This is a genomic window from Mycobacterium sp. 050134 (genome assembly GCF_036409085.1).
Classification (GTDB): Bacteria; Actinomycetota; Actinomycetes; order Mycobacteriales; family Mycobacteriaceae; genus Mycobacterium.
Window position 1 is genome coordinate 1 of record NZ_JAZGLV010000007.1, and the last position, 114973, is coordinate 114973.

At 66.0% G+C, this 114973-nt stretch carries 96 protein-coding genes, 1 tRNA gene and 8 pseudogenes (1 of these 105 cut by a window edge); 44 read left to right on the forward strand and 61 right to left on the reverse strand.

Annotated elements, in window-relative coordinates; all coding sequences use genetic code 11:
* Positions 1–862 precede the first annotated feature (862 nt).
* A pseudogene (locus SKC42_RS27705) lies at positions 863–1060 on the forward strand (transposase); the annotation flags it as partial.
* 172 nt (positions 1061–1232) lie between these two features.
* Positions 1233–2192, forward strand: a complete 960-nt coding sequence (locus SKC42_RS09675) for an EspA/EspE family type VII secretion system effector (protein ID WP_330964097.1) — start codon at positions 1233–1235, stop codon at positions 2190–2192.
* 481 nt (positions 2193–2673) lie between these two features.
* On the opposite strand, the gene SKC42_RS09680 is transcribed toward SKC42_RS09675, so the two are convergent.
* From SKC42_RS09680 to SKC42_RS09695, 4 genes are all read right to left on the reverse strand, one after another.
* Positions 2674–2973: a hypothetical protein gene (locus SKC42_RS09680; RefSeq protein ID WP_330964098.1), complete on the reverse strand. Its 300-nt coding sequence runs from the start codon at positions 2971–2973 to the stop codon at positions 2674–2676.
* A 135-nt stretch (positions 2974–3108) separates the two neighbouring features.
* On the reverse strand, positions 3109–4110 hold the full coding sequence (locus SKC42_RS09685) for a VOC family protein (RefSeq protein WP_330964099.1): 1002 nt from the start codon (positions 4108–4110) through the stop codon (positions 3109–3111).
* On the reverse strand, positions 4107–4979 hold the full coding sequence (locus SKC42_RS09690; RefSeq protein ID WP_330964100.1) for an alpha/beta fold hydrolase: 873 nt from the start codon (positions 4977–4979) through the stop codon (positions 4107–4109). The genes SKC42_RS09685 and SKC42_RS09690 overlap by 4 nt, the downstream gene beginning before the upstream one ends.
* A complete protein-coding gene (locus SKC42_RS09695) occupies positions 4976–6604 on the reverse strand; it encodes a bifunctional 3-(3-hydroxy-phenyl)propionate/3-hydroxycinnamic acid hydroxylase (protein WP_442932069.1) in 1629 nt (542 codons plus the stop codon). Before SKC42_RS09695 ends, SKC42_RS09690 begins: the two co-directional genes overlap by 4 nt.
* Positions 6605–6657: 53 nt before the next feature.
* Here SKC42_RS09695 and SKC42_RS09700 point away from each other — a divergent pair, with 53 nt between their 5' ends.
* Genes SKC42_RS09700 through SKC42_RS09715 form a run of 4 tightly spaced genes read left to right on the forward strand, consistent with a single transcriptional unit; the run spans position 6658 to position 9743 of the window.
* A complete protein-coding gene (locus SKC42_RS09700; protein ID WP_330964102.1) occupies positions 6658–7284 on the forward strand; it encodes a TetR/AcrR family transcriptional regulator in 627 nt (208 codons plus the stop codon).
* Positions 7281–8237 (forward strand): acetaldehyde dehydrogenase (acetylating), encoded by a 957-nt coding sequence (locus SKC42_RS09705; protein WP_330964103.1) that lies wholly within the window; start codon positions 7281–7283, stop codon positions 8235–8237. Before SKC42_RS09700 ends, SKC42_RS09705 begins: the two co-directional genes overlap by 4 nt.
* Positions 8234–9244: a 4-hydroxy-2-oxovalerate aldolase gene (gene dmpG / locus SKC42_RS09710; protein WP_330964104.1), complete on the forward strand. Its 1011-nt coding sequence runs from the start codon at positions 8234–8236 to the stop codon at positions 9242–9244. Before SKC42_RS09705 ends, dmpG begins: the two co-directional genes overlap by 4 nt.
* Positions 9245–9293: 49 nt before the next feature.
* The gene (locus SKC42_RS09715; protein ID WP_330964105.1) at positions 9294–9743 is read left to right on the forward strand and encodes a hypothetical protein; all 450 of its coding nucleotides are present in this window, start codon (positions 9294–9296) and stop codon (positions 9741–9743) included.
* Between the two features lie 110 nt (positions 9744–9853).
* Here SKC42_RS09715 and SKC42_RS09720 read toward each other — a convergent pair whose 3' ends face one another.
* Complete coding sequence (locus tag SKC42_RS09720; protein ID WP_330964106.1) at positions 9854–10582, reverse strand: 3'(2'),5'-bisphosphate nucleotidase CysQ; 729 nt, start codon at positions 10580–10582, stop codon at positions 9854–9856.
* Positions 10583–10742: 160 nt separating this feature from the next.
* Here SKC42_RS09720 and SKC42_RS09725 point away from each other — a divergent pair, with 160 nt between their 5' ends.
* The gene (locus tag SKC42_RS09725) at positions 10743–11327 is read left to right on the forward strand and encodes a hypothetical protein (RefSeq protein WP_442932070.1); all 585 of its coding nucleotides are present in this window, start codon (positions 10743–10745) and stop codon (positions 11325–11327) included.
* A gap of 19 nt (positions 11328–11346) precedes the next feature.
* Here the strand turns inward: SKC42_RS09725 and SKC42_RS09730 are convergent.
* Positions 11347–11949, reverse strand: a pseudogene (locus tag SKC42_RS09730) (acetyl-CoA C-acyltransferase); the annotation flags it as partial.
* Between the two features lie 110 nt (positions 11950–12059).
* Between SKC42_RS09730 and SKC42_RS09735 the strand changes: the two are divergent.
* Positions 12060–13118 carry a cupin domain-containing protein gene (locus SKC42_RS09735; RefSeq protein WP_330964108.1) on the forward strand — a complete coding sequence of 353 codons (1059 nt, stop codon included), beginning with the start codon at positions 12060–12062 and terminating at the stop codon, positions 13116–13118.
* A gap of 52 nt (positions 13119–13170) precedes the next feature.
* Positions 13171–13563, forward strand: a complete 393-nt coding sequence (locus tag SKC42_RS09740; RefSeq protein WP_330964109.1) for a DoxX family protein — start codon at positions 13171–13173, stop codon at positions 13561–13563.
* Between the two features lie 235 nt (positions 13564–13798).
* On the opposite strand, the gene SKC42_RS09745 is transcribed toward SKC42_RS09740, so the two are convergent.
* Both SKC42_RS09745 and SKC42_RS09750 read right to left on the reverse strand, forming a co-directional pair.
* Positions 13799–14395, reverse strand: coding sequence for a TIGR03086 family metal-binding protein (locus SKC42_RS09745; RefSeq protein ID WP_330964110.1), 597 nt, complete (start codon positions 14393–14395; stop codon positions 13799–13801).
* Positions 14396–14400: 5 nt separating this feature from the next.
* Complete coding sequence (locus SKC42_RS09750; RefSeq protein WP_330964111.1) at positions 14401–14958, reverse strand: hypothetical protein; 558 nt, start codon at positions 14956–14958, stop codon at positions 14401–14403.
* Positions 14959–15130: 172 nt separating this feature from the next.
* Between SKC42_RS09750 and SKC42_RS09755 the strand changes: the two genes are divergently transcribed.
* Positions 15131–16030: a DMT family transporter gene (locus tag SKC42_RS09755; protein ID WP_330964112.1), complete on the forward strand. Its 900-nt coding sequence runs from the start codon at positions 15131–15133 to the stop codon at positions 16028–16030.
* A gap of 1 nt (position 16031) precedes the next feature.
* Here SKC42_RS09755 and SKC42_RS09760 read toward each other — a convergent pair whose 3' ends face one another.
* On the reverse strand, positions 16032–16397 hold the full coding sequence (locus tag SKC42_RS09760; RefSeq protein WP_330964113.1) for a bleomycin resistance protein: 366 nt from the start codon (positions 16395–16397) through the stop codon (positions 16032–16034).
* 138 nt (positions 16398–16535) lie between these two features.
* On the opposite strand from SKC42_RS09760, the gene SKC42_RS09765 reads away from it, so the two are divergent.
* From SKC42_RS09765 to SKC42_RS09780, 4 genes are all read left to right on the forward strand, one after another.
* Positions 16536–17867: a magnesium transporter MgtE N-terminal domain-containing protein gene (locus SKC42_RS09765; protein ID WP_330964114.1), complete on the forward strand. Its 1332-nt coding sequence runs from the start codon at positions 16536–16538 to the stop codon at positions 17865–17867.
* A complete protein-coding gene (locus SKC42_RS09770; RefSeq protein ID WP_442932071.1) occupies positions 17864–19540 on the forward strand; it encodes an NRAMP family divalent metal transporter in 1677 nt (558 codons plus the stop codon). Before SKC42_RS09765 ends, SKC42_RS09770 begins: the two co-directional genes overlap by 4 nt.
* 129 nt (positions 19541–19669) lie before the next feature.
* On the forward strand, positions 19670–19912 hold the full coding sequence (locus SKC42_RS09775; protein ID WP_330964115.1) for an excalibur calcium-binding domain-containing protein: 243 nt from the start codon (positions 19670–19672) through the stop codon (positions 19910–19912).
* A gap of 35 nt (positions 19913–19947) precedes the next feature.
* Positions 19948–20376: a hypothetical protein gene (locus SKC42_RS09780; RefSeq protein ID WP_330964116.1), complete on the forward strand. Its 429-nt coding sequence runs from the start codon at positions 19948–19950 to the stop codon at positions 20374–20376.
* Between the two features lie 35 nt (positions 20377–20411).
* Here the strand turns inward: SKC42_RS09780 and SKC42_RS09785 are convergent, their stop codons facing one another.
* Positions 20412–21710: an MFS transporter gene (locus tag SKC42_RS09785; RefSeq protein WP_330964117.1), complete on the reverse strand. Its 1299-nt coding sequence runs from the start codon at positions 21708–21710 to the stop codon at positions 20412–20414.
* Positions 21711–21833: 123 nt separating this feature from the next.
* On the opposite strand from SKC42_RS09785, the gene SKC42_RS09790 reads away from it, so the two are divergent.
* On the forward strand, positions 21834–22586 hold the full coding sequence (locus tag SKC42_RS09790) for a GntR family transcriptional regulator (RefSeq protein ID WP_330964118.1): 753 nt from the start codon (positions 21834–21836) through the stop codon (positions 22584–22586).
* A gap of 1 nt (position 22587) precedes the next feature.
* Here SKC42_RS09790 and SKC42_RS09795 read toward each other — a convergent pair whose 3' ends face one another.
* Positions 22588–22803, reverse strand: a complete 216-nt coding sequence (locus tag SKC42_RS09795) for a hypothetical protein (protein WP_330964119.1) — start codon at positions 22801–22803, stop codon at positions 22588–22590.
* 83 nt (positions 22804–22886) lie between these two features.
* Positions 22887–24821 (reverse strand): molecular chaperone HtpG, encoded by a 1935-nt coding sequence (htpG, locus tag SKC42_RS09800; protein ID WP_330964120.1) that lies wholly within the window; start codon positions 24819–24821, stop codon positions 22887–22889.
* Positions 24822–24925: 104 nt separating this feature from the next.
* On the opposite strand from htpG, the gene SKC42_RS09805 reads away from it, so the two are divergent.
* Entirely contained in the window at positions 24926–25546 is a 621-nt protein-coding gene (locus SKC42_RS09805) for a TIGR03085 family metal-binding protein (RefSeq protein WP_330964121.1), read from the forward strand.
* Between the two features lie 236 nt (positions 25547–25782).
* Here the strand turns inward: SKC42_RS09805 and SKC42_RS09815 are convergent.
* Positions 25783–26172 (reverse strand): annotated as a pseudogene (locus SKC42_RS09815) (acyl-CoA thioesterase domain-containing protein); the annotation flags it as partial.
* A gap of 157 nt (positions 26173–26329) precedes the next feature.
* The gene (locus tag SKC42_RS09820) at positions 26330–27043 is read right to left on the reverse strand and encodes a VIT1/CCC1 transporter family protein (RefSeq protein ID WP_330964306.1); all 714 of its coding nucleotides are present in this window, start codon (positions 27041–27043) and stop codon (positions 26330–26332) included.
* A 359-nt stretch (positions 27044–27402) separates the two neighbouring features.
* Here SKC42_RS09820 and SKC42_RS09825 point away from each other — a divergent pair, with 359 nt between their 5' ends.
* Both SKC42_RS09825 and SKC42_RS09830 read left to right on the forward strand, forming a co-directional pair.
* A complete protein-coding gene (locus tag SKC42_RS09825) occupies positions 27403–28035 on the forward strand; it encodes a chitin-binding protein (protein WP_330964122.1) in 633 nt (210 codons plus the stop codon).
* 227 nt (positions 28036–28262) lie between these two features.
* Positions 28263–28598 (forward strand): hypothetical protein, encoded by a 336-nt coding sequence (locus SKC42_RS09830; protein WP_330964123.1) that lies wholly within the window; start codon positions 28263–28265, stop codon positions 28596–28598.
* A 6-nt stretch (positions 28599–28604) separates the two neighbouring features.
* On the opposite strand, the gene SKC42_RS09835 is transcribed toward SKC42_RS09830, so the two are convergent.
* The 3 genes from SKC42_RS09835 to SKC42_RS09845 all read right to left on the reverse strand — a co-directional run bounded on the left by SKC42_RS09835 (position 28605) and on the right by SKC42_RS09845 (position 31157).
* Positions 28605–29267 carry a class I SAM-dependent methyltransferase gene (locus tag SKC42_RS09835; RefSeq protein WP_330964124.1) on the reverse strand — a complete coding sequence of 221 codons (663 nt, stop codon included), beginning with the start codon at positions 29265–29267 and terminating at the stop codon, positions 28605–28607.
* Complete coding sequence (locus tag SKC42_RS09840) at positions 29264–30196, reverse strand: class I SAM-dependent methyltransferase (RefSeq protein WP_330964125.1); 933 nt, start codon at positions 30194–30196, stop codon at positions 29264–29266. Before SKC42_RS09840 ends, SKC42_RS09835 begins: the two co-directional genes overlap by 4 nt.
* 532 nt (positions 30197–30728) lie before the next feature.
* Positions 30729–31157: a nitroreductase family deazaflavin-dependent oxidoreductase gene (locus SKC42_RS09845; protein WP_330964126.1), complete on the reverse strand. Its 429-nt coding sequence runs from the start codon at positions 31155–31157 to the stop codon at positions 30729–30731.
* Positions 31158–31259: 102 nt separating this feature from the next.
* Between SKC42_RS09845 and SKC42_RS09850 the strand changes: the two genes are divergently transcribed.
* Both SKC42_RS09850 and SKC42_RS09855 read left to right on the forward strand, forming a co-directional pair.
* Positions 31260–31610 (forward strand): hypothetical protein, encoded by a 351-nt coding sequence (locus SKC42_RS09850; protein ID WP_330964127.1) that lies wholly within the window; start codon positions 31260–31262, stop codon positions 31608–31610.
* A 229-nt stretch (positions 31611–31839) separates the two neighbouring features.
* On the forward strand, positions 31840–32856 hold the full coding sequence (locus SKC42_RS09855) for a YihY/virulence factor BrkB family protein (RefSeq protein ID WP_330964128.1): 1017 nt from the start codon (positions 31840–31842) through the stop codon (positions 32854–32856).
* Here SKC42_RS09855 and SKC42_RS09860 read toward each other — a convergent pair whose 3' ends face one another.
* The 6 genes from SKC42_RS09860 to SKC42_RS09885 form a co-directional block, all read right to left on the reverse strand.
* On the reverse strand, positions 32857–33066 hold the full coding sequence (locus SKC42_RS09860) for a DUF3072 domain-containing protein (RefSeq protein ID WP_330964129.1): 210 nt from the start codon (positions 33064–33066) through the stop codon (positions 32857–32859). It abuts the gene before it with no gap.
* Between the two features lie 65 nt (positions 33067–33131).
* Positions 33132–34214 carry a PDR/VanB family oxidoreductase gene (locus tag SKC42_RS09865; protein WP_330964130.1) on the reverse strand — a complete coding sequence of 361 codons (1083 nt, stop codon included), beginning with the start codon at positions 34212–34214 and terminating at the stop codon, positions 33132–33134.
* 2 nt (positions 34215–34216) lie between these two features.
* A complete protein-coding gene (locus tag SKC42_RS09870; protein WP_330964131.1) occupies positions 34217–35140 on the reverse strand; it encodes an alpha/beta fold hydrolase in 924 nt (307 codons plus the stop codon).
* A gap of 15 nt (positions 35141–35155) precedes the next feature.
* Entirely contained in the window at positions 35156–36064 is a 909-nt protein-coding gene (locus SKC42_RS09875) for a metal-dependent hydrolase (protein ID WP_330964132.1), read from the reverse strand.
* Positions 36065–36089: 25 nt separating this feature from the next.
* Positions 36090–39329 carry a thioester reductase domain-containing protein gene (locus SKC42_RS09880; RefSeq protein WP_330964133.1) on the reverse strand — a complete coding sequence of 1080 codons (3240 nt, stop codon included), beginning with the start codon at positions 39327–39329 and terminating at the stop codon, positions 36090–36092.
* A 487-nt stretch (positions 39330–39816) separates the two neighbouring features.
* Positions 39817–40803, reverse strand: coding sequence for a diacylglycerol/lipid kinase family protein (locus SKC42_RS09885; RefSeq protein ID WP_330964134.1), 987 nt, complete (start codon positions 40801–40803; stop codon positions 39817–39819).
* A gap of 299 nt (positions 40804–41102) precedes the next feature.
* On the opposite strand from SKC42_RS09885, the gene SKC42_RS09890 reads away from it, so the two are divergent.
* Positions 41103–41972: an oxidoreductase gene (locus SKC42_RS09890; protein ID WP_330964135.1), complete on the forward strand. Its 870-nt coding sequence runs from the start codon at positions 41103–41105 to the stop codon at positions 41970–41972.
* Positions 41973–42148: 176 nt separating this feature from the next.
* Positions 42149–43066: a DMT family transporter gene (locus tag SKC42_RS09895; protein ID WP_330964136.1), complete on the forward strand. Its 918-nt coding sequence runs from the start codon at positions 42149–42151 to the stop codon at positions 43064–43066.
* Between the two features lie 76 nt (positions 43067–43142).
* On the opposite strand, the gene SKC42_RS09900 is transcribed toward SKC42_RS09895, so the two are convergent.
* The 3 genes from SKC42_RS09900 to SKC42_RS09910 all read right to left on the reverse strand — a co-directional run bounded on the left by SKC42_RS09900 (position 43143) and on the right by SKC42_RS09910 (position 46489).
* Positions 43143–44264, reverse strand: coding sequence for a PE family protein (locus tag SKC42_RS09900; RefSeq protein WP_330964137.1), 1122 nt, complete (start codon positions 44262–44264; stop codon positions 43143–43145).
* 375 nt (positions 44265–44639) lie between these two features.
* Entirely contained in the window at positions 44640–45830 is a 1191-nt protein-coding gene (locus tag SKC42_RS09905; protein ID WP_330964138.1) for a PrsW family intramembrane metalloprotease, read from the reverse strand.
* Positions 45827–46489 carry a hypothetical protein gene (locus SKC42_RS09910; protein ID WP_330964139.1) on the reverse strand — a complete coding sequence of 221 codons (663 nt, stop codon included), beginning with the start codon at positions 46487–46489 and terminating at the stop codon, positions 45827–45829. Before SKC42_RS09910 ends, SKC42_RS09905 begins: the two co-directional genes overlap by 4 nt.
* Before the next feature lie 237 nt (positions 46490–46726).
* On the opposite strand from SKC42_RS09910, the gene SKC42_RS09915 reads away from it, so the two are divergent.
* Together SKC42_RS09915 and SKC42_RS09920 are read left to right on the forward strand one after the other, a co-directional pair.
* On the forward strand, positions 46727–47119 hold the full coding sequence (locus SKC42_RS09915; RefSeq protein WP_330964140.1) for a heme-binding protein: 393 nt from the start codon (positions 46727–46729) through the stop codon (positions 47117–47119).
* A gap of 64 nt (positions 47120–47183) precedes the next feature.
* Positions 47184–47450, forward strand: a complete 267-nt coding sequence (locus tag SKC42_RS09920; RefSeq protein WP_330964307.1) for a hypothetical protein — start codon at positions 47184–47186, stop codon at positions 47448–47450.
* A 25-nt stretch (positions 47451–47475) separates the two neighbouring features.
* On the opposite strand, the gene SKC42_RS09925 is transcribed toward SKC42_RS09920, so the two are convergent.
* Positions 47476–50418 (reverse strand): DUF4349 domain-containing protein, encoded by a 2943-nt coding sequence (locus tag SKC42_RS09925; protein ID WP_330964141.1) that lies wholly within the window; start codon positions 50416–50418, stop codon positions 47476–47478.
* Positions 50415–51044 (reverse strand): MerR family transcriptional regulator, encoded by a 630-nt coding sequence (locus tag SKC42_RS09930; RefSeq protein WP_330964142.1) that lies wholly within the window; start codon positions 51042–51044, stop codon positions 50415–50417. The genes SKC42_RS09925 and SKC42_RS09930 overlap by 4 nt, the downstream gene beginning before the upstream one ends.
* A gap of 280 nt (positions 51045–51324) precedes the next feature.
* Between SKC42_RS09930 and SKC42_RS09935 the strand changes: the two genes are divergently transcribed.
* Complete coding sequence (locus SKC42_RS09935) at positions 51325–51603, forward strand: hypothetical protein (RefSeq protein WP_330964143.1); 279 nt, start codon at positions 51325–51327, stop codon at positions 51601–51603.
* 60 nt (positions 51604–51663) lie between these two features.
* Here SKC42_RS09935 and SKC42_RS09940 read toward each other — a convergent pair whose 3' ends face one another.
* Complete coding sequence (locus SKC42_RS09940; RefSeq protein WP_330964308.1) at positions 51664–53298, reverse strand: PPE family protein; 1635 nt, start codon at positions 53296–53298, stop codon at positions 51664–51666.
* Between the two features lie 282 nt (positions 53299–53580).
* Between SKC42_RS09940 and SKC42_RS09945 the strand changes: the two genes are divergently transcribed.
* Positions 53581–53808: a hypothetical protein gene (locus SKC42_RS09945; RefSeq protein ID WP_330964144.1), complete on the forward strand. Its 228-nt coding sequence runs from the start codon at positions 53581–53583 to the stop codon at positions 53806–53808.
* Between the two features lie 230 nt (positions 53809–54038).
* Here the strand turns inward: SKC42_RS09945 and SKC42_RS09950 are convergent, their stop codons facing one another.
* The 6 genes from SKC42_RS09950 to SKC42_RS09975 form a co-directional block, all read right to left on the reverse strand.
* Positions 54039–65546 carry a WXG100-like domain-containing protein gene (locus SKC42_RS09950; RefSeq protein WP_330964145.1) on the reverse strand — a complete coding sequence of 3836 codons (11508 nt, stop codon included), beginning with the start codon at positions 65544–65546 and terminating at the stop codon, positions 54039–54041.
* An 853-nt stretch (positions 65547–66399) separates the two neighbouring features.
* Complete coding sequence (locus SKC42_RS09955; RefSeq protein ID WP_330964146.1) at positions 66400–66675, reverse strand: sigma factor-like helix-turn-helix DNA-binding protein; 276 nt, start codon at positions 66673–66675, stop codon at positions 66400–66402.
* A 16-nt stretch (positions 66676–66691) separates the two neighbouring features.
* Entirely contained in the window at positions 66692–67420 is a 729-nt protein-coding gene (locus SKC42_RS09960; RefSeq protein ID WP_330964147.1) for a GntR family transcriptional regulator, read from the reverse strand.
* A 139-nt stretch (positions 67421–67559) separates the two neighbouring features.
* Positions 67560–68564 (reverse strand): glycoside hydrolase family 6 protein, encoded by a 1005-nt coding sequence (locus tag SKC42_RS09965; protein WP_330964148.1) that lies wholly within the window; start codon positions 68562–68564, stop codon positions 67560–67562.
* Positions 68565–68608: 44 nt separating this feature from the next.
* The gene (locus tag SKC42_RS09970; RefSeq protein ID WP_330964149.1) at positions 68609–69880 is read right to left on the reverse strand and encodes a fatty acid desaturase family protein; all 1272 of its coding nucleotides are present in this window, start codon (positions 69878–69880) and stop codon (positions 68609–68611) included.
* 268 nt (positions 69881–70148) lie between these two features.
* Positions 70149–71063: a TPM domain-containing protein gene (locus tag SKC42_RS09975; RefSeq protein ID WP_330964150.1), complete on the reverse strand. Its 915-nt coding sequence runs from the start codon at positions 71061–71063 to the stop codon at positions 70149–70151.
* Positions 71064–71173: 110 nt separating this feature from the next.
* Here SKC42_RS09975 and SKC42_RS09980 point away from each other — a divergent pair.
* A tRNA-Cys gene (locus tag SKC42_RS09980) sits at positions 71174–71244 on the forward strand.
* A gap of 8 nt (positions 71245–71252) precedes the next feature.
* On the opposite strand, the gene SKC42_RS09985 is transcribed toward SKC42_RS09980, so the two are convergent.
* From SKC42_RS09985 to SKC42_RS10000, 4 genes are all read right to left on the reverse strand, one after another.
* Entirely contained in the window at positions 71253–72398 is a 1146-nt protein-coding gene (locus SKC42_RS09985; protein WP_330964151.1) for a zinc-binding dehydrogenase, read from the reverse strand.
* 40 nt (positions 72399–72438) lie between these two features.
* The gene (locus SKC42_RS09990; RefSeq protein ID WP_330964152.1) at positions 72439–72855 is read right to left on the reverse strand and encodes a YchJ family protein; all 417 of its coding nucleotides are present in this window, start codon (positions 72853–72855) and stop codon (positions 72439–72441) included.
* 13 nt (positions 72856–72868) lie between these two features.
* A complete protein-coding gene (locus tag SKC42_RS09995; RefSeq protein ID WP_330964153.1) occupies positions 72869–73009 on the reverse strand; it encodes a hypothetical protein in 141 nt (46 codons plus the stop codon).
* A 185-nt stretch (positions 73010–73194) separates the two neighbouring features.
* On the reverse strand, positions 73195–73491 hold the full coding sequence (locus SKC42_RS10000; RefSeq protein WP_330964154.1) for a hypothetical protein: 297 nt from the start codon (positions 73489–73491) through the stop codon (positions 73195–73197).
* 294 nt (positions 73492–73785) lie between these two features.
* Between SKC42_RS10000 and SKC42_RS10005 the strand changes: the two genes are divergently transcribed.
* The gene (locus SKC42_RS10005; protein ID WP_330964155.1) at positions 73786–74640 is read left to right on the forward strand and encodes a hypothetical protein; all 855 of its coding nucleotides are present in this window, start codon (positions 73786–73788) and stop codon (positions 74638–74640) included.
* A 490-nt stretch (positions 74641–75130) separates the two neighbouring features.
* Positions 75131–75760: a DUF4760 domain-containing protein gene (locus SKC42_RS10010; RefSeq protein ID WP_330964156.1), complete on the forward strand. Its 630-nt coding sequence runs from the start codon at positions 75131–75133 to the stop codon at positions 75758–75760.
* 76 nt (positions 75761–75836) lie between these two features.
* Here the strand turns inward: SKC42_RS10010 and SKC42_RS10015 are convergent, their stop codons facing one another.
* Positions 75837–78272 (reverse strand): ATP-binding protein, encoded by a 2436-nt coding sequence (locus SKC42_RS10015; protein WP_330964157.1) that lies wholly within the window; start codon positions 78270–78272, stop codon positions 75837–75839.
* 549 nt (positions 78273–78821) lie between these two features.
* Here SKC42_RS10015 and SKC42_RS10020 point away from each other — a divergent pair.
* Positions 78822–81398 (forward strand): annotated as a pseudogene (locus SKC42_RS10020) (PE family protein); the annotation flags it as partial.
* 726 nt (positions 81399–82124) lie between these two features.
* Positions 82125–82967 (forward strand): annotated as a pseudogene (locus SKC42_RS10025) (alkaline phosphatase family protein); the annotation flags it as partial.
* Positions 82968–83220: 253 nt separating this feature from the next.
* Here SKC42_RS10025 and SKC42_RS10030 read toward each other — a convergent pair.
* Both SKC42_RS10030 and SKC42_RS10035 read right to left on the reverse strand, forming a co-directional pair.
* Positions 83221–83430 carry a hypothetical protein gene (locus SKC42_RS10030; protein WP_330964158.1) on the reverse strand — a complete coding sequence of 70 codons (210 nt, stop codon included), beginning with the start codon at positions 83428–83430 and terminating at the stop codon, positions 83221–83223.
* A gap of 697 nt (positions 83431–84127) precedes the next feature.
* On the reverse strand, positions 84128–84280 hold the full coding sequence (locus SKC42_RS10035; protein ID WP_330964159.1) for a hypothetical protein: 153 nt from the start codon (positions 84278–84280) through the stop codon (positions 84128–84130).
* Between the two features lie 636 nt (positions 84281–84916).
* Here SKC42_RS10035 and SKC42_RS10040 point away from each other — a divergent pair.
* From SKC42_RS10040 to SKC42_RS10055, 4 genes are all read left to right on the forward strand, one after another.
* Positions 84917–85570 (forward strand): response regulator transcription factor, encoded by a 654-nt coding sequence (locus tag SKC42_RS10040; protein WP_330964160.1) that lies wholly within the window; start codon positions 84917–84919, stop codon positions 85568–85570.
* Positions 85567–86685: a sensor histidine kinase gene (locus tag SKC42_RS10045; protein WP_330964161.1), complete on the forward strand. Its 1119-nt coding sequence runs from the start codon at positions 85567–85569 to the stop codon at positions 86683–86685. Before SKC42_RS10040 ends, SKC42_RS10045 begins: the two co-directional genes overlap by 4 nt.
* Before the next feature lie 45 nt (positions 86686–86730).
* Complete coding sequence (locus tag SKC42_RS10050) at positions 86731–87948, forward strand: acyltransferase family protein (protein ID WP_330964162.1); 1218 nt, start codon at positions 86731–86733, stop codon at positions 87946–87948.
* Positions 87949–88079: 131 nt separating this feature from the next.
* Positions 88080–89846, forward strand: a complete 1767-nt coding sequence (locus tag SKC42_RS10055) for an ABC transporter ATP-binding protein (protein ID WP_330964163.1) — start codon at positions 88080–88082, stop codon at positions 89844–89846.
* Between the two features lie 30 nt (positions 89847–89876).
* Here the strand turns inward: SKC42_RS10055 and SKC42_RS10060 are convergent.
* The 7 genes and pseudogenes from SKC42_RS10060 to SKC42_RS10085 all read right to left on the reverse strand — a co-directional run.
* A pseudogene (locus tag SKC42_RS10060) lies at positions 89877–90259 on the reverse strand (integrase core domain-containing protein); the annotation flags it as partial.
* Between the two features lie 117 nt (positions 90260–90376).
* Positions 90377–90706, reverse strand: coding sequence for an antibiotic biosynthesis monooxygenase family protein (locus tag SKC42_RS10065; protein WP_330964164.1), 330 nt, complete (start codon positions 90704–90706; stop codon positions 90377–90379).
* A 158-nt stretch (positions 90707–90864) separates the two neighbouring features.
* Positions 90865–91065: pseudogene (locus tag SKC42_RS10070) on the reverse strand (IS256 family transposase); the annotation flags it as partial.
* The gene (locus SKC42_RS10075; RefSeq protein WP_330964165.1) at positions 91066–91470 is read right to left on the reverse strand and encodes a type II toxin-antitoxin system death-on-curing family toxin; all 405 of its coding nucleotides are present in this window, start codon (positions 91468–91470) and stop codon (positions 91066–91068) included.
* Positions 91467–91673, reverse strand: coding sequence for a CopG family transcriptional regulator (locus SKC42_RS10080; protein ID WP_330964166.1), 207 nt, complete (start codon positions 91671–91673; stop codon positions 91467–91469). The genes SKC42_RS10075 and SKC42_RS10080 overlap by 4 nt, the downstream gene beginning before the upstream one ends.
* 1055 nt (positions 91674–92728) lie before the next feature.
* The gene (locus SKC42_RS27710; protein ID WP_442932075.1) at positions 92729–93112 is read right to left on the reverse strand and encodes a protease inhibitor I42 family protein; all 384 of its coding nucleotides are present in this window, start codon (positions 93110–93112) and stop codon (positions 92729–92731) included.
* Between the two features lie 163 nt (positions 93113–93275).
* Positions 93276–93590 carry a DUF3761 domain-containing protein gene (locus SKC42_RS10085; protein ID WP_330964167.1) on the reverse strand — a complete coding sequence of 105 codons (315 nt, stop codon included), beginning with the start codon at positions 93588–93590 and terminating at the stop codon, positions 93276–93278.
* Between the two features lie 279 nt (positions 93591–93869).
* Here SKC42_RS10085 and SKC42_RS10090 point away from each other — a divergent pair.
* Positions 93870–94159 (forward strand): annotated as a pseudogene (locus SKC42_RS10090) (IS3 family transposase); the annotation flags it as partial.
* Between the two features lie 244 nt (positions 94160–94403).
* Here SKC42_RS10090 and SKC42_RS10095 read toward each other — a convergent pair.
* The 6 genes from SKC42_RS10095 to SKC42_RS10120 form a co-directional block, all read right to left on the reverse strand.
* Positions 94404–95063 carry an RES family NAD+ phosphorylase gene (locus SKC42_RS10095; protein WP_330964168.1) on the reverse strand — a complete coding sequence of 220 codons (660 nt, stop codon included), beginning with the start codon at positions 95061–95063 and terminating at the stop codon, positions 94404–94406.
* Positions 95060–95455, reverse strand: a complete 396-nt coding sequence (locus tag SKC42_RS10100; RefSeq protein WP_330964169.1) for an XRE family transcriptional regulator — start codon at positions 95453–95455, stop codon at positions 95060–95062. Before SKC42_RS10100 ends, SKC42_RS10095 begins: the two co-directional genes overlap by 4 nt.
* A 160-nt stretch (positions 95456–95615) precedes the next feature.
* Positions 95616–96760 (reverse strand): IS3 family transposase gene (locus tag SKC42_RS10105; protein ID WP_330964170.1). Its coding sequence is split into 2 segments (ribosomal slippage): positions 95616–96493 and positions 96493–96760, totalling 1146 coding nucleotides; the frame shifts between segments, so codons are not numbered across the junction.
* 119 nt (positions 96761–96879) lie between these two features.
* Positions 96880–97092 (reverse strand): type II toxin-antitoxin system Phd/YefM family antitoxin, encoded by a 213-nt coding sequence (locus tag SKC42_RS10110; protein WP_330964171.1) that lies wholly within the window; start codon positions 97090–97092, stop codon positions 96880–96882.
* A 322-nt stretch (positions 97093–97414) separates the two neighbouring features.
* Positions 97415–97870, reverse strand: coding sequence for a DUF5994 family protein (locus SKC42_RS10115; protein ID WP_330964172.1), 456 nt, complete (start codon positions 97868–97870; stop codon positions 97415–97417).
* Between the two features lie 170 nt (positions 97871–98040).
* Positions 98041–98844, reverse strand: coding sequence for a transglutaminase-like domain-containing protein (locus tag SKC42_RS10120; protein WP_330964173.1), 804 nt, complete (start codon positions 98842–98844; stop codon positions 98041–98043).
* 94 nt (positions 98845–98938) lie between these two features.
* Here SKC42_RS10120 and SKC42_RS10125 point away from each other — a divergent pair, with 94 nt between their 5' ends.
* The 3 genes from SKC42_RS10125 to SKC42_RS10135 all read left to right on the forward strand — a co-directional run bounded on the left by SKC42_RS10125 (position 98939) and on the right by SKC42_RS10135 (position 101961).
* On the forward strand, positions 98939–99283 hold the full coding sequence (locus SKC42_RS10125; protein WP_330964174.1) for a hypothetical protein: 345 nt from the start codon (positions 98939–98941) through the stop codon (positions 99281–99283).
* Positions 99283–99627 carry an RNA polymerase-binding protein RbpA gene (locus tag SKC42_RS10130; protein ID WP_330964175.1) on the forward strand — a complete coding sequence of 115 codons (345 nt, stop codon included), beginning with the start codon at positions 99283–99285 and terminating at the stop codon, positions 99625–99627. The genes SKC42_RS10125 and SKC42_RS10130 overlap by 1 nt, the downstream gene beginning before the upstream one ends.
* Positions 99628–100548: 921 nt before the next feature.
* On the forward strand, positions 100549–101961 hold the full coding sequence (locus SKC42_RS10135) for a WS/DGAT/MGAT family O-acyltransferase (protein ID WP_330964176.1): 1413 nt from the start codon (positions 100549–100551) through the stop codon (positions 101959–101961).
* Between the two features lie 405 nt (positions 101962–102366).
* Here the strand turns inward: SKC42_RS10135 and SKC42_RS10140 are convergent, their stop codons facing one another.
* Positions 102367–103875: a wax ester/triacylglycerol synthase domain-containing protein gene (locus SKC42_RS10140; protein ID WP_330964177.1), complete on the reverse strand. Its 1509-nt coding sequence runs from the start codon at positions 103873–103875 to the stop codon at positions 102367–102369.
* Positions 103876–104354: 479 nt separating this feature from the next.
* Between SKC42_RS10140 and SKC42_RS10145 the strand changes: the two genes are divergently transcribed.
* Positions 104355–104549 carry a hypothetical protein gene (locus tag SKC42_RS10145; RefSeq protein WP_330964178.1) on the forward strand — a complete coding sequence of 65 codons (195 nt, stop codon included), beginning with the start codon at positions 104355–104357 and terminating at the stop codon, positions 104547–104549.
* A 22-nt stretch (positions 104550–104571) separates the two neighbouring features.
* Here SKC42_RS10145 and SKC42_RS10150 read toward each other — a convergent pair whose 3' ends face one another.
* Positions 104572–105036 carry a DUF5994 family protein gene (locus tag SKC42_RS10150; protein ID WP_330964179.1) on the reverse strand — a complete coding sequence of 155 codons (465 nt, stop codon included), beginning with the start codon at positions 105034–105036 and terminating at the stop codon, positions 104572–104574.
* Positions 105037–105789: 753 nt separating this feature from the next.
* Between SKC42_RS10150 and SKC42_RS10155 the strand changes: the two genes are divergently transcribed.
* The 3 genes from SKC42_RS10155 to SKC42_RS10165 all read left to right on the forward strand — a co-directional run bounded on the left by SKC42_RS10155 (position 105790) and on the right by SKC42_RS10165 (position 109031).
* Positions 105790–105993: a cold-shock protein gene (locus tag SKC42_RS10155; RefSeq protein ID WP_330964180.1), complete on the forward strand. Its 204-nt coding sequence runs from the start codon at positions 105790–105792 to the stop codon at positions 105991–105993.
* A 539-nt stretch (positions 105994–106532) separates the two neighbouring features.
* Complete coding sequence (locus tag SKC42_RS10160; RefSeq protein WP_330964310.1) at positions 106533–108167, forward strand: fatty acyl-AMP ligase; 1635 nt, start codon at positions 106533–106535, stop codon at positions 108165–108167.
* Positions 108168–108227: 60 nt separating this feature from the next.
* Entirely contained in the window at positions 108228–109031 is an 804-nt protein-coding gene (locus SKC42_RS10165) for a GAF and ANTAR domain-containing protein (RefSeq protein WP_330964181.1), read from the forward strand.
* A 5-nt stretch (positions 109032–109036) separates the two neighbouring features.
* Here the strand turns inward: SKC42_RS10165 and SKC42_RS10170 are convergent, their stop codons facing one another.
* The 3 genes from SKC42_RS10170 to mobF all read right to left on the reverse strand — a co-directional run bounded on the left by SKC42_RS10170 (position 109037) and on the right by mobF (position 113991).
* Entirely contained in the window at positions 109037–109795 is a 759-nt protein-coding gene (locus SKC42_RS10170) for a GAF and ANTAR domain-containing protein (protein ID WP_330964182.1), read from the reverse strand.
* A gap of 44 nt (positions 109796–109839) precedes the next feature.
* A complete protein-coding gene (locus SKC42_RS10175; protein ID WP_330964183.1) occupies positions 109840–110547 on the reverse strand; it encodes a GAF and ANTAR domain-containing protein in 708 nt (235 codons plus the stop codon).
* A gap of 597 nt (positions 110548–111144) precedes the next feature.
* Complete coding sequence (gene mobF / locus SKC42_RS10180; protein ID WP_330964184.1) at positions 111145–113991, reverse strand: MobF family relaxase; 2847 nt, start codon at positions 113989–113991, stop codon at positions 111145–111147.
* 748 nt (positions 113992–114739) lie between these two features.
* On the opposite strand from mobF, the gene SKC42_RS10185 reads away from it, so the two are divergent.
* Positions 114740–114928, forward strand: a complete 189-nt coding sequence (locus SKC42_RS10185) for a helix-turn-helix domain-containing protein (RefSeq protein WP_330964185.1) — start codon at positions 114740–114742, stop codon at positions 114926–114928.
* A 3-nt stretch (positions 114929–114931) separates the two neighbouring features.
* Here SKC42_RS10185 and SKC42_RS10190 read toward each other — a convergent pair whose 3' ends face one another.
* A protein-coding gene (locus tag SKC42_RS10190) for a tyrosine-type recombinase/integrase (RefSeq protein ID WP_330964186.1) crosses the window boundary here: on the reverse strand, positions 114932–114973 show its 3' end. It continues 1134 nt past the right edge of the window; 42 of the gene's 1176 nt are visible here — the last part of the coding sequence; its start codon lies off the right edge, out of view — the gene reads right to left on this strand; its stop codon occupies positions 114932–114934.

The following is a 114973-nucleotide window of genomic DNA, read 5'->3' on the forward strand; positions in this document are numbered from 1 at the left end:
CCAGGAACACGGGCTTGGCTCAGCAGCGAAGCCACCTGTGTGAAGCACTGCGACCGCTTCTCCAGACAGTCCCCCTCATACGGACCGGGAAGCCACCCGTCCCAGTGCCCGAAGTCACCCGGGATCCACAGTGCCGCCAATTCTGCGAGGCCCACCACAGTAGTTATACCCGCGAGCACCATCGCGCTCGGCAATCTGCCAGGCCGCTGCCAGCCAGAAAGCGCAGCGGAAATTGAACGCGCGGTCACGGCTAATACGCCAACACCCCGTAAATCCCCTTCAGCGCAACGATTTTCATCGCCGTAGCCAACACGCCCCTCGATCGTCTGAATTGCGGAAGCGTGCGGGCAGACGTTGAGCTGGCGATCGCCGACCCGTGAGAAACGGTGACGGACCACCTCGCGGAGGACACCTCGATGGGGACGGTTCCGTGCCGTTGGCGGATGCAGCAGCTGTGCGGGAGCAAGTGATGGATCCCCCTTGATTGAGGATCTTGCCGGCCGTCAGCGCGCCGATGCCGGTCAAGTGGATCAAGGGGGTAGTCGATGCGATGACGACAGCCTGAATTCGTTGGTGGCCTTGGCTATCCGACGATCAAGTTGGTGAACCTCGGCGTGGAGATCGACCGCGGGATCCGCAGCGTTTTGCCGGCGGCGTCGCAACGCCGCATCGGCGCAGGAGCTCCCCGGCCTGGCCAGCGGCCAGCGGCCAGCGCGTATTTAGCGTCGCCGGCTAGCAGGTGAGCCACTATCGCGTGCAGTCGGTTAATGGTTTGGGTCCAGCCCAGACGCCCGCCTCGCCGTCGGCGACCAGCGCGGTCTTTAGCACGTTCTTGGTCGACTGATTCAGCAGACCGTTTGGGCCGACCAGCCGTGAGTCTGGTGATACCCGCCACGACGCCCGGGCCACGACGGTGCTCACCGAGATCAGCCCAGTCCAGATCGACGTTCCGCGGCATCCCAGCAGCAGCTGTGAGCCACCGATGCCCAAGAAGCGTCGACGGCGCCTCACCGGGATCGACGAGATCGTAATATCGCTCACAGCAAAGCGATTAACGACTGACGGTTGGCTACACCGATGAAAAGTGCTGCACTGATGGGGCTTTGCGGGGTGTTAGCGTATCAACCATGCCTACTCCCCTACCCACAGCGCCTCCAGCATGGCAGCGACCCGGCAGAACGCCAAGCGCGATCGTTCTCCTGGCTCTGACTGTTGTCGTAGGCTGCGGGGAATTGGCGGCACTGTGGATCCCGGGCGACTTCGGTCACTGGGACGGATGGCTTCCTGGCCCGTATGAGGGGGACTGTCTGGAGAAGCGATCGCAGCGCTTCACACAGGTGGCTTCGCTGCTCGGCCATGCCGGTGTTCCTGGTTGGACCGGTTCGGCGTCCTCGGCATATTCCGACGTTGTGGAGCAATTAATCGTCGCGGCAAGCCAGTTCGCAAAGAACGACACCGGAATGGCAGCCCTCGTCAAAGAGCAGGCCGCGATGGTCGAAGAAGCGCAATTCGGAATTGCAATCTCGCAAGATGCTTTGATAGCCGCAATACCCGTGGTAATGGCCATGGAATGCAAGCCCACGATGTTACCGCTGGCGTTACTTGTTGCTATTGTGGTTGCCAACCTGGCGGTCATATCCGCTATTGGCCTTCTCATATATTGTCTAAATAATTCTACGGACGTCGCGGACTCGGCGGCTAAACTCAGCTACCAAGTTCCGGCGTGGTCACTTCCTATCATCGGAGTCGAGTCCGCGTCCCCTGCCGGCGCTCTGGCTGGTCCTTTCCGGACGGAGTCCGACGATGCTGCCGGCCATTCGGGCTCCGCTGCAGATAGGGACGTGACCACAACGGCGTCAATGCCCGGTCCGGCCCGCGCGGGGTGGACTGCGCTTGAGAGCTCAGGCATTGACGCGGGGCGGACCGGGGCGGTTAGCCCGGCGTACCGACAAGGACCGTCGGTGCAGTCGGCCAACCGCGCCAAGGCGGGGGCTTCGTTGCGCGACCGTTCCCAGGCACGCGGCCCGCGTGTGGCGTCGGTACGTGACGGGTCTTCTATTTCTGCGCACGTGACGGGGGCGGCCGGGACGTCGAGCGGCCAGCGTGCCCCCGTCGAAGCCGCGTTAGCGACGGCCGTGGGCAATGCCGATTCGCGCGCCGAGGATCCCACGCATTCAGGAACACAGACCTAACTAAGGCGAGGCAGCCACCATCGACCATGCGCAACGGAACTGGCCCGAGGCCAGCGGCGGCGTCATGGTGCGCAGCCACAAGCCGGGCGCCCAGCCGCGCCCTGAGCCCAGCACGCCGGCGGCTAGATCCGGCGGCGCTATTATGAGCGCGCCGTGACGCCGACGCGGTGCGCCCGCTCACCCAAAAACACTACAGTGCAGGAGAATTTGCAACACCAGACCCCGAAGGCCACCTGTGGCCCTTCGGCGTACCACGACGACGACTACGCCGCGCCGCCGCCGGCCTGACCCGCCCCCACTCACCCCTGAAGACGAGGCGGCTCCCCCATACGCGCCATCCGGGTCATGGCCAACCTACGGGCACCCGACATCATCGCGGCCACACACTTCTGGCTCAGCGCGTGCCCAGCAGCCGGGCCACGCCGCGCACGACCGGGTGCGACCCCGTCCATCATGGGGCCGGACAGATCGGCAGGGTGGATCAACGCCACCGCCGACCGGGCGTCCAGGTCGTCCTGGCCGGCCCGGCCGACATGGGTGCCCGCGCTGTGGCGAGCAGCATCACCCGGCCGGCGTGCAGTTCGTCGAGCGATCGCGCCACCTCGTCGACCGATGCGCCGAAATGCGGCATGCGAACAGTCGCGAGGAACCCGAGCTGATCAGGTTGAGCCGCAACCACTTCGGGGAGGCAGTCGTTGAGCTCGCGGGCGACGTCGGGCCGGAAGGCGGTGCCCGGGGTAGGCACAGACAGGATCGCGGCGGCGACGTTTAGCTCGTCCATCGCCCGCCTCGGGGCTCCAGTCCGGCAGGGCGCGGCCACCGGCATCGTCAACCTTGGCCTTGTGCAGGACATCTCGGAAGAAGGGCGGGATCGCGTGATGGTGAGTGGCGATCCGCCAGGATGTCGCTCCTCTGGTCAGTCCGGAATGCCCGCGCCGGCGAGGGCGGGAACCACGTCCTCACGGTGGATCAGCGACGCCGCGCCGGTCTTGAACTGGGTGAGCTTGTCGATGATGGTCTGCCCCTCCGGCCGGTGACCCCATATGCTGATGCCCCGGTGGGTCGTCGGTTCCCAGGTTTTCTCGTCGACGACGATCGGATTCCAGCCCAATTCCCACTCAAATCCCGACGGGGTGACGGCGTAGAACGAGAGCTCCTTGTCGTTGGTGTGCTGGCCTACACCGAGCGCCATCCGGAAGCCGAGTTCCTTCACGCGCCGGTACGCGGCCGCCATGTCGTCGAGTTCGGCGACCTGGACGTTGACGTGCTGCACCCGGGTGCGAATCGGATTCAGCCGCAGGCGCTGGACGGCGGCGATCGCCACGGTGTGGTGGCGCTCGTTCACCCGCAGGAATCGAATCTTGAACTTGACCCCATTGATGGTCTCGTCGATGAAGTCGGACAGACGCGCGTCGAAGACGGTGTCGTAGTAGCCACGCGTCCGGTGCGGCTGAGTGGTCGTAACGGCGACGTGGCCCAGACCCGCGGCGCCGGTCACGAATCCGCCGGCGGTCGCGGTGTGCAGGGGCACGGTGGCGGTTCCCGGGCGCGTGAAGACCTCCTGGGCCAGGTTGTTGGGCCCCGGGAAGCGGGCCAGCCGTGCCACGCCGCGCAGCGCGGCCTGCTCGCCGGTGCCTTCGCTCACCGGCACGCCGTGGCCCTTGACACGGGCCAGGACGGTGTCGAACGCCTCGTCGTCGTCCACCGACCAGCCGAGCGCGGTGACGTCTTCGGCCGGGCCGCGCTGCAGGAGGAACCGGCATTCCTGGTCGTCGAGCCGGAAGCGGATGGCGTCCGAGGACCAGTCGTCGAGGTGCATGCCGATCGCGTCGCGGCCGAATCGCCGCCAGTCGCCGAACTTTTCGGTCTCGACGACGACATAGCCCAGGTGGACCCTGCCGAAAACCGAGGGCGTCATCGTTGCCCCGCGGCGAGGGCCGAGTCGGGGCTGAGGAAGTCGGCGATCAACTCGTTGAACAGCTCGGCGCGTTCCCACTGCATCCAGTGCCCGGTGTGCGAGGTCATGACCAGCTCCGCGTTGGGCAACAGATCGAACAGCATCGGCCCGCCGGCCGGCCGGTTGACCTTGTCGTCGCGGCCCCACAGGATGAGGGTCGGTGTCGGGAGGGCCCTGAGCCGGCGGTCGCGGGTGAGGTCCATTCGCCACAGGGCCCGCGGCCCCGACGGCCGGCGCAGCGGTGGGTCCGCGACCACCTCGGGGTCAATCGATGCGCGATAGCGCGCGTCGATCAGTTCGTCGGGCACGGCGGCTCCGTCGTAGACCAGATAGGTACGAATGAAGGCGGCGAGCTTCTCACGGCTCGGGCCATCGCCGCCGTAGTAGGACAGGAGGCTCCTCAGGCCCGCCGTGGGCAACCCTCGGGTGGTGCCGATCCCGCCGGGACCCATCAGGACCAGCTTGCCGACGCGGTGCGGGGTGTCCAAGGCCAGGCGCAGTGCCGCCGCGCCGCCGTAGGAGTTGCCGACGAGGTGGGCGTTGTCGATGCCGAGCTCGTCGATGAGACCGCGGACCATGTCCGCCAGATAACCGAACGGATCGTCGTGGTCAACGCCCTTGGCCGACCTGCCGTAGCCGGGCAGATCCGGCACGATCAGCCGAAAGCGCTCCGCCAGGGCATCGATGTTGCGCGAGTAATTCGACATCCCCGACGCACCGGGACCGCCGCCGTGCAGCATCACCACGGGCGTCCCACTTCCGGCCTCCGAGAGGAAGATTGGTTTTCCGGCGACGGTGACGGTGCGCTCGTCGCAGCGGGTGGCGGTCATGCGGTCACTCCTATCGGGGCGGCGGGAACGGGCGGCATCAGGCCGACGAGGCCGGCCGGAGGCGCGGGCAGCGGATCGCCGGCCGCAGCGGCCGCGAAGACGAACCGGTCCGGACGCAGCACGACCGCGGCGGCCTTCTTGCCGTGCAGCCAACGGGTGAGCATGCCGTCGTCGTCGCGGAGCGAGCCCGCGGACGCGGCGGCCCTGGTCACCGCCAGCGATCGGGCTCCCAGCCGCACCCATCGGTCGGCGCCCGCCGGAGCCGGTCCGAGATGCAGGACCATCCATCCCCCGCCGAGCGCGTCGTCCAGCCGCAGCGTGTGTCCGGCGGCATCGGTGACCGATGGCTGCGGCAGCTGCCAGCCGACCGCGGCGTGGGCGCGGGATGCGAAAAACCCCTGCGGGTAGCGCGCGTCGGGAAGCCAGATGAGATTCCGCCCGGCTTCGAGGACGCCCGGCAGGCGGGTGAGCGCGCGCAGCAGGTGGTTTCGCAACCACGCCAACGACTTCCGGCGTTCGGTGATTATCCGTCCGTTCAGCACCGCCCGGCGGGTGACCGAGGTGACGTGCGGTTTCCGCTCGGCCTGGTAGGAATCGAGCAACGAGTCGGGTGCCTTCCCCCACGATACGGCAGCGATCTTCCAGCACAGGTTCGCCACGTCGCGCACGCCAGCCGACATGCCTTGGCCGATCCAGGGCGGCATGGCGTGAGCGGCATCGCCCGCCAGGAAGACGCGGCCGACGCGCCACCGGTCGGCGACGCGCACGTGGTGGCTGTAGATGACCGCGCGCAGGATCTGCACGTGGTCCTCGGTGACGCCCTGGTCGCGCAGCACCTCCCAGATGGCCGCGTCGGTGACCAGTCTGGCCTCGTCCTCGCCCGCCCGGGCGGGGTACTCCCAGCGGTGATGGCCCAGCGGCGTGGGGCAGTCGACGGTCGGGCGGTCGGGGTTGCAATGGAAACGCAGCCGGTCGTGGCCATCCCATTCGCGAATCACTTTGGTGTCGATGACAACCCAGCGCTCGGCATAGGTGCGTCCGTCGTATCCGACCCCCAGCTGGCCGCGCGTGGGTGAGGATCCGCCGTCGGCGGCGATCACGTACGAGGCGCGCAGGCGCTTGAAGCTGTCGGTGCGCAGGTCCGCCAACATCAGGTCGACCCGGTCGTCGGCGTTGGTCACCCGCAGGCATTCGTGTCCGAGCAACACCTCGACGTGGGGAAAGCGCGCGACGCCCTCGCGCAGCACGTGGTCGACCGCCGGTTGATACAGGAACTGCTGAGGCGGATGCCCGCAGCCGCGGGGCGTCATGGTGGTCTCGATGAACGGGACGCCGTCGGCATCGACCCACGCCAACGGTCGGTCCGGCAGCATGTCCTGCTGCAGCCGGTCCGCCAGGCCCACGGACTGCCAGATGCGCATGACCTCCTCGTCGGTGGAGATGGCCCGCGCCCGCCCGTACACGTCGGGGTCGCGCTCGATGACGACGACCTTGAGGCCCAGCGCGCCAAGAAGATTGGCCGCGGTGGCACCCGTGGGACCGTAACCGATCACCGCCACGTCGTAAATCGAATCACCGCTCACTGCCGTCCCGCCTTCATGTCGGACTTGTTCTGTAGTGATCATTACGCTAATGTAGCGATCATTACAGAGTCAAGACCCCCAGCGAGGAGTCCGCGTTGACCGACACACCGAAGCGCCGACGCCGCGTCGACGGTGAGGCGTCCCGGGCCCGCATCCTGGATGCGGCCACCGAGATCGCCAGCGAGCGCGGGTACGAGGGAACGAGCATCGGGCTCGTCAGCGCCAAGTGCGGACTACCCGCCAGCTCGATCTACTGGCATTTCAAGGACAAGGACGACCTGATCGCCGCGGTGATCGAGCGCAGCTTCGCGCACTGGTTAGCGGCCTGGCAGCTCCCCGCGGAAGGCACCGGCCGCGAGCGCCTTTCGGTGGTGGCGATGCAGATCGCCAAGGCGTTGCTGGACTCCCCCGACTTCCTGCGGCTGGGGTTGATGCTCGCCCTGGAACGACGCCCCGTCGAGCCGCGGGCCCGCGCGATGTTCCTCGACGTCCGCGACCGCGCCTTCGAGACGCTGGTGCCCGCCATCCGCGACCTCACCCCCGGGTTGAACGACGCGCAGGTGCGTCGGCTGGCCACCTACGCGATCGCCGGCGCCGACGGCCTGTTCGTCGCCAAAGAGATCGGTGGCGACTCGGTCGACCTCCCCGCGCTCTTCGAGATGCACGCCACGGCGCTGTACGACACCGCCGTCCGCATGGCGGCCGCAGGGGACACGCGATGACATCCGGTGAGCGCTGGCCGGTGGCCATCATCGGGACCGGAAACATCGGCACCGACCTGATGATGAAGATCGCCGCCGACGACGGCCCGCTGAGGGTGGCTGCCATGGTGGGCATCGACCCCGGCTCGGACGGACTGGCTCGGGCGCGGCGGATGGGCGTGCCGACCACCGCGGACGGGGTGGCGGGCCTCCTCGCGATGCCGGAGTTCCCCGAAATCAGGCTGGCCTTCGACGCCACGTCCGCCACCGGGCACCGGACAAACTGGGCGGCCCTGCGCGACAGCGGGATTCGCATGCTCGACCTCACGCCCGCTTCGATCGGCCCGTTCTGCGTGCCCGTGGTCAATCTGGACGGCCACCTCGATGCGCCCAATCTCAACATGGTGACCTGCGGCGGGCAGGCAACGGTGCCGATCGTCGCGGCCGTCGGCAAGGCCGGGATCGTCTCCTACGCCGAGATCGTGTCGTCGATTTCCGCCAGGTCCGCGGGGCCGGGAACCCGTGCGAACATCGACGAATTCGTCGAAACCACGGCTTCAGCACTGCGGGTCGTCGGCGGCGCGCTGCGGGGCAAGGCCGTGATGATCCTCAATCCGGCCGACCCCCCGGTCGTCATGCGCAACACGGTGTACTGCCTCGTCGACGGTGATCCGGACCGGCACGCGATCGAGGAGGCCATCCATGAGATGGTCGGCCGGGTCGCCGCGTACGTCCCGGGCTACCGCCTCAAGCAGGACGTCCAGTTCGAAGCCTTCGGCTCCGACCAGCCGCTCTACCTGCCCGAGACCGGGAAGTTCATCGGCACCCGCGTCACGGCCCTGCTCGAAATCACCGGCGCCGGACACTACCTTCCCGCCTACGCCGGAAACCTCGACATCATGACTTCGGCCGCCAAGGCCACCGCCGAGCGAATCGCCACTCACGCCGCCCAAAGCACTGGGGCCGCAACATGACCCGGCGCGTCTACATCAGCGACGTCACCCTGCGCGACGGCATGCACGCGGTCCGTCACCAATACACCCTCGAGCAGGCCACCGCGATCGCCCGCGCCCTCGACGCCGCCGGCGTCGACTCGATCGAGGTCGCCCACGGCGACGGGCTGGCCGGTTCGAGCTGCGTGTATGGATTCGGCGCGCACACCGACCTGGAGTGGATCGAGGCGGTCGCCGGTGCGGTGCGCGGCGCCCGGGTCGCGACGCTCCTGCTGCCCGGCGTGGGCACCGTGCGCGACCTCCGGGACGCTCACCGGGCGGGTGCGACCGTCGTGCGCGTCGCGACGCACTGCACCGAGGCCGACATCGCCGCCCCCTACCTCACCGCGGCCCGTGACCTCGGAATGGAGGCCGTCGGCTTCCTCATGATGAGCCACCTCGCCACCCCGGCCGGGCTGGCGGGCCAAGCCGAACTGATGGAGGAATACGGGGCCACGTGCGTCTACGTCGTCGACTCCGGCGGCGCGATGACGATGCGCGACGTCGGGGACCGCGTTGATGCGCTACGGCAAAGCCTTCTGCCGACAACCGAAATCGGCATCCACGCCCATCACAACCTGTCGCTGGGCGTCGCGAACTCGATCACTGCCGTCGAGCACGGCGCACACCGGGTCGACGCCTCCCTCGCCGGCATGGGCGCCGGAGCGGGCAACGCGCCGCTGGAGGTGTTCATCGCCGCCGCCTCGCGCCTCGGCTGGGACCACGGCTGTGACCTGCACCGGCTGCAGGATGCGGCCGACGATCTCGTCCGCCCCCTTCAGGACCGGCCGGTACGGGTCGACCGGGAAACCCTGACCCTGGGGTACGCGGGCGTTTACTCGAGCTTCCTGCGGCACGCCGAGGCCGCCGCCGCGCGCTTCGACATCGATGCGCGCACGCTTCTGGAAGAGGCCGGCCGACGCGGGATGGTCGGCGGTCAGGAGGACATGCTCGTCGACATTGCCCTCGACCTCACCGCGGCACGCTGACTGCCGCGTTTCCTGGCCCACATCCGCGGTTGGATGCAACGATCAGTGCATGAACGGGGCGATGATGGGCTTCCTCGGCATGGTGTTCGGCGCGTCCGCGGTGGGTGTGGCCGGCGTGGCGAGGTCGGTCGTCGACACGATGCTGCCGCGAATGATGGACGGCGCCAACCACAAAAGTCAGATGAGCATCAATCTGCAGGCCCAGCGCCATGAGACCATTCAGCGGTGGCGGACCGGGCTGACGAGCGCGCGGGACGATTACCGCCGGTGGGCTGCCGGGCCGCGTGACGTCGACCCGCCGAACGTGGTCGGCGACGAGTGGTTCGAGGGCCTGCGACCACACCTGCCCACCACCGGCGAAGCCGCGGAGTATCGCTATGCCTGCGAGATCCATTGCGACAACCCGACCCTCATGCAGCTTTCGCTGGAGATCGGCCGGATCGAGCAGGAATGGACCGAGGAGGCGATGGGCGCCGGCCGGCGCAGCCGTCGCGGCTGAGCAGCACCCCGCCGAGCACCCAGCCCCACACTTTCGCCGAGCGTCGACTTGATGTCGACATTTGGCGCCCTCGGGCCCAACAACTCGACGTTGGGCACAATTGAAGGGTCCTAGCCGGTGACGGCCAGTACCACCTCGGCCAGTTCCGGTCGACAGACCACCAGGTCCGGCAACTTGGGGTCGGGCTGGTTGTAGGCCAACGGCGAACCGTCGATGCGGGAGGTGTGCAGGCCGGCGGCCCGCGCGACGGCCACGGGCGCGGCCGAGTCCCACTCGTACTGACCACCCGCGTGCACGTAGACGTCGGACAGGCCCTGGACGATCGAGGCCACCTTGGCCCCCGCGGAGCCCATCTCCACCAGCGTCCCGTCCAGCGCGTCGCGTACGGACAGCGCGATGGCGGGCGGGCGGGTCCGCGACACCACGATGCGCGGCTTGCCGGGCGCAGCGGGCGGGGCCGCCACCTGCGGCGTCGCCAGCGTCAGCCCTTGGGCGGGCAGAGCTACGGCGCCCGCGACGAGCTCGCCGGCCTGCCACAGCGCGACGTGCACGGCCCAGTCGTCACGCCCGGGCTCGGAGAACTCGCGCGTCCCGTCGAGCGGGTCGACGATCCACACCCGCTCAGATCGCAGTCGCACCGGATCGTCGGCGCCCTCCTCGGACAGCACCGCGTCGCCGGGCCGCTCGGCCGCGAGAGCCTGCATCAGGAAATCATGGGATCGCTTGTCGCCGGCCGCTTTCCGCTCACTTGCGTCGGCCTCGGCGAATTCGTCGCGCACCCCGAGCAGCAGGCGGCCCGCCTCGGTGGCCAACCGCGCGGCCAGTTCATCGTCGTCCATCAGCGACTCCACCCGTCGTCTCGACCCGAAATGTTGGTAGCCTTGACCAAGTTACTGTGCCATATCGGCGCCGCAACAGCTACCCCTGAACATGAAATCCCCGCCCAAACCTGTAAACCTGTTGGATGTGATCGGGGGCAACATTTTTTCGGCTGATCGGTTGCGGCGCCTTCCACGCGGCCGGGCGCTCGGGGTCGCTGCCGTCGCGGCGGTCGTGGTTGTCGGCGCGCTGGCCTATGCCGGCATTCGGTTGACGCACGGCGCAAGCACGCCGGCAACGACCTCCCAGGCGCCCCCGCCGCCGGAGAGCTTCGCCCTTCCGGGTTGCTACAACCTCTCGGCACCACCGGTCGAGCGTCCGCGGCGGCTCAGCATCCTGGGCTGCGCGAGCGTAGCCGTTGCGGTGCAAGACATGTCATGGAGCTCCTGGGGCCCCCAGGGCGCCGACGGCACGGGAACCGCCGTTTTCAAGATCTGCGATCCGAATTGCGCGGCGGGCTATCAATTGACCAATCCCGTCGTCGTGCACGCGTGGAACCCTCAGTCGCCGCGGGCCGACGCCATCTGCGAGGCCGGGCTGAAAATCTTTGCCGACGTGATCCTCGCCTTCCCCAAGGGCGCCCCCCCACCCACCGCGCAGAAGATGAACTCCCAATACAACGGGATGCCGGCCGTGCACTATGCGAATTACCAGGGCGGCAGCAACCGCGACGCCCAGTTCATCGGCTACACGTTCTGCAACTGATCGGCGGGTAGGCCTCCGCCTAGACCTCGATGACGACGGCGCCGCCCTGGCCCCCGCCCGCGCACATCGCCGCGACGCCGATGCCGCCGCCGCGCCGGGCCAGCTCGTAGGCGAGCGTGGTGACCATCCGCGCGCCGGAGGCGGCGATCGGGTGACCAAGGCTGCAGCCGCTGCCCGAGAAGTTGACCTTCTCCTCATCGATCCCGTACTCCCGGCACGCCGCGATCGGCACCGAGGCGAACGCCTCGTTGATTTCCCACAGCGCGACGTCCCCGACCGAAAGGCCGGCCCGGGACAGCACCTTGCCGATGACCTTGACCGCGCCCAGACCGCAGTCTCGCGGCGGGACGCCCGCGGCCGCCCAGGCTCTGACCGTGCCCATCACGCTGAGGTTCTCGGCGTCGGCGTATTCGCGGTCGACGAGCGCGACCGCCGCCGCGGCGTCGTTGGTGCCGCTGCTGTTGCCCGCCGTGATGGAGAAGCCCTCGATCTCGGGGTGCAGCACCTTGAGCCCGGCGAGTTTCTCCACGGTGGTGTCGCGGCGCGGATGCTCGTCGACCGAGAACTCGGTCACCGAGCCATCGAGCAGGGTGATCTTCAGCTGGAGGATCTCGTCGACCCGCAGCTTGATAGACACCGTTGATCGGCACATCCAAAGCCGGTGTTGGACGCGTCGCGCCCAGAGACGCCATTGTTATAGGCAGATACGGTCCGTCCCGCAAGGAGGGTGAAATGCTTACGCAGGCAAGCACACACGTCGCATCGTTGACCAACGGCGAGATCGTCGAAGAGTCCGATCTGGGCTCGATCCGACGCCTGACCGCCGACAACTTCCCGATCCTGAAGGGGTTGTCCATCAAGCGGCTGCTGATCAACCCGGGCGCCATACGGACTCCCCATTGGCACGCCAACGCGAACGAGTTGACCTACTGCGTGTCCGGTACGGCGTTGGTTTCCGTCCTCGATACCGGCAGCCGATTCGCATCCTTCGTCGTGCGCGGAGGCGACATGTTCCACATCGACTCGGGATCGCTGCACCACATCGAGAACATCGGCAGCGGGACAGCGGAATTCATCATCACCTTCCGCAACGAACGACCCGAGGACTTCGGGCTCGGTGCCGCCTTCGGGGCGATGACCGACGCGGTGCTCGGCAACACCTACGACCTGCCCGCTACCGACTTCGCGGCCATCCGCCGCAGCACCGCCGACCGCGCGCTGGCCGCCCGCAACGGTGACCCGGACGTGCCGGCCACGGCGTACTTCGAAAACCCGCACAAGTTTTCGGTCGACGCGATGACCCCACCGGTTAGCCTCGCCGTCGGCTCGGCCAGGACCGCGCGCCTGCAGTACTGGCCGGCGCTCAAAGACCTGTCGATGTACTCGCTGCGCATCCGCGAGGACGGCATGCGGGAGCCGCACTGGCACCCGATCACGGCCGAGATGGGGTACGTGAACCGTGGCGGGGCCCGGATGACCGTCATGGACCCGGACGGAACCCTGGACACGTGGTACCTGCAGCAGGGCGATGTGTACTTCATCCCCCGCGCCTACCCCCACCACATCGAGGTCTTCGACGCCCCCGAGATGCATTTCTGCATCTTCTTCGACCAGCCGACTCCCGGCGACATCGGATACCGCACTTCGGTCAGCGCCTACTCACGCCAGGTGCTCGCGGCGACGTTCGACACCCACGTCGACGACCTGCCCCAATTCCCGTTCACCAAGGCCGACCCGCTGATCGTCCAGCGCCGCAACCCCGTTGACGCGCACGCCGTCGGCGAGCGATAACCGCATCGGGTCCGGGTTTCGACTCGTTGGCCGGGCAGGACAGAATGGCATGATGACCACCGCGCCCCTCGCCCAACGTGACGCGACCCGGACCGCCGCATACCGCTTGGCGGCGATGCTGATGGGCGTCGGAACCGTCCATTTCCTGGCGCCTCGACCGTTCGACACCATCGTTCCGGCGGAGCTACCCGGAAGCGCCCGGTCCTACACCTACGCGTCCGGCGTCGCCGAGATCGCCGTCGGGGCGCTGCTGGTGCCGCGACGCACCCGGCGGCAGGCGGCGCTGGCGGCCGCGGTGCTGTTCGTGGGGGTCTTCCCCGCAAACTGCAACATGGTGCGGCTGTGGTGGGGCAGACCCTGGCCCATGCGCATCGCCGCGCTGGCCCGGCTGCCCCTGCAGATCCCGATGATCACCACCGCATTGAAGATCCGCCGCAACGGCTGACGGCCGTCTTTGTGCCCGCCCTTGCGCGACACGGGATGCCTCGCGGCCCGGCCGTCGAGTGTGCGCTGACGGCGTCCTCTGTGCGTCCAGGGTGCACATTTCACGAAATCTCCGACCTGGGTTCACGCTGAAATCCCCTGTTGCACAATCAAGTGCCTCGCCGCACACTCAACGGCCCAGCCGTTCACGACCGCCCGGGTTCGACGGATCCGCGACCGGTTTCAACGACCTGTCGCTACGAGGCGGGCGCCTGCCCGCGGCCGTGCACCGAGCGGCCGAGGTAAGCCATCAGTTGTGCGGTTTCCGTTGCGCCGGGCGGCACTGGCTGGGCGGGTCCGAAGCCGCCGGGCCTGCGCAACCCGCTTTCCGGCACGGAGCCCAACAGCCCTCGGCACAGGGCCAACAGATCGTCGGGCAGCTCGATCTGCCGACCCTGGGAGCGCTCGATATCCCAGGTATGCAACGCCAAATCCGAAACCGGATAGATCAGCGCCCGGCGCAGTGGCACCTCGCCCTCCGGCGACACGCGCAACGCGTCGAGATCGGCACCCGGCAGGGCCTCGCGCAACCGCGCGGCGAGTTCACGCAGCCGGCCCACCGGGTCGTCACAGTCGAAGTCGGCCGGCCGGGACGGGCCGGCCCAGATCTCCCCGTCCTCGACGAGCGTCACGATCTTCGCCGCGCTGCCGACCGTGTGGCCCACCAGATCACGCAGGGTCCAGCCCTCGAGGTTCGACGGCTCAGACCAGCGTTCCGGCGCAATCCGGTCGACGGCGTCGATCAGCATGTCGAACGCCTCGGCAGCCATCAGCCCGATCGACGCATCGTTCATGGCACTCAGCGTCCTTCCATTACGGTTGGATACTCCTCGGCGACAACGCCACTCGCCGAATCGGCGCGATGCAGCCAGACGAATTCGTGTTGTCCGGCCGCGCCCGCCAAAAAAGGCTTCACCAGCGTCGGGTAGGCCTTCAGCGCCTGCTTCCGTGGGATCACTTCGGGCCGTTCCAGCGCATACTCGTGCCCGTTCCACTCAAGCACGCACTTGCCGGCGGCCAGCACATTGTCGAGCCAGTCGACGTGGGGATACGCCGCCGCGAGCACGAACCCATCCCCGAGCGGGTACGCGCTGAGCGGCGTCACGTAACTCCGGCCGCTGCGTCGACCCACGTGATGCAACGCGCTGAGGTTGAAATACTGCATTCCCAGACGTGTTCCGGCGAGCCGCAGCAGATGGGGATTACCCCGCCGGGTCAGCTGACGCGTCCAGTCGCTGATCGACCTCACGTGCATCAGCATCCCCCAGCCGAGCAGCAGCAGATAAAGCACCGCGACCAGGCCGGCGAGCGTGGCGATGCCCGCCAGGAACATGCGCGAGGCGGTTTGACGCGTCATGGCACGGCCCCTTCGTGATGAAAGACTCGAAAGCCACTTTCGGTTGCCGCTACCCATCGGTCTAGGGGCAAAGGGCCTTGGTGCGGGGCCGGCGACAAGATGATTACATCGACCGAGCACGCGAACCAGTGGTCTCGAAAGAATCCGCCGATCGAAATACCCGGAGGTCGCCTTGGGCACGAGCGAGATTGCCGCACTGCTCGCGCTGGGAGCCGCTCTGATGATCGGGATCGGGGACGTCATCCAGCAACGATCCGCCCAGGAGGTCACCGACAAACCCGTCGGCACCGTCGCGTTGTTCCACCGGCTGCTGCGCGATCGCCAATGGTGGACCGGCAGCCTGGTGGCCGGCGCCGGGTTCGGACTGCAGGCCGCCGCCCTCGGGTTGGGTTCGGTCGTGCTCGTGCAGGCGCTGTTGGTGACCTCGCTGCTGTTCGCTCTGGTCATCAACGCCAGGGTGAACCGCCGCCGGATCACCCGCAGGCAAGCGATCTGGGCCGTGCTGCTTGCCGCCGCCGTCGCGGTCGTGGTGACCGTCGGTGATCCCCAGGCCGGCACCCCCCGCGGGTCATTCAAGACGTGGACCGTGGTCGCCTTGGTCATGGGTCCGGCCCTGCTCGCGTGTGTCATTGGCGCGCGCCTGTTTTCGGGTTCGGTCAGCGCGCTGTTGCTGGGATTGCTGGCCGGTTCGCTGTGGGGTTTGTTCTCGGTGTTGACCAAGGGCGTCGTCGACCAACTCGGCCGCGGCATCCCGGCATTGTTGCGCACGCCCGAGGTCTACGTGTGGGTGGCGCTGGCGATCGCCGCCACCGCCTGGGAACAATCGGCGTTCCGGGCCGGCCCGCTGACCGCGTCGCTGCCCGCCGTGACCGTCTCCGAGCCGATCGTCGGTTCGGTACTCGGTGTGACGGTGCTGGGCGAGATGCTGAACACCAACGACGCCGGAATGATCGCCCTGGCCCTCTCGGTCGCCGTCATGGTGGCGGCCACCGTGGCGCTGGCGCACAGCCAGGCCGCATCGAACCCACCCCCGAAATCGACCGCGCAACGGGACGATTCGGCCGTCGCCTGAGTCAGCTGCGCGAGCCGACGCGGTGGGTGGTGCCCTCGGGATCGACGTAGGCGAATTCCCGCAAGCCGTAGGGGGTGTCGCACGGCGGGACGAGGCGGCCCTCCAGGCCCTCCAGCGCCGCCCATTCGGCGTGCAGCGCATCGGCGTCACTGACGTAGAGGTACACGCTCGCGGCCGTCCGCAGCGGGTCGTGCTCGGTCCATTCGGTGAGATGCAGCGACACCCGCCCGCGATCGACGAACCCGTACCGCTCGGGCCCGTCGTAGCGGCGGGCATCGAACCCGAGGCGGCGGTAACGGTCCAGGGCCGAACCCAGGTCCCGGACCGGGACGATCGGCGAAACGGAGCCGAATTCGACGCCCGACATCACACCAGTTTGACAGCAAACCAGCTGTCTTCCGATTCGCCGCCCGCTGTTTACTTATTGGCTGTAGTTACTGGCACCGGTGCGGTTACGCTCTGGCGGCCGAGCGGGAGCCGGACCGCACAGCGCGAGGAGGGACATGTGAGCACATCGCAGAAGGAGGCCGACCATGGCCGGGCGCTACCCGTCCTCCACCTCTCCCAGTTGCTGCGCGCCCCGGTGGTGGCTCGCTCGGGTGAGGCCGTCGGCCGGGTCGACGACGTGATCGTGCGGCTCGGCGACAGCGACGACTATCCCGCCGTGACGGGCATCGTCGCCGGCATGGGCGGGCGACGGGTGTTCATCGGGAGCAAGTCCATCGACGAGTTCGCGGCGGACCGAATCGTACTGACCAAGAACAAGGTTGACCTCCGGGGCTTCGAGCGCCGCGACGGCGAGGTGCTGCTGAGCGCGGACGTGCTCGGGCATCGGTTGATCGACGTTGCCGCCGTGGAACTCGTGCGCGCCTACGACGTCGAGCTGGAAGACACGGGCGCCGGCTGGGTCGTCGCCCGACTCGACACCCGCCGCCCGCCCCGCTTGTTCGGGCTGATCAAGCACTCCGGCGGCCACGCCGCCCGCGACTGGAAGTCCTTCGAACCGCTCATCGGACACGCTCGGTCCGACGCCGTGCGCCGCCTGTCGGACCGCTTCGGTGAGTTCAAGGCGGCCGAGATCGCCGACCTGCTCGAGGAGGCCGACAAGGCCGAGGGCGGCGAGATCCTCGATCGGGTGCACAGCGACCCGGAGCTGGAGGCGGACGTCTTCGAGGAGCTGGACCCGGAGAAGGCGAGCCGGCTGCTCAACGACATGCCCGACGACGAGGTCGCCGCGCTGCTCGGCCGGATGCGCGCGGACGACGCCGCCGACGCCATCGCGGACCTGCGCCAATCGCGGCGCCGGCGCGTGCTCGACCTCATGCCCGGCCCGCAGCGCACCAAAGTCGTCACCCTCATGGGCTTCAACCCCGACAGCGCCGGTGGGCTGATGAACGTCGACTTCGTCGCGTGCGCGGCCACGACGACGGCGGGAGAGGCGCTCGCGCTGATCTCGGCCGCCCGCACCGTCCAACCCGAAGCGCTCATCAAGGTGCATGTCGTCGACGGGGACAGGCGCCTCGACGGCGTCGTCTCCGTCATCGCCCTGCTGCAGGCGGAGCCGGGCGAAACCCTTGCGGGACTGATGGATTCTGATCCGGTCCGGGTGAGCGCAGACGCCGATCTGACCGACATCGCGCTGCTGATGGCTGACTTCAACCTTTACTCCATCCCCGTCGTCGACGAACGGGATCGCGTCCTCGGGGTCGTCACCGTCGACGACGTGCTGGAGGCCACCATCCCGGAGGACTGGCGCCGCCGCGAGCCCGCACCACGCCCGATCCGTGACATAACTCAGCCCGAAAACGGCTCGGCGCCGGGAACCGACTTACCGTGACCTCCGGCGACGACACCATCCGTCTCGAGGCCGCCGACGCCGAGCCCCCGGGCCGGGCCGTCCCGCGGCCCAGCGCGGTGCTGGACACCGCGCATTTGGGTGACATCGAGGGGGCTTTCGGGCGCATCAGCGTCGGCGACACCGAACGCGCCCGCACATGGAAGACGCGGCTGCTGACCCTGCTGGCCATCGTCGGACCCGGCATCATCGTGATGGTCGGCGACAACGACGCGGGCGGGGTCGCGACCTACGCCCAGGCCGGCCAGAACTACGGCTACTCCCTGCTGTGGGTGTTGCTCTTGCTGGTGCCCGTCCTGATCGTCAACCAGGAGATGGTGGTCCGGCTGGGCGCGGTCACCGGCGTCGGCCACGCCCGGTTGATCAACGAGCGCTTCGGCCGCGGATGGGGCTGGTTCTCCGTCGGCGACCTGTTCCTGCTCAACTTCCTGACGATCGTCACGGAGTTCATCGGCATCAGCCTGGCCGCGGAATACATCGGCATCTCCAAGTATGTCGTGGTGCCGACGTCGGCGGTGGCGCTGATCGCGATCATGGCAAGCGGCAGCTTCCGGCGGTGGGAGCGGGCCATGTTCGTGTTCATCGCCGTCACCCTGCTGCAGATCCCGATGCTCTTGATGTCGCACCCACAGTGGGCGCAGGCGGCGAAGTCGTTTGTGATACCCAGCATCTCGGGCGGAATCTCCTCGGACGCGGTGCTGCTCATCATCGCCATCGTCGGGACCACCGTGGCACCGTGGCAGCTGTTCTTCCAGCAATCGAACGTTGTCGACAAGCGCATCACCCCCCGCTTCATGGCCTACGAACGCGCAGACACCGTCATCGGCGCCGTCGTGGTGGTGATCGGGGCCGCGGCGCTGGTGATGACGGGCGACTGGGCGGCGCGGTCGACCGGGACCGCGGGCGGCTTCTCCGACGCCGGTGCCGTCGCGCACCTGCTCGGGCAACACCGCGCGGCGCTCGGTTCGATCTTCGCCATCGTGCTGATGGACGCCTCGATCATCGGGGCGGCCGCGGTGACGCTGGCAACGAGTTACGCCTTCGGCGACGTTTTCGGTCTCAAGCACTCCCTGCACCGCGGGTTCGCCGATGCCAAGCAGTTCTATCTGTCCTACACGGCGATGGTCGCCTTGGCCGCGGCTATCGTCCTGATCCCGGGCGCCCCGCTCGGCCTGATCACGACCGCCGTGCAGGCCCTCGCCGGATTGCTGCTGCCGAGCGCCAGCGTCTTCCTGTTGTTGCTGTGCAACGACCGAGAAGTGTTGGGGCCATGGGTGAACCGGCCCTGGCTCAATTGGGTCGCGGGGCTCATCGTCGGCGTCTTGCTGCTGCTGTCGGGCATCCTGATGGCGACCACCCTGTTTCCCGGCCTCAACGTCGTCGCGGTCGCGTGTTACCTGACCCTTGCCCTAGTCGTACTCGCCGCCGCGGCGGCCCCGGCGCTGCGCTGGCTGAGCCGCCGCCAGGCCGCGGCACCAACGCCAGCACCTCCGGCGCGTCCCGTCGACCGCAATACGTGGCGGATGCCGCCCCTGGCGCTGCTCGAGCCGGTCACCTGGTCGCCCGGTACCCGGCTCGCGATGATCGCCCTGCGCAGCTACCTCGTGGTCGGCGCGCTGCTGTTGGTGGTCAAAGCGATCCAGCTCGGCCACTAGCGGCACGCGCCAGGATTGCCCGGTGGGCCGGTCCCAAAGCGACGGACTCTTGCCGCGCGGGCGATCGTCGGTGTTAGCTCTTGTCATGACAGCAACCCACGCCGTTGCGCGATCAAGGGAAGTGCACGCATGCTTCGCGCAGCGTTGACCGCCGCGGCAATCACCCTCGCGGTTGCGGGAGCGCACGTCGCCCATGCCGTGCCGTCCACCACGAATCCATCGCCCGCGCCGACGACGGGGTCGAACGTCTATTACCCGAACTGCAGGGCCGCCTGCAGTGCCGGTGTGGCGCCGATCTACAGGGGACAGCCGGGGTACCGGGAGGGCCTCAACCGCGACGGCGACGGCATCGCGTGCGAAGTGTGTCATTGAGAGATCGAAAATTGTTTACCACCAGTGGTTTCCGCTTGATCATCGCCACGTCACTGACGTGGTGGCTCGTGGCGGCGTGCGGATCGTCGACGCACGCGGCGGGTCCGGCCGCGGCGGCGGCCACCACCACGCCGCAGTGCGTCGGCCTGTCGATCTGTCCGCCACCCCCACCGGACGCCGAGGGCAACCCGGCGTGCTACTACGCCGACGGTTGGCGGGCCGACACGTCCGGTGGCGGGATCGAGGTGTGGTATTTCCACGAGCAGGAGAACCTGTCCAAGGCCGACAAGGTCACGGCGTCCGTTCGCCGCAAGGATGGCTCCACGCAGTCGCAGGAGGCGAGCATCGACGCCGGCCAGCAAGTGCATCGCTTCGCATTCCCCGACACACCGCCGGCATCGGTTGACGAGGTGTTGCTGGTGAGCAGCGCCGGCCGCTGCTTCGTGATCGGCCCCGCTGGTTGACCACGTTTCTAGCGCACCGCCAACGACTGGCGGCCTTATTGGGGCAGCGGCTCGCCACGCGTCTCGGGCGCCAACGGTATGACGAGGAGCCCAAGCACGAAGGCGACGGCCGTCAGCGCGACGGGCAGGCCCAATGTGTGGGTGCGCAGCACCGCCGCGCCGAGGATAAAGTTCACCCCCGCGCCGACGAACCGGCCGAACGACGTGCAGAACGCGAACGCCGTCGCTCGCACGCGGGTCTCGAACTGCTCGGGCAGCCAGAGACTGAAGAGCGCGAAGTTACCGCCGAAGAACCCGAGCACGAAGAGCCAGGCGATGAAGGGCGCGAGCCCGTGCGGCAGATAGTAGGCCCATCCGAAACTCCCGGTGATCGACACCGCCATCCCGGCGAAGTAGATCGCGAGAGTCTTTCGCCGCCCAATTCTTTCGGCCAGGACGGGCAGGACGACGCATCCCAGGATCGTGCCGATCGACAGCAGGCCGGTGGCCCACGACGCCGTCCTGGTGGCTCCGTTCTTGTCCAGTCCCGCGTTGTGTGCCAATTGGATGACGGCCGACGGCTCGTAGACGGTGCCGGCCCACAGACCGACGATCGCGATGGTCACCAACGCGCAGGCCACCCAGGTGCGGCGCCGGTAGCGCGGCCCGAGAATTTCGCGCAGCGGCTTCACGTGGACCGGCGGCCCGGCCTCGACCTGCTGCCACTTCTCGGTTTCCTGCACGCGGGTGAGGATCATTATCGCGACGAAGACCGGCACGGCACCGGTCAAAAACATTGCCCGCCAGCCGAAGTGAACGCCGATCGTGTAGTTCAGCGCCGCCGCCAGGAAGAAGCCGGCGTAGTAACCGGTCTGCAGGTAGCCGGCCCCCATCTTGCGCCGGTCCTCCGGCCACGCCTCGGCCACGTACGTGCCGGCCAACGCCCACTCGCCGCCGATGCCGACGCCCGCGATGAAGCGGAAAATCGCTAGCTGCCAGACGTTTTCGGCCGCCGCGGAAAGTCCGGTGAAGATGGCGAAGGTGAAGATCGTCGCGGCCAGCACCTTGGTGCGCCCGAATCGGTCGGCGAGCGGACCCCAGACGAAGGACAGTCCCCACCCCACCAGGAACAGCGCGAACAGGATGGAGCCGGCGAGCCCGACATGGGCCGGCGTCGCGGTGATTCCCGAACGCGGCAGCAGCTCGGTGAGCGCGGGCGTCAGCACGAGTGCATAGATGAACGAGTCCATCCCGTCGAGGGTCCAGCCTGTCCACGCACCCCAGAAGCCCGCGATCTGAGAGCGGTTCAGTGGTGTGCGGGTTTTTGGTGAGCCCGCCTTGGTCGATTGCGTCATTGCACTCATCTTGCCTCCAGTGACCCAGTGAGTCGGTGCTGACTGCCGCTCAGGATCGGTTGCATGCGAAGGTATTTACGGATTCTGTCTGTCGCTGTGCGTCACATTATATATAATATAGTGATGAGCGTAACAGGCCCCCCGTCATCGGACAATGCCCTGGCCGTCTTGCCCGCCGCCGTATCGCTCGCCGAGCGCGGCAGCACGTCGCGACTGATCGCCAATGCGCTGCGAGCGGCCATCGTCGACGGCAGCCTTCCGCCCGGCGCGCCGCTTCGCCAGGACGCCATCGCCCGGCACTTCTCCGTCAGTGCGATCCCCGTTCGCGAGGCCTTGCGGCAGCTCGAAAGCGAGGGCTGGGTCAAGGTAGAGATGAACAAGGGCGCAACCGTCGCGCCGCTGTCGGCCGACGAGGCCCTCGAGATCTACGAGATTCGGGCCGCCCTCGAAAGCCTCGCCATCGGTCTGGCGATGCCCATGCACACGCCGCAGTCGCTGCGGCGTGCCGAAGCGCTGTGCAAATCGGCCGCGGCCGAGACCGAGCCGTCCCTCTACGTCGCCCGAAACGAGGCGTTCCACACGAGCCTCTACGAGCCGGCCGCGCGACCGCAACTGCTGGCGATGATCGGGATGCTGCACGAGCGCAGCGAACGCTACCTGCGGCTGAAGTTCGGCTTGCCGTCATACAAGCGCGAGTCCGACCGCGAGCACGCGGCACTGCTCAAGGCGGTGCGCCGGGGCGACGTGGCGGCGGCCCAGTCGCTGGTCACCAAGCATCTCGTCGGCACCGGCGAGCTGCTCCACCGCGTGCTGCGCGACGAGCCCCAGGCCGTCGGCACGTCCGTAGCGGCCCCGGCGAAGAAACAGCAGCGCTAGGTCAGCGCTGCAGCGGCCGCCGGCTCACCGGGGCGGTGAAGCCCTCGGTGTCGTCGAAGAACGCCCACCGCCCCTCGTCGTCGACCTCCATCCGCCAGCCCAGCTCGGAACTACGCCCGACGGTGTCGACGAACCACCCGTGAGCGGCCTCCGCGTTGGCAAAGTTCTTCGACGCGACAACCCGGCCGTGCGGGTCGATAACTCGAAACTGAGCCATGGGATGTGATTATCCCTGCTGAGCGGGTTTCAATCGACCCAACCGCCCGTTTGCTGGCGAGACGGGTACGGCAGTCGCCGGCCCTACACCGTGCTGGCGAGGCGATCGGCGAGCAGCTCAGCGAACCGGGCCGGGTCCTCCAGTGCACCCCCCTCCGCGAGAAGGGCTGTGCCATAGAGCAATTCCGCGGTCTCGGCGACGGCGGGGTCGTCGGGGCGGTCCTGATGGGCCTGGCGCAGACCCGTGACGAGCGGATGGTCCGGGTTGAGCTCCAGGATCCGTTTGCCGACGGGAATGTCCTGCCCGGACGCCCGGTAGAGGCGCGCGAGGGCCGGGGTGATGCCGAAGGCGTCGGTGATCAGGCAGGCCGGCGACGCGGTCAGGCGGGTAGAAAGCCGCACCTCCTTGACGTGGTCGGCCAACGTCTCCTTCAACCACGTCAGGAGGTCGGCGAAGTCCTTCTGCCGCTCTTCGCGCTCGGCCTCGCTGGTCTCCGCCTCGGCGTCCAGGTCCACCTCGCCCTTGGCGACCGACTGCAGCGGCTTGCCGTCGAACTCGCTCACCACGCCCACCCACACTTCGTCGACCGGGTCGGTGAGCAGCAGGACCTCGTAGCCCCGTGCCTTGAACGCCTCGAGGTGCGGTGACTTCAGGATCTGCTGGCGGGTCTCCCCGGTGGCGTAGAAGATCTGGTTCTGGCCCTCCTTCATGCGACCCACGTACTCGGCGAGGGTGGTCGGCTCCTCATCGCTGTGCGTGGTCGCGAAGGAGGAGATCTGCAACAGCGTCTCCTGGTTGTCGGTGTCCGACAGCAAACCCTCCTTGACGACCCTGCCGAACTGCGTCCAGAAGGTGCGGTAGTCGTCCGGCCGCTCGGACTGCAGATCTTTGATGGTGGAGAGAACCTTTTTGGTCAGCCGCCGGCGGATGGCCTTGATCTGCCGGTCCTGCTGCAGGATCTCGCGGGATACGTTGAGCGACATGTCCTGCGCGTCGACGACCCCCTTGACGAAGCGCAGGTACTCGGGCATGAGGTCGTCGCAGTCGCCCATGATGAACACCCGCTTGACGTAGAGCTGGATGCCGGTGTTCGCGTCGCGGTTGAACAGATCGAACGGCGCGTGGGACGGGATGAAGAGCAAAGCCTGATACTCGAACGTGCCCTCGGCCTTCATCGCGATGATCTCGAGCGGATCATCCCAGGCGTGCGCGATGTGCTTGTAGAACTCCTGGTACTCCTCGTCGGAGACGTCTTCTTTGGGGCGCGCCCACAGCGCCTTCATCGAGTTCAGCGTCTCGGTCTCCGTCGTGACCGTCTCCTCGCCGCCCTCTTCCTCCGCGGGGATGCGCCGCTGGACCTCCATCCGGATGGGCCACGCGATGAAATCGGAGTACTGCTTGACCAGGCCCCGAAGCTTCCAATCGGATGTGTAATCGTGGAGCTCGTCCTCGGCGTCCTCGGGCTTGAGATGGAGGATGACCGACGTGCCCTGCGGGGCGTCGTCGACGGATTCGATGGTGTAGGTGCCCTCGCCGCTCGATTCCCAGCGGGTGGCCTCGCTCTCCCCCGCCTTGCGGGTCAGCAGCTCGACCTTATCGGCGACCATGAAGCTCGAGTAGAACCCGATCCCGAATTGGCCGATCAGTTCGTCGGACGCCCCAGCGTTCTGGGCGTTCTTGGCCTCCCTGAGTTGCTGGCGCAGCTCGGCGGTGCCCGACTTCGCCAGCGTGCCGATCAGGTCCACGACCTCGCCGCGCGTCATCCCGATGCCGTTGTCGCGAATGGTCAGAGTGCGCGCCTGCCTGTCCACCTCGATCTGGATGTGCAGATCCGACGTGTCGACGTTGAGATCCTTGTTGCGCAGGGCCTCGAGCCGCAGCTTGTCCAGGGCGTCGGAGGCGTTCGAGATCAGCTCCCGCAGAAACGAATCCTTGTTGGAGTAGACGGAATGGACCATCAAATCCAGCAGCTGCCGCGCCTCAGCCTGAAACTCCAACTGCTCGACACGCGCGTTCATGCGATTCCCTTCATTTCCCGGCAGGACTTGACCTCCCCAAATTTACCGAGTCGTTCAAGCCCGGCGACCGCCACTGCCTATACCGTCGGCCGTACCCTGGACAGATGTCTGTTGCTCAACGCGAACGCGCCGCCCTCGTCGACACCATGCGCGGCGTCGGGCCGGACGCGTCGACCCTCTGCGAAGGCTGGAAGACGCGGGACCTGGCCGCCCACCTCGTCGTCCGCGAGTACCGCCCCGACGCGGCCGCCGGGATCCTGATTCCCTTCTTCGCCGCCCACACCGAGAAGGTGCAGAACGAAGAGGCCGAGCGGACCGACTGGGACGGGTTGCTGACCAAGGTCGCGTCCGGGCCACCGCTGTACTCGCCGCTCAAGCTCCTCGACCCCGTGGCCAACGTCGCCGAGATGTTCATCCATCACGAGGACGTGCGCCGCGCGCAGCCGGACTGGGAGCCGCGGGTGCTCGAGCAGAAGCTCGTCGCCATGCTGCGCCGCACGCTCCCGCTGATGGCCCGGCTCACGCTCGCCAAGGTTCCCGGCCGGGTGGCTTTGCGCACTCCCGAAGGCAAGACGGTGCTGACCGCCGGGCGTGGGCCGGCGGTCACCGTGACCGGCCTTCCCGAGGAGTTGCTGCTCTTTGCCGTCGGGCGCGACGCGCGCGTCGACTTCGAGGGCGACCCGGCGGCCGTGCAGGCGGTTCGCGACGCGCCGAAGGGTTTCTAGCGGGGTCAGCCGAACGCGGCGCGGAAGTCTTTCTTCAGCACCTTCCCGAAAGTGGTTGCGGGGCAGTTCGTCGACGAGCACGAGACGCTCGGAGTGCTTGCAGCGGCTGACGCCCCACGAGCGGCAGCGCTCGACCAACGATTCCAGCGATACTTCGCGGTTCGCCTCCGGTACCACACGACGCAGACGCGCTCGCCCGTCTGCGGGTCGCCGAAAGCGACCTCCCGTCGCCGCAGCATCGTGATGATCGGGTTTTGCAACCCCCCAGCCGGGCGCCGCAAGAACAGCGCGCTCGCCCGCGCGACCGGGGCGCCGCCCTGGACGAGGACGGCTTCGATGAGCCGCAGCCGGCGCCGGTCATGGTGCACGGTGGTGTGCACTTCCATTGGCTTGGGCGTGGTCGGCCGGGGCAAGTCGACGGTCAATCGAGCGGGCTGCAGCTGCGGGTCGTCCACCGCGCGCTCGACCGCCCATCCCAGCAGCCCGCCGACCACGTGACCGCTGAGCGACGGGCCCCACCCTCCGCGCGCGACTTCGGTTGGCACGAAGCGGTTTTCGTCTCGCCGGAAGTATGGCGGCTGCTCCGCGGGGTGGACTTCGTCGGCCACGGTGTTCGGCTCAGTCACTACACGACCTTCATGAGACCTTCGGGGCCGCCTCCGGGCCCGCGCGGGGCGGCTAACGGCAACAGTAGATGTTACAGTTCGCGCCTGCGTGCCGCGACGCCTCCCGTCGTTCTGGGCAAAGCGCCTGAACCCGAATCGCATTCGGGGATGGCGCACATCAGCCGATGGCCGCGCCGACCAGATGACCGATCGCATAGGTGATAACCAGCGCCAGGCCGCCGCCGATGACGTTGCGGACCACGGCCCGGCCCCTTGGCGCTCCCCCCAGACCCGCCGACACCACCCCCGTGATGACCAACGCCATGAGGACCGCCACGACGGTGACGGGGATCCGCCAGGCCGTCGGCGGCGCCAGGATGGCGATCAATGGCAACAACGCCCCGATCGAAAACGCGAATGCCGAGGACAAGGCGGCTTGCCACGGGTTGGTCAGCTCGTCGGGATTGATGCCGAGTTCCACCTCGGCATGGGCAAGCAGCGGGTTGTGGTCGGTGAGTTCCTCGGCGACGGTACGCGCGGTACCCGCCGTCAGGCCCTTGGCCTCGTACAGCGCGGCGAGTTCGTCCAGCTCGGCCGCCGGATCATCGCGCAGCTCTTGCCGCTCCTTGATCAGCAGCGCCTTCTCGGTGTCACGTTGGGTGCTGACCGACACGTACTCCCCCAGCGCCATCGATACCGCTCCGGCGACCAGCCCGGCGCTTCCGGCCGTCAAAATGGGGCTGCGCAGCGCCGTTGCCGCGGCAACCCCGACGACGATTCCGGCCGTGGAGACGATCCCGTCGTTCGCGCCCAAAACTCCCGCGCGCAACCAGTTCAGCTTCGACGATACCGACCCCTCGTGGGGTTCGGCGGGGTGCGACGTATTCGACACGTTAGACACGCCGGAAACCCTAGCGACCCGGGCGGCGGCCGACCAGCAAACCAAGCCTTGCCAAAGGCCGTCTAGCTGCGTAATTGCGTTTGACCGGGCGGCGTCGACGCCCATAGGTACATCTGGTGTGCAGCCACGGCTTTCGATGCGCGCGTGGCCCGCAGCCCACCCTAAAACCGTGGATGCAAGGCCGGGCGGCGGGCGTTTCGGTGAGGGTAATCACAGGTTGACGCGGCAGACCCGGGCGAACCAAAAGTTTCACATGGGCCTTTCAAAGCCTATCCATAGGCAAGCTATATAGCGTCGGCTGTGTCGGGGGGTCACGTGTCCAGAAACTTCCTAATAGATGGGTGAGGACCATGAAATACAAGCAACTGGTCGGGGGGCTAACCATTGCGGGCGCGCTGAGCGCGGCCGCCCTCGGCGTGGGTGCCGGTGCGGCATCCGCCGCGCCCGGTGGGCCCGCTCCCGCCGGAGGCCATGGCGCTCCGCCTGCGGATTTCCTCGCGCCCACCGCGCCGGGTCCCGGCGGACCGGGCGGTCCCGGTGGCCCGGGACCGGGCGGACCGGGCGGTCCGGGTGGCCCTCCGGGCGGACCCGGCGGCCCCGGTCATCCCGGTGGCCCGGGCGGGCCGGGTGGTCCCGGCGGTCCCGGACCCGGCGGTCCGGGTGGCCCTCCGGGCGGACCCGGTCATGCGGGCGGACCCGGCGGACCCGGGGGCCCGGGCGGACCGGGCGGACCCGGCGGACCGGGCGGCTGGCACGGCGATCCCCACCGGGGCTACTTCCACAACGCACCGTGGGGAGACGGGCCGGCGCCGTGGGGCCCGGGTGAGCCGCCAAGGCCGGCCTGGGACAGGCCGCTGCCGCCGCCCGGTGGCCCCTGGGGCTATGGCCCGATCAATTACTACGGCTACCAGGAAACCCCCGTGTGGGATCCCGGATTCAACCAGTGGGGCTTCTGGTTCTTCGGGGTGTGGATCCCGCTGTAAAGAGGCCCAGAAGCTAGTTCGCAGGACGGCCGCCTCGCCGAATGGTGAGGCGGCCGTTGTGCGTTCACACCCGATTCTCCCGTGGGACTTTCGGCCTTCACCGGTGGGCCCTACGCCATGTGAAAGGCGTGCTCTCCGGCCCTCGCCCGCGTGGTCTCGATCACGAAACAATGAGGTCACGAATTACGTTGCACCTTGCACTGTCGAGCTGGCGCCAAGAAGGGACCATGATGTCGAAGGGCCTGGCCAAAGTGCTGCACACCTGCGCGATATCGCTCGTCGTCGTGTCGGGCACCTGCGCCTTCGCGGCGCTGGCCGTGGGGTCGCCGCTGCAATTCGGTGTTGCGCTGGCCCTATGCGGCGCGGGGTGGATCGCGGTCGACTACATCGGCACCATTGATCGTCGGCGCTCCGCGCCACGGCGCGCGCTCCCTGCCGTGCAAGTCAACCCCGGGTACGGATCGCTGCGGGTCGTGTATGTCGGCGGCGGTGAGCCGCGTTCGCTCGCGGGACCCGCGACGGCACCCCGGACGCGGCGAGAATCGGCCGTCCGGGTCGCCTGACGGTACTTAGCCTTTGGTCCCGACGCCTTCGGTCCCGGCCTCTTTAATCCCGACCGTGATCAGATCAGACACGATCCGCGTCCAGACCGGCCGCGAAATGCGGTGCTGATCGCGGATCGCGAATCCCGCTCCCTCGAACAAGGCGCGCATCTCGGCCGGCGATGGATTGTGTTGCGGCTTCCACCGATTCGCTCCAGAGGGTTGAAGCGCCGCCTGCCGCGTGCTGAGGGCCGCTACGGCGACCAGGCCGCCGGGCGCGAGCACCCGATGGAATTCTTGGAGAGCGGCCGGTTGGTCGAAGAAGTGAAATGCCGAGGTGGTCACGACGGCATCGAGGGTCCCGTCATCGAATGGGAGTTGCTCGGCGGGTCCACGCAGCCACTTGACCCGGTCCGACCTCGCGCGCGCCTGACCGAGCATGCCGTCGGACATATCGACACCGTACATCTCCGCCGGGCCTAGCTCCCGCTGGATCCGATCGCTGAGAATGCCGGTGCCGCAAGCGATGTCCGCGATGCGCCGGGATCCGTGCGCGCGCAGCGCGGCGATCACCTCGTCGTGCGGAGGACGGTAGATCCACTGCTGCAGTACCGGTAGGTCGTATACGGGGGCGAGCAGACCGAACAGCCGGGTGACCGCACCGTTGAACCCCCGGCGCGGGGCCGTCATTTGCTCAACGTCGAGGAGTAGTAGACGGTGTCGGCCATGGACGCGGAATCGTGCTGGCGCGGGATCGCGGCGAGACCGCTGTCGGCCAGCAACTCCGCCATCGGCGTGCCCACCGTCTGCCATCCCAGGCCGTGCAGATAGTCGGCGACGTCGTTGCGCTCCCCCTCGTAACCGAGCTCGGAGAAGTCCAACTCGAACCCGTGCTCACGCCATTTGTCGGCGGCCTCCTGCATCGCTGCGCGGGCCTGTTCCTGATCCGCCTCCGGGATGTTCGGGACCGCCTCGCAGGCGAGCCGGCTGCCGTCGGCGCTGAGCGCCGTGATGTTGTCCAACAGCCGGTCTTGTGCCTCCGGCGGCAGGTAGCCGAAGAGCCCCTCGGCGATCCACGCGGTTGGCCGCGTCTTGTCGAAACCCGCTTCGGTCAACGCTTTTGGCCAGTCGTTTCGCAGGTCGACGGCGACCGTGCGCAGCTCGGCTCGTGGGGCGGCGCCCAGGCCGGCCAGGGTGGTCGTCTTGAACTCGATCACCCGGGGCTGATCCACCTCGAACACCTTCATGCCGTCCGGCCAGGCCAACCGGTAGGCGCGCGCATCGAGGCCCGACGCCAGGATCACGGCCTGGCGAATGCCCGCCCGGGTGGCCGCCTCGAAGAACGCGTCGAAGAAGCGCGTCCGCGCGGCCATCGCGTCGGGCATGTGCTCGAGCTTCCAGGGGGCGTCTTCGGCGTCGACGTCCGCGCCGACGAGCTCGCCGGTGGCCCAGCGGGTGAAGAAGTCGACGCCGACGGCACGCACGAGCGGCTCGGCGTACGGGTCGTCGATCACCGGGTTGTCGGCTCTAGTGGCGATCGCGCGGGCGGCCGCAACCATCGTGGCCGTCGCGCCAACGCTGCTGGCCAAATCCCAGGTGTCGTTGTCTGTGCGTGGCATGCGCCTGCTCTCCAAATCGGAAGTAGGGATACTTAGCCACCATAACGACCGGCGGGCGTGATTGGTTCCGGCGGCGCCGCCGGTGCGGTCTGCGGCCACTTTTTCGGCGCCGAGATCAGCGCGGTTGTCGTGATGCGCGGCAAGAGCCGCCATTTCTGCGGTTGGAGCGCGAACGGCTACCGCGGTCCGGGGCCGCCCGGTCCACCGGGTCCGCCGGGGCCCCCCGGTCCGCCGGGGCCACCCGGCCCCCCGGGGCCGCCCGGCCCACCGGGCCCGTTCGCCGCCGGGAGCCAGAATTCGCATTGGTTCGTGTTGGGATTCCAAACCCAGCCGGGAGCACAGTTGTCGGCCCGACTGACCGCGGGCGCCGCCAGCCCGGTCGCCGGCAACACGCCCAACGCCAGCGCGAAAGCCCCGAGTGCGAACCGTCGTCGATGACGCATCGCGCCTACCCCACTTCCGTATCCAACGATTTCATCATTTTCCGCCGACCAACCCGTTCGCGTGCCGAAATGGCGCAGCGACACCGATGTCAGAGAGCCAACTCGAAGATCGGGATGACCCGATCGGTGCGCTCCTGGTACTCACCAAACCCGGGCGCCCGCTCCACCACGATCGGATAGATCGAATCCCGCTCCGCGCGTGACACTTCGCGAGCGGTCGCCGGCTTGGGGCCTTCCGAGCCGATCTCAACTGTCACGCTGGGGTTGGCGCGAAGATTGTGCACCCATCCAGGATTGCTGTCGCGGCCCGCCGCGGAGCCGACCACGTAGATCTTGCCGTCGATGTCGAAATACGCGACGGGGTTGACCCGCGGGGCGCCGCTTCGCGCACCCGTCGAGGTCAAGAGCAACAGGGGGAAGCCCTCGAACTGACCACCGACTTTGCCGCCGTTGCGGCGGAATTCGTCGATGTTCTGCTGGTTGAAGTCGCGTTCCGTACCCAAGTCGTCGTCGCTCATTCCGCCATCGTGGCATGCCAACGCCGACCCCGACAATCCCCGCACGAGCCGCCCAGTCCGCCAGCGACGGCCCTCATCGCGGTCGCCGTCACATCGGTCTCTTTGCGAAATCCCTTTTGCCGCAAACGTTCTTCTGCCCGCAGGCCGGGCAAGGCCCAAAGCGATCCCGCTCCACAGCGCGACCACATCGCCCTCAACGTCGCCTGGGCGGTGATCGCCCTGGCGATCGCCCACGCCGTCGGCGTGGCGCTGTCGTGGGTCTTGCAGCGGACGAAGGGCCGCAGCGCGATGGTCAACGACATCGACGTGCTGACCCGGCCACCGGTCCGAGCGACGTTGATGGTGATCGCCACCAACGCCGCCGTCCACCACACCGTGGCCGCCATGTCCGAGTGGCGCGGGCTGGTCGACCACGCCCTGCTGATCACGGGGCTGGCGACCAGCACCTGGTGACGCGAGCACGCTGTTCGACCTGCGTTGCGACGTCCAGGAGGGCATCGTCAAGTGGCTGTAGCGGACGCAGCCCCGGGCCCCGCCACGGCGCCGCGCACCCGAGCCACGGCGTGAACGGCGGCGCCCCGGCCGGGGCGCCGCGCGCGGCGCGATTGACGGTTGGGCGATTCGGGTATGACTCCGCCAATCATTTGTGGTGTCCGCTTCCGCAGGAAGGAAGTGATCGCCGATGGTCGGCTGGCTAGACAGACTGCAGCGACGCAACCGCGCCGCCGGGGTGATCATCGCGGTCATCTACAAGTACCTCGACGATCAGGGCGGCTACCTGTCCGCACTGATCACCTATTACGGATTCGTATCGCTGTTTCCGATGCTGCTCCTGCTGACCACCGGCCTCGGCGTCGTGCTTGCCGGACGGCCCGACCCGCAACACGAGGTGTTGCAGAGCGCCCTGAGCCAGTTTCCCGTCATCGGCGACCAATTGCACCAGCCACAGGGACTCAGCGGAGGAACGGTGGCCGTGATCGTCGGAGTCGCGGGCGCGCTCTACGGTGGCCTGGGCGTCGGGCAGGCGGTGCAAAACGCGATGGACTCGGTGTGGGCCGTGCCGAGAAACAAGCGGCCCAACCTGATTCGGTCGCGGGTGCGCAGCCTGCTGCTGCTCTTGGTGCTGGGCTCGGCGGCGCTCGCCGCCACCGTCGTTTCGGCGATGGGGCAGGCGACGGGGTCGCTCGGCGTCGGCGGCAGGATCGGCCTGGCGCTGGCTGCCGTGACGATCAACGCGTTGATCTGCCTGGCGGCCTTCCGGGTCACCACCGCGCGCGAACTCACCTATCGTCAGGTCGTGCCGGGCGCACTGGCGGCGGCCGTCGTCTGGCAGATCCTGCAGTGGTTCGGTGCCGGTTATGTGCGCCACACGGTGAAGAGCGCCAGCGCCACCAACAGCGTCTTCGCGCTGGTGCTCGGATTGATGGGTTTCCTCTTCCTGGTTTCATCGACGCTGGTGCTGTGCGCGGAGATCAATGTCGTACTCGTGGAACGGCTTTACCCTCGAGCCTTACTCACAACCTTCAGCGACGACGCCGACCTCACGGTGGCCGACCGCAAGACATACACGAAGAAGGCCAAAGCCGAACGGGTCAAAGGCTTTCAGCGCGTCAGCGTGAAGTTCGGCGACCTTGCCCGGAAGGCGGACCAGGCGCAGGTACCCACGGTACCGACCACCCCCACCCGGCCCGCCGGTTGATCAACCCCGCCCCGTCTGCTGCTGCAACTCGTCGATCAGCGCCGACGCCTCCGCCTTCGTCATCTCGTCGGGCACGTCCCGTCCGGCCTCCTGGGCCAGCGTGTGGACGTAGCTGCGCTGGGGTCCGGTCATCGGTTCGTCGCCGGTCACCCATTCGGAACGGTCCTTTTCGGGGGTTTCCTGCGGGGCCTGTCGTGTGTTGTTGTCCATGTCCGTCACCTCCGCACCGAGGGATATCCATCGCACGTGCGTTCGAAACATGGACTTGGGTGCGCTTAGGCGTCGATCACCAAGCGGTCCGAATTCGCCCTCGACACACACACCAGCATGTCGCCATCGCCCTCGCCGCCGCGTCCGCGGCGCTCGACCTCGCCCGCCAACACCTTGACTTTGCAGGTGCCGCAGAACCCCTGTTGGCAGGAGTAGGCGGTCGCCGGGTCACGGTCGAGCATCACGGCCAGCGCCGATCGATTCGCCGGCACACTGAGCACCCGTCCCGACCGGGCCAGCTCCAGCTCGAACGGGTTCCCGTTGACCACCGGCGGCGGGCCGAACCGCTCGTAATGCAATGGCGCATCGGCGAACTGGTCGCGCGCCGCCCGCACGGCCTCCAGCACGGCGGTCGGCGCACACACGTACACGGCCGTCCCCGCCCCGGCATCGGCCAGCAGCTCGTCGGCGGTCGGGAAACGGCCGTGCTCGTCGTCGGCCCACAGGCTCACCCGCTCGGAGTCGACCGACAAGACCTCGTCCAGCAACGGCATGGCGTCTCGGCTGCGTCCCGCATAGATTGCCCGCCAATTCATCCCGCGCTGATGGGCGACCTTGATCATCGGCAGGATCGGCGTGATCCCGATCCCGCCGATGACGAACAGCAGGTCGCGCTCGTCGGTGACGAGATAGAACGCATTCCGCGGCCCCTCGAATTCGAGCGTGTCGCCCACGTCGAAAGTGTCGTGCATTTCGATGGAACCGCCCCCGCCGTCGGCAATCCGGCGCACCGCGATGCGGTAATCGGTGCGCCGGGCGGGCGGGCCGCACAGCGAGTACTGGCGTCGGCGGCCCGAGGGGAGCCCGACGTCGATGTGCGCGCCCGGCGTCCAGGACGGCAGCAATCCGCCCTGCGGGTCGGCCAATGTCAAGGCGATCACGTCGGGGCCGAGCCGTTCGCGCTTGGTGACCACCGCGACGTTCGTCCGCTCGACCGGCAACACCCGCGACGGCGTCCAGCGGGACGCGGACGCCAGACCGCCGAACACGGTGCCCACGCCCCACAACGCGGTGTACGCCAGGTCACGCTTCCGCCGGCCGTACAGGTCGGCGGGTCTGCTGCTCCAAATGCTTTGTGCTGCTGTCATGCTCACGCCCCCTGAACGTGGCTGTCGATGCCGTCGACGGTCCGGTCGATCCATTCGCCGGTGAACCGGCCGATGACCTCGGGATGTGACGCCACCACCCAGTGCCCGCCCTCGATGGGAACCACCCGGCCACCGGTCGGGATCGAGCCGGTGAACCGTTGCAGCGCGGGCGATACGAAGAAGTCCCGGCGTGCCACCAATACCTGCGTCGGCACGTCCGTCGGCGGTAGCCGCTTTCGGTCGGCGAACAGCGCCGCGGGCATGTTGGCGCGGTACAGGTTGAGCCCGCTGAGGTACCCGCCGATCGACCGGTAGGCGGCGCCGCGCTGAGCGCTCGAACCGCCGATACGTTCCACGGCGTCAAAGACTTTCACCGTCGCGCGGGTGCGGATCGCCAACTCGGCCAACCCTGGGCACAGGAAGAACCAGATGTACGACGAGGCCAGCAACTGCTTGGCCACGTCGGCCGCGGAGCGCGGCGTGCGCGCCGACCGCAGGAATCGGCCCGCGTAGCTCAGGTGGGGTCCGGAGATCGACGTAAACGACGCGATCTTGCCCATGACGGACGGGTGGGTGACCGCGGCCCAGCCCTGGATCGAGCCCCAGTCGTGCCCCATCAAGTGGACGCGGCCCAGCCCGAGGCTGTCGATCACCGCGCCGACGTCGGCGACGAGCTGGGCCAGCCGATAGCCCGAACAGCTTGGCGGCGTAGACGATTCACCGGCGCCGCGCACGTCGTAGGCCACGAAGTTGTATCGGCCGGCGAGCGTCGCCGCGACGCCATCCCACACCCGGTGGTTGTCCGGATAGCCGTGAATCGCCAACACGGTTGGGCGGCGCGGGTCCAACTCGGTGTAGGCGTAAACGGCCAACGAGACGCCGTCCGATGCGGTGACCGTGGTCCGGCCCGCGTGGATGGTGGGCATCGACAATCCTCCTGCTCAATGGGCAGCGCGGGCGGCGGGCGAGCGGGCCAGGTAGTCGACCGCGCTTCCAACACCGCCCAATTCGGAAGGATGGAAGCTCGGCGAGTAGTAAGCGCCGATGACCCGCAGGAACTGGAAGGGCCCGGGGACCAGACCACGCCGCGCGGCACCGAAGTAGTCCCGCCAGCGCGCTTTGGTCCCCGGCGGCAGGTACGGGTCGACCGAGTGCATGAACCGCACACCGCGAATGAAGAGCCACAGCAACGCCGGCGTCACCAACAGCTGAGTGCGCACCTGGCGCCAGTAGCCGGCCCGCAGGTGCTTCATGGTGTCGAAGGCGACCGCCTTGTGTTCCACCTCCTCCGCCCCGTGCCAGCGCAGCAGGTCCAGCATCACCGGATGCACGCCGACGGCGTCGAGCTGCGGGGTGTTGAGGATCCAAGACCCCAGGATGGCGGTGTAGTGCTCGAGGGCCGCCACCATGGACACCCGCTCGAGCAGCCAGCTTTCCCGTCGCCGCCGGCTCCAACGCGGCCGGTCGCCGATCAGCTCGGAGAACAGCCACGCCATCTGGTCGGTGAACGGCGTCACGTCGATGCCGCGGGCCGCGAAGTGCTCGAGCACGCCCGAATGCGCCTGCGAGTGCATAGCTTCCTGGCTGATGAATCCCTGCACGTCCAGCCGCAGCTGGTCGTCCCTGATCAGCGGCAAGGCCTTCTTGAACGCCTCGACGATGAACTCCTCGCCAGCCGGCAACAACAGGTGCAGGACGTTGCAGAAATGCGTGGCGAACGGCTCGTTGGGCACGTAGTAGAACGGCAGCTCGGCCCAATCGAATTCGACGTCGCGGGCCTGCAGGACGATCCGCTCGTGGTCGAACGACCCGTCATGCGGACCGGCGGCCTGGTCATCGACGGTGAACATGGCGGCCCCCTGCGGTGCTGATCGATCAGGCACTGCGTTGTGCCTCCGCCTCAGCCTCGGTGATCAGGCGCTCACTCCGCAAGAACCGAACGAGATTGTCCACCGTGTCGGTGAGGGCGGGCTCACGCAGCCGGACCTTGGCGAGCGAGCGCGCCCGACGGTACTGATCGTTGCCGTAGCGCTTGTCCCGCATCGCCGCGATCTTGTCGGCCGAGCGGGTCAGGAAATCGACCAGCGGGTAGAGCGCGTCGCGCGGCGTGCACCGGCGGTTCAACTGCTCCGCGAACGACGGGATGTCGTGGTAGGAGAAGCGGTAACCGTAGCGCTCCGAGAGGATCCGGGTGATGTCCGCGAGGTTGTAGTAGTCGTCGGCGGTCATGTTGAAGACCGTGCCCGCATCCTCCGGTAGGCCCATTAGCGCGACGATGTGGTCCGCGATCAAGTCCGCCGGCAGCAGGCTGAGCTGGTTGAGCGCGCTGGCGGCGATGCCGTGCTCGATCATAAATGCCAGAGTGCGCACCAGGATGTCGTCCTGGCTGCCGAACCCCGCGTCGGTGGGCGAGATCAGCGACGGCCGGTAGATGCGCACGTCCAGGCCCGCGCGCTGCGCGGCCAGGGCGAGCTGCTCAGCGACCCACTTGGTCTGCGAATAGCCGAAGTCCAGCGCGTTCATCTCGACGTTCGCATCGGCCTCCCCGACCACGGGTTTCACGCTCCAGCCGTAGATGAAGGTGCTGGAAACCAGGTGGAACGCCTTGCGGTGCCGGGTCATGGCCAGCCGCAACAGCTCATGCGTGCCACCGACGTTGGCGGGCCGCAGGGCGTCGTAGGTTCGGACGTAGTTCACCAGGGCGCCGTTGTGGACGACGGCGTGGACGTCCTCGGCCAGTTGCTGGAACGCCGCCGGATCCAGGCCCAGGTTCGGCTCGGCCAGGTCGCCGCAGATCACGCGCACGCGCGCCCGGACCTGGGTTTCCAGCGCCGGCGACCACACCCGGGCCCGCCGCAGAGAGGCGAGGATCCGGTCCACGCCATGCTCCGCATCAGTCGCGCGGATGAGCGTGTGCAGGGTGTAGGAGGTCTGCTCGAGCAGGCTGCTGACCAGGAACGGCCCCAGGAACCCGGTCGCGCCGGTCAACAGGATGTCGGTGGTGGCGCCCTCGCGGGCCGGCGGCAGCGCCGGCAGCGGCAGCCGCGCGTCGGTGCTCATCTGCAGGCTCTCATACGCCTCGTTTTTGGCGGAAATTTGATTCAAAGCCTGCCGCAGTGCGTCCAGCGGCTGCCCGGCTTCGTCACCGAATTGCCGTACCAGTCCGAAGAATTCGGCGACGGTCAGACGCTGCAGGAGCCGGGTGTTGACGTCCTCAGCGAGCTCGCCCGCGCCGTGCTCCTCGAGCAGGGACTGCAGGTCGGTGCGGAGTTCGGCCAACGCCAGCGAGTCGATGCCCAGGTCCGCGAAGGAGCAATCCTCCTCTCCGGTCAAGTCGTAACTCTCCATCAGGTGGCGGAAGCGTTCCAGCGGCCCGGCGCCGCCGGCCGGCGTTTCGCGGGTCAGGTGCGTGTAGCTCGCCAGTACCGGCAGCATGCCGTCCATCCAGAGCTGTCGGGTCTGCGCGCGCCTGATCTTCCCCGAGGTGGTCTTCGGTACGGTTCGGGCGGGCACGAACACGATCGTGTCCGGGTCGATGTGGCAGTGCCGGCGGATCGCTCGCGCCAGGGCCTTGCCGTCCGGAAGTGCGTCGGGGTCCCGCACCTCGGCAACGACGACCAGCGTCTCCTGCTGGTCACGCTCGACGGAGAAGGCGGCGACGCAGCCGTTGCGGATCTGGGCGGCCGACCGTTCCACGATCGCCTCGATGTCGGCGGGGTAGCTGTTGACGCCGCGGACGATGATGAGGTCCTTGGTGCGGCCGCAGACGAAAAGCTCACCCTCGTAAAGGAAGCCGAGATCGCCGGTGCGCAAGTAGGTGTGCTCGTCGTCGCCGGCGATGCGCGCCGCGAACGCCTCCGCGGTGGCCTCGGGGCGGTGCCAGTACCCGCCTCCCTTGGACGCGCCGGCGACCCAGACCTCACCGACGCGACCCTCGCCGAGCGCTCGACGCGACTCGGGATCGACGATGCGAACCACGTTGCCTGCGACGGGCTTTCCGCTGCTCACCAGCGGCGCCTGGTTGTTGTTCTCGGGCAAGGCCTTCTCGACCCGCGCAAGGTTGTTCTGTAATGCGCGCTTGTTCACGGTGATGGTCTGCCGACCCCGCAGCGAGACGATCAGCGTGTTCTCGGCGAGCCCATAGGCGCCGGTGACCGCGTCGGGCCGCAGACCATGAGGAGCGAAGCGCTGCCGGAAGCTGGCGAAGGTCTTGGCACGCAACGGTTCCGCGCCGATGACCATGGACTCGAGGCTGCTCAGGTCGAGGCCCTCGAGTTCCGCGTTGGGCAGTTTGTCCTCGCGCAGGCAGTACTCGAGCGCGAAGTTGGGAGCGGGCGTGTGCGTCGCGCGCACGTCGCTGATGAGCCGCAGCCAGGACGACGGGCGCTTGAGGAAGTCCTCCGGCGACATGGCGTGCGTGGTCCCACCGATCACCAAGATGAACAGGTAAGCCGAGATGAGACCCATGTCGTGGTGCTGGGGCAGCCAGCTCACCGCCACTTCGCTTTCGGTGAAGGCCGAGGCGTTGGCGACGACGTTGGCGTGGCTCACCACCACGCCCTTGGGGTCGCTGGTGGAGCCTGACGTGTACTGCAGGAACAGGACGCGACCCGGGGTGTCGGCGACGGCTGCGCCGCCGAAGCCCTGCGCGCCGTCCGTCGCCACCCAGGGCAGTTCCGGGAGCCGCTCGGCGTCGCGCCAGGGCAGCGCGCCCTGCCGGTGGCCCAGCAGCATACCGAAGTCGTGTTCCATCTGCTTGGTCGACAGCACGGCTTTCGCCTGGCAGTCGCGCGCGATGAAGCTGAGCTTGGCGAGCCCGGCCTCGAACGACATCGGCAAGGGCGGGCTGACCGGGACCGCGATGACCCCGATGCGCGCGCACGCGAACAGCGCCGCCACCATTTCCAGGCCCGGCGGGTAGAGCAGCAGGACCCGATCACCCGGACGGAGGCGGGCCTCCGCGGACAGGTAGGCCGCAAGCTCGCGCGTCCGTTCGGCGAAGCTCCGGTAGGTGTAGCGCTCAAGTTCGCGGCCACCGGCGTCGACGAACCGGTAGAGGGTCCGCTCAGGCTGCCGCTCTTCCCACATCCGCAGGTAGTCAATAAGCGTCTCCACGTCGGAGTCACTCCCTTCCGCTCGATGGTCGTCCTGGTCGCTTGAGAAATGAAGAAATGCGATACCGCACTCAATTCGTAGAGCCGAGCGTAGCCCCGCGGATCGGTGCCCGGCAAAGCCTTTCCAGGCGTTTAGGCCAGTACACATAAGGTTCACAGCTTCGGCATAGTTCTCGACCGGAGAGGACTCAATTATGCAATTACTGGGCTACTGAGATCAGTAGCCCAGTACGTCAGTACGGACCATATGTGCTGGTAGAGGCCGTTCATGCGGAGATACTGAGATACGGAACCGCACAAATGCGCCTTTGGTCAATTGCGGAATTTGCGCGCTGGTTTTTCGCCTCCCGCCGCAAGATTTCATTGACGCGGCGCGCGAAACCTGGGCGCAACAAAAAATGCCGATTGGGCGTTTGGGGCATATTCGGCGGCCGTCGGAGATATGGCTCCGGTCACGCCGCCCGCGCCCGGCCTGGACGGGGCGCGCGTCAGGTCCGGGCGACGCGGATGCATGGCCCCGCACGGGCGACCAGCCGGACGATCCCGTCGGCCCGCTCGCCGTCGATGATCGGCGAAAGTGGCTCGTCCACCGCCTCGATGATCATCTCTTTGCCGTTGACGTCGCGCACCCGCTTGCCGTGGACCGTGCCGTTGGTGAGGGCGGCGGGGAGTTGCACGACGATCCGGGAGGGTCTGATCTCGCCCGCCTGGAAGTGCAGCGCCCCCGGCTCCGAAGCCTTGGGGAACAGCCGGAGCGGGCCGCCGATCCGCAGGTCGATGGCACCGGCGTGCAGCAGCCTGTGCGTCCGCGTCGGCACCTCTTCGCCGTCGATCACCACGCGGGCCCGCGTGGGCGTGAACAACACCGACGCGTAGTTGGGCGTCTTTACGCGCCCCGGGGCGACCTTGGAGGTGATGTAGTCACCGAACGTGCGGGCGATCACCCGGGCCACCGCGGTTCGGTTGTGGTCGGGGTGGGCGTAATACCGGTCGTAGAAGCGGTTGCCGACGCCCCCGGCGGCCAGCCCGAAACACAGGCGGTGGAACGTTTCGCCGTCCGCGGTCTCACCGTCGAGAGTCAGCGTGTCCAAACGCATTTCGGACGGGGGACGGTCGGCCTCGGCGGCGGCCGTGAGAGCGCGGATGATCGCGTCGGCCCGGCCGCGCACCCCGGCCTTGCGCGCGACGGCGTTGACGCTGCCGCCGTTGGTGGGCACGAACGCCGGCCAGCTCTCCGGATCGCTGACGCAGGCTTCCATTTCGTTGATCAACCAGTGCAGTGCCCCGTCGCCCCCGTCACCGATGAGGTGGGTGACCCGCGGATGAATCTGCCCGAGCGTCTTGCGAAGCTCGTCGACGGAGGCGGTTTCGTAAACCTCGCCCCACGGCCCGACGATGCGTCGCACGTCGGCGGCGCGCTGCGGGTTGGTGCGGTTCCTGCGCGCGAGCGGATTGACGATGACGCCTAGGTACATACCGGGACCCCGGAAGTGCGAGGGAGAACGACGATTCGCGGTCGCGTCAGGCCGAGCCGTGAAGCCCTCGGCGAGCAACCGAGGTACTCATGCGGCGATTCGCTGACCATCCCCGCACCATACCTGCGTCCGATCCGTGCCTGAGATCACGTCGGAACGGCTGCGGTCCGAAGCGGCATCGGCCACGCCGGTTGACGGGTCACTCCTGCCAAGCGACGAACCGCCAAAGGCATTGCCCGCCGGACCCTTAACGGACCGCCGCACCAGCGGCACACGGGCTCCGACGCTACTCTGGCTGCATGCGTGGTTGGACCGCAGCAGACCTGCCCTCGTTCGCCGGCCGAACCGTCGTCGTGACGGGCGCCAACGCCGGCCTCGGCGAGGTGACCGCCCGCGAGCTGGCCCGCGCCGGTGCGCACGTCATCCTCGCGGTACGCGACACGGACAAGGGCGCGGCCGCCGCCGCACGCATGACCGGCGACGTCGAGGTCCGCCCACTCGACCTGCAGGACCTGTCGTCGGTGCAACGCTTCGCCGACGAGGTGGATCGGCTCGACGTGCTCGTCAACAACGCCGGCATCATGGCCACCAATTTCGCCCGTACCGTCGACGGCTTCGAGGGACAGATCGGGACCAACCACCTCGGTCACTTCGCACTGACCAACCTGTTGCTGCCGAAGCTGACCGATCGGGTGGTGACGGTGTCGTCGCTGCTGCACCACATCGGCTTCATCAGCCTCAAGGACCTGAACTGGGAAAAGCGGCGGTACTCGGCGTGGCTGGCCTACGGCCAGTCGAAACTGGCGAACCTGCTGTTCACCAGCGAGCTGCAGCGACGGCTCACCGACGCCGATTCCTCGCTTCGCGCGCTGGCCGCGCACCCCGGCTGGTCGCACACCAACCTGCAAGGCAATTCGGGCCGCAAATTGGGCGACGCCCTGGTGCTGGCCGCCGACCGGATCGTCTCCACCGACGCCGACTTCGGTGCCCGGCAAACGCTGTACGCGGCGTCACAGGACCTTCCCGGTGACACCTTCGTCGGTCCGCGATTCGGGCTCTACGGCACCACGAAGCGAACCTGGCGCAACTGGCCGGCGAGGCGGGCCTCCACCGCGGAAGCACTATGGAACCTGTCCGAACAGCTGACCGGCACCAAGTTTCCCCTCTGAGGAGCGCGCTGCCTGCGCACCGCCGACGCGCCGAGTCCGTCGGTCGCCGCTAGATTGGAGGGGCGGTTCTTCGCACCCGGGGGCGAAGCCGGACGACACAGCAAACACATAAGAAATTCGAGTACAAGTGGGTGGACGTGCGGCCCGGGGGCCGGACGTCGGCGAGGAGGTCACCCATGTCGAAGGCCGAAATCGCGGCGCTCTTGGCTCTGTGCGCCGCGCTGGCATCCGCGGTCGGCAATGTGGTCCGCCAGCGCTCCGCGCAGGAGGTCACGGACAAGCCGGTCGGTCATTTGGCGCTCTTCGGCATGCTGCTGCGCGACAAGCGTTGGTGGATGGGCGGTTTGGGCGACATTTCCAGTTACTGCCTGCTCGCCGCAGCGCTGGACAAGGGCTCGGTGTTGTTGGTGATGTCGCTGCAGGTGACCGCACTGTTGTTCGCGTTGCCGATCTACTCGCGATTCACCCGTCATCCCGTGACCCGTCAGGAGTGGATGTGGGCGGTGCTGCTGGCCGCGGCGTTGGCCGTCGTCATCGCGGTCGGGCAGCCGGCGGGCGGCCAGGAGCACGGCGCTCTCACCTCCTGGCTGGTCGTGGCCCTCGTGATGGGTCCCCCGCTGTTGCTGTTCCTGGTGTGCGCCAAGATCTGGTCTGACCGCCCGGCCGCGGCGCTGCTGCTGGCCGCGGTGGCTGGCTCATTGTTGGCGGTGTTCTCGGTGCTGATGAAGGGCGTCGTCGACGTGATCGAACATGGCGCGGGGCGGTTGTGGCAGACACCCGAGCTGTATGCCTGGGTTTTCGCCGGGGTGGCCGGCATGATCATTCATCAGTCGGCGTATCGCGCCGGCGCGCTGACCGCCTCCCTGCCGACCATCATCGTGGCAAAACCGGTGGTGGCTGCGGTGCTTGGCATCACGGTGCTCGGTGAGACGCTGCACGCCGACGGCACGGGGTGGCTCGTCCTGGCGGTCGCGGCCGTGGTGGTGATCGTCGCGACGGTGGGCCTGGCTCGCGGTGAGGCGGCCACCATGGCGGCCGGCGCCGGGCGTGACGTCAGAATCGACGAGCTGCCCAAGGCTGCATCGAAGGCCTGAACGCTTTAAATTCCTTGCCGGCGCGACGAAGTCGCATGCGCTACCCCGAAAGCCGTTGCGCCGCTGACTTTTTCAGTCAGCCGCCGAGCAGGAGGCTCAGCCCCAGGCTGCCGGTGAGGATCGGGGGCACCGAGATCGTTCCGCCGCCAAAGATCGGGGGCAGGGTCAGCACGCCACCGGTGATGATCGACGGAATGCCGACGTCCCCGCCGCCGATGCTCGTGGGCAGGCTCAGGACGCCGCCGGTGAGGATCGAGGGAATGCCGATGGTCCCGCCGCCGAAGATGGGCGGCAGGCTCAGCACGCCGCCGGTGAGGACCGAGGGCAGACCCAGTTCTCCCCCGCCCAGGATCGACGGCAGAGTGAAGATGCCGCCGTTGATGATTGGGCTGAGCAGGGTGGTGATCGGCGGCACCGAGAAGATGCCGCCGCCGAGACTCTCGGGCAGGCTCAGCAGGCCGCCGGTGATGATCGACGGTAGGCCGAGGATGCCACCCCCCAGCGTCGCGGGCAGGTTCAGCAAGCCGCCGGTGAGGATCGACGGGACGACCAGTTCGCCGCCGCCCAGGGACGGCGGCAGGTCAACCACACCGCCGTAGATGAAGGGGTTGACCGCGTTCGCGAGGGCGGGCCCGAGGCTGGAGATCGGGGGCACGGTCAGCTGCGCGCCGCCGAGGATTGGCGGGAGGCCGAGGACGCCGCCGGTGAAGATCGACGGCACCGTCAGCGCGCCACCGCCGAGGATCGGCGGCAGAGTCACCACGCCGCCGTCGAGGGACAGGCTGATGCTGCCACCCAAGAAGGAGGACACACTCAGGTCGGCGGCGGCGCTCTGCGCGCTCGCCGCCGCGCTGCCAATTCCCTGCTCGAGCATTCGGGCGGGCGCATTCACGGCCCCGAGCAATGCCTCTCCGGCGTTGGCCGCCTCGGTGGCCGCATACGCATTCGCGCCGCCACTGAGCAGGCCGACGAATTGCTCATGAAAAGCGGTCGCCTGGGCGTTGAGGGCCTGGAATTCCTGGCCGAAGTTGCTGAACAGGGAGGCCACCAGGCCCGAAATCTCGTCCTGGGCCGCGGCGACCACCGTGGTGGTGGTCGGCGCTGCTGAGGCGGCGGATTCGGCCAGCAGTGTCCGTAGGCCCGATAAATTCTGCGCCGCCGCGACAATTTCGTCCGGCGTCGTGACCAGATATGACATAACCGCCTCCCGGTAAAGCCATTGCAACGGTCGCCCGACGACCTAAGCAACATGAGCTTAATTAAGCGCGTTCGAAATGCCTACGAAAATATGGTTTTTCATGGATGTGTCGGTGATTCATCTTTCGCGCCTTAATTCGTGCCCGATCGGCCCCAAAAAGCGGCCCCCTTAGCGCGTTTTCAAACCAAAAGTATTTGAATCGACATTCTTGATACCGCCCACCATGGCACACCCGGGCAATCACCCGCGGCGGGCGGCTGCGAGCGGCCGTTGCGGGTCCGCGGTGTGCGGATCCCGGCTCGGGGCCCAACGCCGTTGAACGACAACGGGTTCGGCGTCACTCGCGGTGGGACGAATGCCTGGGCCGCCGCCAGCTCACCATGGCGGCGGCTGGCCGGCGCGAATCCGGCCGACCTCGGCACGGGCGAAGCGCACGCGGTCGGTATCGGCGCCGCGCGCGGCGGCCAGCGCGCCGGCGAGGTCGTACGCGGCGTTGAGAACGTAGCGGGCGCGTTTTCGTTGCCGGCGGCCCTGCGCGGCCTTGCGGTAAGCCCGCCGAGCCTTGCGCTTTCCGACCAACGCCTCGAGTTCGCTTGCCGTGATGACATTTTGGTCCTCCTCGGGTGCCATGACGTCGCGCAGGAAGTCGCGTTCTCGGACCACGGTGACGGCGTAGACGCGGGCCGCGATGCCGAGCGCCACGATGATGACCGCGACCAGCAGGCCCAGCATCGCGAGCGGGCTCGAGCCCGCGACCGCCGTCAGCGTGTCCCACGCGCCGTGCAGCAGCATCGCCGTGGCCATGAGCAGCAGGCCCCGGAACACGCGCCGGGGTTCCGCCGGCCTGCCCAGCAAATAGATCAGGCCCGCGCAGAAGATCGCGCTGTAGACGATGTGCGCGCCGACTCCACTCACCATGCGCAGCACGATCGTGGCCAGGGACGCGCCCACCTGATTGGCGCCGAATTGCGAGCCCGCCGCCGTCATCGCGTACGCGATGTCCTCGACGATCTGGAACCCGAGGCCGATGAATGCCCCGAGGATGAAGCCGTCGAATGCGGTCCGGACCTGCCGCGGAGCCAAGGCGACCAGGAGAAGCAACCCGATTCCCTTCGCCGGCTCCTCGACGAACGGCGCCGACAGCCCCGCGCCCCAGTCCAGGGCCCACGCCTGGCCGAACGCCTTCGCGTACAGGGCGAGGATCGCGTCGTTCGCGCTGGCCGCCAAGATCCAGGTCGCGGCGAAACCGCCCCACAGGAAGGCGACGACCATCAGCTTGGCGGGCAGTTTGGCATAGCGGTCGATGCGCACTGTGAACCACCAGAAGAGGGCCGCGTAGACCGCGAACAACGTCACGGCCAGGCCGAGCGCTTGGCCGTAGGCGTTGTACTCCCGCGCGAGCTGGGAGGCGAAGGCGACCGCCCCCGTGCCGACCAGAGCCAGGTATCCCCAGAACGCGAAGTTGCGGGGTTGGTAGAATCTGAATCCCCTGCCCCAGCCGGATAGGTCGAGCGCGACGTCGCGGGCCCGATCGAGGTCGCTCGGCGTCCTGGCAGCACCGGTCATCGTGTGCCCTCTGCGCCGCGGTTGATGCTGCGGATCATCCGGACCACGGTCGCCGTGGGCTCCGCCGTGCCGTCGGAGGGTCCGGTCGCCTCGGCCTCCACGCCCCGCCCGTCGAACACGAAAGCGGCGATGATGCCGCCCTTCTGCGGCCCGGTGATCCGGGCGGTCGTGCCGTGTTTTCCGTCTTCGGTGACGATCGTGGTGCGCCGGCCGGTCACGTGAACGCCGCGACCGCGGTTCAGCGCGTCGGTGGTCTTCTCGATCTGATCGAGCAGCGCGTTGGCATCTCCCTGGAATGGCGCCGTGCGCACGGTGAACGTCACATCCCCGTTCACCACGGTCGCGTGGTCGGGGTACTCGCCGGATAGCGGGCCGCGACCGGCGCGTAGCCCGGACGTGATGCCCCAGCCGGCGTCGGGGACGAACGTGACATCGCCTTGCAGTTCCATGACGTCGCCGGCCCTGACCAGGTCGTGGTAGGACACCGCCGCATTGACCAGCGGCAACACCACCGCCATGACGAACGCCACCGCGAACACCGTGAGCGTGGGCGCCATCGTGCGCCGATCAAGGCCGAACCACCGCTGATCGGCGGGCACCCAGCCATCAGCGGGTTCGAACTTCGGCGCCGAGGCCACCGGTTGCGGGCCATCCGACATGGGTGCCTCCGACCTATCCTGCTGCGGAACCTTTGCTGACCGCCCCGAAGGCGTCGGGCTCGACAGTAGCGACGGCTCGAGGTGCCCGACCCGACCGTCGGCAATCCGGGACCGGCCCGGGGAGTGTGACGGTTGGCCGTCGGGCAGGTGACTTTCGGCCCGAGTCGCGCTCGATACCCCGGGTTCAGAGTTGACACGGTGCCGCTACGGCGCAGTACGGGATGGAGGAGCCGGCAAATGTTTCGTTCAGGTTTGACGCCGCGCCGATTGGTGGCGGGCGCGATGGGGGCCACCGCACTGACCGGCACGCTGTTGGGTGCCGCGGCGGGTATCGCCACGGCCGACGCGCCGCCTCGCCCCCCGAACTGCACGGCGGCGGACGTGGCAGGTGTCGCGACGGGTGTGGGGGCGGCGCTATCGGCTTACCTCTTCGCGCATCCGGATCTCAATGCGTTCTACACGGGACTGCAGGACCAGCCGAAGGACCGTATCCGCGAGGAAGTGCAGAACTACTTCAACGCCAATCCGCAGGAGCAGGCCGACCTCGAGAGCATTCGCCAGCCGCTGGCCGACATCAGGCAGCGGTGCAACTGGACGCCCTTGCTCGGCGAGAGCGGTGCGACTCCCTGAGTGACACGACGGTGAGGAGATTTCGATGACTATTCGATTGCGGTCGTGCGCCGCGGGGAGCTTGATGGTGTTGTCCCTCACGACGATTCCCGAAATGTTCACCCTTCTGGGCCCGTCGGGCGTGGCCAACGCGGACGTGTGCGCGAGCGTCGGCAGGCGCGTTTCGATCAGCGGCTGCACCAACGTTGCCGACACGGTGAATACGTATGTGCCGCCGCCGAACGACTATGCGCCGCTGCCCCAAGACTTTCCGCCCCCGCCGCCCCCTCCCCCGCCGGTGAACGTGTGCGTCGGGGCCGGCCGGCGGGTCCAGGTGAGCGGGTGCTTCTGACGCGGCGGGTTCGCGCCGACATCCGCTACGGCGAGTTAGTCCTAGCCGCTCGCCGGCTCGGCATGCGGCGCCGCACGACCACGACAACGAGCACCAGCGCGGCCAGCACGGGTGTCCAGGGGATGAGGAACGCGGCCGCCAGCGCGATGCCGCGCAGGACCGAAAGCAGCGACCGCCACCCGTGCTCGAGCGCGCCCACGAAACCGGTGCGTGTCACCGACGGTGTGGCCGAGATGTCGACGTTGATTGTCGCGTAGGAGATCTGGTCGCCGAGGGCGGCGCGACGCGCCCTCAACGAGTCCAGTTCGGCCTGCCGCTCGGTCAGCGACGACTCCGCGGCGAGCAGGTCGGCGACATTGCCGGCGCGACCCATCAGCTCCAGCAGTCGATTGACGGAGGTCTGCAGCGCCCCGATGCGGGCGTCGAGGTCGACGCGCTGCGAGGTGACGTCGTTGTGGTTGATCGACATGGACTCGACGGTCCCGAGCTGCTTGGCGTTCGCCACGACCCCGTCGAGCCTGTCCGCGGGCACGCGCAGGACGAGTTCGACCGTGGGAGTCGATGACCCGGATCGCTCGGATCGCGAGTCCACCCGGCCGCCAGCATCGGTGACCGCGGTAACGAGCCGGTCGGCCGCCCGGGCGGGCTCGGCGACCACCATCTGCATCGAGCCCGTGGTGACGACGTCGCGCTGGGAGGTGTTGTCCTGCGGCGCCTGTGGAGGCGGCGGCGCCTTCGGTGCCGCGATCGTGTTCTCGGGCAGGGGTACCCGGGGGGCCGGCGCCTCGATCGTGCCGAGCGGCTTGCCGGCTGCGCCGTGCGGGGCGGCCGAGGAGCCGTCGCGACCCAGCGACCAGATCCATCCAGCGCCGACCAGCAACGCGCCGACCAATGCCAGCGCAATCACGTTGCTCAACTTCACTGTTCGCGCCTCGCGCTTCCCCGGGCGCGCCGTCACCGGCGGCCCAGGCGTCGGCACCGTCGCGGCGACCGGCGTGGGCGCGACCGGTGCGGTACCACCGGGGACCGGTGGCATCGCCGACCGCAGCGCCGCCGCCGGCACGGCGTTGACGGGCCCCCGGGTCGGGGCCAGTCCCCCTCCCGAGTCCCATCCGGCCGGCACCTCGACGGGTTGCATCACCCGGTGCCGCGCCAGCCCCTCGGCAACCACGCGGCTGTCCACCGCGACGTACGCCGTGAATCTGCACAGGACACCAAAACGCAAGGAGGTCTCGACGATTCGTTTGGCCAGGCCCTCCGTCGGGGTTGCGGCGTAGCGGTCCTCGAGGTCGCGCAGGCGGGCCCGCGCCCACTGCGCCGTCACCGCCGGCGCATCGCGGCGTTGACCGGCGACCGTGGCCGACCAGTCCCCGCCGTCGCGGGTGGAGCCGCGCACGGTGAGTGATCCGGTCGCGCGTCCGCGATACCGCCCGGATACAACGAGCGGGACCCCCGGAAACAGGTCGGGCAGCCGCGCCGGGCTTTCGGTACCCGCGATGGTCGCCAGCCCGTCGGTGCGCAGCGCCAGTGCGTGCGCGAGCGGCGCGCCGACGCACCGGTGGATGGTGTCCATCGCCTCGTCGAGGCGGTCCTCGCTCTCCACCAGCTCGCAGCGACCCCCGCCGACGCCGGCCAGGCGTCCCAGCATCCCGGCGTTGACGGCCCGGTCGATGCCCACCGCGTGCACCCGCACCCGTTGCAGGTCCCCGGTCAATTCGTGCAACAGCTGGTCCTCGTTGCCGACGTGCCCATCGGTGACCAGGACGACGACGGCGTCGCGGCCCTGATCGTTCCGCAACAGGTTGAGTGCTTGCCGAAACGGCGCAAGCATTTCCGTGCCGCCGCGCGCATCGACCCGGGCGAGGTGCTCGACGGCGCGGTACCGGTTGCGGTCACTGGCTTCCGCCAGGCCGTCGGGAAGTCCTGCCGGGCGGTCGATGTGGTCGTCGAAGGTCAGCACCGCGAAGCGGTCCGACTCGGTGAGGGTGTCGACGATGCGCGCCGCGGCTCGGCGGGCGGTCACCATCTTCCAGCCGCGCATGCTGCCGGAGCGGTCGAGCAGCAGCACCACGTCGCGCGGGCGGGGCGGGGCACTGGACGCCGGCGGCAGAACGGTGAGCTGATAGGTGCCCTCGTTGCCCGTCGCGTCGGGCACCAGGACGAGGGAGTCGGTGACGTCTTCGGCGCCGTAGCGCAGTCGCAAGACGAAGTCGCGGTCGGCGCGGTCGCCGGGTTGTACCCGCAGGCGACCGTCCTGGGTGGACACCGTGTGCAGGCTCGACCGCACCTCCGACAATGTCAGGCCGGCGGGGTCGACGCCGACCTCGATGGCCAGCGGCACCGGGTGCGGAAAGCCGCGCAGCAGCACGGGCGGGGTGATCCGCGACGCGTCCGGAACGGCGTCGGTGTCGTCGGCGTGACCGTCCCCGACCGCCATGTCCGGCAGGGCGGTGCCCGGAATGTACCGTGGCGCAACCACAAGCGGGAAACGGAAGGTCGCCTCGCCCGCCGCGTAGGCGAGCGGCATGACGAGCGTCAGTGTGATGCGGACCCGTTCACCGGGCACGATGTTGCCCACCCGCATGGTGAAGATTTCCGGCCGCTCCTCCTCGGCGATCGAGGCCCGCCGGCCCGAGGCGATCGCCTCGTCGTAGGCCTGCCGCGCGGCTTCGCGCTCGCGCAGTTCGGCCTCCACCACCCGTCCGTCGGCGGTCATCCGCATTCGTGTCACCGCACCCCGGTCCGGCAACGGGAAGACGTAGGTGGCTTCCAGCGGCACCTCGAAGGCGTTGACGAAGTCCTGCGTCAACGCGACCCGGCTAGTCAGGCCGGTGATGTCCACGCGCACGTCGATGCATGCGAGCGGCAGGTTGCCCCGGTCGGTGCGCAGCGCGCCCAGCCCCACGTCGTCGGTCGCCGTCGCGTGGGTGCTCTCCGCCTCGGTCATCGAGGTGATGCGGACGGTCATGAGAGGCTCCGTTCATCGGGGGACGGACGGCCTGTCAGCAGGCCGCGTTCGGCGAGCAGTTCGAGCAGCGGCCGGGCGGCCGCGTGAATCGCGTGGATGTCGTCGCGATCGGGCCGGCCCGTGTGGTCGGCCGGCACCATCAACAGCGCCCCGCCGGGCAATGGCACGGCGGCCAGCTTCGTGACAGTGTCATCGCCGGCCTCGTCGACCACCGGCGGCGCGGGGGCGGGCGGATCGGCCCAGAATCGCGTTCGGCGCGCCCGCGGGGGCGTCGGCGCGGGCGAAGTTTCCGCCGCGATGAGTTCGTCCGGGACGGCAGCGATCTCGCGCAGCGCTTTTGTTGTGGCACCGGCCAATTCGGCCTGGATCTCGGCGAGCGAACGGCCCTGGGCCTGGCGGCGTTTGACCGCGACGATCTGCAGCAGTTGCCGGGGCCCGTACACCGCGGTGCGGCCCTGCATGGCGGGCCGGTCGACCAGCCCGGTCGTCGTGTACCACCGCACCGCCCGCCGATCGGGCAATTGCCGGACGCGCCCGTTGGGGGCGCCGGGGTACGCCAGGGTCGCCAGGCTGGCGGCCACCCGCCGCACCAGCTCGTCCAGCGTCCACGCCGCCTCGTCGGTCACAAGGTCGATCTTGACACTGTCATTGTTACACTGTCAAGATAGTCTTGTTCGTTTCACGGTCAGAACGCCGGGAACCGGGTATTACTTCGGGACGGCCGGTATGACGACGGAGGCGAAGTGACGACAAACCCCAAGGCGGCAAGCGGAGTGTTGATGCAGTTGCGGGCCACGCGGTTCCTTATTGCGGCGGCGACGCGTGTGGCGCGGGGTGCGTCAGACCTTAGACCTCGGTGGGCGGTCGATTCGACGCATCGGCTTTGCGTACCGAACTCCGGCTCCGGTGAAGCAGCTCGCAGTCGTGCGGGCTGACGAGAGCGGCAGCACGGCGGCCTCGAAGCCCGAAACGGTGCCGGCCGCAACGCCTTCGACGCCGGTGAACGAGAGTGCAACAACGAAACGACCGGCCAAGGCGGCGCCCGCAAAAAAGGCGCCCGCGAAGAAGGCAGCGGCGAAAGCGCCCGCCCAGAAAGCACCGGCCAAGAAGGCACCCGCAAAAAAGGCCTCAGGAAAGAAGGCGGGCGCCTCGCCGGACGGGGACGGCAAAGCCGCCGACAGCTGACCGCGTTCGAGGCTTCGCAGGCGGGCCGAGGCGCGCCGAATGCCGTTGCGCCGCAGTCGATCAGGCCGCGATCCCGAGTTCCTGGTTGATCTGTGCGAGGTATCTCGGCCCGTCCAGCGTGAGCAGCACCCAGTCGTGGATCTGGCCGTTGGCCAGGACGAAGTTGATGTTTGCGCCTTGCGCGACGGCTTCTTGCTGCAGGGTCAACACGTCGGCCGAGAGGATGTCCATGTTGCCCGAATAGACATAGGTGGGCGGGAGCCCGCTCAGGTTTCCGTACAGCGGACTCACCAGCGGGTTGGTCACGGAGAGAGCGCCGGCCCACGCCCTACCGATCTGTTGGGCGGGCCCGATCGGCAGTAGGGGGTCCTGGACCAGCGCGATGTTGGGGTTCGTCATTCCCACATCCAGCCAGGGCGACAGCAGAACCATCGACGCCGGAATGGCCTGATGATTGGCCACCAGGGATTCAACGGCGGCCAGCGCGAGGTTGCCGCCCGCGGAGTCGCCGATCACGCTGACATTCGGGGCCCCGTGGAGGGCGATCTGCGAAGAGATGAGGCCGGCCATCTGGGGCACCACCGTCGCGGCGGTCCCGCCTTGCTGCAGCAAGGGATAGATCGGCACTTCCATGGTCGCACCGGTCTGGTAGGCCATTACCGAGTAATCGAGCCAATGGAAGATCGAGGGCGGGAGGATGAACGCCCCACCGTGAATGGCGACCACGTAGTTGCCGGTCGGGTGCGCGGGGGTGATCTGCACGACGCTCATCCCGTTGTACGTGGTGAACTGGACCGTCTCCCCCAGCAGCCAGTTCAACAGCGGCGGCGGTGAGTTCCCCAGGACCCAGGACAGCGGCGGGATGTCGCTGCTGACCAGTGCCAGGAGCGGGGAATTCGGCAACGAGAGCTGGCCTTCGAGACCGGACAGACTCAGCAGCGGCTTCACCGGAAACAGCGCGAACTCTTCCAACCTCGTCGCCAATGACGGTGTGCCGGTGAAGGTCCCGGCCTGGGTCGCCGGGAACGGCGGCGCGGCCGTTTCGCCGAATATGTCGACGAAGATCGTGTTGGCCACCAGTTTGATTTCGTTGGCCACTGCCGTGGTGGTCTGCTGGACTTCCTGCTGGACGAAGGTCAACCCGTTCCCGACAGCCCTGGCGAGTTCGCCCGGCAGGCCCGGCAGGTTTTCCAGCGCGCCGGCCCAGGGACCCAACTGGGCAACCGTTGCCGACGCGCTGGTGTAATACCCGCTCATCACGGCGACGTCGTGCGCCCACATCTCCTCGTACTCGGCCTCGGCGGCCGCGATCGCGGGGGTGTTCTGCCCGAACAGGTTCGAGGCCACCAGCGACACCAGCCAGCCCCGGTTGCCCATCACCACCCCCGGGTCCACGATGGTCGCCGCCGCGGCCTCGAACGCGGCGGCCGCCGCGCGGGCCTGGGCTGCCGACTGCTCGGCCTGCGCGGCGGCCTTGCCCAACCAGTCGACATATCGGGCGACCGCGTTCGTCATGGACGCCGAGGCGGGGCCTTGCCAGGCCTGGGCCGCGAGGTCCGCCGTGACGGAATTGAATGCATTCGCCGCCGAACTCAGTTCAGAGCCGATCCCGTCCCAAGCCGCCGCCGCCTCCAACATCGGCGTCGACCCCGGTCCGTTAAGCAGCAGAACAGAATTCACCTCAGGCGGAAACACCGCAAAGCTCACTACCGCTCCCCCTTGCTCTGCACATCAGCGGGCGTTGGAAGCAACGTACATCGTTTCATGAGCTGCAAGAAGGGGTTTCACCGGAGTCGTTCGTCGATCGGCGGACGCCGTCCGCGCGGTACCGGCGGGGTGGCAAGCGGGGCCGTCGTCGGGGGCGGCCAATGTTACGGCCGACTGAACGCACCCTGCATTTCCCAAATTGACCGTTCACAAATGGTCTCGGTGTCATAACATAACTTCACCCTTAGTCAAACCAATAGGAGATCCCTGATGCGAATGAAGTTGCTCGCCGCGTCCGCCGCCACCTTCGCGCTGGCCTTCGCTCCCGCGGCGCAGGCCGCCCAAACTCCTTACCAGCCCGTCGTTCCGGTGCGGCCCGGCACGCCCGCCACGGTGCAGCCGCTGGACTGCCAGGGTTCGACCGGCGACCACGGCTGCGGCGCCGGGTTCTACTGGCGCAATGGCGACCACGGTTGGGCTTGCTACCCCTGCAATTAGTCCGTACCCGCCACGGTTAATGGCGCGGCGATAATCCTTCGGTCGGGTGCTCCCCCGTCGCGAATCGAATTGAGCAAACCAGCTTCCGGCCCCGCCGGATGCTGGTTTGTGTTCAGCACTCAATTCGTCTGCCGACCCCGACCCTCATCGGGCGATTCCGAGGTTGAGGATGGCGGACACGCACGCGTAGCTGGCGCGGTGTAGGTCGCGGAGGGCGCTGGGCCGATTTGTCACCACGATCTGGGCGTCACTACCGGAACTCCGAGGTGGGCGGAGAGTCGGGCGGCGACGTTGCCGAGCCAGCGGTGGATCTCGGTGTCGCTGGGCCGCGGCCGGCGAGTCCTCGCCCATGCGCGACTCCCCCGCATGTAACGACCCGAGTTAATGTTGACTTCCCACCTGTTGGCCGCGCGGTTCCAGACGATCTCACCGCTGACCCTCGACTGCGGAAGGCCATCGATCCTTTGCCCCAGATCGCCGAACTCCACCGCGATCGTCGGGTGACCCTGGCCATCGATCGATTTTCGGAATTGCTCGAGTTGTTCGGTGCTGGGCAGCTGCCCTTGGTGGTGATAGCGGTACTGCTCGGTGAGTTCCTCCACGGAGAGCATCGCGCCCAGTTCTGCACTACCGATGCGGATATGCCCCTCGGCGTCCACACCGTAATGCCACTTCGCATCGGTGTGGAACAACAACACCTCAGGCGGCATATCCGATAGCCGATACCAGACCGGGTTGATCCGCGGCGAATCCGTCTGCCCGTCCTTCTCACCCGGCTTGACCCACGAAGCCTCCACCAAACGCCCATATTCGTAATCAAGGTCGACGTCGACCGGCAACCGATCCGGAACCCGCGGGACAGCACCGGCCAGTGCGCCTTCGTCCCGAACCTCACCGGCGACGCGGCCCGTGATTGGGGTTTCCGCGTGGGGGGCAATTCGGTCGGGTTGCCCGGATTGCCGATGCGCGGACGGCCCCGAAGGCACATTGCGCGGTGCGTGCGGGCGTGTTGAAGCGTTCGCGCCAGCACCGGCACCGGACCTACCAAGACGCTCACCGGATCCTGCCGGCGGCGGGCCGGCCGGGCGTTCATCCGGACGCTGCGTGCCGCCGCGGCGCACGCCCAACCCGGTGACGGGAACAAAATCCCGGATGGAGTCGACTTGGTCTGGGATGGCGACTTTGCCCGGCGCGTACTCGTCTTGTAATAAGCGCCGAAGTTCTTGTGTTTGCTGGAGATCGGGATTTGTTTTTCGTTTCTCCCGCTGGCTGGCCTTGAAGGTGTTGTGATTATCGACTTTGGCCCTGTAACTGTCTGGGGTATGAATCTGGACGGTGAAATGGTATCCCTCCTCGGTGGCCAGGACGGCGCTCACACCACGGAAGGTAGGATTTTTGTCAAGGAAATAGTTCTTGACCCGCATTTTGGAGAAGCCGGCACGCTGCAGTTCTTGCAAAGCTTCGCGGGTGCGTTGGGTGAAATGTTCCAGCGGGAAGACTATGACGTATCGGAGGGCATTGCTTACCCGGTGTTCTGCCCTATTGTTAGCCGTGTCGCCCATAGCAGCCAGATCATCCCGCATGGAACCGATGCTTCGCAGTTGTTTGTTTTGGTCACGCAGCTCGGTTCCTAGTTCGTGAGCCACCTGAGCCACGGTGGGGGTAATGTGCGGCTCCTGCTGTTCGGCTTGGCTGTGCAAAGCCTGCGCCAACGAGTGGGCGTTGGCGTGTTGGCCGGCTATCTCGATGGGGTCTTCGGGCGCGGCTGGCCGGGCCAGAAGATCGTGCTGGTCGGCGAGGTCCAGGCCGGCCTCCATGACCCCGGCGGCCAGGGTGGGATTGTCTTTGAGGATCTCGCGGTCGGTGTGCGGATCGAATTTTCCGGCGTGCAGCCGGCGGGCGGCGGCTTTGGCGTAGGGAACGCTGTGCACGTTGGGGGCTTGCGCGAAAAGGGCTGCCAGGCGGTCGGCTTTCTGTTTGAAGATATATGCGCCGGTATCGGACTTATAGGCGTCGGTGCCGACTTTGATGCCCAGGCTGAGGAAATTCTGCAGGCTCTGTGGCAGGTCATCGGGATCGTAGCCTCTGGAGTCGAAGTGCATGCGGTTGGGAAACGCGTTGAGGATCGCCTCGATGCGGTCGACCGGGGTCCGCGCTGCGTTGACCTCCTCGAGTTTGGGGAACAACTCCAAGAGCCGGGTGTCGTCGATCTGCTGCCGGACGGCCAATTCGCTGCCCTCTTGCTGTGTCTGTTCCAGGGTTTCCAGCCGCTCAGCGACCTGGGTCGGGCCCGCAAGCGATGACGGAGGAGGTTCAGCAGTATCGTCCCGGGTGGGCGCCGGGTCGTCGCGCCACGCCTGCAGCTGATCGCGCAACAGACCGATCACCGTTTTGGTGTCCGGGTTGTGGGCGCGGTCGAACTCCCCATCCAAGGCAGCCATCAACTGTTCGGCGGACGTCTGCCGTTCCCCCTGTTCTAGCGCTTGGCGAAATTGTTGTTTGAGATGGGGGTCGAGCCCCTCATAAGTCCCGAACACGCTGCGTTCGGCGATCCAGCGGCGGGTGTCTGGGGACTGCGCCAGATAGGCGAGCAACAGACTGCTGTAGCGCTGCAACGTGCCCAGTTTGGTGGACAGAATTTGCCGGCCACGTCCGAACTTATAGTGGCCGCTTTCCTGATCGATCGCCGGGGTGTGGGATTTGGGCGGCTTGAGAGAGGGTAGCGGTTTTAGTTCCCGCTCAAATCTCTGCACGTGGTCGAACAAGGCGGGCCGGTCGCCGATGATAATCACGGCGTCGCCGTCGAAATCGCCGTCGAGTTTCTTTTGTTCGTGGGGCGGGACCGCGGCCAATGATCCCGGGCCGAACACCTCGGTGGCTTGCAGAATGCCGGTCGCGACCATCTCGGTGTCGCTGGTGTTCCGGTCCTTACTCGCGAGCCAGTCGGAATGAGTCTTGATGTCCTCCGCCGAGAACACCACACTGCGATCCGCGTAATCGAGCGGCCATTTCTCATCAGGCACCAGCACGAGAACACCCTTGGCGAAAAACAGCCGCTGGTGTGGCTCCTGCTCGGCGGCGGGCTCAGCGGCGACGAAACTGTATTGGATCGCCGTAGCCTCGGCCAAAAATGACGCCGTAGCATCCTCTCGCTCGCCGACCTGGCTGCGGTCGATCGGCCGTAAATTCGGCTTGTCATAGGGAGAGCGCCCGATCAAGACGCCGGCCGCGCCGACCCCATCCCCGCTCTTGCGGGGGGGCAGATGCAGCTTGCCGTCGGAAGCGGGGACGGCCACCCCATGCCGGCCCCGGATATCGCCGGTGGTCAACGTGCGGAACAACTCCTCACCGCGAGGCGCAGTGCCACTGCCGGCGGCCAGGGCGGGCCGCAGCTTTTCCACGACTTCTTCGACCACCTCACGAGAGCGCGGGTAGTGCTGCAGCGCGTGCGCAGATAGTTTGGCTGGGCGCTCCCCAAAAATCGGCAACTTCCCCCGAGCTTTGTCGAAGAGCCCCATTTTGTGGGCGACCGATTCCTTGATGAACCCCGTCCCGTCATGCGGACGAAGTGCAATCCCTCCCCGCAGCTGGAACGGGTGGACCTCATCGGGGTGCCGGTCGGGCAGGATTGCAATAGGAAACGAGCCCTCCAGCACGTAATCGTGAGGCCGCAGGCCAGCGATGCCCGGTGGAGACGCCAGCATCATGCGCTGGAAGTAGTAGAAACTCTCCTGATTAGGCAGCAGCTTCGCCATCAATCCGGCAAATGAACTGTCATGCCGCGTGTCGGCTAGCGGGACGGCCACCAATCGCCCCTCATTAGCGGCCTTGAACTGTCCTGGCTTCCGCGCGAAGATCGCCTCCAGGGTTTCGGCCTCGGTTTTCATCCCGCTGCCCCCAAACAGATCCATCCGGTAGGGAACCCCATCCACATGGAGCGTGCGCCCCAACATGAAACCGCTCAGCTTGCCCGGCAACTGCACACCCACCGGCTTGATCGTGCCCTCTGTCAGACGACTCAAGATGGAATACCGCGGCGTATCCGATCCCGGATGTTCATCCGGGATCGGGGTGCCCCGCAAATCGACCTTCGGCAAGCTCAGCAACCCAACATCGGCGGGCGGTGGTCCCGGCTCATGGCGCATCTGACCCAACACCGCAGCCATGTCGAACGACGCAGGCACCCCGGCCACCTGACTGTCGACCTCACGCTGGCTATCTGCCCGCAGCCACTCATCAAGCGCATCAAGCGGATTTTCGACCTCCAGCTGCGCAATCAAATTCCAGCTGCCGCTCGATAAATCGTCCTCGATCAACTTTCGGTTGTCCCGCAACGTCGCGTCGAGCCACGCTTTGAGGTCGGGTCCCAACCGCGCATCCCCAAACTCCGCCGTGCCCCGACGACGCTCCGCCCGTGCCGTCATGTTGGCGACGACGTGGTAGGTCTTCAAGATCTGAAACACCGTTAACGCGGGATTGCGCGTAGCAAACCTCTCATCCGGGTGCGCCAAGTCTCTGGAATGATACAAATCGAGTTTGCGCGCAATCAGCGGCTGCAGACCCACCAAATAACCCAGTGTTTGTTCTCGGAAACGGCGCAATTGCGGACTGCGCACCAACGGCAATAACGCCACACTCAAATTCCCCAGCGTTTCCAAATTCACGCCACTGAGATCATCGTGTTTGCGCAACTGTGCCAGCCGTCCAACCCCGGGCGAGGCCAGCGCCCGCAAATCGTCGTACAGCCGCACTTTGGCCAAAGCCTTGAAAAGGGTAGCAATCTCCAACACCCCAGCCTGCTCTAGCCGACGAGGATCCTCCCCCCAATGGTCAGCCAGCTGATGCAACCGCTCAGTAAACAACGCTTGCGCGTGCACATCTCCGGCCGCCATCTCGCCGCGTGCGAATGCGTTGGCCAATTGACCAAGACCCGCCTGAGTGAAACCCCCAAACCAATGGGCCCCCCTACCCACCTTCTCAGCAATCCACGCCAACCCCTGCGCCGCCGTGGGACTCGCGTCGAGATCCAACTTGCTCAACGCATTGGCCAAATTCGCCAGCGCTTGCGGGTCGTAGTCGTGCAGATCGGCGGCGACCACCGTTTTGGCGATATTTTCCAAGCCCTCCCTCACCGCTGGGCTCGCCTCGACGTCCAGCTTGCTCAACCCATTAGCCAAATTCGCCAGCGCTTGCGGGTCGTAGCCGTTCAGATCGGCGGCGGCCACCGTTTTGGCGATATTTTCCAGCCCCGCCTTCGCCGCGGGACTCGCGGTGGCATCCAACTTGCCGATCGCATTGGCTAGATTTGCCAATGCTTGCGGAGCGTGGTCATCCCAGTTGGTCTCGGTCACATGTGTGGCGATTTTACTGAGCCCGCTTATCGCGGCTGGGTTCCGCTCGAGATCCAGTTTGCTGAACGCGTTGGCTAGACTTGCCAGATCTTGCCGTGCGTACTTACTGACATCTGTGTCGGCTACATACGTGGCGACTTTGTTAAGCGCCTCCGTTGCGGCTGGGTTTTGGTCGAGATCTAATTTGCTGAACGCATTGGCTAGATTCGCCAAATCTTGGGAATTGTACGTGTCCAGATCAGCCTCGGCAACTTGCTTCGCAATCGTTTCCAGCGCCCTCCGCCCGACCTGGCTGGTGATCGTCAGCTTGCTCAATGCGTTGGCCAGATTCGCGAAGTGTTGCGGGTGATAGTCGCTCAGGTCGTCGGCGCCGACCACCTGCGCCGCAATCGCTTCCAGCGCCCCCCGCCCAACCTCGCCGGTATCAGGGCTCAGCTTGCTCAATGCATTGGCCAAATTCGCCAAATCTTGCGGGCTGTAGCCATCCAAATCGGCGTTTGCCACATGCGCGGCGATCTTGCCCAGCCCACGTGACGCGGCTGGGCTCTGGTCAAGATCTAGCTTGCTCAATGCGTTGGCTAGATTCGCCAAATCTTGGGAATTGTACGTGTCCAGATCAGCCTCGGCGACTTGCTTCGCAATCGTTTCCAGCGCCCTCCGCCCGACCTGGCTGGTGATCGTCAGCTTGCTCAATGCGTTGGCCAGATTCGCGAAGTGTTGCGGGTGATAGTCGCTCAGGTCGTCGGCGCCGACCACCTGCGCCGCAATCGCTTCCAGCGCCCCCCGCCCAACCTGGCCGGTATCAGGGCTCAGCTTGCTCAATGCATTGGCCAAATTCGCCAAATCTTGCGGGCTGTAGCCGTCTAAATCGGCGTTTGCCACATGCGCGGCGATCGTGTCGAGCCCATGTACGGCAGCTGCACTCTGCTCGAGATCCAGCTTGCTGAGGGCATTAGCTACCATTGCCAACTCTTGCGGCTTGTAGCCCTCTGAATCGGCGTGTGCCACCACGGCGGCGAGCCCTTCGAGCCCCGTCTTCGCCGGCAAGCTCGCCATGGTAGTAAGCTTGCTGAACGCATTCGCCAGGTTTGCCACGTGTTGGGATTCGTAGTCCTTGAAATCTTCGGTTTCGGCCACCCGCGTGGCAATCGCCTCCAGCGCCCACCGCCCAACCTGGTCGGTATCAGGGCTCAGCTTGCTGAATGCGTTGGCCAAATTCGCCAAATGTTGCGAGCTATAGCCGTCTAAATCGGCGTTTGCCACATGCGCGGCGATCGTGTCGAGCCCATGTACGGCAGCTGCACTCTGCTCGAGATCCAGCTTGCTGAGGGCATTAGCTACCATTGCCAACTCTTGCGGCTTGTAGCCCTCTGAATCGGCGTGTGCCACCACGGCGGCGAGTTTTTCGAGCCCCGTCTTCGCCGGCAAGCTCGCCATGGTAGTAAGTTTGCTGAACGCATTCGCCAGGTTTGCCACGTGTTGGGGTTTGTAGTCCTTGAAATCTTCGGTTTCGGCCACCCGCGTGGCAATCGCCTCCAGCGCCCACCGCCCAACCTCGCCGGTATCGGGACTCAGCTTGCTCAATGCATTGGCCAAATTCGCCAAATGTTGCGCGCTGTAGGCGCTCAGGTTGTCGGCGCCGACCACCTCCGCGGCAATCGCCTCCAGCGCCCACCGCCCGATCTGGTCGGTATCGGGACTCAGCTTACTGAATGCATTGCCCAACTCAGCCAAGTCATGCGCGTTGTAGCCGCTCAGATCAGTACCGACCACCTGCGCGGCAATCGCCTCCAGCGCCCACCGCCCGACCTGGTCGGTATCGGGACTCAGCTTGCCGAATGCATTGCCCAGCTCAGCCAAGTCATGCGCGTTGTAGCCGCCCAAATTGGCGTTTGCCACATGCGCGGCAATCGCCTCCAGCGCCCGCCGCGCAAACTGGCCGGTATCGGGACTCGGCTTGCTCAAAGCATTGGCCAGATTCGCCAAATGTTGCGGGTTGTAGCCGTCCAAATCGGCGTTTGCCACATGCGCAGCGATCGTGTCCAGCCCGCGTGTCGCCGCGGTACTCTGGTCAAGATCCAGCTTGCTCCAAGCATTGGCCAAATTCGCCAAATGTTGCGGTTCGTAATCGCCGTTCACACCAGCGGTAGCTACATGTGTCGCAATCGTCTCCAGCGCCCGTCGTGCAATCGGGTTGGTGCCTGTGGCTATCTTGCTGAATGCATTGGCTAGGTTCGCCAACTCTTGGGATTTAGAGTTGTTCAATCGGTCGTTGCCGATCATCGCGGCGGCAATCGATTCCAGCGCCCGCCGAGCAACCTCGATGGTATCTGGGTCCAGCTTGCTGAGTGCGTTGGCGAGATTCGCCAAATGTTGCGGGTCGCTGGCGGCGTTCAAACCGGCGGTCACTACATGTTCAGCGATCCTTTGGAGCGCACGTCTCGCGGATGATCCTGGGTTGAGACTCAGTTTGCTGATCCCATTGGCGACAAGCGCCAGACCTTGCTCTGTGTAGTTCCTCAGATTGGCGTGGATCATCATATGTGTGGCGATCTTGACAAGTCCGCGCTCCGCGGCAGTACTGGGGTTGAGATCTAGTTTGCTGAAGGCGTTAGCCAACAATGCAATATCGAGGGCGCGCACTCGCCGCCCCAACCAACGGGTTTGACTAAACTTCGCCGCAATTTGATTCAACGCGTCTCGCGAGTCGTGGTCTTCCAGATTCTTGCTCAACTCGTTCGACAGCCCGGCGTAGCCAGAGAGCTCGTATTCAAGTATCGGGGCATCGTCACGTGACGCCAAAAACCCTTGCGCATACTCCGCGATTAGAGCCTTTTGCAGCTGCGAATAATTCCCATTTGTTCCTTTTTGATCACCCCCGCCCCCTAGCCTTCTTAGCCTTTCTTTTAGCTCTCTGGAGCGGTTTTCGGCCTCATACTTCGCCTCACTTCCCCACGTCGTTGTCGCCCACCGCGTTGCTTCCCGCGGCCGGGGCCGGTAATTTCCCGAATCCCTTTCAGGAAAATCGCTGCCGGCTCTTCTCCGCTTCCGGGAACCCTCGGCCTCATCTCCTTCCCGGGGCCGCTTTGAGGATTCTCCTGCCCGCTCTGAACGTCGCTCAGGTGCGTCGTGCCGAGAACTTCGTCGGGAAACATGCTCGTGGCCATCCCTCGGCCCATGCTCTCCTCGCGGCGCCCGACTAGCGGCCCGGCCTACCACCGAACTGCTCGCGTTCACCGCGGCCTCGGTCTCGCGACCCGACGCTCTACTAGTACCCGCATGAGCGCGCGATGCGACCGGCCTTTCTCCCGATTGCGCGAGCCCACCCGCACCTCGCGACACGGCAAATGGGAAACGACCAGTCCCTGGCGTGATGGGCTCCCAGCCGACTGCCGACGCCGATAGCGACGCCCGCGGTGCTTCCGGCTCGATGCCGTGCCTTCGTGTCTGCCCTGGTGCCTGAGAAGTCGCCAACCCCAGCTCGGCCCGTCGCCTAGACCCGCTGGAGGAGGCGCCCTGGTCAACCCAGCCACCAGGCTCGGGACGTAGCGGGCGGGCATCTCGGTCGCTGCGGTCGACAGATCGACTCCGATCAGCCCCGCCAGCCCCGAGCACCGGATCACCGGTGCGCACCAAGTTGGCCACGTACTGCGCGACCTGGAGGTGGTTGCCTTTTTGTTGTCGATCGTCCAATCGACCGTAGGCCTGCCGGATCGTGTCCTCAAACGACATGTCGTCAAACTCAGCCTGGGCGTGAGCGCGCCGCCTGGCCGAGACCCCGTCGCGGAACGATCGCAGCTCCAGTTTGGCTTGAGCCATTACGTCGGCAGCGCGGCCAGAGTCACGCTCGGCCAGCACCTGCCATGCCTCACCGGGCACTCTTGGCCCAAACGATGGGCGAGAAAGCGGCACCGGGTCGGGCCCGGCACCAAAAGACGGCATCCCGCGATCCGCCGCCACCGCAGTCATCCTGGTGTCAGTGCCCGTGGCCGGATCGGATCCTCTGTTGGGACCAAAGTCGTTAGCCCCCAAATGATCTTGCCCCGCCCGCCGCCGGACAGCGCCATCACCCGACGGCCCATTGTCGCTATCTGACGATCGCACACCCAAAATCGGCTCGGACTCCACGTCCCGCGCCGCCGTGTCCGCAGAAGATCTCGTGATGGCCTGACCGTCAGGGCGGGCCACAGACGGCGAAGGCTGCCGCAGGGACCGAGAATCGGCCAACTCAAAGAACTCCGATTCTCCGAACCGGGCATCACCACCACGGACATCTCCAACTCGCACCGATGACTCGTCGCTGTCCGGATGGCGCCCGCTCGACGGCGATAGAGCGTCGTGGCTGGATGGTGCGAGGGCTGCCAAGGCGGGAACGGCAATCGCCGAAGGTTCGGAGGAATCGGTCGTGGTCACGGTGTCTGGCACGGATTGCCCCATCGACCGCTCCGCAGTTTCGACGGGCGCTGTCGCGTCCGCGGCATCCCCCTGATGGTCGCCAGTGCCTATCGGCTCGCTGTCACGTCCGGCCGTGTCGGGTGCTGGGTGCCCATCAAACGGGTCCGACGGCTCAGTGGGCTCGGCATGGGAGCGCGCGACCTTGAGTGGTTGCGGCGCAGGGGTAACGTCGGCTCGCACCGGCACTGTGGGCTCGGACGAGGATGACCGCTCGGCGGGTGAAGCGCCCACGGGAGGAATGCCCGGCTTTCCCGTCGGCACCGCGCGGGACGCACCTCCGCTAGCATCCGTGCCCGGGTGCCGCACCCCGAGTGTGCTCTCAGATGCGGCCGAAGACGACGGCCCGTTCGCTGAGTCTTGTGAGGTCGCCGTGATGCTGGACTGCGATCTGCGGGCCACCGCGGTCTGGTGGTCTGTCGAGCCGGCGGCACCGGTCGAGCTCGGCGATGGTTTGGCCCGATCGGCCAGTTTGCCTGGCGCCGCCCCCTGCTCGCCATGCCCTTGGCCGGCGTCCGATTCCCCTCCACGCGACCTCTGCCCTTCGCCTGTCCCCCCAGGCGTCTCGTCGGATAATCCGCCGGCGGGCGGCGTCGCTGGATTGCCTGAACCGGAAGCAGCCTGTCGGGCGATAGTGGTTTCCGGCGGGGATTCCTGCGCTTCGGTCTCGGTGCGGATTGTCGACGGCGGGACACTTTCGTCGTTGAATGACGGATTGCCGTTGGCGCCGCTGACTTGAGGCGCGCTCGGCCCTGCTGAATCATCCGATCCGTCAAGCGAAGCGACCGTATTGCCGACGCTTGTTCCGCGTCCCGGCGCGGGCGGTTCCGCACCCGGAGCAACATCGACGTCATGCGGACCGCTGTGCGTGCCCGCAGGTTCGCCACTCGGAAAGATCTTGACGTCGTCGCCGCCCGAATCGCCGTTTGTATCCAGAGATCCGTCCGTGCCATCGACTGATTCACCGTCGTCCCCGTGGGCCCCATCGTGCCGATGTTCGGTGCTACCGCTGATACCCCCCGAGATCGCCCCTCCACCGGCACCACCGAATATGTCCGCTGCGTCCATGCCGCCCCCGGTGGCGACCCCACCGGCGACATTTCCCACCACCCCCGTGCCGAAGTGGGTGACCGCGCCCTTAACGAGCTTCGAGGCGATATCGGTGGACTCCCCGAGCGCTGTCCCGATGGCTGCGTGTGCAAGAGGGCTTACAACCCCGCCGATAACGGCGCCTAAGGCGATTTCGAACGTCTGCCCCCAGTCGATGCCACCATCGCGGAACCCGTGCTGGACTTGCCATTCCTGGATGGCGAAGTCTTGGACCACCGATAACCCGGCACCGATGGCCGCGCCCTTGGCCATCTCCGGGGCCAGCTTCCGCGCCGACAATGCGGCCTTCGTGGCGAGCTGTTGCAGCCCCTTCTTTGTCAACGTTTCGGCCAACAGTGTCGAGATCCGGCGTAGCAACGTTGTGACCAGCGCGCGGACCATGGCCATCGTGATGGCTTCAACAGGCGGAATCCAGGCCAGCGACGCGCCAAAAGTCCAATCTACCGACGCCAATGCATAGGCAATTTCCGCGGCAGCGAGCGCCAGTGAGCTGAGAATCTGCAGCTTCGTGTACTGGATTTCGGTACCCGTTTGCCGGGCAAGACCGCCCAACGACGACATCTGGTCGGCCAGATTCTGAATGGACGAGTCGCCCGACAGCAGCGACTGGAATTGTGCCGCAACCGCACTGGCCGTCTGACCCGAGACCACCGACAATGTCTCCGACTGAACCGGTTCGAGCGTGGCGACGAGAGCCGACATTTGTTGCGACGAGTTGATCCAGTCATTACCGATTTGAAACATTGCGGTCTCGTCGCCCTTGGGCCACGCTTCTCCGGCGAGATATGAAACCCATTGCAGCCCAGGCGGAATCTCGATCCCCATCTCAAAATCTATACACCCGCCGGCCGTAGACCGCCATTCGGTCAGAGATCACCGCGGGCGGATCCTCGTTGCTGTGGGCGGCATATCCAATCATGCGCGGAGCGAACCGTCTTTGATTTGAGCGGCCGACATTCTAAGGCGTTACTGAATGCTGTAGTCGGACTGACGATTCGGGCAACCGTCCTCCGCCCCCCGCATTGGCAGTCGCATACACGACTGTCTGCATCGCTTTGCCGCGGCCAGCCGCGAATGCGCTCGAGAATCATTGTGACTGGCGGACCTGCCAAGCCTCCGCGGCTATGGGCCGCCATCGTGGCCAGGGTGATGCGCTGCGCTAGAAGTGGATTGGCCAGACGATAACCACCAAATCTGTTGTTGAACGATAATTTTGAGGATTCTACCGATGCTGACCCAAGCGCCAGCCCGGTAAGGTCGATTCGCTCGTTACCTCGAACTGAGCAATCCGCATGCGTATCAGCGCAAGGAGGAGTCCGGTGCACGAGATCCGCGGTCGCTGTGCAGAATGCTCCCGGCGACAGCACCGCGCCACGCCACCGCACCGCGGAGCGCCTGGTGGCCAGTCATGATTCATTCGGGAATTGATCGAAATAGGCCACTATGCGGTTGGAGAACGCGTCATTGATCGCGCAGAGGTAGAGCTTGCCCTCTTGGGCGCCAGGCTCGGTGAGTCGCTGAACCACAATTGTTTTGGCGTATCCCCGATGAAGTCGCGCTCGATGAGATCGTCTCGCGCAGGCGGGCCCACCGTGTGAAGCGGGTGTTCACCCACCATAGACAACCCACTTCCGATTGCAGCCCGGGGCCTTCGGCTTCGAGTCGGCCCCCGTACCGTCTAGCTGGCGCGCTTCAACTCGCTGAGCGAGCTACGGAAGGCGCGCAGTGCGTGGTGCAGTTGACACTTCACGACGGGTTCGGTGACGTTCAGGTCGGCGGCGATCTGGTGCGTCGCCCAGCCGAGGTAGTACGCCCGGTGGATCACCTTGCGATGCGATGGGTGCAACCGAGCCATGGCTTCGGTGATCAGCACGCGCTCGAAGAGCTGGTCTGACCCGTCGGCTCGGGACGCGTCGGTTCCCTGCAGCCCGCCAGTCTCAGCTCGCGCTCTCATGCCTTCGGTGCGCCTTTCATGACGGGGTCTCCGACGTCCGCGGCCCGACGGGTGAGGCCGGGCCCGCGTGCAACCCGGTCAACGGATCGACGTTGCCGCCGGCCGTTGCCTGGTTCTCCAGCAGGTAGGTGAGGATGAAGTCGTGCGAGGTCGCCAGGTGCTCGCGGACCAGCTGCGCGGCCAAGGCAGCGTCGCCGCCCTCGACCGCGGCCAGGATCGCGAGATGTTCCGACACCAGGTGCTCGGTCTGCCCGATGACCTCGAGATGGACATATAGATAGCGGTCGGTAAGACACCGCAGTCGTTCGACGAGCTCGATCATCCGCGGCCGGTTCGCCCGCTTGTACACCGCCGCGTGAAATGCGGCGTTTGCGGTCAGCCACACGCGGGGGTCGGCGTGCTGTTCCATGACCTCGAGCTGCTTGCGCATGGTGAGCAGGTCCGCCCGGCCGACGTTGGGAACGGCGATGCGGGTGGCGAGCGGCTCGACCGCCTCACGCATCTCGTACAGCTCCTGCAGCTCGGCGACCGACATCCCCGTCACCGCGGCGGTCGCGTTCGACATGGGGCGGACGAGCCCCTCGCCCGCGAGGATCTGCAACGCGTCCCGCACCGGGATGCGGCTCACGCCGAACCGGGCGGCGACGCTGTGCTGCGAAAGCCCCGAGCCAGGCGGGATGACACCCTGCAGGATGTCGAGGCGCAGCTGCGAGGCCACCCGTTCGGCCGCCGTTTCGTATGCCATAACGCCTCCATGTATACCAGCAACAGCAATGGTATATAGCATCGCCCTTAGCTGCGAGTCGGGGCCGAGAATTGTGAGCTCAGCGCCAGCACCGGGCTGACGGGTTCGACGCGGCTTTTTGCCGACGCCGGGTCGGGCGCTAGCGGCCGGCCTTAAGCGCCAGATCGATGGCGTACTGATTCACGAAGGTGCCCGCCGGCGGGTCGCCCTTGCCGCACGTTCCGTCGGACTCGCCGGGGCGTTTGATCCACAGGTACGCATCGGCGTGGGCGCCTGCGGTGGCCGAGGTGGGCGGGACGCCGAGCGCGCGCCCGCTCGGGTTGCACCAGTTGAGCTCGGAGTCCGGCGCGGGTCCGACGCCGTTGCGCGACGTGTCGATGACGTAGTGCGAACCGTTCGTCAGCCCCGAAATCGCCTCGCCGTAGCCGATTTCGTCCTCGGTGGTGAAGAAGTTGGCCGTGTTGACACTGAAACCGCGGGCGTGCCCGATGCCGGCCTGGTTGAGCCTGGCGGCCATGTCCTCCGGGGTGTGCCAACGCAGGTGGCCGGCGTCGACGTACACGGCCGCGTTCGGGTCCCGGCTCAGCGTGTCGACAGCGTAGTGGATGAGATCGTAGCGTTCCTGCCGCTGGTCGCCCGAGAGGCAGTCGGCCATGGCGAGCGCGTCGGGTTCGACGACGATCGCGACCCGCGAGGCGCCCAGATCCGACGCGATGCCGTCGATCCACGAGCGGTAGTCGGCGGCCGACCCCATGCCGCCCGCCGCGAAGCTGCCGCAGTCGCGGTGCGGGATGCCGTACAGCGACAGCACCGGGATGGCGCCGGCGGCATTGGCGTCGCCGGTGTACTTCCCGACCGTGGACGCCGACGAGCCCGGGACGATCCAGTAGGCCTGCGGAGTGTTGGCGACGGCGGTCAGCTGGGGGCTCGGCGGGTCGGCACTCTGTGCGGCGCGCATGGCCGCGGACGTGGGGTTCACGTAAAACGGCGCCCCGGCCAACGGGTTGGCGTCGCTGGCCAAGCGCACCCCGCGGGCGGGGCGGACCGGCGTGGCACCGGTCGGGAAAACCATGCCCGCAACGGCTGCGACGGACAGGAATGGGGTGATCCACCGTGCGACAGCACGAGCAGCGGAGAACGTCACGTCAGGAAAACTAGTGCCCCGGCAGATCGAGCGCCAACTGCCCGCTACGCGGAGATCCGGGCCGCGCGGCCACGCGGGTTCGCACCGCGCCACGAGTGCACCGCGGCGATGGCGGTCTTGAGCCCGCGGCGCCGCCCCGTCACGCCGTCCGTCGCGGCAAAGCCTGGCTCGAGTTGGGCGAACATCCGCTCGCTGCGGGTCTCTGGCGCGTCGTCGGCGGAGTCGCGCAGGAACCTGTTCGGCAACGACAGCTTGGCGATGGTGCGCCACGTCTTGCCGTACTGCGCCAAGAACGGGCCGGTGGTGTAGGGCAGGTCGTATTTGTCGCAGACCGCGCGCACCCGCACCGAGATCTCGTGCAGCCGGTTGCTCGGCAGGTCGGGAAATAGGTGGTGCTCGATCTGATAGCACAGATTGCCGCTCATGAACCGCAGCACCGGCCCGGCGTCGAAGTTGGCGCTGCCCAGCATCTGGCGCAGGTACCACTGGCCCTTGGTCTCGCCGATCATGTCGGTCTTGGTGAACTTCTCGGCGCCGTCGGGGAAGTGGCCGCAGAAGATGACGGCGTTGGCCCACACATTGCGGATCACGTTGGCGACCGCGTTCGCCTTCAGCGTCGAGGTGTATGTCGCGCCGGGCGACAGCGCGGTGAGCGCCGGGAAGGCGCCATAGTCCTTGACCACCTGCCGGCCGGCCTTCACCAAGAATTCGCGCGTGCGCACGGCGGTGATGTCGTGCTCGGGCCCCGGCTCGAGCAGCTTCTCCAGGTCGACCGTCTGCAGGCCGATCCCCCACTCGAACCCGAGCGCGAGGAAGGTGTTGAACAGCAGGTTGCCGACGTTGTAGCGCTCCCACGGCTGGTCGCGCGTGACGCGCAGGACGAAATAGCCGACGTCGTCGTCCATGTCGAGGATGTTCGTGTACTTGTGGTGCTGGTTGTTGTGGGCGGAGATCCAGTGTTTCGACGCCGCACTCATGTCCCACTCCCACGTCGAGGAGTGGATCTCGGGATCGTTCATCCAATTCCATTGGCCGTGCATGACGTTGTGGCCGATCTCCATGTTTTCGACGATCTTGGCCACACCCAGGGTCGCGGTGCCCGCCCACCACACCGAGCGCTTCGCGCTGCCCGCCAGCAGGAGCCGGCCGACGACCTCGAGGGCCCGCTGCGCGGCGATGGTGCGGCGGATGTAGCGGGCATCGCGCTCGCCGAGCGACTCTTCGACGTCGCGCCGGATCGCATCCAGCTCGACGGCCAGACACTCGATGTCGGCATCCGTCAGGTGGGCGAAGGCCGGTACGTCGGTGATCGCCATGGTTTCCTCCCCTTAAGCCTTGCGGACCTCAACGCCGAGATCCCGTCAACGATTCAACGACGCCGGCGACCTCAACGTTCCGCCGTGGTGGCGGACTTAAGTGCTACACAGGTCCGAGATCGGTTGCACCCCAACGGGGTTCGTTGATCGGGCGCCATACCGCGACGAGATTAGCGACGGCTCAATACAACATAAGCGCTAGTTGAGCGTTGGCGCCGGCAGCCACATCGGCGTGTCCTCCGACCTACCACCCTACGGGTTGCGCCCGTTACCGCGCGGATCGTCGTCGTTGCGTGCGGTGCCCGCCCAGCACGTCGGAGTTCGCCAGCGTCTGCGCTTCGGCGGCCAGCGTCGATGCCCTGTTCGCGTAAGCGATCGCGTCGGCGTCGTTCGTCCCTTCGGTGCCGCGGGCGGCGTCGAGGTACCGTTTCGCGCCTTCGACATGGGCCTTTGCGTCGGCGCCGACGCTGTCGGCGTGCCTGGCGACGTAGTCCGAGATTTGGCGCACCCGGCCGTCGGCGGTGGCCAGCGCCTGCGTCACCGAGGTGGTGCCGGCTTCGAGGTTCGGTTGCCCGCCGCCGGGGTCGACCCGCCGCGCAGCGCGCCGCCGGCGGTAGAGCGCGACGATCGCCAGGAGCACGACCACGGCGGCGACGGCACCGATTGCGATCAGCAGCCACCTCCGCTTCGACGAGCTTGCCGAACTGTCAGGCGCCGCCACTTTGTTTAGCCCGTCGGCCGCCGCGACCGCGGCACCGCCCCAATCCTTGGTGGCCACCGCCGGGTCGATCTGTCGCGTCCGCAGGCTGCCCACCTCGGCGGTGGTCAGGCCCTGGATCCCCGGCGGCACGCTGAACGCGTAGAGCTTGGTGTTGGTGGCGACGGCCAGCAGCACGTCGTGATCACCCAGCCCGCTGGCGCTGCGGGTCTTGTCGGCCCAGTTGTCGGGCCGGAACCGGGAGAAGTTGTCGACGTAGACCACCCACAGCTGGATGCGGCGGTCGCGGTAGAGCCGGTCGATCGCCGAGCTGACGGCGACCCGTTGGGGGTCCGTCAGTGCGCCGGTGTTGTCCGTGATGTGGTCGGTCAGCGTCGACGGCGGTTGCGCGCCGGCGGGGGTTGTCAGCAGCAGGCCCGCGGTGAGGATCGCCAGGACCACACCGCAGAGGCGAACGACACGCATACCGGCAATTTAGCGGTTGAGGTGCCGGACGGGCGCCGTCGGCGGCCGAAATGATCGCGCCGAGGCGAACGCTGGTCGGCCGCGGCCCGTGCTGGCAGGGTGGCCTTCGTGCGGGTGTGGCTGAGCGGCTAGGCAGCGGCCTGCAAAGCCGTATACACGGGTTCGAGTCCCGTCACTCGCTCTTGTTGTTCAGGGTTGGGCCTGCGGGGTCACGAGGAACTTCTCTCCGGTGGCTCGTTTGACGTACGCAGCGAAGGCGTCGGGAGTGAGCATGCCGGCCAGTGAGACCTCGCGGGTGTAGCCACTCGCGAATGTCGTGGTGAGTTCCGCGGCCACCCGGGCCCGCAGCCGACCGATGGTCTCTCCGCCGGCGTTCTGCAGGAAATAGGTGAGCAGCCACCCGCCGACACCCCAGGCCAGGCCGAACCTCCGGTCGAGCACGGTCGGGCCGGTGTCGAGGGAGCCGTAGATGTAGACCTGCTTGTGGGTGCTGGACCCGTAGCGCGAGTATTCGGTGGCGGTCGCGTTGGCCGCCTTCTCCATGCCGTTGAGGATTTGGCTCGCCAGCGTGCCGCCGCCCGTGGCGTCGAACGCGAGCGTCGCCGAGGTCTCCTTGAGGGCCTCAAACAGGTCGTCCTCGAACGACGGTGTCGTCGAGTTCAGGACGTGGGTGGCGCCGAGTGACCTCAGCAGTTCTACCTGCTCGGGCTTGCGGACGATGTTGACCAGCGGGATGCCATCCTTCAGGCAGATCTTGACCAGCATTTGCCCGAGGTTCGACGCCGCCGCGGTGTGCACGAGCGCCGAATGTCCTTCGCGGCGCATGGTTTCCGTCATCCCCAGCGCCGTCATCGGGTTAACGAACGACGACGCACCATCCCGCGCCGTCGCCCCCTCGGGCAGCACCAGGCAGGCGGACGCGTCGACCGCCCGGTACTGCGAGTACATCGCGCCGCCGGCGATCGCCACCGTCTTCCCGAGCAGGGCTTGGGCCGCGTCGGAGGAGCCGGCGGCCACCACGGTGCCCGCGCCCTCGTTGCCGACAGGGAGCGACTCGTCGAGCCTTGCCGTCAGCGCCGGCAGCGTCTCCTTCGCGACCTGGGCTTTGACGACGGGCCGTTCGGGAGTGCCCGCGACCGTCGCCTTGCTCAAGTCCGCGCTGGCGATGAGCAGGCCCAGGTCCGACGGGTTGATCGGCGAGGCTTCGACGCGAACCAACACCTCGTTGGTTTGCGGCTTTGGCACCGGAACCTCCTGCAGCGAGAGTTCGAGCGCGCCGTCCGAGGTCACCAGCGAGCGCAGTTCGAGGGCGGTGTCGGGCAGGTCTGCGGTCATGTGGGCGTGCCTCGTTTCGGTTGCCGGTGCTTTTGGCTAATTAACGCGCGATGCGGTCATCCGTCTTCCGGCCTTCCGGGTCGACGTAAAACCACCTGCCTGCGCGGCGCTCGAATCGGCTGCGCTCGTGCAGGCTGCCTGCGCGGCCCTCGGCCTCGAACCGGGCGGTGAACTCGACCTCGCCGCGGTCGTCGTCGGGCCCGCCCGCGACGGTGTCTTCGATGCCGAGTCCTGTCCAGGTGATGGCCGGGTCGACGGTGACGTCGGCCGGCCTGGTGCGCGGGTGCCAGGTGCGGAACAGGTAGTCGGCGTCGCCGCGCGCGAACGCCGAGTAACGCGATCGCATCAATTCCTGGGCCGTGCGGGCCTGACGCTCGCCGTGGTGCAGCGGCTGGCAGCAGTCGCGGTAATCGGCGCCGCTGCCGCACGGGCATGGCGGTGCGGCGAATTCGGTCACGTTGATGTGGGTGTCAGTTCCCGATCGGGGGCCGCGGTTTACCGGCCAGCGGCGGGAACGGCGCCTCGCCCTGTACGGGCGCGGCGTCGCCTTTGGGCTTGCGTTCGGTGTCGTCGGTGATGTGGTCGTGCCCGTCGTCGTGACGTTCGGTCATCGCTGTCTCCTTCGTAGGCGTTGCGGAAGCGATACCCACGTTTGCTTCGTTGCCACGAACTTATGAAGTGAGATTTCGGCGGCGTACGGCTGTGCCGATAAGGACTTCCCCACAACGCCTTTCGATGTGATCGGCGTTGCTCAATGCGCCGAAGGTATTACCCAACATGTGTGGGCCGGCACCGATTAGGTTCGCTTGGACCGCCGGACCGGGACGTGGCCCCTGACCCGGACCTCGACCGCGGCTCCCGCCCCGACCTCTTTGACGGTGAAGATGTACAGATCGCCTAGAGGGCTGCCGAGGAGAGGTTCCGACTCCTCCTCGACGTACCACAACACGCCGGGCTGATCGCACGGCGGCTTGATCGCCCTGTTTTCGTCGACGACCCATTTCACCCCCGGGTCGTTGGCCGGGAACTCGATGTTGTCGCCGCGCTTGATCTCGTCAGCGCGAATGGTGTCGAACTGCTGATTCGTCGTCACCGCTACGAGGTTAGTCATGCGGACGCGGTGCCGACAGCGACCGATTCCATATGAGCGGCGCGAGAGAGGTCCATCGGCCTCATCCCGATGCGCGTTTCGCAACTTCGAGAATTCAGCCATCAACAACGAAACCCCCCGGCATCCATCGCGCCCCCGGCTCTGAGTGTTAATAAGCCATAATCCCGATCTACTGCTTGCCGGCGACATGGCTAGAACAGCTGATCGGAGTCTTTGCGTGGTCATATACTCAAGGCGAGCGTCTCCTGCAACCCAGATTGGAGTAAGCGATCCTCCATGAATACCGTATCGCGAACGAAGTCAAATCCCAAACGATCGATTTTGACCTCCTTCAAAGAAGTGTTCAAACCCAACGCCGTCAATTCGCTGTTCTTCTTTGCAGTGATATTGGTGATATTAGCAATCTTCGTGTTCGGCCCAAAAGGTCGCCACCCAAATGCAGACTGGGAAGACGTAATACGGTCGGTCGGGATAGCAGTTCTCGCCGCAATGGTGACATCTATCATCGATCGACAATACTTTCTGGGACACATCGAAGAGCGGATTAGTATCGATTTTCGAGAAGCCGCCGGTGTCGCGAAGTCACTAACGGAGCTCGGCATATACACTTCTCACGATCACTTCGATTTCAGCACAATATTCCGGGAAGCGAATAAGGGAGAAACAGTAAGCTGGTTAGACACATATTGCCCTTTGCAAAATGCTTTCCTGAAAGCACTGGAAGCCGCGTCTGCACGCGGGGTAAATGTCCGCATGTTGATTATTGATCCGAAGTCAGAAACTTCAATGTTTCGCAATGAGGAGCTGGCCAGCAGTTCTGAGACAGGCATGGCATACGAGACTGGCCTGCAGGGCTTCATTCTAAGAATGACTGCCATCGCGGAACGAAGCGGGGGAACATTTGAGATCCGCTTCTACTGCGATCTGCCATGCATTCCTATGTACCTTGTCGGAGATGCCCCATATGCCAGAAAAGGATATTTTTCGCTGTTCTTAACAAAGCCGACTGCCGAATGTCAACACCTGGAGGTCCACTCTGGAGAATGGCTCACCGATATGGCGAAGTATTTTCAAGAGAAATGGGATAGACAAAAGTCAATTCCCGCTACGCCACCACGGCGGGCGAACTGAGAAACACCCGAAGAGGGTCTCGCCAAGATACGGCGGACTACTGGGAAAGTCTGTCACTGTAGATACCCACTCTGAACTGGCATGCCGACGGACCCACAACTCTGCAGCACGCGGGTTCTCAAGATTTCGACACGTTATGAACTCCACTCACCGGGCCAGTGGTGGTCGGAACATGTCACCGGATGGCCGCGTGTAATTGACGAGCGCCACCGCGGCGACCCCGCTCGTTAGCGCCTAGCGCTAACCCCCGAAACCGATCCTTCGCAACGCCGCAAATGCGATCTGCCAGAAGCGGAGAACTGGCGCGGCGGGAGATTCAGCGATTGGATAGATTTTTTGCGCTCGCCGGGTATCGTGACATTAAACGACTAAAGTGGGTAATCTAACTGCATCGCTCAACAGGCGGAACAGACGGTCACGGCAATGACGAAAGGTAGTTCGTCTCGGTTCGTAAGCGGAGCCGCCTGAATAACGCTAGGACGGCACTGAGATGTTCACCTACAACATCGTTGACACTGTCGGGATGACAGCGCAGACAATTTTTCTGGATGCGATCGCGGCAGTTGCCGGCGCAGCGCTCGTCATCATTGCTTTCAGCACTTATCGAACCGGCATCAGGGCGAGGCGGAAGGACACGCTGGACGCCTTGGGTCAGTGGGCGAACGATACCCGCGAAGCCCGCGGCGACGTGACCAGAGTTCTCGTCAACAAAGATAAAAATGAGGTCACCGCGGAACAAGCTCAGGCACTTCTCGGCGGTCCCGACGGCAAGCTAACGGACAAGTACGGCACCGCATTGGACGAGTCGGAGCGCAGGAAGCTTGGCGATCAGGTACGAGACATCTTGAACGGGCTCGAAACGATCGCCCTCGGCGTTCAGCAGGGCGTCTACGACCGAGCAGTCCTTCGTCGAATGGGGAGATCAGTCATTGCTCGGACCTATAAGCAGTTAGAACACTACATCAAATGTATGCAGAAGGAAGAGGCGGAGAGGGCCAAGAGGCGCCGGTGGACCGAAAAACGCCAAGCTCATCCGTTTAAGGAACTCGATGCCCTATATGTCAAGATTGACGGGCCAGGCCTCATCGAGACCTTGGAGGCAGAGCGGAGCCAGCCCTGAAGTCGTCTGCTGACCTACTCTGAGGCAAATAGCGAATGCTGATGCTCATGGCTCTTGCTGCGAGATATCTTGAGCCTCATGTCGTCAGCTCCACTTGCCTTGGGGTATCATCACGCTTTTTCAGATTCTCGATAAATGCGCCTGCTTCTTCTGCCGCGGCGGGCCCTTGCGTCTTAGAATGCTGGACGTAATCTTGGTAAAAGTCGGGCAGCTTCTTCCATCGATCAAAAACCTTCCAAAAATTCTCTCGCCGTTCCCTGCGCGCCACCTCGAGGTTACACGCTTTCGGGTCACCCTCCTCGTAGCCGGCCGCTTTTAGTTCAGCCTTTCCCTGCTGAACGCACCAATCCACGTAGTCATCAACGGTGGCCGCGGCACGCCTGACTATATCTTGGAACTTTTCATTCTCATCGTCTGGCCGAAGATGCATAAGGTCGGCATTATGATTCTGATTGCGGGCCCTATCATACTGACCCCAGAGAGCAGCACCAACGGCCGTCACGTCTTTGCTCATCCAGCCATTAGTTCGGCGACCAGCCTGATCAGCGGCCCAGTCGCGGTACCGAGGGGGCATATCGCGTACCTTATTCCTTAACTCCTTCTGCTCATTTTTCCAGCCTTCGACGATGAGATCGAGCCGCGCAGCCTCGTCGGGGCGGTCGACGAGGAGGCTAGCATCGAAGCGGCCTGGTCGCCGTATCGCTATATCAACGTGGCTCAGGAAATTTGTGCCGAGAAAGAATACGACACGGCGCGAATTGTGCAGTTCTTGGAGTTTCGGCAGCATCGAGGCTGTAGCGAATGAGAGGATGTTACGCCCCTCACTACTTTGTTCGGAACGCTCCCGAAATAATTCGTCACATTCATCGAAAAATACGACGGTGTGGTCGAGGTTCATTAGATGGGTGAAGATCTTCGCTGCCGTCGATTCGATATCTTCCAAACCGCGGCGTATGAAGTGGCCAGGACTGAGCGCGAGCAGCGGCCAGCCGAGCGTCTCGGCCAATTGCTCCACCATAAAAGTCTTCCCGCTTCCGGGAGGGCCATAAATTATGTACGAGACGCCGTTCTTATCGGGTCGACAGATCGGGGCACCGCGCAACCGTTCATTCTCTAGCGGCGTCACCACTTCCGTTAATAGTTTGTTGACTGGCCGTAACACGTCGTCAGGCTCGATCATCTTGCCCAACCGACGAGATGTATCACCCGCACCGCTGTTACCATTCGTCGTCATGTCAGCGGTCGGTGGGGCCGGGTTGCGTGGAAAATACTTATCAAGGATCGCGGCGCGGCGGCGCGCCCGCTCGGCGAGCGACATCAAATGGAAGAGCCGCGCCGCATACGACGTGACCCAGGTTTCGAAGACGCCCGGGCGGCGTGTGCGATCGCTTACCCATCCGGAGAATTCACCCACTGTCTTGTGGGAGACGGCGAGGAAATTCGCGGTCTTCTCAAGGGCCCCAAATGCCTGGTCAAGAACTTCGATTCGGTCGGCGTCATAGAGGACAAGCAGGTCATTATCGAAAACCGACTCCCCGAGGCACAGCGCCACCTCGACGCTGGGCTGCTGGATAGTGCTGCCGTCGTCCTGGTACGTGACCGAGACACCATCGGGCCAGCAACCGTCCGCGTGTTGTCCTGCAGCCACTGCTTCCACCGCTGCGCGGAAGAGCGGTGTGCCGCATACTTGTTCGCCGAGTTCGTCGAGCCCGCGAATGGCGAAGGCCAGCGACGTGGGGTCGTACTCCGGATCGAACGGGAGATGCCTGCGTGCCATCAGGCGATCAACCTGTCGGACGAAGTAGTCCCTTAAGCTCTGCTTGAATGCGCCGAACATGGCGCGGGTGGCGGGCGGTCCGTCATCGAGCACGAGTCCCTTACCCGCGGCAAACTTGAGGATCTTCTCGCGCTCACTGAGCGCTATCGCGACATGAAGCAGATGGTAGGTCGAAACCTCCCGAAGTTCGGACAGCTCCGCCTCGGACATGGCACGATCGGGTGCGTCCTTCGGGTGCGTCAGCTCCGCGAGCCGCCGGCTGGCTTCGGCGAAGCCCCGGCAGAGTTGCGTCGTGAGAGTTTTCCGGTCGCCGTCCGCGGGCTTGCCTTCGGGTGAAAAGGTCTGTTTGGCTGGCGAATTCAGCGGCAGCGCGCCAGCATCCAGCAGCAACCGCAGCGCGTGGAATAGACTGCCGATTACCAACGCAGGCTGGAACAGCGTCGCCTTCGAGTGGCTGTGACTGGATTCGTCGATCCGATCTCCCGCCCAAGTGTCCGAGGAGCCGACCAAAGCGACGAGGATATCGCGCGCAGACAGCGGTTTGCCGTCCTTGGTCTTCACCGCAGACTGCAAAATGCCGCATTCGCCCATCGCGACGATGGCCTGAAACGTGGCTGTCGGGCGGTAGCGTCCGTCGTTGTCCTTTGAGCTGCTGCGCGCGCAATTCCCCCCTGGACGCCAGAGACTGAGTATCGAATCTAACGCTATTTGGCGCCATTTGTCGCTATCAACCATGTTTGGCTCTCCTTCGAGGGCGAAGTGTGCCAAGCTAGCCGACGCTAACATACTCCGCGAGAGCTGATCTGTGAACGCATTTGTCAATGCTATTGAAGATATTTTCAGCAGCACGCGCGTCATGGCACAGCAAGCACCGAGACAGAGTCGGTACTGGCGCGAATCAGTCATGCGCGTGGCGCATGTGCCACACTGCGACGATCCTAGGCGGTCCCGAAGTCAGACCAAAAGGAATGCCTTGAAAGGCTCAGCGTCGCGCACGGCGAAAGATACTGTGTCGCCGCCGAATCCACGCGGTGCACGCTGCTTTCGGCATGAGCGGCGACCGCTGCCATGGCCGCCGCGCGTGGCGGCCCGTCGCGCATCGCGTGTGGTTCGCGGGTAGACGCGCCTGACCCGACACCACGAACTCTGCGACGCGGCCAAGCCGGGTAGGTCTGATCCGTCCTCGGTCATTCGTGACGACAAAAGTGTCGCCTTCACATCCCCGGATTCTTTAAATAAAGTTAGCGGTCCGAGCCACCCCGTTGGAATTGATGGGAGTCGCAGATGTCGGCTTTCCTGATCGCAGCACCTGAGGCCTTGACCGCGGCCTCGGCAGATTTGAGCGGAATCGGGGAGGCGATCACGGAGGCCGCGGCGTCGTGGGCGCCGCCGACCACCGGGATTGCGCCGGCGGCCGCCGATGAGGTGTCGGCCGCGATTGCGCGGTTGTTCAGCAACTATGCGCAGGCCTATCAGGCATTGGGCGCCCACGCGTCCGCGTTTCAGCAGCAGTTCGTGCAGGCGTTGACTGGCGCCGCGGGCTCATACGCGGCCGCCGAGGCCACGAGCGCCGCGTTTCTGCAGCTGCCGAACCTGCAAACCATCGAGCAGAACCTACTGGACACGGCGAATGCCTACAGCGTGGCGTTCACCGGGCGCCCGCTGATCGGCAACGGCGCCAACGGAGCCCCCGGGACGGGGGCACCCGGTGGGGCCGGCGGCTGGTTGCTCGGTTCTGGCGGGGCGGGCGGGTCCGGCGCGGCCGGTAGCGGTGGCGGGGCCGGCGGGGCCGCGGGGCTGATCGGAACCGGCGGGGCCGGTGGGGCGGGCGGCAGCGGCGCGGCCGGTGGTCCGGGCGGACACGGCGGGTGGCTGTTGGGCAGCGGCGGCGCCGGCGGAACCGGCGGGTCATCGTCGACCGGGACGGGTGGGATCGGCGGGATCGGCGGGGCGGGTGGGTTGTTCGGCGGCGGTGGGCCGGGCGGGGTCGGCGGGTTCTCGTCGACCGGGACCGGCGGGGCCGGCGGGGCCGGTGGGGCGGGTGGCCTGCTCGACGGGCTGGTCGGCGCCGGCGGCGGAGCCGGCGGGATCGGCGGCGCCGGGGCGACCGGCGGTGCGGGCGGCGCCGGCGGAGCCGGCGGCATGCTGGCCGGCGCCGGTGGCGCGGGCGGCACCGGCGGGTTGGGCGGCACCGGCGCCGGCGGGGCCGGCGGGCCGGGCGGCGCCGGCGCCCTGCTGGTGGGTAGCGGCGGTCCCGGCGGTGTCGGCGGCACCAGCTTTGGCGGCGACGGCGGGGCCGGCGGTAGCGGCGGCCACTCCGGCTGGCTTCTCGGCTCCGCCGGCTCGGGTGGGGCCGGCGGCAACAACTTTGGCGCCGGTACCGGCGGGCACGGCGGGGCCGGCGGTGACGCGGGCCTGATCGGTTTCGGCGGGGCCGGCGGGGCCGGCGGTTTCGCGTCGAACGGCGCCGGGGGTGCCGGCGGGGCCGGGGGCACCGGCGGCCTGCTGGCCGGCGATGGCGGTGCCGGTGGGGCCGGCGCACAGAGCGCGGCCGGCGTCGCTGGCGGTGCCGGCGGGGCCGGCGGTCGGGCCGTGCTGCTCGGCATTGGCGGGGCCGGCGGGATCGGCGGGATCGGTGCGCCGGCCGGCGGCAACGGCGCCATGGGCGCCAACGGGATTTTGTTGCCGGCGACGGCGCTCAACGTGATCAACGCGCCCAGTCTGGCCCTGACCGGGCGCCCGCTGATCGGCAACGGCGCGCCCGGCGCCGCGGGCAGCGGGGTTGGCGGGGGGCCCGGCGGATGGTTGCTCGGCGACGGCGGGACAGGCGGGTCCGGCGCGAACGGCGTGCCGGGCGGGCCGGGCGGCCCCGCCGGGCTGCTGGGCAGCGGCGGTGCGGGCGGTGCCGGTGGGCTCGGTGCGTCCGGCCCCGGCAGGGCCGGCGGCATGGGGGGCCACGGCGGATGGCTGTTCGGTAATGGCGGTCCCGGGGGCGCCGGTGGGGTCGGTGCCGCCGCGGGAGCCGACGGAGACGGCGGGAGCGGTGGGGCCGGCGGGGCCGGCGGCCTGTGGGGTTCCGGCGGGGCCGGCGGGACCGGCGGAATGACCGGTCAGTTGACCAGTGGTTTGCGACCCGGCGCCGGCGGGGCCGGCGGAACCGGCGGGCTCCTCAGCGGGTTGGTCGGCGCCGGCGGCGGAAGTGGGGGCGTCGGCGGATCGTCAATCCAAGCCGACGGCGGGGCCGGTGGGGCCGGCGGCAGCGGCGGCCCGCTGTTCGGTCTAGGCGGCGACGGCGGCGACGGCGGCGCCAGCGGTAGCGGCGCCGGTGGGCCCGGCGGGCCCGGCGGGCCGGGAGGCGGCCTGTTGGGCGGCGGCGGGTCCGGCGGGGCCGGCGGCTCGGTTTTCCAAGCCGCGGTGGGGAGCGGCGGCGGCGGACTCGGCGGCGCCGGCGGCACCGCCGGCTGGGTGGGCTCCGGCGGTGCCGGTGGACCCGGCGGCACCGTGGTTGCCGGCGTCGGGCCAGTTCCCGGCGGACAGGGCGGCCCCGGCGGCAACGCGACCTTGCTCGGTAACGGCGGGGCCGGCGGGCCCGGCGGATTCGCCGCGACGGGCCCCGGCGGGGACGGCGGCCATGGCGGGAATGGCGGGTTGCTGTTGGGCAACGGGGGTCCCGGTGGGCCCGGCGCGGATGCCGCCCCCACCTTCTCCGGCGGGAACGGCGGGAGCGGTGGAAGTTCGGTCCTGATCGGCGTCGGCGGCAACGGCGGCAATGGCGGCAACGCGGGCGCGGGGCTACTGGGCGGCCCCGGCGCGGGTGGCGCCGGTGGGCTGCTGCTCGGCCGAAACGGTCTGCCGGGATTACCGATGAGCCCCAACCTGCTGGTCAACCCCGGCTTCGAGACGGCCGACGCGTCGGGGTCGGGCTACAGCGGCGTGACCATTCCGGGCTGGACGGTGACCGGGACACCGACCATCATCGCCTACGGAACTCCGCGCGGTTACCCGGGACCGTTCGCCATCCCGGGCCTGTCGGGTCTCCTAGGCTTCCCGGGTACCGCGCCCCCGGGCGGCGGCAACAACTTCGCCGGCGGCGGACCCGTGGCCACGTCCACCATCAGCCAAACCGTCGACCTCCTCGCCGCTGCAGGCAAAATCAATACCGGCACAACGCCGTACACGCTGAGCGGACTGCTCGGCGGCTACCTGGGCGACCCGTCGTCGGCGTCATTGCAGGTCACCTTCCTCAATGCCAGTGGGGCCGTTCTGGGCACCGGGTCGACGGGGTCGGTCACCGCGCTGGATCGCCTGGGAATCACCGGGTTCCAGGCGCGGGACGTCTCCGGGACGATCCCGGTGGGCACCACCAAGGCCGTCGTGACCGCGACCTTCGCCGACCACAACCCGGTCCTCGGCAACTACAACGACGCCTTCGCCGACAACCTGTCGTTCACCGTCGGCGACCCGAACCTCACCCAGCCGACGCTCACCGTACCGACGTCCAACGTCGGCCATCTCGATCACGTGTTCCTCATCTACATGGAGAACCACGGCGTCGGTGACATCCTCGGCAGCCCCAACGCGCCGTACATCAACGCCCTGATCAACAGCTACGGATACGCGGACAACTACTACGCGCTGGGCCACCCCAGCGACCCCAACTACTTCCGGATCCTGGGCGGAACGGACTACGGCATCGACGTCAACCCGCCGCCGAACGTCATCAACGGAACCAACAACCTCATGGCAAAAATGGATACTGCAGGCGTCACGTGGGCCGGTTACGCGCAGAGCATGCCCGCCCCCGGCACCATCGTCGACTCCGGTGACTATGCCGTCGACCAACTGCCGTTTGCCATGTTCAACTACGTCTACGCCAACCCCAGCCCGACCTACCTGACGACCCACTTGCTCCCGCTGACGCAGTTGGGTCCGAATCTGCAGAACCCAAGTACCGCACCGCAGTTCGCGTGGCTAGCCGCCAACGAATCGAACAACATGGAAGGCCCCGTCAGTTTCCCGACCGGCGCGCTGAACTTCCTGGGCAGCCAGCTCACGACGCACCAATACAACATCGCCGCCGGCGACCAGTTCGTCCAGCAACAGGTGTCCACCATCATGGGCTCGCACACGTGGACCGACCCGACGCAGCACGATGCGATCATCATCACCTTCGACGAGGACTACAACAACCTTTCGCTGGGCATCGGTAACGAAGGCAACAACGTCCCGATGATCGTCATCCCGAACGCGGGCGCCGTAAACGCCGCGACCGGTGCGATGCAGTCCGGCCACTTCATCGCAACCGGCCACTACGACCAGTACAGCCTGATGGCCACGATTGAAGACGCCTTGAGTCCGTCGCCCGGAGCTCTGGGACCGCTGACCGCCAACGACATGTACGCCCAACCCATGAATGAATTTTGGAAATAGCGGTAGACCCCGGTCAGTACGTCATCGATCCGTCGCGCGCGGCGGGCCAGCGGGAGCGGCACGCATCTGTCCCGGCCGCGTGATGCGGGAATGTGCCGGTCACTCGCGGGCCCCGTCGTCGCCAGATCCGCGGTCTGTGAAAAGCGTTGTCGTGGTGCGCTTTCGGACACTACGGCATCTTCGCCGCAGCACGCCAATACGTGCAGGACGGCAAGGCTCAGGCCGGAATCGGCTGACCGGACAAGCACATCCGCTAGATGCCTTTGTCGATGTCGGTCACGACTTCAAGGGTGCCCGACCATCCACTCATTGCGCCCTTGTTGCAGCCGCCCACGATTCCGTCCATCTGCACGTCGACCGTGTGATTGTTTCCGGGACCGTGCGCCACTCTGAAGAATTGCGCCGGCTGTCCCGGCGTCACCTGGGAATGCCCCTCCTCGACCCCGTCGACGAAGATATGCACCTCCCCCGGGGCGCACGCGTGAGGATCCCCAGTAAATCTCGTGAGGATCCCCAGTAAATCTGATGAAGTAGGGGGTCCCGCTGCCGCCTACTTGGATACCTTGCCTCGGTGTGCACGTCTGGCTGTACGGCTGTGGACAATCCACTGCGAGGAATTTGGTGTAAGTATTCGCCGAAGCCGGACCCGCCAACGCCACCGCGGTAAGTGCGACCAGCGTCGTTGTTGCTGCCGTGGCTGTCAGTGTGCTCACTGGATGGCTCATGTCCAAAGCCCTTCGATGCGGGTCGTGTATTGAACTCCGACTGCACGGACGCTGTTGCGCGCGATAACGAACAACTTCGGGATCAGACGCTATTGCGCGGGCCGCCCTCGGCGCATCAGGGTTTCCCCTACGGTTTCGGGGGCGATGGTCCGGTCTCGTGTCCCGCGCGATGCACCGACCGCTTTTGGAAGGAGTACGTCGGTGGCCGATGTCGGTAGAGGTAAGGGATGGCACGGTCTGCGCGGCGCATCAGGTGGCAGTCTACCGTCGAACTTCTTCTGCGAGTTGCGGGGTGGGCGGGCTCGAACCCGCGACCAACGAATTTGCAAAAGCGAGTTCTTGTTCTCCCCAAGTATCGACTATATGCGCTTGTGACACAACAAGGTTGACCATAGTAAGTACCGCCAAAACCCGGTGATTTGCACCGATTCTCGCTTACTTTGCGACGAGGTGATCGGTTGTGCCGTCGCTGCACATTGATTTCTCAACCACTGGGATCGCCGCCGCCGCGCCTTCCGAAAATCCGCGTTCGTACAGGCACCACAGTTGAACCAATTGCTCGGCATCACGAATGCTGTTGATTTTCACGAGATAAATTCTCTCCGATCGACGGAATGTTGGACTGAGATACCGCGGCCAAAAGGTGCGCATCACCGATATTCGCCGGTTCGAAGATCAGGGGCCAGCCGGACGACGCGATCGCCGAACCGAATGAGAGCTATCACGCGGTAAACGAGCGCAGTTCGCTGCGCAAGTGGAGCAGACGATCATCCCGACAATTTCTTTGCATGTCCCACCCAATAAGAGGCTATTCCGGTGCAGAACCGAGGCGTGACACGCTCCAACCCGACTCCGGTCGGGCTTGCATATTGTCGATAACGTCGCTGGGGGCACGCATCGTTCACGGCGAAGCGTGGCCTAACCGAGCAGAATTGGGAATCCCCCGTACGGTCGAGTCTGGCTGGCCGCATGGACGGAGTCCTCACCTTCAAGTGACTGCCGCACTCGTGCCGGATGGATATTTCAACGGATTGGCCGTTAACGGAGATTCCGGTTCTCAACGATGCGCGACGCGGGGCTCAGTCGACCGAACACGGTGCGCCCGCAGTTGGCGAGATTTGGCATCCAGTTGGCTGAATGTTGGGTCGGCCGATGAGCTGCGTCCGCAGTTGCGAGTACCTTCACCGCAGAGGCTATCGGTACGTAAGGAGGAGGTCCCGTCTCGTGATCAGTGTGGTCATTGTTGATGACGAAGCCTTGATCCGGTCGGGCTTCGAGTTGATCCTGTCAGCGGCCTCGGACGTGGATGTGGTCGCCACCACCGATGGTGTACACGCCGTGGATCTGATCGCCGAACACCAACCCGACGTGGTGTTACTGGACATCCGGATGCCCGGAAAGGATGGTTTGGCCGTGCTGGCCGAACTGATGGCCGCAGACTGGTCGCCGGTGGTGGCGATGCTGACAACCTTCGACGCCGATGAATACATCGCCGCGGCGCTGCGTCTGGGCGCCGCCGGATTCCTCTTGAAAGACACAGATCCTATTCAACTTCCCGGGATGGTGCGCAGCTTGGCCTCCGGTGGGCTCGTGCTCTCGGACAAGGTCAGCCCGAAGGTGATCGCGGGTTACCTAGATAACCCCGTCGATCGGGTCGCCGTAAGCAAAGTTGGCAGCCTCAGCGGACGAGAGGTCGACGTGCTGCTGCTTGTGGCGCGCGGCCACTCCAACAGCGAGATCGCCGCTAGGCTTTTCTCTAGTGTTGGCACCGTCAAAGATCAAGTCAGCTCGATCCTCACGAAACTCTCGGTCAAAACGCGGGTGGAAGCCGCAATCATCGCGCAACGTGCCGGCATTCTGGACCGTGATCCGGCGTGACTAGGTGGCTCCCGTTGGTGACCCGTCAACACGCGATCAACGGCACCTTGCTCGTACTGGCGGCCGCTGACGCCGCGGTATCGATCCTGACCAGCGAGGCCCATTCTCCGGGCTGGATCTTGGCCGCTGTTGTCGCCATTGTCGGCTTGTGTTTCCGCAACCGTGCTCCGTACGTGGTTTTCGCGCTAACGGTTCCCGCGACGGTGATCGGTTACGGCGTGCTGGCCGCCATGGTCGCTTTGTTCACGGTAGCGGAACGACGACCGGCCCGAAGCGGGCTAATCGCGTGCGCACTAACCGTTTTCGTCTGCTATTCCGCGCCGTGGAGAGAGGAGGAGTCCTACTGGAGTCTAGGCACCGCGTGGTCCGCCCTCTACGGCATCATTTTCGCGGTCGCACCGGTGTTGCTCGGCCTGCTAGTGCGAGCCCGTTCCGAGCTGTCCAGCAAGCTGGCCGAGATTGAGCGCGCCCACCGGCATGAAGAGGAGTTGCTCGTTGAGCGTGCGCTGGCGCGAGAACGCGCGGATCTGGCCCGCGAGATGCACGACGTGGTGTCGCATCAAGTCAGCCTGATCGCGGTGCAGTCGGGTGCGCTGCAGGTCACCGCGCCCGACGATGCCACCGTGCGAATAGCTGAGACAATCCGCGCACTGTGTGTGAAAACCCTCGACGAGCTCCGGCAAATGGTGGGAATACTGCGCGCGGCTGGCGGCAGCACCGCCGCGCCGACACCGCAACCGGGACTCGATGACGTGGCCACGCTCGTTGCCGAATCCGGTGTGCCGGCGGTGGTCAGGACGCGTTCAAACGCCTCCATCACCCCTTCAGCGGTGGTACAGCGTGTCATCTACCGAGCCGTGCAAGAGGGCCTGACCAACGTCACCAAGCACGCCCCCGGCGCCACCGCCTGCGTCGAGTTGTCAATCGACCGACGATGCGTGGGGTTGACACTTACCAACAGCAAACCCCACCGGTCGCCAGACCAGTTGCCCAGCGCCCAGCAGGGGCTGCTCGGCTTGCGCGAGCGCGCCGAACTACTCGGCGGCAGCCTGCACGCAACCCACCTCAGCGACGGCGGCTACCAACTACAGATCAGGCTGCCCACCCACGTCTGAGGCACGAAGTGGCCGGTTGGGCGCCGCGGAATAGCCAGTTGCCCGATGCCGCAATACCGTTGGATCCAGCACGATTGCATAGTGTCTGGATTAGTTGGCGAACCCATCGCCGTCGGTAGTGACGAGTCTCAACCATCCGTTGCCGGTCGGATAACCGGCGTCGACCTGGCACGGGGCCTAGCGGTATTGGGAATGTTTGCCGTCCATTTGGGTCCAGATCCTGGAGCGGGCGGAGTGGCGGGTGCGATGGTGTACGCCTCGCAGGGCCGAGCCTCGATACTGTTCGCCACCTTGGCCGGTTTATCTCTGGCATTGGTGACCGGTGGCCCGCGTACCGCTGGTCAAACCGTGCCCGCTGTGCTTAAGCGGCGGGTCGTGGTGCGTGCCGGCATAGTCTTCGCAATTGGCACGGGCCTGACAATATGGGGCACGGCGATACCGGTGATCCTGGCGTATTACGGCGTCCTCTTCCTGATCGCGTTGCCGTTCTTGCGATTGCGACCGGCCACGAACATTGGAATCGCTGCGTTCCTCGCAGTTCTGACTCCGATCGTGTCGCTCATGTTGCGACACCCGGCCGTCATCACACCTCTCAAGGCGGCCGAGCGGTTCGATCCCCTCAGTCGGATAGGGGGCGACGGTCTGACGAGTCTGTTTCTCACTGGTGGCTACCCGGTTCTCACGTGGACGGCATTCGTAATCGGCGGGATCGCGCTCGGTCGGCTCGAGCTACAACGATCGAGTGTCCGCCGGGTGCTGATTGCAGGTGGTGCTGCGGTCGCCGTGCTCGCTTACGGCGGCGCGTGGGTTTTGGGCAAGACCGTCAATGGTGCCGCGGTCGCATCATTCGACGAGTCAAATGAGACAAGCGGAAACTCAGGGGCGGATGTGCGGTGGACCTCGTTGCTGAACGCCGAGGGGCACACCGGCACACCATTCGAGATTCTCGGCGGTCTAGGTACAGCGATCATCGCTGTGGCCTGCTGCATCTGGGTGGCGAATCGGATCCCGCGCACTGTCGCGGCCCTGGTCGCTATGGGGTCGATGTCGTTGACCGTGTATGTCGGCCACCTCATCGCCATACAGGCACTCGATTTGGCGGCGCGCGATGGCGGATCCACTCCACCTCCGACGAGCGAATCAGTACTGAGCTTTTGCATATTCGCCGCTATTGCCGTTGCTACCTCCGGGATTTGGATGCGATACTGCCGGCGCGGTCCCATTGAGGAATGTATTCATCGCGTAACGGCGCGGGTCTCGTGATCCATCGATGCGACGTGCAAAAGAGCGTTCCGCCAAAACCACCAGTCGGACGTCGTAGCCCCGGTGCAGTGCACCTGGAGCTGAGCATCGACCGGCGTCGTCACAACCTCCGCTGATCTGAGTCCTCTTCAATGTCGAAAAACCATGTGGCCGCCGCTGGCCCAAATTGCGGCCGAACACGATTGGGATTGCTCTGGTCGTTCACCAGTCCCCATCGCGGTGCGCTCTTGGCCGGCCTCCTTCTCGGCCTGCTGGCTTCAACTGCGGGACTGGCGACGCCGATGATCACCAAATCGGTTCTCGACACCCTCGACGGCCATGCATCACTGAGGGGTCCGGTGGCGGCACTTGCCGGGTTGTTAGCCCTCAGCGCAACGATCCGGTGCGTCCAGATGATACTGCTCGGCACCGTGGGCGAGCGCATCGTGCTGGACGCGCGAAAGTCGCTGGTGCACCGACTCGTTCGGGCATCCGTGCCGACTCTGGTCAGCCGACCAACGGGTGAGCTCGTGGCCCGGGTCACCTCCGACTCCGTACTGCTCCGCGAAGCCGCTTCTGCGAGCGTGGTTGCCCTGATCAACGGAACCGTGGCAATGGTCGGCACCCTAGTGCTGATGGGCGTGCTCGATCCAGCGCTGCTGGTGACAACGGTGACCGCAATCGCCCTGGCGGCAATGCCGTTCATGCTGCTCATGCCGGGCATCGCTGCCGAGGAACAGACGACACAAAGCCATCTGGCGCGGGCCGGCGGCATATTAGAGGGCACGCTTCGAGCTATTCGCAGCGTGAAAGCCAGCCGCGCAGAGGACCGCCAGGCTGATCGCGTGATCGGGGCTGCTAACGAGGCCTGCCATCATGCAATCCGCGCCGTGCGCAGGAAGGCGATTGCCGAGACGATCGCCTGGGCCGGGGTGGATCTCGCAATCATCGTCGTTATCGCCGTGGGTGCATGGCGGGTAAGCGCCGGTGCGATGACACTCTCCAGCCTCATCGCCTTCCTGTTGTACGCGTTTGGCCTGATGGATCCGGTTACCGAACTGTCCGTCAATGTTTCGACACTACAATCGGGAATCGCTGCGGCGGGTCGCATGTTGGAAGTCCAAGCACTCGACACGGAGGCCGATTCCACCTCTCGGCCCCTCGAAGGGGGCATGGGCCGCGTCGATGCGCCGCCGCTAATCGAATTTCGTTGTGTTACGGCGGACTACGGTGGGCACCGAGACATTGTGCGGGGTCTCGACCTGGTCATCCCGCGTACCGGACAGCTGGCGATTGTAGGCCCCTCGGGTGCCGGAAAGACGACAGTCTTGTCGTTGGTCATGCGCTTCCTGGAGCCGCGGGAAGGCGAAGTGCTATTGCTGGGCGAGCCCTACTCTCGGTATACACATGCCGAGATCCGCCAACGCATCGCCTTGGTCGAGCAGGAGGTGCCGGTCATACCGGGAACCATCCGCGACAACCTCACCCTTACCTATGAAGATGCGTCCGAATCCGAGTTGCAGACGGCGCTGACGAAAGTTCAACTTGTCGAAGACATCGCGGCGCTGGAGCACGGGCTTGACACCGACCTCACCTCCTCTGCACTCTCGGTCGGCCAACGACAGCGCATCGCTCTCGCGCGCGCAATCATCCGGCCCTCAGAGATATTGCTGCTCGATGAGGCAACCGCACACGTCGACGGGCTGACCGAAGCCGCTATCCAGTCATGCGTTCGTGAGCGGGCACGCAAGCAGATGGTCATCACCGTGGCTCACCGCCTTTCGACGGTTATCGACGCGGACACGATCGTCGTGATGGACAACGGCCGAATTCGGTCACAGGGTAAGCATCCTGACTTGCTCTCCACCGATGATCTCTATCGCGATCTCGTCAACTCCCTGCGCATTGCCGAGAAGTGATTGAGGGGACCCAATCCGGTAGTCCAGTCGCTATGCGGCTTGGGGTTGGCGGGGCGTGGTCCACTGTAGGGCGAATTCGGCGGGGTGAGTTCGCCGTGTGCGGAGTGGGGTCGGTTGGCGTTGTAATCGCAGCGCCAGTCTTCGATGATCACCTGGGCTTCCAGCAGCGGGTCGAAGCGCCACGAGTTGAGCAGTTCGTCGCGGAGTCTGCCGTTGAACGATTCGATCCAGACGTCCTGCCACGGTGAGCCGGGATCGATGAACAGTAAACTGGCACTGTTGAACCGGCACCAATCGCTCACGGCGTGAGCCACGAACTCCGGCCCGTTGTCGAAGCGCACGTAGTGCGGCGCTGCGTGGGCGAGGGCCAGTCGATCCAACACCTCGACGACGCCATCGGCGTCGATGCAGCGACCGAGGGATGTTGTCAAGACCTGTGGGTTAAGTAGTTTCAAGCGGCCTCTGTACCGGTTGATTCGGTGTCGGACTTTGCGGGTGCGGTGTCGACCAGTGCTCGCGGTTGGCGGGTCTCAAAGGCGGGGCGTCGTTGTGATCGCTGTTGTCGGATCCCCCAGCAGTGTGTCGAAATGCCGCACCGTGGGGAACGGGTCATAGAAGTGGTGCAATAAGGTCTTCCACTGCTGGTATTCGGTTGAGCCGCGAAAGCCTTCGGTGTGGTCCTCCAGTCGTTCCCATTCCACCAGCAGCAGGTAAGTGTTCGACACCTCCCTGCAGCGCGACAGTGACAGCTTCCGAAATCCCGGCATCGCAGAGATAACGTGCGTGGCTTCGGCGAATGCGGCTTCAAATGCCCCGGAGCAGCCCGGGCGGACTGGCAGTAGCGCATGTTCAATGATCACCGGCCGATCTTTTCATCGGCATACGAGCACACCCTCAAGCAGGCGACGCAGGCCGCCGATAGGGCCTGAGCCGCTACCCAGGTCGTGTGCGGTCTGACGTGGTGAGCATGCCTGGTCAGGCAACTGGAGGAATTCTCACTACCGGTAGATCGGGTGTTTCAGGCGGCTTCCGTTTCGGTCGACTCACCGGCCTTGGCGGGTGTGATGTCGACGAGTCGTTCGAGGAGTTTGCCTTCGTGGAAGACGGCGCCGGCGCGGACGAGGGCAACCAGGTGCGGCGCGCTCACCGCTCGCCAGCGTTTCTGCGCGGCGTCGATCAGCTTGTAGGCCATGGCAATTCCCGCGGCGCGAGATCCGGGTCACGGCCGACTCCTGACCCCGGAGCCTTCCTGGTAGCTCCAGTGGCGCAGTTGTGCTGCGATGTCGCCGAGATCGGAGAGTGCGCCGGTGGCGACCCCAATGACAAAGTCGAAACGCTCGTCCTCGGATGCACTAACCCACTGAGCGTTGATCGCCAGGAAAGTCCGGCAGGCCGTCCACGCAAGTCGCTTGTTACCGTCCGCCAGCGCGTGATTACGTGCCAACGAATGCAGTAGAGCGGCGGCCTTGAGGTGAATATCCGGGTAGGCATCCTCGCCAAACACCGAGGCGCGGGGCCGCGCCAAAGCTGATTCAAGCAAGCCAAAGTCGCCGACCGCGACATCCCCTCCCACGGCGACTCCCGCGATTTCGAGGAGATCCTCGAGATCCAGGTGGTCGGTCATGCGTCGTTGAGGCGCTCCAAGACCCCGGCCTCCTCGCGGACGACGCGCTGCAGCGCCGTCGCGACCTTGGCCTGATGCGTCCGCCGGGCGATGTATTCGTCGATGGCCGATAGCGCAACAGCTTGCATCGATCGGCCCTCGGTAGCAGCCTGCCGGCGCAGCGCTTCGGCCTGCTGCTCGCTGGGGCGCAGAGTCATTCCCACGACCCAGATGATACCAGATTGATACCATCGTGCTGTGCCTGTTGGCCGTGGCCCTCAACGGTAACGCGCCGGCAATGGCTATTCGGTCTGCGGTCTGGAGCAATATCCGCAGAAAGGTGCCAATAGGCCCTGTTTCTGGACCACCGTGCGGGAGCAGTGTGATTGCACCAAGGACGATTTCATCCCTACGATTAGGAACATCAAAAATGGCTTTACAAGACCAAACGAGTGACGATTATGACGTGGGTTCCGGCAACGAACCTGACACAGCGCATGGCTACCCCCCATACTCCCCGCCGCCTGAGGTATCAATTCACCAAAACCCATACTATCCACCAGCTCAGCCCGGGCCGTCTTGGCCTGCAGAGGGTCCTCCCGAGCACGCAGGTGAAAATGAGCCGCCGGATGCCGAACCGGAACCCGAACCGGTGGAAGGACTGTAGCCGTCGTCTGGGTCAGGAGAACACTGAACGGGTCCCTGTGCCGCGATCGTGAGATGACCCGGAAGGAACTGCACGGGCTTTGACGACGCTGGCGTATAGGCAATTGATGGTCAAACCGCAACGAGCGGTAGAGAGCTCTTTAGGCACCGACGGATCGGGGAGGGCGAGCAATGGGCGCGCCCGCTTGATTAGCCTGCTTCCTCTACATTGATGAGCTTACCTTCAGCAGTAGCTCCGATTACCTCAACAGAGATTTGGTTGTACCTAGTATCCGTTCTTTCTGTCCAATTGACGTTTAACTCGGTCATCACTTGCGCTGCGAATCCCTCGGGCGGCGTGACAACAAGATCGAGCATTAGGATCGTCGGGTTGAAGCCCTGGGGTTTGCGCCGCTGTAATGCGGCTTCCCATCCTGCCGTCGGAAAGCAGCACTTCCCGGTAACGTGAAGCGTCGGCGCGTTTCCTGGCATCCGGTCATGCCATGCCTTCCACTCACCACAAAGTTGCACAACAATTTCCCTGCCAAACTTGTTGAATCAGTTGGCGGCCTGCTTGTTGGTCGCTCGACGCCAGCTGAGCCCGAGGGCTCACGGATTGCGGACCATGCCCGCGTTATTGGTTGCTGCGCAGCAGTATCCGCACGGCAACGTTTGCCTTGAAGCTGCATGCTGGTTCTCCGGTGGCGGGGCCCGGCCCCCGAAACTCCGCTGCGATTGTGGTACTACCCTCACGTAACGCCTCGAACGTCCAGACATCGGTACCCTCGCCACCAATAATGGGCCCCGGCGGGGGTACGTATTCGCAACTAGAATTCTTCAGCACGGTGGGATCACCGATCTGTAAATCATCCCAGCTGTACCCGGTACTGCCACTCGTCCCAGCTAACCGCAGTATCAGGCGGTCGCTGACACCAAGGTCAATGTCACGGGTGATCGAAGCCTCTGTGGGGGAAATCTCGACAGTTATTGTCTCCGGCCCCAGTCCGTGATCGTCCATTTGCTTCTCCTAAAGATCATCCCTGAACGGCGGGGAAAAGCTGGTTCTAGCGGAGCATGCTGCAAGAGTCCGCCTTCGACCGATGTCACGGCTAGGGCCATTGGTCCATCAACGCGCTCGAAGATCGCAGCGAGTCCTGGCTGCTTGCTCGTCGTCGGACCCCTCAATTGTTCGTCAACCACTGCTGAACGCCATGGTGGCCAGAGCAGGTGCCCGAGTGGTGGGTGCTGAACGAGTACGAGCCGTCGTTGCAGAGCGCCGTAGCTCCCGGTGGCGGCGCACCGCCACCGACGAGGCCGGGAGCGCCACCAGAAGGCAAGCCCGATTGTGGATCGGGTATGCACTGCCCGTCCGAATTCTCGTAATAGCCCTTGCTGCATGCGAATACTGTCGTGCCGCTCGGACCTATTAGCGGGGCAGCGCCAAACGCTGCCGCACCGACCGCCGCGACGAGAAACAGCGAAACACGAATGCGCACGTGCCATCCCCAACCACTATGGCCCGCTACGGCCCCAACATTCGGCAGCAACAGCTTATGGTTCCGTGAGCTGAATCACAATTGCTTGCATCCGGCCACTTAACAGCGTCTTGATGTCGCGTTAGAGTTGCCGCTGCTGCACACCAATAACCAGGTGTCCATCAACCCGGGGCGATTCACATTGCCGCAGCTGGAATGGCGACTACGTGACCGATTTGAAGAGGACAGAGGTATGGGATTCGCCTTATGAACTTTCACAAGCGCATGAAGCCCAGCATGCAATTTCGAAGCCGACGATTCGTGCACGCATTGGGGCGCCACGACGTGGTCGGCTCCATGGGTCGCGTCGGGGCCGCCGGTGCCAATGCCGCCATGGAATCGTTGTTAGCCTGCTGCAGAAGAACGTGCTCGATCGCCGTCGCTGGGACACCCGCGAGCAGTTGCCCATCGCGATCGTCACGTGGATCGAGCGGACCGATCGCCACCGCCGCCGACAGGTCGGTTTGGGTAGGTTGACCCCGATTGAATTCGGCGCAATCTTGACCACGCCGGCCAGTCAGGCCGCGTAACCGAAACTGTCACCTATCCGTGCAGCAGACCCCAACGTTGTGGGGCGGGCGGGGCTCGAACCCGCGACCAACGGATTTGCAAAAGGCACTTCGCGTTCCAACGTGATAGTTATCGTCTTTGCTTGTGTCGCAACGGGATTCGCTGCTATCCGGCAACGATGGGAACCTGATAATTTCCATCGATTCCGATTCATTTGCGGGGAATATTCGGTAACTGAGCTAGCCGCTTCAAAGGAGAGCGGTGTCACGGGGCTGGCTCGAGCGTTAGGCCCCAGGGCGTGGTGACGTTGGTGAGCGGTCCGGGCGCGGGGTCGGTCAGCGCGATGGGATCGCCCGCCGCGCTCGCGGTTCCGCGCCCCTCGAACAGCGCGACACACGCGCTGCCGTCCAGGCGCGACGGAAAACGCACCGCGCCGGCGCCCCGGTCAAAAAGATCCGCGGCAATCGTCTGCGTGATGACGCGACGACTGGTGGTGATCTCGTGTAGATCAAGGTGCCGCAGGTCATGCTCCAGCAGCAGCTCGACATGGCGATCCTCGACTTCCTGACGGGTGGACACGTCGGTGAGATCAATCAAGGGAACGCCAAGCTGCAGGACCGTGGGAACCAGAACGTGCTGGAGGCGCCATTGCGCGGTGACCGGCTGCGCAACGAAGTCTTGGGCGGCCTCGGGCCCGTAGCGCTCGACATGGCGGCGCAGCGCGCCCAAGTTCGGCCGGAAGTCGGCCAGCACCTCGCGCAGGCATGTTTCCGCCGACTCGGCGCAATACAGCGTGCGAAAGCGCCGGTGGATATCGTCGAAGCGATGACCGAACTGGTACAGCTGCAGCGGGGTGAAGCCGAGCGGATCAGCGTAATAGCCGACCCGCCAGAGGATTCGCCCCTCCTCGGGCGTCGCGATCACGACTGGAAGCTGGCAACCTGCCGTGCGGCCCTTACGACCATCGCGAAGTCTGCGGTGTCGGTCGCCGCACCGAGCACCTCGATCGGCGCGCGGTCATCCAGGCGAGTGTTGGTGCCAAATAGCCACGCCCGCGCCGTCTTATCGTCATAGGTATCGACGAGCATCCTGACGACCTTGTAGCCCTCACGTAACCGGCGTTCGGTTATGCCGTGGGGTTGCGGGCCTCCTTTGCGCGCGTAGCGGCCGATTTGCTTCGCATCGGCTAAGCCCGCCATCGCCGCCGCGACGCGCTGGCCGACAGCCTCTTGCAGATACGCCGCGATCTCGCGGATCGAAAGCGTCGTGGCCTCATCGTCGAGCCGCTGGGCAGCTGAGACGGTCAACACCGGCATTTCGCACCTCCACCTTCTGGCTGATCTACCCGGGATACTACCAGATAGCTACCCTGTAACGCACCCTTAAACTACACCAGGCACGCCAAGGCAGCCGCGATTGGCGAGTCCCCGATACCAAGCCCACCCGGAATTAGAGTCGGGTTTGTTTGATCCAGATTCAGTTGATCTCGCAGGCCACTGGGGTGTGGGTGCACCTGCATGCGGCAGCGTACTCGGCCGGCGTGCGGTAGCCCAGCGATGAGTGACGATGTCGGTGGTTGTGGTCCTCCTTGAAGTCGCCGATGACCACGCGGGCCTCGAGCAGGGTGTTCCAGTGGTTGCGGTTGAGGCACTCCTTGCGTAGTCGGTTGTTGAACGATTCGATGTGCCCGTTGTTCCATGGCGTGCCCGGCGGGATATACGACATTCCGGTCTTGCCGTCGCAGAACTGTTGCAGCGCTTGAGAAATGAACTCAGGCCCGTTGTCCATCCGCAACACCTTCGGCGGCCCGCCCGCGCCGGCGAACACCTTCTTGAGTTCGGCCACGAGCCGCTCGGCGGTGATCGACCGCTCCACGATATTGAGCAGCGACACCCGGGTGTGCTCATCGAGCATCGACGCGATCTTGATCGCCTTGCCATCGATGGTGGAATCGAACTGAAAATCGATCGCCCACACCACGTTCGGGGCATCAGCCTCTATCGGCGGGATCGAGGACACCCCGGCCCGCTTGCGCGGACTGCGAATCTTGACCTGCAGGCCCTCCTCGCGCCACAGGCGGTGGATCTTCTTCTTGTTGACCTCACGGCGTTCGTCGTAGCGCAACGCCGCCCAGGCACGCCGGAACCCATGGCACGGGTTCTTGGTGGCGTAGCAGCGCAACCAGGCCCGCATCTCGGTATCGGGATCAGCGGGGGTCTGCGCCTGAGGAAGGCGGCGGCGGGTGGAGCGGGCCAGCCCAACGGCTCTGCATGCCAACCGTTCCGACATGCCCAACGTGGTGGTGAGCATATCGACGGCGCGGCGCTTAGCAGCTGGGCTCAGAATTTTCCCTTGGCGACCTCCCGCAACGCGTCTTTGACCAGCTCAGCCTCGGCCAGCAGCCGCTTGAGTCGGGCGTTCTGCTCACGCAGCTCTTTGAGTTCCTTGGCCGCGTCAGTGTCCATCCCACCGTAGGAGCGGCGCCAGTTGTACAACATCGCCGGCGACACCTCCAGCTCAGCAGCGATCTCCTCGCCAGTCTTGCCCTGCGCGGTCAGCTCGTCCGCTTGGCGCAGTTTGCGCACGATGTCCTCCGCGGAATGCCGCTTCCGACCAGCCATACGTCTCATCGTCCCTTCTGGCCCGATATCGGGCTACAGGACTCTAAAACTGGTTGGACTCATTCAGCGGGAACACGCCAGTCAGGCTGTCCAGGTCCTCCCCCTCGCCACGGGTGATCTCAGCCTCGGCCTTCGCCAAGGGCACGCAGCGCCGCCGAGTCGGACAGCATGGCAATCGTTTCCTCAAGTGATTCCAGATCGTCGACGGCAAGAAGGACCGCTGTGGGACGTCCGTGCACCGTTACCGTGATCCGGTCGTGCTGCTCGCCCACACGCGCCACCAACTCGGACAGATGCGCCTTCACCTCGGCCAGTGAGCTGACTTCAGACATAGTCATAAGTATGACTATGTCTTGCCTCTGTCCACCAAGCTCCAATGGACTCTGCCTAGGACGTTGCGACGCGTCTGAATACCTCAATATCCCGGTCAACACGCTCCGCTGGTACGGAACTTCGGAACCGGCCCGCGGTCGTATTCCCTTGGCGGCAAGGTGTCTACGACACGGCCGACCTTAATGCTTGGGTGGCCACCGAGAAGGCCGCGACGGCCCGGGGTGGCTGAAACCTATTCCGCCACGCGCGCGGCCTGATCCATCGCCTTTGCCCGATTGTCGAAGTCATCCGGAAGCATGTGGCTATACAGGTCCATTGCCGTCATCGGCCCGCGCTGATCATAAGGAGGCTCTCGACGGTCGAGGCATTGTTTGGGCCGCCGGCGGCCATCATAATGGCGTGTGCCTGGTCTGGGTCGGCATGCGGCGAAACTACCAACAGGACGATTTTGTTGCGATTGAGTCCGAGGACTTCGACGGTGTTGACCGGCTGGAGGCGATACCCGTCGAGTCGTACCGTTCGCCCCGCGGTCGCGAACTTTGCTGGTGGCTTTGCCCATTCGTTCACGTTGTAGATCACGCGGCCAATCGGCCCGAGTCGAACTGACAGCACCGACAGCAGATCTGGCAGCTCTGCCGTGAGGTCGTCACTGTGCGGCCACCACGCACCATCGACATACCCGCTCTCGGGCGCCTTGGGTTTTAGCCTCAAACGCGGGGTGTGCACCGGTGGGGCATGCCGGCGCGCGGCATCCATGTGGTTTCTTTTCAGCGTCATAGCGACGCTCCCGTCTTGACCGCGAAACCGGCCAAATCATTCGCATCGGCGACGACATGGCTTTGAACAACCAGGTACGAGATATCGCCGATGGTTCGTACACTACTCGGGTGGCTTGGAACTAACCACGGCGAGCGGATTTTCCTAATCAGCCGATTGGGCGCGCGTTCTCAGCGGATGGAAACCAGGTCATCGATCGAATCCGCGGGCAAGTCGCCGTCAACGACCGCGGTCACAACCAGCTGGTTGAGCGTGATCTCTCCCTTGTGGTTATCGAGGAACGCGGTGTCGGAGGCGTCACGACCAGTGGCTATGCGGACCAGGCTTTGCCGCGGCGCTAGCAGCGTCGCATCGACTACCCGCCATTGCCCCTCGACAAAGGCCTCGGCCACCGCGTGAAAGTCCATCGGAGACACGCCCGGCGCGTACACCGACACCAGGCGGGCCGGGACGTTGACTGCACGTAGCAGCGCCACCACCAGATGCGCGTAGTCGCGGCACACACCTTCGCCGGCGAGCAACGTTTCCACTGCCCCGTCGATCGGATCGCTGGAGCCAGGCACATAGTTCAGCCTGGTGCCCACCCACGAGCTCACATTCTCTAACAGAGTCGCCGAATCACCGTAGGTGCCGAATTCGGTTGCGGCGAAACCATAGAACTTATCGGCCTCGGCGTAGCGGCTGGGGCGCAGATACATCGACAGGTCGTATTCGGTCACCGGAGCCGGATCAGTCTGACCCACGATCGTCGCCGCGTAGTCGACTGTCAGGTTGCCCACCGGTGCGTCAAGCTTGTGGATACGGTTGCCATGCACACCGCTGATTTCCACGGGATGGACGGGCCGTCCGTTTAAGGCGAAGCACAGCGACTCGAAGACCTCGGTGCGCGGATGCGGAGCAACAGCAATCTGAAACTCCAGCGTCGTCGGCGCGACGATTTCAACTTCGATCTCGGCGCCCACTTCTCGTCTCATAGCGCGATAATGCGCCAACCGTTGCGGATTCGCCAGGCATGCGACGGCGCCGGTTCCCAGTGGCGTGTCCCCTGCCGCGCGTAGCAGGGGTAGGATGAGTACGCCGGTCAAGGTAGCGATGATGACTTGGGTCCGCGTCTTGCGCTGCCGTCGAAAACAGAACTGGTCGGAACAACCATCGCGCCCTCATCGCACCCGGGTGCTAGATCCCGAGGGTGCAGCAATGCTCGACCGCAGATCCAAAATTACTCCCGCAGAATTTGCAGGCTTCATGCCCGCCGTTGAGGCGCAGCTCCGCCGGGACTTGCGCACCTATGCCGTCGAGTTACGGCAGCTTGCCTACACGGTGCCCAACGGGGTGGGCGAGCACGATTTTCTTCAATTGTCGGGTCGGATGCGCGTTACTGCCGATCACGTGGAACGTCAGCGGAGCTGTTGATGAGGGGTGATCACGTCATGCGGGGCAGTCGCCTCGGAGCCGTGAGCTACGAGACCGCCCGCAACCATGACCTGGCGCCGCGTCAGATCGTGCGGTACCGCACCGAGAACGGCGAGGAGTTCGACATGCCCTTCGCCGCCGACGCCCCGGTCCCCGGCACCTGGGCGTGCCGCAACGGCATGGAGGGCACCCTGATCGAGGGTGGTGACCTGGCCGAGCCCAAGAAGGTCAAGGTGCCGCGCACACACTGGGACATGCTGCGGGAACGCCGCTCGATCGAGGAACTCGAGGAACTGCTTCAGGAACGCCTCGAGATCATCCAGTCACGCCGCCGGGGCAGCTAGCTTGCTACGAAAGTTAGGCACTGGAATGACCGACAAGGGATTACTAGCCATTGACCTGGTGTGCCCCGAGGGACACGTCGCAGGCCAATTAATCCGGAACGTTGAGGACCAGGCCAACGAGATCCAGGTGCCCGACAGGGCGCGCGAGGAGTGGCCGCGGGGTGGTGACAGGGTGTACACACTCCTGTTTTGCCATCGCTGCGATCGCCGGGTGTATGGATCGACGGACGCGATCCAGGAGCGGGCCACTTGGCTGTCAGAGAGCGAGTCCGAGTCGAAGCGCAGACACTCGCTGCGCTACATCTAGGACGGGCTAACGGGTGATGCCCTCGCCTAACGATGTCGAGTTCGTCGGCTGCGGTTAAAGCGTTGGCAGCAAGCTCATGCAGTGCGGCGGCGTGTGAGATCGACCGTTCTCCGAGCCGGGAGCGTTCATCCAGCAGCGCATCCGTCTGGTCTTTTGGGCCGGGTTGAGCTCGGGTGGCGCTGGTCGTCGGCGGGCAGATCCGGTCAGATTCCAGAGCGTCGTTGCTGGCTGTGGTGGATGGGGCTAGAGGCCGAGGCGCACGCCCTGACGGCGCGGCTGCTGCCCGGCCGGAGTCGCGGCACCGTTAATCTCGCCCGCGCACGCTTGCGAGTGTGACCGCGACAACGCCCGCCGTGTGGAGTAGCGTCAGTCACAGCGGTAAGGCACCTTTCCTCGAATAGCGCCACGCTCTTTGCGGGCTGAAGATGGCACCAACGAGGATGTTTGCCACTGCGGTCAGCGGGTTCGTCGCCGACCTGGAGATGCGGGGCGGAGGAGCCTCGGCAGTAGCTGGGCACGGATCGACACGATTCGCCCAGCGGACAGGCGTTCTCGCACCACTCGTTCTTGCGCCGTCGTCGGCGCCCATGCTGTGTCTGGAGTTTTGTGAGCTGATGTTGATTCCCATGTCCCCGACCAATTCGATGTTCCTACTGGCGGAGTCCGAGAGCTGTCAGATGCAGGTGGGCGGGCTGGCGTTGTTCTCCCCGCCTGAGGGCGCGCGCGCTTCGGATGTGCGTGACATGTTCGCCGCAGCCATCGGCCGCGACAAGGTGGCCGACGTGTGGCGCAAGCGGGCTCGCAGGTCGGTGACATCGCTGGGGCAGTGGGGCTGGGATTCGGACGCCAAGGTCGACCTCGATTACCACGTGCGGTATTCGGCGCTACCGGAGCCCGCCGGGATGGCGGAGTTGTGGGCGCTGGTGTCCTGGCTGCACGCGGCCCCGCTGTTCCGGGACCGGCCGCTGTGGGAGATGCACCTGATCGAAGGTCTCGCCGATGGCCGGTACGCGGTGTACATCAAGCTGCACCATGCGCTCGTCGACGGGGTCTCGGCGATGGGGATGTTGCGCGCGGCGTTGAGCGAGCACTCCGGCCAGCGCGGGGGCCCCGCGCTGTGGGAGCCGGTCGGACCCGCACCGGAACCCGCACCGGACTCGAGGCGGGGCGGTCTGGACCTATTTGGGCTGCCGGGTCGGGCGGTGGCGACGGCCTGGGGCGCGGCCCGGGAGGCCGCCGGGCTGGTGCCTGCGCTCGCCGGCGCGCTCGAGCAAGCGTTGTGCCGCCGCGGTGGGCCGCTGTCGCTGGTCGCGCCCCGCACGATGCTCAACGTGCCGATCGATGGGACCCGGTCGTTCACCGGGTGCTCCTGGCCATTGGAGCGGCTGCGGCTGGTCGCCAAGAACAGTGACGCCACCGTCAACGACGTGGTGCTCGCCATGTGCGCCGGGGCGCTGCGCAGCTATCTGAGCAGTAAGGGGGCGCTGCCATGGGCGCCGCTGGTGGCGATGGTGCCGGTCTCGCTGCACGGCACCCGACCCGAGGACGGCCCGGGGGCCATCGCGGATGCGGGGAACAAGATCGGGTCGTTGACGTGCACCCTGGCCACCAACCTGGCCGACGCGGGCCAGCGACTCGCGGCGGTGCGGGCCGGCATGCGCGAAGGCAAGGGCGCGCTGGCCTCGCGGAGTCGACTGCAGGTACTCGCAATGAGCGCACTGGGGGCCGCACCGCTGGCGCTGGGCATGCTAGTCGGTCATCATGGGCTGCTGCGCCCGCCAAACGTGATGATCTCCAACGTGTCCGGGTCCCGGGTCCCGCTTTACTGGAACGGCGCCCGCCTCGACGCCCTCTACCCGCTGTCGATTCCGGTTGACGGGCAGGCGCTGAACATCACCTGCACCAGCACCGACGATACGATCGCGTTCGGGCTAACTGGCTGCCGCCACGCTGTCCCCGGCCTGGCCGCGATGACCACGCACCTTGACGACGAACTCCGCCTGCTCGAGCGGGCTGCGGGACTCTGACGGCTCGCCGCCGGGACGCACACCACACGCAATTCAAACCGCACACTGGCTGGCCACATTACGGTCAACCCCTCCACCATGGGCGACCGTGGTGGATCAAACGGGGTAGCTGCATGCCGGTTCGCCTACTCAGGCTTGGCCAGCTTCTTCGCGAACTGATGGCCAAGCTGCTTGAGCTGCGCCGGTCGCGGCCGTATTGGGGCCCGCGGCGGTTGGTGTTCGAGCTCGCCAAGCGCCGGGTGGCGCCGATGCCGTCGGAATCGGCGGCGGCCCCCCTTGACCGCGTTGGCGCCGAACAGCGTGCCGAGGCCCATCACCGCGCCGTGACCAGGACGTCAGTTCCCCTCACGGACTGCCTCTGTCGTGCTGCGTGGACGTCGCGGGCGAAGATGTGAGCCAACCCGTCTAGTAGGGTCTGTCACGCCCACGATTTGCCGGGTGTGATGCCATCTCGGTGACCACGGATCGGCCTCGCCCGCGGGGAGACTTCTCGGCGGCCGCCACCAAGACGTTGACCGCGTGTACGATTCCGCTCGCGATGTCGTCGACCCCGGGCACATTGTCGGGACACACACAGACGCTCACGTCCACGTCCTCACCGCTGGTGGTCAGTGCGACGTTCAACCCGCTTTCCTCCGACAGCGGCGCCACGACGTGCACGCCGACGACCTTGGCGCCCGCACAGTACGCCGGCACCGGTTCGAAGGTGATGTTGGAGACGCTGCCGTGATAGAGCGGTTTTAGCCGGCGCCGCAACCCCGACCGCGTGTAGAACTGCATGCCCAGACTGGCCACCGAAGGCGGGATGAGCGACGCCATCGCATCGAAATCGCTCGCTGTGTAATTATTTCCGACTTGTCGACTGCGAAGTGCGTTCAATCTCTCGGTGGCGGTATGGAGGTTGGCGAGAATGTGTACCGCGTCGTCGAGCTGTACGGGGATGCGAAGCCGGCCGGTGGTCAGCGCCTTGCCAGCCTTCGGCGCCTCGGTCGCGGGCAGCTCGAACGGCATCCGCATCAGCAGCGGATTGGCCGGCAACTCGTCGTGCCGCTGCAGCCACGCGCGCAACGACAGCGTGCAGGCCGCCAGGACGACGTTGGTGATGCTTCCCCCGAATGCGCTGTTGATCGTCCTGAGGTCCGCCAGCGGGATCGAGGTAAAGGACACGGCGCGCCGCCGGGTCAGCGGCGCGTTGAACGACGTTTGGGGCACCCGCCCGGTCCTCGCCGACCGCGTCTGGGCGACCGGGTCCGGTCCACCGGGGTCGGACAACCGCCGGCTCACGGCGCGCAACACGTGAGACGCGGCCTCGGCGATCAGCCACCCCCCGGTGATGTGGTTCCCGACTATCTCGCTCGCGAGATCAGTGACCAGCCCGGCGAACGAGGGCGCCGCGCCCAGGGTCGGCTCTCTGGGCAGCCTCGACGCCGAGTCGACGCGCGGCCCGCGGGTGAGTAACCGCGGCCATAAGGACGCCGCACCCGCGGCGCCGTCGTTGAGGGCAGGCGACATCTTCACGGCCAGCGCCCAGTTGCCGCCGGCCAGACCATCGATGCTCCACGCTTCCCACAGCCGGCCTCGCTCCATCGGACGGGCGGTTAAATCGCCTATGAGCAAAGCAAATTCGCGCCGCCCGCCGGGAGAGCGGACCGTCGCGCGATGCATGTGGGGCGTGGGGTCGAAGCCGTCGATCTCGCCCCACACCGGCTGCCCCGCTCCAAACGGCTTGGCCACCAGCCGGCTGCGGAAGCGTGCCATTTGCGGCAGTGACGCGGCCAGCAGTCGGTGCAGCGTGGAGTGGGTGAGCTTGGTCTCGTCATCCTCGATGATGACCAGCGTGAGGGTGTGCGCGGGCGTCGTAAAACTCTGGGTGTGCACCGACAGGGCGTCGGCACCCGCCAGTCGGGTCATCATCAATGCATCCCTTCCCCCGCGAATCTCAACAGAGACCCAATCCTCCTCGGCGACAGGCTCTTAACTTCTCTTTCCGGTTGCCGCTGTTCGATACTCGACGAGCCGGAACACTGATCGAACGGCACGGAAGAGGGCGTGAAGCGTCGCGACGGGCGCTGGGACCCGCGACAGTACGCTGATTACTGGGCATTCGGAAGAGTGGTGCTGCGTTTGGTTACACAGCGCATTTTCGACGGCGGCCGGCTTGGTGCTGACTGCTTAACACCACAGTTGCGCACCAACGGCCGTCTAGTGGCGAACGCTGAACGCAACCTACCCAAATCCGCCATTACCTGCCAGAGTACGCCACCGGTAGGGCATAAGACGGGTGGGCGACGGCACGACCAGCTTGCTGCCCTCCGGACTGAATCGCCCTAGTGGTAGCCGAACGGTGCGGCTCGACGGATACCGTCTTCAGCCGGTCGACACAGTCGAAGTCTTTGGGGCTCAACCGCCCCGAGATCGTCCTCCTGGTCGTGTCACCGCGCGCCGACCCGGACCAGGCCCACGCGATCATGATGACCGCAGCCCACCCGAGCGATGCTTCGACCGTCGAAACCCTCGTGTCGGGTAGCGAAAAGCGTAAAGCCGCGCATAACACGCATCGCGGGGTGAGGGCCCGTCAGAAGCGCTGACAGCCAAAGGGGCCTTAGCGGGTCACTTCTCGGGACCTCGAGGTGTGGTTGCGAGATCAGTGCGCCGCGAGCGGTGTACCTCGAACATCTGCTCCCCGCGGGCGACCCGGACGATGCTGTCCGCCGTCTGGAAGGCGCGCGAATCGCGATGGGCCTCGACGACGGGCAGGCCTGCCGCCCGGCGCAAGACCATGAAGGCCAGGGCCGTACCGGTCTTGTGCGGGACGATGAGAAGCTTTGCCCGTGCGTCACGGCCGATGACGGTCATGACGTGCGGGCGCACACCCTGCCACCAATCCCAGTTCCAGTCGTGCTGACGCTGCAGGGAGGTCCAGTTGATGTTGATGTCAATGACCTCGCCCAGACGCACACCGAGGACGGAGACCAACTCGGCCAATTCCTGCGAGATAAGCCCGGTGCGGGGCCACCAGGCTCCGTCGATCTTGTCGCCCAGCCGACATGCCAAAGTGAGCCGCACGGGACTCACCGGCCGTCGCGCCCCTTCCGACCTGATAGTGCGGGGATCGGGTGTCGGGTTCGGTTGTGGTGCAACCACACTGGGTCTGATGCGGACCACTTGCAATCCTTCGGTTCGGAAGTATCAACCCGCGAATGGGCCGATGGAGGAATTGCATTGCCTGTGATCTCGTGGGTGACGACTTTCGAGGCCAGCGCCGGCAACGAAACGACTCTCCAGCGACGTTACGCCACTATCTGGCCGGTTGCCGCCACCGGTTGGTTCGCCCGCGGGGGGGAAGCGATCTCAGCCGGCGCTCTCGCTGCCCATCGTGCGCAACCGATGGACACGGAATTGATGCATCGAATCGCCCGAAAATGGGCCTTGGTCGCGTAGGTTCGTCGGGGCGGGCCCGCCGGCGGCAACAAATGCGCGATCGTCCGCGAATCGTGCCGACGGCGCGTACACTCGGGAAACCGGGACCGCCACAGGCCCCCACGTCAAAGGGCCCGCATTGTCTGATAAATCGCCCCGGCAAACGATGACCAAGAAGTCCGGTAAATCCCTGAAAGAAAAGCGGGCCGACAAGCGCGCAAAGGCCACCAATCTCTCGGCCAAGGAGGCCTTCCCCCTCGCGAAGCGACGTTGAGGCCTGAGCCCGACGATTTTCGGCTCGACGGGGCGCGCCCAAGGCCGGCGTTGCCGGGCCGGTCTGAGACGAAAACCCTGGCTCACAGCATCGTGGGTCTCCGCGGAGTCCCACGTGGAGAAGAGAAAGTCGCCATGACTGAGGGAACGGTTAAATGGTTCAACAGCGAAAAGGGCTTCGGCTTCAACGCCCCTGACGGCGGTACTAAAGACGTTTTCATTCACCATTCCGAGATCCAGGGCGACGGGTTTCGTTCGCTGGAGGAAAATCAACGAGTGCAATTCGAGCTGAGCCAGCGGCCCAAAGCTCCCCGGGCGGTGCGAGTAACCCTTCTCTAGCGGCCCCGGGGTGAAAGTCGCGTCGGCGACCGGTTTGGACCCTGGTCGTTCGCCGACCGGTTCTGGCCGCTTCAGCGGCCGTCTTTCAATCCTCACCCTCCCGCCCCTGAGCTATGGTGGTTACCACGGTTGACTCCCCAGCCGCCCGGAAACGTCCGGCGGCGACCTCCTAAGAGGTCCCCGCCGAAACGGCTCTGCATTGCACGGCTGAACCGACGGTAACTGGGTTCGTGCTTTCGACCGATAAACGGTGGAGTCGTACGTTGTGCCGCCAGTTCGTCTGGACGGTTCGACACCGCGCTTCGACCGAAGCGACGGCCACCTGAAGTGGCGCCGTCAAGGGGGCAACGCAACCGCCGCACTCATCCGTCAGCCGCGTACCAAGCCGGCGGCAGCCCCGCCGCCGCGACACCCGGCGGCGTTGGCGCTCGGCCGATCTCGCTCCGGGGTCTCGCGGCTCGACATCAATCTCGACGCTCCACCCATGACGCATGTCCGCTGCTGCACCGTTCGACTGGCAGTCGAGGAACGGAAACGCATTGAGCAAATTCACCGAAACCATCTATGGCAGTGCGCATGCCAGCTTGAAGGGAATGGTCACCGGGGAGCCGGACCGCCCCGTCCGGCTCACCTGGCGGGAGGTGCACGAGCGCGCCCGTCGGGTCGCCGGCGGCCTGGCCGCCTCCGGCGTCGGTCCCGGCGACGCGGTCCCCGTGCTGGCGGGTGCCCCCGCCGAAATCGCGCCCACCGCGCAGGGCGTCTGGATGCGGGGCGCCAGCCTGACCATGCTGCACCAGCCCACACCACGGACCGATCTTCAACGCTGGGCCGAGGAAACCACCGCCGTCATCAAGATGATCGGCGCCGCCACTGTCGTGGTATCCGACCCGTTTCTGGCCGCGGGCCCGCTGCTGACGGAGCTGGGGGTCCACGTGCTGACGATCGACGAGCTTCTCGGCGGCCGGGCGATCGATCCGGTCGACGCCCACGACGACGACATCGCGCTGCTGCAATTGACGTCGGGATCCACCGGTTCGCCCAAGGCGGTACAGATCTCCCATCGCAACGTCGCGTCCAACGCCGATGCGATGTTCACCCGCGCGGAGGTCGACCTCGACACCGACGTCATCGTCAGCTGGCTGCCGCTGTTCCACGACATGGGAATGACTGGATTCCTGGCCGTGCCAATGTATTTCGGGGCAGAGCTGGTCAAGATCACTCCGCTGGACTTTCTCCGCGACACCTTGCTGTGGGCCAAGCTCATCGACAAGTACCACGGCACCATGACCGCGGCACCCAACTTCGCTTACACGCTGCTCGCCAAACGGCTCCGAAAACTCGCCCGGCCGGGCCAGTTCGACCTCTCCAGCCTGCGGTGGGCACTGTCGGGCGCGGAGCAGGTCGAACCCGACGACGTAGCGGAATTCTGCGCAGCGGGAAAGCCGTTCGGCCTGCGCCCGGAGGCGATCGTGCCCGCCTACGGCATGGCCGAAACCACGGTGGCGGTGTCGTTCTCCGACTGCGGCAAGGGCCTGTCGATCGACGAGGTCGATGCCGACCTGCTCGGCGCACTGAACCGGGCGGTGCCGGCGACCAGGGGCAAGACCCGGCGACTGGCCACGCTCGGGCATGTCCTCGAGGGAATCGAGGCACGCATCGTCGACGAGGACGACAACATCCTGCCCGCCCGGGCCGTCGGTGTCATCGAGGTGCGCGGCGAGCCCGTGACCCTCGGATACGAGACGCTGGCGGGCTTCGTCACGGCCCAGGACCGCAAGGGGTGGTACGACACAGGCGATTTGGGCTATTTCACCGAGACCGGCCGCCTCGTCGTCTGCGGCCGAGTCAAGGACGTCATCATCATGGCCGGACGAAACATCTATCCGACCGACATCGAGCGCGCCGCTGCACGCGTGTCGGGGGTGCGCCCTGGAAGCGCCGTGGCGGTGCGGCTCGACGCGGGACGATCGCGCGAGACGTTCGCCGTGGCCGTCGAGTCGAAGGATTGGCAGAACCCGGCCGAGGTCCGCCGTATCGAGCAACAGGTGGCACACGAGGTGGTCGCCGAAGTCGAAGTCCGTCCCCGCAACGTTGTGGTGGTGGAGCCGGGGATGATTCCCAAGACGCCGTCGGGCAAGGTTCGGCGCAACCACACGCTGGCGATCGTCGGCTAGCCCCGGAGGCACGCAGCGTAGATTTGTCCTGCACCACGGGCGCACCGGGAGGAGGGCACGTTGACCGACTTCGACGCGCAGCCCGGTCGGAGATCACCGCCGCACCCCGAGCTCTCCGCGACCGAACTCGAAGCCGACGAGGCCGAGCTGTATGCCGGGCTCAGCCGTGTGGCCGGGCTCGTCGCCGGCGCACAAGGGATGATGGACCTGTTACGAGACGTAGCGGAGTTCGCCGCCCAGGCGATTCCCGGCGTAGAAGGGGCGGGCGTCGCGCTGATCGATCCGCGCCGCGGCGTTACCAGCGCCCAGACGTGGGCCGCGACCAAGTTGCTCGTCCACGACATCGACACCATCCAGTACGACGAGCTGCACGAGGGGCCGTGCATCACTTGCATGCAGTCGGGACGACCCACCGTCAGCGGATCGCTGGGCAGCGACAGCCGCTGGCCCCATTTCGGGGGGCGGGTGGCCCGCATGCGGATCCACTCCGCGATGGCGCTGCCGTTGATCGTCGGTGATCAAGTGATCGGCGCCATCAACGCCTACGCGAAGGCCCGCGACGCCTTCGCCGAGCACGCCGTCCGACTGGGATGTCAGTTCGCCAAACCCGCTGCGGTGTCGGTCTACAACGCGCAGGTATTGGCCAGCGCGCACGAACGCTCGATGCAATTGCAGCGCGCGCTGGACAGCCGCGCGGTGATCGACCAGGCTATCGGCATCATCCGCAGCCGCTCAGGCTCCAACGCGGAGGAGGCCTTCCAACGCCTCTCCCGCATCAGCCAGGCCGAGAACACCAAGCTGCACACCGTCGCCGAGCGGCTGGTCGAGGAGGCCGTGCGGCGAGCCCGGGCGCGGCAGCGCTGACGAGATTATTGGCGCAGCCCGGCGGCCAATTCGGTCAGATCGGCGAGCAACGTCGGCCGGGAAGCCCGATCGGTCATCAATCGGCTCGAAACTTCGGTCAGGCGCTCGTGCCGGGTCCGCGCGTACGTGCGCAACAGCTCGAACGCCTCTTCCACCGACACATCCAGCATTTCGTGCAGGAAACCCTTGGCCTGCTCGATGATCACGCGGCTGGTCAGGACCGATCGCAGGTGGGGCACGACGGTGGCGGGGGTCGGTGGATGTTCCTGCAGGATCGCGACGCTCGCGATGTGGGTCAGCGTCTGTCCCACGAGCAGGTCGGCATCGTTGAGCTGGCCCCTGCGGGCGCCGAACAGTCCGAGTGCACCCAACACGAGGCCGGCTGCCCGCATCGGGATCGCGTGTACCGACGCGAAACCGCCGTCGACGGCAGTCGGAACGAAACGCGGCCACCGCTGTATCGCCCGTTGCACGTCGGCAACCGAGACCGGTTCGCCCGTGGCGTAGCAGTCCACGCACGGGCCTTCGTCGGCCTGCAATTCGAACAGTTCGATCTCGTGGGCCTGCCGCGAGGTCGCCGCCAACAGATGTAGCCGATGCAGAGGATCCGCCAGCAGGAACCCCGCCGCTTCGATGTCGAGCAGGTCCGCGCAGCGTTCAGTGAGCTCGGTCAGCAACTCGACCACGTCAAAGTCGTCCAGCAGGCTATCGACCAGCGAGACAACGGCATTCAGGACGCGGGTCTCACGTGGTGTGTCAGTCACGGGGTGCCTCCCATCAAACGTCTCAAGTTCACGGCGAGCGCCGATCAGCCCGGCTCGAGCCGCAACCGACCGTCGAGAATGTCGCGGGCGACCTCGGTGGCGCCATGGCCGGTGGCGTAGGCGTGGGCCCTTAGCCGGACTAACGCTTCGGCCGGCTCCACCCCCAGTTGAGCGACAAGCACGCCGGTGGCTTGGCTCACCTCGGCGCGGCTCAACGCGTTGAGCTCGGCCCATGCGTTGCTGCCGGGGTCGCTGGCGGCGGCATGCAGGTCTTGGTCCAACAGATCCAACAGAGGCACGGCGGCGAGTTCCGCGGCCGCGAACGCACCGGCCAACGCCTCGGCGGCCAGGGAGCCCGGCTGCGTCCGGAACAGGTCAAGCGCGCCGACGCATTCGCCGGCGACGACAACGGGTATCGCGTGGACGCCTCTGATGTGGTTGGCCAGCATCGCGGGGCCGTACGCCGACCAGCGCTTCTCCGCCGGGTCGGCGAGATCGGCGACCACGATCGGAACTCGCCGGCTGACGGAATCCAGGCATGGTCCCTCCCCGACGACGAATTGAAGCTCGTCGTACCTGCGGGCGGACTCGCTGCTGACGCCCAGCGTTCCAGTGCTCGCGCCGTCGAAAACCAGGGAAATTGCCGCCGCGTCGACGTCGAGCAGGGTCACGCAGGCCTCGCAGAGGCGGTTGGCCGCATCGACCCCACGCCGGCCTTTGACAATGGCAACCAGCTGGTCGTGGATCGCCACATTTAGCCGGACGACGTTCGGCCGGCTGCGGGCGTGCCGGCAGATCGCGGCGAAGGCGGCATTCCTTCACCCTTGCACTATTCGCTCGTTTTTACGAGGGCGCCGCCGCCACCGTCGGCGGGCAGGTGTGATTTGGCACAGGCTTATCCGGTGCCGAAGATAGAAACTGTTGTCGAAGCTCGGTCGGGGGGCCCTCTACCCTGGCCGCCTCCGGCAGCCCGGAGTTGTTGCCGCGGTAGATCACCCAGTTGTGGCCGTAACCCGGGGCCTGCAACAGTTGCGGGTCATTCCCCGCGATGTGCGCGCCGATCGGGGCCGGCGTCGCGAAATCGGGCGCGCAACGGCACGCAGAAAATCGACGGTGTCGCCCTTCAGGAAGATCAGACGTCAACCGCCACAAGCGCTGCGTCGCATATGCCCCGGAACCGCCCGTAGCCACCTTGGCTGAACGCGCAAAGGCAATACGCGCTGCAAGTGACGTCGATGTAGGTATCGACGTTGTGCCACGTCGCAGATCACCGTCGCACTGGTCGAGGCGACCGCCGAAGCGGTGATGCAAAGCGAGGTGCTAGATCCGCCAGAAGACGCTCGGTGGCTTCACAATCCGAGCCCGTATCCGCGGTACATACCGAGACTCCGTGTCCGAGCACAACGCTGCTGTGCAGCGGCGGCGAGGCCTTCGAATGCGGCCTCGCGGGCCCGTGCTTGGACAACGTATTGCTGCCAGGCCTGCCCGCGTTCGGTGCGGCGTTGATCGTCGCGGTCCAGGATGGCCGCGACGATCCCGGGCAACGACTGGCGGTTCGCGCGTGCGGCGACGGTGTGCATGGTGCGGGGGCGGTCGTCGTTAGCCAGGATCATTCGGAAGATATAAGCGGCAGCGTGTTTAGTGCCGCGGACCATCGGGTGGGCGGCGGTGCCGGAGTCGCCGTAGTGATGGTCGTCGGCTTCGTTGGTGCTTGCCGCGTAGATGGCGAGGTGGTTTTCGTCGCGGGCGCGGGTCATGCCGACGTAGGCCATGGCGCGGGTGGCGCGATCGGATAAGACGCTCCAGCAGATGCCGGGCTGGGTGTCGTTGCCGATGGTCATGCCTTGGGCGGCGTGCACGGTGCTGGCGTAGCCCAAGGTGATGTGTTCGCGGAGGTAGTCGCCCTCGAAGACGGCGCGAGCCGAATCGGTGAGCCGTTCGGCGCTGATTCGCTGGTGTCGGCCGTCGACGTCGATGACCCGCCAGCGGTTGCCGTTGCGGACCTGGTCGGCCTGGTAGCCGCAGCGGCGCTGCGTGGCACCGGATTCAACGGTCAGAGTGGCGTCATTGCGGCGGCTGATAATGAGGTCGCCGGCACGGACCTGTTGGTCGCGCGCCACGCGGACGCTGGGTGCCTGGGGGTGGGAGTAGTGGTCGTGGAGGCGTTGGTTGATGGCGTCGGCGAGTTCCCAGGTGTCACAGAGGATGGCGGCGTCTTTACCACCGGCGCGGGCGGTGAGGTAGGCGGTGGTGGCGTCGGCGGCCATGGCGACTTGATCCCCCGTGTGGAGCCGGTCATGGGTGCGGTACCAACCAACAGCCTTGCGGAGCCGGTTGCCGCCCGCGGACCGCAGCCCCAGCGAGGCGTCGCGTTCGGCGGGGTCGCGCATGCGCCATACGTCGGTGAGGCGTTGGGACCAGGGCAGGTCGTCACAGAGGTGTTCGAACATGCCGCCGCGGGCTTTGACCGGGGCCAGCTGGTAGGCGTCTCCGACGAGCACCAGCTTGGTGTGGGCGGCGGTGGCGGCCTCGAGCAGGCGGCGCAGTTCGGGGGTGCCGATCATGGAGGCTTCATCGACGATGACCACGGTGCGCTGATTAAGGGTGAGTTGGTCGGTGTCGAGGAGGTGTAGTGCTTTGGCGACGGTGTAGCCGCTGTCGCCGGCGTCGTCGCGGATCGCCTCGTCGACGGCTTTGCCGGTGGGCGCGAGCAGCAGGACTTCTTTGGCGCTGCGGTGCGCGGCGGCGCGCAGCGCGCGCAGGGAGTGGGTTTTGCCTGCGCCGGCCGGGGCTTGCAGCGGCTGCACCAGATACGGCGAGTGCGCGATCGCGGCGATCGCGCGTGCCTGCGCGTCGGAGAGCGCGTCGAGGTCCGCGGCGCGCGCATCCAGGCGCGCGCAGGTGTCGGCTGCGTCGACCATTTCGAAGATGCGTGCTTCTTCGGCGATGACCGCGTCCACGGTGAACATCTCGTGGCCTTCGCGGTGATGCGCCTGGCGCGGTGCGCTGATGCGCACCCCGACCACGTCGACGATCTGCTCGATCAGTTCGCGCGGATCTCCGGGCACATCGACCGGGAGCAGGGCGCCGACCCACTCCACCAGGTCGGCGCGGGTGCATGCCGCCTTGTCGATGTTGGCGACCAGGCGCGCCAATTGTGCGCGGTCGGTCAGCAGCCGCGGGGCGGCGCGCCGCGCGGCGCGCGCGGCCAGATGTGCGGCGCAGTCCAGGTGCAGACCGCGCGCATCAGCGCGCCACTCGGCTTGCAGCTGGGCCCAGGAGACCGATTCGGGCTTGGCCGGCCGGGTGGCTTTCTGCGCCGCGGCCAACTGCTGCGCACTCGGCGCACCATCGACAACGGTGAGGTTGCTGCGCGCCCACTCCCGCAGGCGGCTAGAGCGCCGCGACCACGCCCGGATCGACTCTCCACGGACGGCGGCGATTTCGGCCATCCCCGTGTGCGGGTCGACCGGCGCCCACTCCACGCCCAGCTCGGCGTGCAACTCGTGGCGTAGCGTGGCTTGGTAGATGACGCCGGCGGCTTTGGCTTCGTGAAACAGCGACTTGGAATCCGGGGACACCAGTACGCCGTCGGCGCGAGCCTGGCGGTTGGGCACGATCACGTGGGTGTGCAGGTGCGGGTCCCCGCACCGCGAGGTCTCGTGTTGGTAGGCGATGCCCACCAATCCCGGCAGCCGCTGCAAGTCCTTCATCCCCGTGACAGGGTTATGCACGCGGGTATATCCGGCATGCTGATGCAGATAGCTCATCGCCGCGCCGATCGCGTGCTGATGGGCGACCTGCATGACTTTCTCGCCGCGCTCGTCGGTCAACGCCCGCAACAGCGACACACTCTTGGGCGCTGCGAACGTCAGGTCGAACCCATGCACACTGCGCTTCGCAAGTGCGCGGCCGGCTTTTCCGTTGGGGGCGATCCCGTCATCAAGCCAGCGCCCCACCACCTCGGGATCGGCGGTACCGCCATCGACCGCGCGCCCGTCCAAGCCGACCAGCTCCGCGGTGCGGGCGGCATCCCCGGCAATCAGCCACGTCGGCGTCCGAGTGTCGGCCTCGGAGTAGTACTCCCCCAAGCCCCCGTTGGCCCGCTGCCGATCGACGGTGGCGTGTGCGGCTTGGCGGGCGGTGTCGTTGTAATAGTTGATGCTCCAACGCGATAGCCGCGAGATCGTCAACATCGGCGACCACCCCACAACCTCGGCGAGTGAAACCAGCTGTAGCGGCTGGGATCTGGGGATGCGCACAGCGCAGCCCCAGATCAGTATTGCATCCCTGTGCCAATGTGCCAGAGGCCTTTGAGATGTTATTGCTGGAATGTATTGCGGCGGAGTTTGTTTGGGAAGCGGCAGGGAAGCACGAGGCGGATTGGTGATGGGTTGAGACAGTTAGGGAACTGTTGAGAAGTATTAAATGACAGGTTTGATTAGTGCCTGTGCTTGCTGAGTCTTGACGACCTCTCGCTCCAAGTGAGCAAGCCCGAAGATGCTCGGTTGAATACCTACTCGGGAGTTGGCGACCAGTCATCGCGCAACCCATGCGTTCACGGCCGAACCTGACCATGACGCATATAGCCAATGAGAACTCGCAGGACGTGCGCCAGGCCGAGAACCGCGACGATCCTCGAAGATTGTGCACAGGGGCCTGTGGATGGCTGCCTAGAGTAAAAGCATGGCCCTCTCAATGCAGGACCCGACAAGTTGCTTGACCTGCCTGGCTTGTGAATAGCGATGACAGATAAGGGTGTTAAGGGCCGCGAGATGTTGCCGGCCGGACAAGTTCACCACTTGATGCACGTGCCCGTCTCGAGGCGCCACGACCCATATCTGTCGAGCGACGCGATCGGGCGGGAGCAAGAGCAACTTGATGAGCCAAGGCGCGACCCGGCATGACGGCCGCGCAAAGTTCGTCACTACAGGTGGTAACCCTATGTCCGACCGATTGACATTGCGACAAGCATCTGAATACCTCAATATCCCGGTCAACACGCTCCGCTGGTACCGAACCTGCGGGACCGGCCCGCGATCGTATTCCCTTGGCGGCAAGGTGTTCTACGACAAGGCCGACCTTAACGCCTGGGTGGCCACCGAGAAGGCCGCGACGGCTCGGGGTGGGTGAAACCTATTCCGCCACGCGCGCGGCCTGATCCATCGCCTTTGCCAG

Bases quoted from the DNA above. Each gene is read 5' to 3' on its own strand.
- SKC42_RS09680 (WP_330964098.1), bottom strand. From the start codon at position 2,973: ATGGACGAGCTAAACGTCGCCGCCGCGATCCTGTCTGTGCCTACCCCG.
- SKC42_RS09685 (WP_330964099.1), bottom strand. From the start codon at position 4,110: ATGACGCCCTCGGTTTTCGGCAGGGTCCACCTGGGCTATGTCGTCGTC.
- SKC42_RS09690 (WP_330964100.1), bottom strand. From the start codon at position 4,979: ATGACCGCCACCCGCTGCGACGAGCGCACCGTCACCGTCGCCGGAAAA.
- SKC42_RS09695 (WP_442932069.1), bottom strand. From the start codon at position 6,604: ATGATCACTACAGAACAAGTCCGACATGAAGGCGGGACGGCAGTGAGC.
- SKC42_RS09705 (WP_330964103.1), top strand. From the start codon at position 7,281: ATGACATCCGGTGAGCGCTGGCCGGTGGCCATCATCGGGACCGGAAAC.
- dmpG (WP_330964104.1), top strand. From the start codon at position 8,234: ATGACCCGGCGCGTCTACATCAGCGACGTCACCCTGCGCGACGGCATG.
- SKC42_RS09715 (WP_330964105.1), top strand. From the start codon at position 9,294: ATGAACGGGGCGATGATGGGCTTCCTCGGCATGGTGTTCGGCGCGTCC.
- SKC42_RS09720 (WP_330964106.1), bottom strand. From the start codon at position 10,582: ATGGACGACGATGAACTGGCCGCGCGGTTGGCCACCGAGGCGGGCCGC.
- SKC42_RS09735 (WP_330964108.1), top strand. From the start codon at position 12,060: ATGCTTACGCAGGCAAGCACACACGTCGCATCGTTGACCAACGGCGAG.
- SKC42_RS09740 (WP_330964109.1), top strand. From the start codon at position 13,171: ATGACCACCGCGCCCCTCGCCCAACGTGACGCGACCCGGACCGCCGCA.
- SKC42_RS09745 (WP_330964110.1), bottom strand. From the start codon at position 14,395: ATGAACGATGCGTCGATCGGGCTGATGGCTGCCGAGGCGTTCGACATG.
- SKC42_RS09750 (WP_330964111.1), bottom strand. From the start codon at position 14,958: ATGACGCGTCAAACCGCCTCGCGCATGTTCCTGGCGGGCATCGCCACG.
- SKC42_RS09760 (WP_330964113.1), bottom strand. From the start codon at position 16,397: ATGTCGGGCGTCGAATTCGGCTCCGTTTCGCCGATCGTCCCGGTCCGG.
- SKC42_RS09775 (WP_330964115.1), top strand. From the start codon at position 19,670: ATGCTTCGCGCAGCGTTGACCGCCGCGGCAATCACCCTCGCGGTTGCG.
- SKC42_RS09785 (WP_330964117.1), bottom strand. From the start codon at position 21,710: ATGACGCAATCGACCAAGGCGGGCTCACCAAAAACCCGCACACCACTG.
- SKC42_RS09790 (WP_330964118.1), top strand. From the start codon at position 21,834: ATGAGCGTAACAGGCCCCCCGTCATCGGACAATGCCCTGGCCGTCTTG.
- SKC42_RS09795 (WP_330964119.1), bottom strand. From the start codon at position 22,803: ATGGCTCAGTTTCGAGTTATCGACCCGCACGGCCGGGTTGTCGCGTCG.
- htpG (WP_330964120.1), bottom strand. From the start codon at position 24,821: ATGAACGCGCGTGTCGAGCAGTTGGAGTTTCAGGCTGAGGCGCGGCAG.
- SKC42_RS09805 (WP_330964121.1), top strand. From the start codon at position 24,926: ATGTCTGTTGCTCAACGCGAACGCGCCGCCCTCGTCGACACCATGCGC.
- SKC42_RS09825 (WP_330964122.1), top strand. From the start codon at position 27,403: ATGAAATACAAGCAACTGGTCGGGGGGCTAACCATTGCGGGCGCGCTG.
- SKC42_RS09830 (WP_330964123.1), top strand. From the start codon at position 28,263: ATGATGTCGAAGGGCCTGGCCAAAGTGCTGCACACCTGCGCGATATCG.
- SKC42_RS09835 (WP_330964124.1), bottom strand. From the start codon at position 29,267: ATGACGGCCCCGCGCCGGGGGTTCAACGGTGCGGTCACCCGGCTGTTC.
- SKC42_RS09840 (WP_330964125.1), bottom strand. From the start codon at position 30,196: ATGCCACGCACAGACAACGACACCTGGGATTTGGCCAGCAGCGTTGGC.
- SKC42_RS09845 (WP_330964126.1), bottom strand. From the start codon at position 31,157: ATGAGCGACGACGACTTGGGTACGGAACGCGACTTCAACCAGCAGAAC.
- SKC42_RS09855 (WP_330964128.1), top strand. From the start codon at position 31,840: ATGGTCGGCTGGCTAGACAGACTGCAGCGACGCAACCGCGCCGCCGGG.
- SKC42_RS09860 (WP_330964129.1), bottom strand. From the start codon at position 33,066: ATGGACAACAACACACGACAGGCCCCGCAGGAAACCCCCGAAAAGGAC.
- SKC42_RS09865 (WP_330964130.1), bottom strand. From the start codon at position 34,214: ATGACAGCAGCACAAAGCATTTGGAGCAGCAGACCCGCCGACCTGTAC.
- SKC42_RS09870 (WP_330964131.1), bottom strand. From the start codon at position 35,140: ATGCCCACCATCCACGCGGGCCGGACCACGGTCACCGCATCGGACGGC.
- SKC42_RS09875 (WP_330964132.1), bottom strand. From the start codon at position 36,064: ATGTTCACCGTCGATGACCAGGCCGCCGGTCCGCATGACGGGTCGTTC.
- SKC42_RS09885 (WP_330964134.1), bottom strand. From the start codon at position 40,803: ATGTACCTAGGCGTCATCGTCAATCCGCTCGCGCGCAGGAACCGCACC.
- SKC42_RS09890 (WP_330964135.1), top strand. From the start codon at position 41,103: ATGCGTGGTTGGACCGCAGCAGACCTGCCCTCGTTCGCCGGCCGAACC.
- SKC42_RS09895 (WP_330964136.1), top strand. From the start codon at position 42,149: ATGTCGAAGGCCGAAATCGCGGCGCTCTTGGCTCTGTGCGCCGCGCTG.
- SKC42_RS09900 (WP_330964137.1), bottom strand. From the start codon at position 44,264: ATGTCATATCTGGTCACGACGCCGGACGAAATTGTCGCGGCGGCGCAG.
- SKC42_RS09905 (WP_330964138.1), bottom strand. From the start codon at position 45,830: ATGACCGGTGCTGCCAGGACGCCGAGCGACCTCGATCGGGCCCGCGAC.
- SKC42_RS09910 (WP_330964139.1), bottom strand. From the start codon at position 46,489: ATGTCGGATGGCCCGCAACCGGTGGCCTCGGCGCCGAAGTTCGAACCC.
- SKC42_RS09915 (WP_330964140.1), top strand. From the start codon at position 46,727: ATGTTTCGTTCAGGTTTGACGCCGCGCCGATTGGTGGCGGGCGCGATG.
- SKC42_RS09920 (WP_330964307.1), top strand. From the start codon at position 47,184: ATGGTGTTGTCCCTCACGACGATTCCCGAAATGTTCACCCTTCTGGGC.
- SKC42_RS09925 (WP_330964141.1), bottom strand. From the start codon at position 50,418: ATGACCGTCCGCATCACCTCGATGACCGAGGCGGAGAGCACCCACGCG.
- SKC42_RS09945 (WP_330964144.1), top strand. From the start codon at position 53,581: ATGCGAATGAAGTTGCTCGCCGCGTCCGCCGCCACCTTCGCGCTGGCC.
- SKC42_RS09950 (WP_330964145.1), bottom strand. From the start codon at position 65,546: ATGGGGATCGAGATTCCGCCTGGGCTGCAATGGGTTTCATATCTCGCC.
- SKC42_RS09955 (WP_330964146.1), bottom strand. From the start codon at position 66,675: ATGAGAGCGCGAGCTGAGACTGGCGGGCTGCAGGGAACCGACGCGTCC.
- SKC42_RS09960 (WP_330964147.1), bottom strand. From the start codon at position 67,420: ATGGCATACGAAACGGCGGCCGAACGGGTGGCCTCGCAGCTGCGCCTC.
- SKC42_RS09970 (WP_330964149.1), bottom strand. From the start codon at position 69,880: ATGGCGATCACCGACGTACCGGCCTTCGCCCACCTGACGGATGCCGAC.
- SKC42_RS09975 (WP_330964150.1), bottom strand. From the start codon at position 71,063: ATGCGTGTCGTTCGCCTCTGCGGTGTGGTCCTGGCGATCCTCACCGCG.
- SKC42_RS09985 (WP_330964151.1), bottom strand. From the start codon at position 72,398: ATGACCGCAGACCTGCCCGACACCGCCCTCGAACTGCGCTCGCTGGTG.
- SKC42_RS09995 (WP_330964153.1), bottom strand. From the start codon at position 73,009: ATGACCGAACGTCACGACGACGGGCACGACCACATCACCGACGACACC.
- SKC42_RS10005 (WP_330964155.1), top strand. From the start codon at position 73,786: ATGAATACCGTATCGCGAACGAAGTCAAATCCCAAACGATCGATTTTG.
- SKC42_RS10010 (WP_330964156.1), top strand. From the start codon at position 75,131: ATGTTCACCTACAACATCGTTGACACTGTCGGGATGACAGCGCAGACA.
- SKC42_RS10015 (WP_330964157.1), bottom strand. From the start codon at position 78,272: ATGGTTGATAGCGACAAATGGCGCCAAATAGCGTTAGATTCGATACTC.
- SKC42_RS10050 (WP_330964162.1), top strand. From the start codon at position 86,731: ATGCCGCAATACCGTTGGATCCAGCACGATTGCATAGTGTCTGGATTA.
- SKC42_RS10055 (WP_330964163.1), top strand. From the start codon at position 88,080: ATGTCGAAAAACCATGTGGCCGCCGCTGGCCCAAATTGCGGCCGAACA.
- SKC42_RS10075 (WP_330964165.1), bottom strand. From the start codon at position 91,470: ATGACCGACCACCTGGATCTCGAGGATCTCCTCGAAATCGCGGGAGTC.
- SKC42_RS27710 (WP_442932075.1), bottom strand. From the start codon at position 93,112: ATGGACGATCACGGACTGGGGCCGGAGACAATAACTGTCGAGATTTCC.
- SKC42_RS10100 (WP_330964169.1), bottom strand. From the start codon at position 95,455: ATGCCGGTGTTGACCGTCTCAGCTGCCCAGCGGCTCGACGATGAGGCC.
- SKC42_RS10110 (WP_330964171.1), bottom strand. From the start codon at position 97,092: ATGTCTGAAGTCAGCTCACTGGCCGAGGTGAAGGCGCATCTGTCCGAG.
- SKC42_RS10115 (WP_330964172.1), bottom strand. From the start codon at position 97,870: ATGACGCTGAAAAGAAACCACATGGATGCCGCGCGCCGGCATGCCCCA.
- SKC42_RS10120 (WP_330964173.1), bottom strand. From the start codon at position 98,844: ATGAGACGAGAAGTGGGCGCCGAGATCGAAGTTGAAATCGTCGCGCCG.
- SKC42_RS10125 (WP_330964174.1), top strand. From the start codon at position 98,939: ATGAGTACGCCGGTCAAGGTAGCGATGATGACTTGGGTCCGCGTCTTG.
- SKC42_RS10130 (WP_330964175.1), top strand. From the start codon at position 99,283: ATGAGGGGTGATCACGTCATGCGGGGCAGTCGCCTCGGAGCCGTGAGC.
- SKC42_RS10135 (WP_330964176.1), top strand. From the start codon at position 100,549: ATGTTGATTCCCATGTCCCCGACCAATTCGATGTTCCTACTGGCGGAG.
- SKC42_RS10140 (WP_330964177.1), bottom strand. From the start codon at position 103,875: ATGATGACCCGACTGGCGGGTGCCGACGCCCTGTCGGTGCACACCCAG.
- SKC42_RS10155 (WP_330964180.1), top strand. From the start codon at position 105,790: ATGACTGAGGGAACGGTTAAATGGTTCAACAGCGAAAAGGGCTTCGGC.
- mobF (WP_330964184.1), bottom strand. From the start codon at position 113,991: ATGTTGACGATCTCGCGGCTATCGCGTTGGAGCATCAACTATTACAAC.
- SKC42_RS10185 (WP_330964185.1), top strand. From the start codon at position 114,740: ATGTCCGACCGATTGACATTGCGACAAGCATCTGAATACCTCAATATC.